Origin of the sequence: Vibrio sp. ES.051 (genome assembly GCF_002563795.1) — a bacterium.
GTDB lineage: Bacteria > Pseudomonadota > Gammaproteobacteria > Enterobacterales > Vibrionaceae > Vibrio.
Window position 1 is genome coordinate 980,276 of record NZ_PDJL01000003.1, and the last position, 115,343, is coordinate 1,095,618.

The 115,343-nt window shown below is 45.3% G+C and carries 89 protein-coding genes and 1 tRNA gene (2 of these 90 running past the window's edge); 51 read left to right on the forward strand and 39 right to left on the reverse strand.

Annotation, left to right across the window (positions count from 1 at the left end):
* The 3 genes from ATG66_RS05205 to ATG66_RS05220 form a co-directional block, all read left to right on the forward strand.
* Positions 1 to 448: the final stretch of an alkyl/aryl-sulfatase gene (locus ATG66_RS05205; RefSeq protein ID WP_373560819.1), read on the forward strand. Its footprint begins 1,565 nt before the window's first position; only the last 448 of its 2,013 coding nucleotides appear in the window; the start codon falls outside the window, past its left edge; it ends in the stop codon at positions 446 to 448.
* A gap of 445 nt (positions 449 to 893) precedes the next feature.
* Positions 894 to 977 (forward strand) — tRNA-Leu (locus ATG66_RS05215).
* 32 nt (positions 978 to 1,009) lie between these two features.
* Positions 1,010 to 1,642, forward strand: coding sequence for a DUF2913 family protein (locus ATG66_RS05220; protein WP_098414289.1), 633 nt, complete (start codon positions 1,010 to 1,012; stop codon positions 1,640 to 1,642).
* Positions 1,643 to 1,670: 28 nt separating this feature from the next.
* Here the strand turns inward: ATG66_RS05220 and ATG66_RS05225 are convergent, their stop codons facing one another.
* Positions 1,671 to 2,915, reverse strand: coding sequence for an NADH:ubiquinone reductase (Na(+)-transporting) subunit B (locus ATG66_RS05225; RefSeq protein WP_098414290.1), 1,245 nt, complete (start codon positions 2,913 to 2,915; stop codon positions 1,671 to 1,673).
* Positions 2,916 to 3,079: 164 nt separating this feature from the next.
* Between ATG66_RS05225 and ATG66_RS05230 the strand changes: the two genes are divergently transcribed.
* The 4 genes from ATG66_RS05230 (at position 3,080) to ATG66_RS05245 (ending at position 6,158) form a co-directional block, all read left to right on the forward strand.
* On the forward strand, positions 3,080 to 4,468 hold the full coding sequence (locus tag ATG66_RS05230) for a cytochrome ubiquinol oxidase subunit I (RefSeq protein ID WP_098414291.1): 1,389 nt from the start codon (positions 3,080 to 3,082) through the stop codon (positions 4,466 to 4,468).
* A gap of 11 nt (positions 4,469 to 4,479) precedes the next feature.
* Positions 4,480 to 5,478 (forward strand): cytochrome d ubiquinol oxidase subunit II, encoded by a 999-nt coding sequence (gene cydB, locus ATG66_RS05235; protein WP_098414292.1) that lies wholly within the window; start codon positions 4,480 to 4,482, stop codon positions 5,476 to 5,478.
* A 14-nt stretch (positions 5,479 to 5,492) separates the two neighbouring features.
* Complete coding sequence (locus ATG66_RS21180; protein WP_373560824.1) at positions 5,493 to 5,576, forward strand: hypothetical protein; 84 nt, start codon at positions 5,493 to 5,495, stop codon at positions 5,574 to 5,576.
* A gap of 174 nt (positions 5,577 to 5,750) precedes the next feature.
* Positions 5,751 to 6,158, forward strand: coding sequence for a cystatin (locus ATG66_RS05245; RefSeq protein ID WP_098414294.1), 408 nt, complete (start codon positions 5,751 to 5,753; stop codon positions 6,156 to 6,158).
* 49 nt (positions 6,159 to 6,207) lie between these two features.
* Here the strand turns inward: ATG66_RS05245 and lhgO are convergent, their stop codons facing one another.
* The 3 genes from lhgO to ATG66_RS05260 all read right to left on the reverse strand — a co-directional run bounded on the left by lhgO (position 6,208) and on the right by ATG66_RS05260 (position 10,659).
* Complete coding sequence (gene lhgO / locus ATG66_RS05250; protein ID WP_098414295.1) at positions 6,208 to 7,428, reverse strand: L-2-hydroxyglutarate oxidase; 1,221 nt, start codon at positions 7,426 to 7,428, stop codon at positions 6,208 to 6,210.
* 8 nt (positions 7,429 to 7,436) lie between these two features.
* The gene (locus ATG66_RS05255; protein ID WP_098414296.1) at positions 7,437 to 9,560 is read right to left on the reverse strand and encodes a TRAP transporter permease; all 2,124 of its coding nucleotides are present in this window, start codon (positions 9,558 to 9,560) and stop codon (positions 7,437 to 7,439) included.
* An 88-nt stretch (positions 9,561 to 9,648) separates the two neighbouring features.
* The gene (locus ATG66_RS05260; protein ID WP_098414297.1) at positions 9,649 to 10,659 is read right to left on the reverse strand and encodes a TAXI family TRAP transporter solute-binding subunit; all 1,011 of its coding nucleotides are present in this window, start codon (positions 10,657 to 10,659) and stop codon (positions 9,649 to 9,651) included.
* A 629-nt stretch (positions 10,660 to 11,288) separates the two neighbouring features.
* Between ATG66_RS05260 and ATG66_RS05265 the strand changes: the two genes are divergently transcribed.
* Positions 11,289 to 12,497 (forward strand): GGDEF domain-containing protein, encoded by a 1,209-nt coding sequence (locus ATG66_RS05265; protein ID WP_098414298.1) that lies wholly within the window; start codon positions 11,289 to 11,291, stop codon positions 12,495 to 12,497.
* 17 nt (positions 12,498 to 12,514) lie between these two features.
* Here the strand turns inward: ATG66_RS05265 and ATG66_RS05270 are convergent, their stop codons facing one another.
* A complete protein-coding gene (locus tag ATG66_RS05270; protein ID WP_098414299.1) occupies positions 12,515 to 13,864 on the reverse strand; it encodes a sigma-54-dependent transcriptional regulator in 1,350 nt (449 codons plus the stop codon).
* A 169-nt stretch (positions 13,865 to 14,033) separates the two neighbouring features.
* Here ATG66_RS05270 and ATG66_RS05275 point away from each other — a divergent pair, with 169 nt between their 5' ends.
* The 3 genes from ATG66_RS05275 (at position 14,034) to ATG66_RS05285 (ending at position 18,995) form a co-directional block, all read left to right on the forward strand.
* Entirely contained in the window at positions 14,034 to 16,106 is a 2,073-nt protein-coding gene (locus ATG66_RS05275; protein ID WP_098414300.1) for an ATP-binding protein, read from the forward strand.
* A gap of 188 nt (positions 16,107 to 16,294) precedes the next feature.
* Positions 16,295 to 17,422 carry a conjugal transfer protein TraF gene (locus ATG66_RS05280; protein WP_098414301.1) on the forward strand — a complete coding sequence of 376 codons (1,128 nt, stop codon included), beginning with the start codon at positions 16,295 to 16,297 and terminating at the stop codon, positions 17,420 to 17,422.
* A 181-nt stretch (positions 17,423 to 17,603) separates the two neighbouring features.
* Positions 17,604 to 18,995 (forward strand): glycoside hydrolase family 1 protein, encoded by a 1,392-nt coding sequence (locus tag ATG66_RS05285; RefSeq protein ID WP_098414302.1) that lies wholly within the window; start codon positions 17,604 to 17,606, stop codon positions 18,993 to 18,995.
* Positions 18,996 to 19,090: 95 nt separating this feature from the next.
* Here ATG66_RS05285 and ATG66_RS05290 read toward each other — a convergent pair whose 3' ends face one another.
* Entirely contained in the window at positions 19,091 to 21,127 is a 2,037-nt protein-coding gene (locus ATG66_RS05290) for a PhoX family protein (RefSeq protein WP_098414303.1), read from the reverse strand.
* Between the two features lie 275 nt (positions 21,128 to 21,402).
* On the opposite strand from ATG66_RS05290, the gene ATG66_RS05295 reads away from it, so the two are divergent.
* The 4 genes from ATG66_RS05295 to ATG66_RS05315 all read left to right on the forward strand — a co-directional run bounded on the left by ATG66_RS05295 (position 21,403) and on the right by ATG66_RS05315 (position 25,832).
* On the forward strand, positions 21,403 to 21,741 hold the full coding sequence (locus tag ATG66_RS05295; protein ID WP_098414304.1) for a YggL family protein: 339 nt from the start codon (positions 21,403 to 21,405) through the stop codon (positions 21,739 to 21,741).
* Between the two features lie 1,294 nt (positions 21,742 to 23,035).
* On the forward strand, positions 23,036 to 23,938 hold the full coding sequence (locus ATG66_RS05305) for a LysR family transcriptional regulator (protein ID WP_098414306.1): 903 nt from the start codon (positions 23,036 to 23,038) through the stop codon (positions 23,936 to 23,938).
* A gap of 502 nt (positions 23,939 to 24,440) precedes the next feature.
* Complete coding sequence (rimK, locus tag ATG66_RS05310; RefSeq protein ID WP_098414307.1) at positions 24,441 to 25,346, forward strand: 30S ribosomal protein S6--L-glutamate ligase; 906 nt, start codon at positions 24,441 to 24,443, stop codon at positions 25,344 to 25,346.
* 57 nt (positions 25,347 to 25,403) lie between these two features.
* A complete protein-coding gene (locus tag ATG66_RS05315; protein ID WP_098414308.1) occupies positions 25,404 to 25,832 on the forward strand; it encodes an ATP-dependent zinc protease family protein in 429 nt (142 codons plus the stop codon).
* Between the two features lie 57 nt (positions 25,833 to 25,889).
* Here the strand turns inward: ATG66_RS05315 and ATG66_RS05320 are convergent, their stop codons facing one another.
* Positions 25,890 to 26,639: an MBL fold metallo-hydrolase gene (locus tag ATG66_RS05320; RefSeq protein WP_179885612.1), complete on the reverse strand. Its 750-nt coding sequence runs from the start codon at positions 26,637 to 26,639 to the stop codon at positions 25,890 to 25,892.
* A gap of 324 nt (positions 26,640 to 26,963) precedes the next feature.
* On the opposite strand from ATG66_RS05320, the gene speA reads away from it, so the two are divergent.
* The 4 genes from speA (at position 26,964) to ATG66_RS05340 (ending at position 33,822) form a co-directional block, all read left to right on the forward strand.
* Entirely contained in the window at positions 26,964 to 28,874 is a 1,911-nt protein-coding gene (gene speA / locus ATG66_RS05325) for an arginine decarboxylase (protein WP_218925173.1), read from the forward strand.
* A 1-nt stretch (position 28,875) separates the two neighbouring features.
* Positions 28,876 to 29,796 carry an agmatinase gene (gene speB / locus ATG66_RS05330; RefSeq protein ID WP_098414311.1) on the forward strand — a complete coding sequence of 307 codons (921 nt, stop codon included), beginning with the start codon at positions 28,876 to 28,878 and terminating at the stop codon, positions 29,794 to 29,796.
* 420 nt (positions 29,797 to 30,216) lie between these two features.
* Entirely contained in the window at positions 30,217 to 31,422 is a 1,206-nt protein-coding gene (gene emrD, locus ATG66_RS05335; protein WP_098414312.1) for a multidrug efflux MFS transporter EmrD, read from the forward strand.
* 234 nt (positions 31,423 to 31,656) lie between these two features.
* Positions 31,657 to 33,822, forward strand: coding sequence for a S9 family peptidase (locus ATG66_RS05340; protein ID WP_098414313.1), 2,166 nt, complete (start codon positions 31,657 to 31,659; stop codon positions 33,820 to 33,822).
* A 156-nt stretch (positions 33,823 to 33,978) separates the two neighbouring features.
* Here the strand turns inward: ATG66_RS05340 and phnR are convergent, their stop codons facing one another.
* The 4 genes from phnR to ATG66_RS05360 all read right to left on the reverse strand — a co-directional run bounded on the left by phnR (position 33,979) and on the right by ATG66_RS05360 (position 36,862).
* A complete protein-coding gene (phnR, locus tag ATG66_RS05345; RefSeq protein WP_098414314.1) occupies positions 33,979 to 34,683 on the reverse strand; it encodes a phosphonate utilization transcriptional regulator PhnR in 705 nt (234 codons plus the stop codon).
* Positions 34,684 to 34,887: 204 nt separating this feature from the next.
* Complete coding sequence (gene yjjG, locus ATG66_RS05350; RefSeq protein ID WP_098414527.1) at positions 34,888 to 35,562, reverse strand: pyrimidine 5'-nucleotidase; 675 nt, start codon at positions 35,560 to 35,562, stop codon at positions 34,888 to 34,890.
* A gap of 230 nt (positions 35,563 to 35,792) precedes the next feature.
* A complete protein-coding gene (locus tag ATG66_RS05355; protein ID WP_098414315.1) occupies positions 35,793 to 36,347 on the reverse strand; it encodes a sugar O-acetyltransferase in 555 nt (184 codons plus the stop codon).
* Positions 36,348 to 36,463: 116 nt separating this feature from the next.
* The gene (locus tag ATG66_RS05360; protein WP_098414316.1) at positions 36,464 to 36,862 is read right to left on the reverse strand and encodes an OsmC family protein; all 399 of its coding nucleotides are present in this window, start codon (positions 36,860 to 36,862) and stop codon (positions 36,464 to 36,466) included.
* 193 nt (positions 36,863 to 37,055) lie between these two features.
* Between ATG66_RS05360 and msrB the strand changes: the two genes are divergently transcribed.
* On the forward strand, positions 37,056 to 38,198 hold the full coding sequence (gene msrB, locus ATG66_RS05365; protein WP_098414317.1) for a peptide-methionine (R)-S-oxide reductase MsrB: 1,143 nt from the start codon (positions 37,056 to 37,058) through the stop codon (positions 38,196 to 38,198).
* Positions 38,199 to 38,200: 2 nt separating this feature from the next.
* Positions 38,201 to 38,347: a DUF2256 domain-containing protein gene (locus ATG66_RS05370; RefSeq protein WP_098414318.1), complete on the forward strand. Its 147-nt coding sequence runs from the start codon at positions 38,201 to 38,203 to the stop codon at positions 38,345 to 38,347.
* Between the two features lie 17 nt (positions 38,348 to 38,364).
* Here the strand turns inward: ATG66_RS05370 and ATG66_RS05375 are convergent, their stop codons facing one another.
* Genes ATG66_RS05375 through ATG66_RS05385 form a run of 3 tightly spaced genes read right to left on the reverse strand, consistent with a single transcriptional unit; the run spans position 38,365 to position 41,953 of the window.
* Entirely contained in the window at positions 38,365 to 39,072 is a 708-nt protein-coding gene (locus ATG66_RS05375) for an SDR family oxidoreductase (RefSeq protein WP_098414319.1), read from the reverse strand.
* Positions 39,072 to 40,616 carry a cryptochrome/photolyase family protein gene (locus ATG66_RS05380; RefSeq protein WP_098414320.1) on the reverse strand — a complete coding sequence of 515 codons (1,545 nt, stop codon included), beginning with the start codon at positions 40,614 to 40,616 and terminating at the stop codon, positions 39,072 to 39,074. Before ATG66_RS05380 ends, ATG66_RS05375 begins: the two co-directional genes overlap by 1 nt.
* Positions 40,616 to 41,953 (reverse strand): DASH family cryptochrome, encoded by a 1,338-nt coding sequence (locus ATG66_RS05385; protein WP_098414321.1) that lies wholly within the window; start codon positions 41,951 to 41,953, stop codon positions 40,616 to 40,618. Before ATG66_RS05385 ends, ATG66_RS05380 begins: the two co-directional genes overlap by 1 nt.
* A gap of 363 nt (positions 41,954 to 42,316) precedes the next feature.
* On the opposite strand from ATG66_RS05385, the gene gefA reads away from it, so the two are divergent.
* Entirely contained in the window at positions 42,317 to 43,330 is a 1,014-nt protein-coding gene (gene gefA, locus ATG66_RS05390) for a diguanylate cyclase GefA (protein WP_098414322.1), read from the forward strand.
* 95 nt (positions 43,331 to 43,425) lie between these two features.
* On the opposite strand, the gene ATG66_RS05395 is transcribed toward gefA, so the two are convergent.
* A complete protein-coding gene (locus ATG66_RS05395) occupies positions 43,426 to 44,001 on the reverse strand; it encodes a hypothetical protein (protein WP_179885596.1) in 576 nt (191 codons plus the stop codon).
* A 175-nt stretch (positions 44,002 to 44,176) separates the two neighbouring features.
* Here ATG66_RS05395 and ATG66_RS05400 point away from each other — a divergent pair, with 175 nt between their 5' ends.
* Positions 44,177 to 45,733: a DUF3612 domain-containing protein gene (locus ATG66_RS05400; protein ID WP_098414324.1), complete on the forward strand. Its 1,557-nt coding sequence runs from the start codon at positions 44,177 to 44,179 to the stop codon at positions 45,731 to 45,733.
* A 443-nt stretch (positions 45,734 to 46,176) separates the two neighbouring features.
* Here ATG66_RS05400 and ATG66_RS05405 read toward each other — a convergent pair whose 3' ends face one another.
* Complete coding sequence (locus ATG66_RS05405; protein ID WP_098414325.1) at positions 46,177 to 47,535, reverse strand: diguanylate cyclase; 1,359 nt, start codon at positions 47,533 to 47,535, stop codon at positions 46,177 to 46,179.
* Positions 47,536 to 47,664: 129 nt separating this feature from the next.
* Between ATG66_RS05405 and ATG66_RS05410 the strand changes: the two genes are divergently transcribed.
* On the forward strand, positions 47,665 to 48,273 hold the full coding sequence (locus ATG66_RS05410; RefSeq protein ID WP_098414326.1) for an alpha-ketoglutarate-dependent dioxygenase AlkB family protein: 609 nt from the start codon (positions 47,665 to 47,667) through the stop codon (positions 48,271 to 48,273).
* A gap of 61 nt (positions 48,274 to 48,334) precedes the next feature.
* Here the strand turns inward: ATG66_RS05410 and ATG66_RS05415 are convergent, their stop codons facing one another.
* From ATG66_RS05415 to ATG66_RS05425, 3 genes are all read right to left on the reverse strand, one after another.
* Positions 48,335 to 48,553: a VF530 family DNA-binding protein gene (locus ATG66_RS05415; RefSeq protein ID WP_098414327.1), complete on the reverse strand. Its 219-nt coding sequence runs from the start codon at positions 48,551 to 48,553 to the stop codon at positions 48,335 to 48,337.
* A gap of 80 nt (positions 48,554 to 48,633) precedes the next feature.
* Positions 48,634 to 49,287 carry an oxygen-insensitive NAD(P)H nitroreductase gene (gene nfsB, locus ATG66_RS05420; protein ID WP_098414328.1) on the reverse strand — a complete coding sequence of 218 codons (654 nt, stop codon included), beginning with the start codon at positions 49,285 to 49,287 and terminating at the stop codon, positions 48,634 to 48,636.
* A gap of 70 nt (positions 49,288 to 49,357) precedes the next feature.
* Positions 49,358 to 50,515, reverse strand: a complete 1,158-nt coding sequence (locus ATG66_RS05425) for a D-alanyl-D-alanine carboxypeptidase family protein (protein ID WP_098414329.1) — start codon at positions 50,513 to 50,515, stop codon at positions 49,358 to 49,360.
* A gap of 221 nt (positions 50,516 to 50,736) precedes the next feature.
* On the opposite strand from ATG66_RS05425, the gene ATG66_RS05430 reads away from it, so the two are divergent.
* The 4 genes from ATG66_RS05430 (at position 50,737) to ATG66_RS05445 (ending at position 54,922) form a co-directional block, all read left to right on the forward strand.
* Positions 50,737 to 52,032 (forward strand): alpha/beta fold hydrolase, encoded by a 1,296-nt coding sequence (locus ATG66_RS05430; protein WP_098414330.1) that lies wholly within the window; start codon positions 50,737 to 50,739, stop codon positions 52,030 to 52,032.
* Positions 52,033 to 52,325: 293 nt separating this feature from the next.
* On the forward strand, positions 52,326 to 53,306 hold the full coding sequence (gene trhO, locus ATG66_RS05435; RefSeq protein WP_098414331.1) for an oxygen-dependent tRNA uridine(34) hydroxylase TrhO: 981 nt from the start codon (positions 52,326 to 52,328) through the stop codon (positions 53,304 to 53,306).
* Between the two features lie 366 nt (positions 53,307 to 53,672).
* Positions 53,673 to 54,173 carry a fasciclin domain-containing protein gene (locus tag ATG66_RS05440; protein ID WP_098414332.1) on the forward strand — a complete coding sequence of 167 codons (501 nt, stop codon included), beginning with the start codon at positions 53,673 to 53,675 and terminating at the stop codon, positions 54,171 to 54,173.
* Positions 54,174 to 54,232: 59 nt separating this feature from the next.
* Complete coding sequence (locus ATG66_RS05445; RefSeq protein ID WP_098414333.1) at positions 54,233 to 54,922, forward strand: flavin reductase family protein; 690 nt, start codon at positions 54,233 to 54,235, stop codon at positions 54,920 to 54,922.
* Between the two features lie 24 nt (positions 54,923 to 54,946).
* Here the strand turns inward: ATG66_RS05445 and ATG66_RS05450 are convergent, their stop codons facing one another.
* Entirely contained in the window at positions 54,947 to 55,819 is an 873-nt protein-coding gene (locus ATG66_RS05450) for a patatin-like phospholipase family protein (protein WP_098414334.1), read from the reverse strand.
* Between the two features lie 182 nt (positions 55,820 to 56,001).
* Positions 56,002 to 56,643 (reverse strand): MarC family protein, encoded by a 642-nt coding sequence (locus ATG66_RS05455; RefSeq protein ID WP_098414335.1) that lies wholly within the window; start codon positions 56,641 to 56,643, stop codon positions 56,002 to 56,004.
* 195 nt (positions 56,644 to 56,838) lie between these two features.
* Here ATG66_RS05455 and nfsA point away from each other — a divergent pair, with 195 nt between their 5' ends.
* Positions 56,839 to 57,561: an oxygen-insensitive NADPH nitroreductase gene (nfsA, locus tag ATG66_RS05460; protein ID WP_098414336.1), complete on the forward strand. Its 723-nt coding sequence runs from the start codon at positions 56,839 to 56,841 to the stop codon at positions 57,559 to 57,561.
* Between the two features lie 286 nt (positions 57,562 to 57,847).
* Here the strand turns inward: nfsA and ATG66_RS05465 are convergent, their stop codons facing one another.
* Positions 57,848 to 58,153: a monooxygenase gene (locus tag ATG66_RS05465; RefSeq protein WP_098414337.1), complete on the reverse strand. Its 306-nt coding sequence runs from the start codon at positions 58,151 to 58,153 to the stop codon at positions 57,848 to 57,850.
* A gap of 109 nt (positions 58,154 to 58,262) precedes the next feature.
* Here ATG66_RS05465 and ATG66_RS05470 point away from each other — a divergent pair, with 109 nt between their 5' ends.
* The 3 genes from ATG66_RS05470 (at position 58,263) to ATG66_RS05485 (ending at position 62,327) form a co-directional block, all read left to right on the forward strand.
* The gene (locus ATG66_RS05470) at positions 58,263 to 59,153 is read left to right on the forward strand and encodes a LysR family transcriptional regulator (protein WP_098414338.1); all 891 of its coding nucleotides are present in this window, start codon (positions 58,263 to 58,265) and stop codon (positions 59,151 to 59,153) included.
* A 358-nt stretch (positions 59,154 to 59,511) separates the two neighbouring features.
* Positions 59,512 to 60,816 (forward strand): dicarboxylate/amino acid:cation symporter, encoded by a 1,305-nt coding sequence (locus ATG66_RS05475; RefSeq protein WP_098414339.1) that lies wholly within the window; start codon positions 59,512 to 59,514, stop codon positions 60,814 to 60,816.
* Between the two features lie 794 nt (positions 60,817 to 61,610).
* Entirely contained in the window at positions 61,611 to 62,327 is a 717-nt protein-coding gene (locus ATG66_RS05485) for a DsbA family protein (protein ID WP_098414341.1), read from the forward strand.
* Between the two features lie 114 nt (positions 62,328 to 62,441).
* On the opposite strand, the gene glgB is transcribed toward ATG66_RS05485, so the two are convergent.
* From glgB to ATG66_RS05500, 3 genes are all read right to left on the reverse strand, one after another.
* Positions 62,442 to 64,637 carry a 1,4-alpha-glucan branching protein GlgB gene (glgB, locus tag ATG66_RS05490; RefSeq protein WP_098414528.1) on the reverse strand — a complete coding sequence of 732 codons (2,196 nt, stop codon included), beginning with the start codon at positions 64,635 to 64,637 and terminating at the stop codon, positions 62,442 to 62,444.
* A 275-nt stretch (positions 64,638 to 64,912) separates the two neighbouring features.
* Positions 64,913 to 67,093: a 4-alpha-glucanotransferase gene (malQ, locus tag ATG66_RS05495; protein ID WP_098414342.1), complete on the reverse strand. Its 2,181-nt coding sequence runs from the start codon at positions 67,091 to 67,093 to the stop codon at positions 64,913 to 64,915.
* A 106-nt stretch (positions 67,094 to 67,199) separates the two neighbouring features.
* Positions 67,200 to 69,653 (reverse strand): glycogen/starch/alpha-glucan phosphorylase, encoded by a 2,454-nt coding sequence (locus ATG66_RS05500; protein WP_098414343.1) that lies wholly within the window; start codon positions 69,651 to 69,653, stop codon positions 67,200 to 67,202.
* Positions 69,654 to 70,381: 728 nt separating this feature from the next.
* Here ATG66_RS05500 and malT point away from each other — a divergent pair.
* The 6 genes from malT (at position 70,382) to sstT (ending at position 77,823) form a co-directional block, all read left to right on the forward strand.
* Positions 70,382 to 73,090, forward strand: a complete 2,709-nt coding sequence (gene malT / locus ATG66_RS05505) for an HTH-type transcriptional regulator MalT (protein ID WP_098414344.1) — start codon at positions 70,382 to 70,384, stop codon at positions 73,088 to 73,090.
* A 627-nt stretch (positions 73,091 to 73,717) separates the two neighbouring features.
* Positions 73,718 to 74,635: a DUF368 domain-containing protein gene (locus ATG66_RS05515; RefSeq protein ID WP_098414346.1), complete on the forward strand. Its 918-nt coding sequence runs from the start codon at positions 73,718 to 73,720 to the stop codon at positions 74,633 to 74,635.
* 236 nt (positions 74,636 to 74,871) lie between these two features.
* Positions 74,872 to 75,297 carry a hypothetical protein gene (locus ATG66_RS05520; RefSeq protein WP_098414347.1) on the forward strand — a complete coding sequence of 142 codons (426 nt, stop codon included), beginning with the start codon at positions 74,872 to 74,874 and terminating at the stop codon, positions 75,295 to 75,297.
* A 9-nt stretch (positions 75,298 to 75,306) separates the two neighbouring features.
* On the forward strand, positions 75,307 to 75,921 hold the full coding sequence (locus ATG66_RS05525; protein WP_098414348.1) for an SCO family protein: 615 nt from the start codon (positions 75,307 to 75,309) through the stop codon (positions 75,919 to 75,921).
* Positions 75,911 to 76,213 (forward strand): glucose PTS transporter subunit EIIB, encoded by a 303-nt coding sequence (locus tag ATG66_RS05530; protein ID WP_098414349.1) that lies wholly within the window; start codon positions 75,911 to 75,913, stop codon positions 76,211 to 76,213. The genes ATG66_RS05525 and ATG66_RS05530 overlap by 11 nt, the downstream gene beginning before the upstream one ends.
* 395 nt (positions 76,214 to 76,608) lie before the next feature.
* A complete protein-coding gene (gene sstT, locus ATG66_RS05535; protein WP_098414350.1) occupies positions 76,609 to 77,823 on the forward strand; it encodes a serine/threonine transporter SstT in 1,215 nt (404 codons plus the stop codon).
* A 62-nt stretch (positions 77,824 to 77,885) separates the two neighbouring features.
* Here sstT and pdxY read toward each other — a convergent pair whose 3' ends face one another.
* Positions 77,886 to 78,755 (reverse strand): pyridoxal kinase PdxY, encoded by an 870-nt coding sequence (pdxY, locus tag ATG66_RS05540; protein WP_098414351.1) that lies wholly within the window; start codon positions 78,753 to 78,755, stop codon positions 77,886 to 77,888.
* A 140-nt stretch (positions 78,756 to 78,895) separates the two neighbouring features.
* Positions 78,896 to 80,092 carry a tetratricopeptide repeat protein gene (locus ATG66_RS05545; protein ID WP_098414352.1) on the reverse strand — a complete coding sequence of 399 codons (1,197 nt, stop codon included), beginning with the start codon at positions 80,090 to 80,092 and terminating at the stop codon, positions 78,896 to 78,898.
* A gap of 546 nt (positions 80,093 to 80,638) precedes the next feature.
* Between ATG66_RS05545 and pulA the strand changes: the two genes are divergently transcribed.
* On the forward strand, positions 80,639 to 84,628 hold the full coding sequence (pulA, locus tag ATG66_RS05550; RefSeq protein WP_098414353.1) for a pullulanase-type alpha-1,6-glucosidase: 3,990 nt from the start codon (positions 80,639 to 80,641) through the stop codon (positions 84,626 to 84,628).
* Between the two features lie 451 nt (positions 84,629 to 85,079).
* Here the strand turns inward: pulA and ATG66_RS05555 are convergent, their stop codons facing one another.
* From ATG66_RS05555 to ATG66_RS05570, 4 genes are all read right to left on the reverse strand, one after another.
* Complete coding sequence (locus tag ATG66_RS05555; RefSeq protein WP_098414354.1) at positions 85,080 to 86,687, reverse strand: alpha-amylase family glycosyl hydrolase; 1,608 nt, start codon at positions 86,685 to 86,687, stop codon at positions 85,080 to 85,082.
* A 120-nt stretch (positions 86,688 to 86,807) separates the two neighbouring features.
* Positions 86,808 to 87,314, reverse strand: a complete 507-nt coding sequence (locus tag ATG66_RS05560) for a glycosidase (RefSeq protein ID WP_098414355.1) — start codon at positions 87,312 to 87,314, stop codon at positions 86,808 to 86,810.
* Between the two features lie 317 nt (positions 87,315 to 87,631).
* Positions 87,632 to 88,441, reverse strand: a complete 810-nt coding sequence (locus ATG66_RS05565; RefSeq protein ID WP_098414356.1) for a MalM family protein — start codon at positions 88,439 to 88,441, stop codon at positions 87,632 to 87,634.
* A gap of 101 nt (positions 88,442 to 88,542) precedes the next feature.
* Entirely contained in the window at positions 88,543 to 89,805 is a 1,263-nt protein-coding gene (locus ATG66_RS05570) for a maltoporin (RefSeq protein ID WP_098414357.1), read from the reverse strand.
* A gap of 447 nt (positions 89,806 to 90,252) precedes the next feature.
* Between ATG66_RS05570 and glgX the strand changes: the two genes are divergently transcribed.
* From glgX to ATG66_RS05585, 3 genes are all read left to right on the forward strand, one after another.
* On the forward strand, positions 90,253 to 92,220 hold the full coding sequence (gene glgX, locus ATG66_RS05575) for a glycogen debranching protein GlgX (protein WP_098414358.1): 1,968 nt from the start codon (positions 90,253 to 90,255) through the stop codon (positions 92,218 to 92,220).
* A 305-nt stretch (positions 92,221 to 92,525) separates the two neighbouring features.
* Positions 92,526 to 93,170: a recombinase family protein gene (locus ATG66_RS05580; protein ID WP_098414359.1), complete on the forward strand. Its 645-nt coding sequence runs from the start codon at positions 92,526 to 92,528 to the stop codon at positions 93,168 to 93,170.
* Positions 93,167 to 94,351, forward strand: coding sequence for a multidrug effflux MFS transporter (locus ATG66_RS05585; protein ID WP_098414360.1), 1,185 nt, complete (start codon positions 93,167 to 93,169; stop codon positions 94,349 to 94,351). Before ATG66_RS05580 ends, ATG66_RS05585 begins: the two co-directional genes overlap by 4 nt.
* Before the next feature lie 253 nt (positions 94,352 to 94,604).
* Here the strand turns inward: ATG66_RS05585 and ATG66_RS05590 are convergent, their stop codons facing one another.
* From ATG66_RS05590 to ATG66_RS05600, 3 genes are all read right to left on the reverse strand, one after another.
* Positions 94,605 to 94,814: a hypothetical protein gene (locus tag ATG66_RS05590; protein WP_098414361.1), complete on the reverse strand. Its 210-nt coding sequence runs from the start codon at positions 94,812 to 94,814 to the stop codon at positions 94,605 to 94,607.
* 481 nt (positions 94,815 to 95,295) lie between these two features.
* The gene (gene cspE, locus ATG66_RS05595) at positions 95,296 to 95,508 is read right to left on the reverse strand and encodes a transcription antiterminator/RNA stability regulator CspE (RefSeq protein WP_098414362.1); all 213 of its coding nucleotides are present in this window, start codon (positions 95,506 to 95,508) and stop codon (positions 95,296 to 95,298) included.
* A 478-nt stretch (positions 95,509 to 95,986) separates the two neighbouring features.
* A complete protein-coding gene (locus ATG66_RS05600; protein ID WP_098414363.1) occupies positions 95,987 to 96,436 on the reverse strand; it encodes a DUF302 domain-containing protein in 450 nt (149 codons plus the stop codon).
* Between the two features lie 372 nt (positions 96,437 to 96,808).
* On the opposite strand from ATG66_RS05600, the gene ATG66_RS05605 reads away from it, so the two are divergent.
* From ATG66_RS05605 to ATG66_RS05645, 8 genes are all read left to right on the forward strand, one after another.
* Complete coding sequence (locus ATG66_RS05605) at positions 96,809 to 97,054, forward strand: DUF3297 family protein (protein ID WP_098414364.1); 246 nt, start codon at positions 96,809 to 96,811, stop codon at positions 97,052 to 97,054.
* A 211-nt stretch (positions 97,055 to 97,265) separates the two neighbouring features.
* Entirely contained in the window at positions 97,266 to 97,970 is a 705-nt protein-coding gene (locus ATG66_RS05610; protein ID WP_098414365.1) for an ABC transporter ATP-binding protein, read from the forward strand.
* Complete coding sequence (locus tag ATG66_RS05615) at positions 97,963 to 100,446, forward strand: ABC transporter permease (protein WP_098414366.1); 2,484 nt, start codon at positions 97,963 to 97,965, stop codon at positions 100,444 to 100,446. The genes ATG66_RS05610 and ATG66_RS05615 overlap by 8 nt, the downstream gene beginning before the upstream one ends.
* Positions 100,446 to 101,555, forward strand: a complete 1,110-nt coding sequence (locus tag ATG66_RS05620) for a lipocalin-like domain-containing protein (protein WP_098414367.1) — start codon at positions 100,446 to 100,448, stop codon at positions 101,553 to 101,555. The genes ATG66_RS05615 and ATG66_RS05620 overlap by 1 nt, the downstream gene beginning before the upstream one ends.
* A 170-nt stretch (positions 101,556 to 101,725) precedes the next feature.
* Positions 101,726 to 102,283 (forward strand): alkyl hydroperoxide reductase subunit C, encoded by a 558-nt coding sequence (gene ahpC, locus ATG66_RS05625; RefSeq protein ID WP_098414368.1) that lies wholly within the window; start codon positions 101,726 to 101,728, stop codon positions 102,281 to 102,283.
* Between the two features lie 148 nt (positions 102,284 to 102,431).
* Positions 102,432 to 104,000, forward strand: coding sequence for an alkyl hydroperoxide reductase subunit F (ahpF, locus tag ATG66_RS05630; RefSeq protein WP_098414529.1), 1,569 nt, complete (start codon positions 102,432 to 102,434; stop codon positions 103,998 to 104,000).
* 294 nt (positions 104,001 to 104,294) lie between these two features.
* Positions 104,295 to 104,696, forward strand: a complete 402-nt coding sequence (locus ATG66_RS05640; RefSeq protein ID WP_179885597.1) for a hypothetical protein — start codon at positions 104,295 to 104,297, stop codon at positions 104,694 to 104,696.
* Between the two features lie 73 nt (positions 104,697 to 104,769).
* Positions 104,770 to 106,449 (forward strand): RluA family pseudouridine synthase, encoded by a 1,680-nt coding sequence (locus ATG66_RS05645; RefSeq protein WP_098414370.1) that lies wholly within the window; start codon positions 104,770 to 104,772, stop codon positions 106,447 to 106,449.
* Positions 106,450 to 106,534: 85 nt separating this feature from the next.
* On the opposite strand, the gene ATG66_RS05650 is transcribed toward ATG66_RS05645, so the two are convergent.
* Both ATG66_RS05650 and ATG66_RS05655 read right to left on the reverse strand, forming a co-directional pair.
* The gene (locus tag ATG66_RS05650) at positions 106,535 to 107,875 is read right to left on the reverse strand and encodes an MATE family efflux transporter (RefSeq protein ID WP_098414371.1); all 1,341 of its coding nucleotides are present in this window, start codon (positions 107,873 to 107,875) and stop codon (positions 106,535 to 106,537) included.
* Positions 107,876 to 108,068: 193 nt separating this feature from the next.
* Entirely contained in the window at positions 108,069 to 110,843 is a 2,775-nt protein-coding gene (locus tag ATG66_RS05655; protein ID WP_098414372.1) for a glycoside hydrolase family 3 protein, read from the reverse strand.
* 252 nt (positions 110,844 to 111,095) lie between these two features.
* Here ATG66_RS05655 and ATG66_RS05665 point away from each other — a divergent pair, with 252 nt between their 5' ends.
* Positions 111,096 to 111,989: a helix-turn-helix domain-containing protein gene (locus ATG66_RS05665; protein ID WP_098414374.1), complete on the forward strand. Its 894-nt coding sequence runs from the start codon at positions 111,096 to 111,098 to the stop codon at positions 111,987 to 111,989.
* A 191-nt stretch (positions 111,990 to 112,180) separates the two neighbouring features.
* On the opposite strand, the gene ATG66_RS05670 is transcribed toward ATG66_RS05665, so the two are convergent.
* From ATG66_RS05670 to ATG66_RS05680, 3 genes are all read right to left on the reverse strand, one after another.
* A complete protein-coding gene (locus tag ATG66_RS05670) occupies positions 112,181 to 113,464 on the reverse strand; it encodes a carbohydrate porin (RefSeq protein WP_098414375.1) in 1,284 nt (427 codons plus the stop codon).
* A 351-nt stretch (positions 113,465 to 113,815) separates the two neighbouring features.
* Positions 113,816 to 115,144, reverse strand: coding sequence for a carbohydrate porin (locus tag ATG66_RS05675; protein WP_257145719.1), 1,329 nt, complete (start codon positions 115,142 to 115,144; stop codon positions 113,816 to 113,818).
* Between the two features lie 96 nt (positions 115,145 to 115,240).
* Positions 115,241 to 115,343, reverse strand: partial view of a family 16 glycosylhydrolase gene (locus tag ATG66_RS05680; RefSeq protein ID WP_257145720.1) — the end only. 1,490 nt of this gene lie beyond the right edge of the window; the window shows 103 of its 1,593 coding nt (coding positions 1,491–1,593); the start codon falls outside the window, past its right edge; its stop codon occupies positions 115,241 to 115,243.

The window sequence follows — 115,343 nt, forward strand, 5'->3', positions numbered from 1 at the left end:
CAGCTACCTGCAAGGTGCCGCTGATTTGAGAACCAACGTGATTCTGCCTTCATTGAAAGCGGCTTCTGCAGATGTCATCGCCAATACACCTACTGGCGTGTTGCTTGATTTCACCGCAGTTCGTTTAAATGCTGAAAAAGCTGAGCAAGCCGATCTTCGTTTCAACTTCTCCGTATCGCACCCAGATTTGAACGAGCATTACTACGGAGAGGTATCCAACGCCAATATGTCTAGTATTCAAGTAGAGGAAGTACCAAACGTTGATGTTAGTGTCATACTGGATAAGGTAGATCTCACCTCGATAGTATTAGGTGAAAACACATTAGAGCAGCTCGTCGAGCAAGGTAAAGTCACTTTAAAAGGTAATACTACGCTGCTCGATGATTTGAACGACTCTTTGGATAAGTTCGACGGCATGTTTGAGATATTACCAATGCCAACCAATTAACGTCGGTGATGCTCCTTAGAAAATCATTATAAGTTAGGGGCCAGAAACAACGGAGCTGGCCCTTTTACTTTTTAGTGATAAATGAAAAGCCGGAAAATATCATCAACACTCGCTTTGAAAGACAAAAACACACGTTATTTTAATTGCCACTTAAACAGGACGCACTGATGGGAAATAAAATATAAAGAAACATTCATGATATTCATGACCCAGAATTAAAGAGGGTCAAATTCATGGAAGTGTCGAACCTTATGCCAATATCAACACCAACAGCAAGGGGATTGAGACGATTGTTGTTGATAAAAAAAACAAAACGACCAATAAACACGCAGTCGAATTCAAAAAACTAAAAATACGCAATTTTACGCTCGCCAACAGATGGATTTTGGTTATACAATCTGTGGTGCTTCTTTTTGAGGCCTCTGTGAATACAGAGCATCATGATGCCGAGATGGTGAAATTGGTAGACACGCTAGCATGAGGTGCTAGTGCCTTTGGTGTGAGGGTTCGAGTCCCTCTCTCGGCACCATTATCCTTCTTCTCAAATTTTATTCGAGTGTAATGCAAAGTTCTAAGCAGGCAAGACAATCTACAGATGCTAACCAACTTCTGAGTGAGCTTGCAGTTCACGCTTTATTGCACCTGCATTTTAAAATTCACTCGTCACCACGCACGATCCCCTTAAAAGAACGTAACGATCTACTACAAAAGTGGCTTAAGCCTAAGCTGAAAAGTAATCGCTATAAACTGATAAAAAAACCATTAAAGTCGTTGACTCAACAGGCAAAAGGCGAGAATGGTAACCTTGAAGCCTTACTTGAACGCTGTGTTGATGCCGATAAACCAAGTAATCCTCAACCTGATTTAGATAGCTACCTGCTGTTGCTCAACGAAATCGAGAAAAAACTGGGTACAACGGTATTATTATCACGACCAGAAGATGTCGACTTATCGCACGATCAACTCGGCTGCTTACTATGCGTACTTTCCGAAAACTTAAATCAACATTTCGACGATAATAACGCCCTAACCACCCCGATTTCGATGCTTTTCCGTGGCCCAATGAGCCAACGAGCTTTATTCCTTGGCAGCATTTACGCCAGCGGCACGTTCAATTACGACGTGCAGTACCAAGATGAACAATTCGTACGAATCACACTGAATTTAGTGTCAACAAATAATTCGGTACATTAAAGTTCATCAATCTAACCTTAACGCTCATTTAAGCCGATCTGATACGTTTCATTCGGCGTTTAATATTGCTCTCTTTCACCAAGTAGTCGAACAGAGGCGCAAACAAATTAGCGAACAAAATGGCCAGCATAATGCCCTCTGGGTAAGCCGGATTTAAAACCCGAATAAAAATGGTCATCACACCGATTAAAATACCGTAAGCCCATTTCCCACCATTAGTGAATGCGGCAGAGACTGGGTCGGTCGCCATAAAGAAAGTACCAAACGCAACGCCACCAATAACAAAGTGCCAATAGAAAGGCATCGAGAACATAGGGTTGGACTCCGACCCAATCGCGTTAAGTAACAGTGAAGCGACTGCTAAACCAGTCAATACTCCCGCCACGATCCGCCACGACGCTATTTTCATGAAAATAAGAACCAAGCCCGTTAACGCAATAAACAATGTCGATACCTCCCCCATTGACCCGGGCAAATGACCAACAAATGCATCCAGCCACGAAATGGACTGGCCTGTCATGTTATTCATCAGCGCACTTTGGCCACCTTCATACCATTGACTGAGTGGTGTTGCCCCAGAATAACCATCCGCTGCAACCCAAACGGCCCCACCAGACATATTAGCTGGGTAAGCAAAATACAAAAAGGCACGCCCAGCCAGTGCTGGATTTAAAAAGTTACGTCCCGTACCACCAAAAATTTCTTTCGCCACAACAATACCAAAAGTAATACCCAGTGCGGCTTGCCATAAAGGGATAGTAGGAGGAAGGATTAAAGAAAAAAGAATGGAACTAACGAAAAAGCCTTCATTGACTTCGTGCTTACGCACAATCGCAAACAGCACTTCCCAAAAACCACCAACAATGAACACCGTCGCGTACACAGGCAGAAAATACGTGGCGCCGAGCAACATTTTGCTCGCCCAGCTCGCTTGCGACACCGCCTCTAACGACCCCCACACCCAATTAAGCTGCCACGAAGCAGCCAACGCTTGTTGTGCTGCCGCTTGATCCAAGCCATATAAGAGAGCATCACTGGATTGCTGACCTATATTGTACATCCCCCAAAACATTGCGGGGAAAACCGCCAACCACACCATGATCATGATGCGTTTTAAATCAATGCTATCTCGCACGTGGGTCCTACCCTGATTCACTTTTCCGGGCGTATAAAAAATGGTTTCGACAGCTTCGAAAAGTGGGTAGAGCTTGTGGTACTTCCCACCAGGTTCAAATTTGGGTGTCGCTTTCTCAAAGTAGTGTTTAAGGCTCATGGTAACCCCTCCTTTATTTAAGAGTTGTTACGCACTCACGCAAAAAGCGATCGTTTTTTTAATCCATTTGTTGCCATCCTCCGTACTGAATAATGTTCGTCGATCTTGTGCCAAATAGTTGTCCCTCGGCGAACAGACGATTCGACCTCAACAAGGGAATACCCATGGATACACTAGCTATCGATTTAGCACGATTCCAATTTGCCTTCACCGTTTCTTTCCACATCATTTTTCCAGCTTTCACGATAGGCCTTGCGAGCTACCTCGCAGTACTAGAAGGTTTGTATCTCAAAACTGGCAACAAGCACTACATGCAAATCTACAAATACTGGCTCAAAATTTTCGCCATCAGTTTCGGTATGGGTGTAGTCAGTGGCATCGTGTTGAGCTACCAGTTCGGGACGAATTGGAGCGTATTTGCAGATAAGACTGGCCCGATCCTTGGCCCTCTTATGGGCTATGAAGTCTTTACTGCCTTCTTCCTCGAAGCGGGATTCTTAGGTGTCATGTTGTTTGGCATGGATAAAGTGGGTAAGAAGCTCCACTTTGCGGCAACTTGTATTGTTGCATTTGGGACGTTTCTTTCCGCCTTTTGGATACTGTCGGTCAACAGTTGGATGCAAACACCAGCCGGATACAGTATCAACGAGGTTGGGCAATTTATTCCTGAAGATTGGTGGGCTATCGTCTTCAACCCGTCTTTCCCTTATCGCCTCGTTCACATGCTTTTGGCGGCTTACCTTACAACAGCCTTTGTCGTCGCCGGCGTAGCCGCATACCACTTGCTCAAAGCTAAGCATAATCCTTTAGCACGCATTATGTTCTCAATGGCGATGTGGATGGCTGCAATCGTCACGCCAATTCAAATATTCGCGGGGGATATGCACGGGCTGAATACGCTGGAGCATCAACCAGCTAAAGTTGCCGCAATGGAGGGACACTATGAATCACATCAAGGTGCGCCATTGATTCTATTTGGGATTCCCAATGACGAAGAAAAACGCATGGAATATGCGTTAGAAATTCCGAAACTCGGCAGTTTGATTTTGACCCATGATTTAAACGGCGAAGTTAAAGGTTTAGATGCGTTCCCAGAAGAACAACACCCACCCGTCTCCATCGTCTTCTGGTCATTTCGTGTCATGGTCGCACTTGGATTTTTCATGTTAGCGATTGGTTTATGGAGCCTGTGGCTAAGGAAACGTCGCAAACTTTATGAATCTCGAGCGTTGCACCGTATCTGTGTGCTGTTTGCGCCCGCTGGATTTATCGCGGTTTTAGCGGGTTGGATTACAACAGAAGTCGGCCGTCAACCCTATACCGTGTACGGGCTCTTAACCACCGCCAATTCAGCGTCACCTATTGACGCCGCCGCGGTGAGTGTCTCTTTGACGGCGTTCATCGTCGTTTACTTTGTGGTTTTCGGGGCTGGTTTTTTCTATCTACTGCGTTTAATGCGTAAATCACCGACTCGCTATGAGGAAGGGTTAAATAGCCGACTTCCTGATGGTAGCGACACCGATGTCATTACTCATTCTAATCATCTTACCTAGGAGAGAGACTCATGGATTATGCATTAATTTGGTACGCCTTAATTGGGCTCGCGGTCCTCATTTATGTGGTGTTAGATGGGTTTGACCTCGGCATTGGCGTTCTTTTCCTTAGCGCTAACGACGATAACGAACGCGACATGATGATGAACAGCATCGCTCCTGTGTGGGATGGCAACGAAACTTGGTTGGTACTTGGCGGTGGCGGGCTTTTTGCCGTATTTCCTCTCGCTTATGCAGTCATTATGCCAGCACTGTACGCCCCGCTGATTCTGATGTTGCTCGGATTAATTTTACGAGGCGTCTCTTTTGAATACCGCTTCAGAACCCAACGCGGCAAGTTTCTTTGGGACAGTGCTTTCTTCATTGGTTCACTGACCGCAGCGCTAATGCAAGGCATTATGCTTGGGACACTGCTGCAAGGTATTGAAGTCAGTGGCAGATCTTATGCAGGAGGATGGTTCGATTGGCTGACACCATTTAGCCTGTTCTGTGGTATCGCCCTCGTATGTGCTTATATCTTACTCGGTTCATGCTGGTTGCTAATCAAACTGCCTGAAGAGCTGATGGGACGCTATTACGTTATCGCCAGACGTTGGGGGCTTGCGATGGTCGCCTGCATATTCATCGCCAGCCTTTGGTTACCGCTCAGCCATGAGGTCATCTTTGAGCGCTGGTTCTCATTGCCAAACTCGTTGCTTTTTTTGATCATCCCCGTTACCGCCGCGATTATCATTTGGCAACTGTTTAAATCCTTACTCGATCATAAAGCCGTTCGAGCTTATATATTGGGCATTGGTTTATTTCTTGTTTCAGCCATGGGATTTGGTGTGAGTACTTTTCCTTATTTGGTTCCGTTCGCCCTCACTTATCAGGAAGTTGCAGCGCCAGATAAAAGCTTAACTTTCTTGCTGGCAGGTACTGTGGTTTTACTGCCACTGATTATTGCCTATACGGCTTATTCTTACTGGGTTTTCCGCGGCAAAATGAAACAAGGAGAGGGGTATCACTGATGAAGTTAAAACCGATGTTATGGTTCATTGCTATTTGGTTCGCAAGCGTGATGGCCTTGTTTGTCATTAGTGCTCTAATACGAAGTGCCATCATGTAAACCAAACAGCCCTGTTCATCCCGACATAACGGCGGGATGACCGTGTGAAGACGAGATCGTTATAACGCAAAAATCGTTAATAAAGTGTACAAATCAGAGACAGCGTTCTAATACATGCATGTTGGAGGCTTTAGGGTCTATACTCAATCAAGAATAAAGCAATGGAGTGGTTTTATGACTTTAAAGCGGTCTTGGGCAATCATGATTTCTCTGGCAAGTCTCACGTTGGTACACAACGCATTCGCCGTGAGTAACCAAATGTCATCTGCCATGAAAAATAAGATGCAATCAATTTGTTATCCAACCAAAGAACTCTCTGGCGGCTGGCAGATGGCTAAAGTAACTCCCGCTGCTGAACGCTCTCTCAGTATGGTGCTTTATCAAATGAATGCGACCGATAAATTAAAAGCCATCAATGAGGTCAGAACTCAAATGGCCGCTGGTACCCATTATGCGTTTGAGTTCGAGCTACAAGACGGTCAAGTATGGAACGCGATGGTCTTTCACAGCGCCAGAGGCGATTACATGATTGAAAGACATGCCAAAAAAGGGGCGCTCTGCCCGAAAGAGACCGAAGAATAATACAAAAAACTGCCTAAAACAAAGGCGACCTATTGGCCGCCTTGTGAATTTATACCGTCCTAACCTTCTCATTCACCTTATCGCAAATGTACTCCCCAATTGGCATGGCCGATGTCGCCGCTGGGGATGGTGCATTGCACACGTGTAGGCTTCTTGCGCTTTCTGCGAATAAGAAGTCATGAACCAAGGTCCCGTCTGATAGCACCGCTTGTGCGCGAACCCCCGCAGGATACGGCTTTAAATCTTCTACTTGGATAGTGGGGCAATATTTATTGACCAACTTGAGGTAGCTTGGCTTCCACCATGAATTTTTAAACTCTTCCAACCCCGTTTTTAAATGCTTCTGTGTCACCTTCCAAAACCCTGAAAAAGTGAGCATTTGAACTGTATCTTGCCAGTTAAAATTGACTTTGCCGTAACCCTCTCGCTTCCAACCTTGTACAGCGTTTGGCCCAACGGTTACTGAGCCATCAATCATGCGTGTTAAGTGAACGCCTAAGAAAGGTAAGTCCGGATTAGGGATGGGATAAATAAGGTGATTCACCACCTGATCATGCTTGCTGTCTAAGCGGTAGTATTCACCACGATATGGAATGATTTGAAAATCGGTTGGAATACCCATCATCTTAGTCATGCGGTCAGCCATCAGACCGCTGCAAGTGATCAAAAACTTTGCGCTGTTCTGAAGAGTGTGGCCGTCAGAAAGGCAAGTCAGTTCGACTTCTTTCTGTTTTTCTTCCACCGCGATGACCTTGGTTCTCAGGCTGATTTTTCCACCGAGCTTTTGAAACTCTGTCGCCATTTGTTCGGTCACTAAACGGTAATCAACAATACTGGTGGATTTAACATATATTGCGCCTAACCCCGTAATATTTGGCTCGGCCAATTTCAACTGAGCCTCATCAAACAGTTCTACGTCAATTCCATTGACATGACAGCGTTCATAGAGCGCTTTCATGCGCTCGACTTCTTGCTTATTGGTGGCGACCAGTAACTTGCCACAGTTCTCAACCGGGATATTGTGCTCGGCACAAAACGAGACGGTTCGCTCAACGCCGCGCTTACAAAAGTTGGCTTTTAGACTGCCCGGCGCGTAATAGACCCCCGCGTGAATTACTCCACTGTTGTGTCCAGTCTGGTGCTGAGCAAAGCCAGACTCTTTCTCCACCAATAAAATAGAACGGTTTGGGTGACGCTGCTGCAACTGCCAAGCAGTGGAAACCCCCACGATACCGCCGCCAACAATGATGTAGTCATAGACTGATTTCATACGACCTCTTATAACACCGATGATTGAGACTGTTGCCATTTGAATGTGCGATCACTGTGAACAAAGATTGCGATAAACACTGCGCAGCTTACCACACGCAGTAATATTGGAATGTCGTGCCACACCAATAATGCCCCTATCGCCAAAAGCACCAGTCGCAGCAGAATGTTCAGTGGCCCTTCTAGGTAGCCTTCAATCGCACCAATAAGCGAGTAAGTACCGATGATGGCGAAAAAGCCAACGGTCAGCACCGAGGTTACATCCCAACTGACCAAGCCAGTGTAGGCAATAAGTAGTGGAACAAGGTACAAACCTTTCGCTATTTTCCACGCCATCAAACCGGTGCGCATTGGTGGTGTTTTGGCGATAGTCGCCGCAGCAAAGGCGGTCAAACACACTGGGGGGGTTACGTTGCTGTCTTGCGATAACCAGAAGATAATGAGGTGCGCAGCCAACAATGCCAAACCTACTGCTTCAATACCTAAGCTTTGCTCTAATAAGGTCTCCATAAAATCAGCAGGCACGAGCGCTAGCATTTCTTTCGCGGTTTCTAATCCCATTGGTGCATTAAGCAGCTCAAGTTTATCTGGCGCAGCAAGCATAAAAATAGCTTTGGCTTGCTCTGGCAGTTGTCCCGAGACCATCAGTTCTAACAGTTGGCTTTCGGCGATCAGCTGGTAAAGCGCAGGAGCCGATAACGTACCCAGCACGATGTAAGCCGCCGTCACTGGCAGCCCCATCCCCAACACTAAAGAAGCAAGTGCAATCAGGACGATCATAATAAATAGGTCTCCGCTCGCCCAGCCATCAATCATCAAGGAGAACGTATTGCCGATGCCTGTTGTGCTGATCACGTTGATCACCAAACCAATCCCCACCAAAAGCACGGCGGTGGTCGCCATGTTTTTCGCCCCTTGAGACAACGCTTCGATGACCGCTTTAGGTCCCATTTTGTGGCCTTTGGAAAACCAAGAGGCCACCACAACAGAAATGATTGAAAGACCCGCGGCATAAGTGGGTGTAAAACCTTGTACTAACAAAGTCACCAGCACCGCCAAAGGAATCAGGTTGTGCCAACCGCTAACCAGTACTTTAAGCAGCGACTGATCACTGGTGGTAATTTTTTGTACGCCACTGCGTTTTGCTTCGATGCGTACAAAAAAGCCAACCGATAGGAAATAAATCAACGCAGGCACAAATGACACCGCAATGATGTCGACATACGGGATTTGGGTGTAAGACGCCATGATGAAAGCCCCCGCGCCCATCACGGGTGGCATGAGCTGTCCACCTGTCGACGCCGCCGCCTCTACCCCTGCAGCAAAGCGCGAAGGAAAGCCGGCTTTCTGCATAAGCGGAATACTGATCACCCCCGTAGAGACCGTATTGGCTACGCTTGACCCCGACACAGAGCCCATCAACCCCGATCCAATCACAGCGATAAAACCGGGGCCGCCAATGACTTTTCCTGCCGCCGCACGCGCAACATTAATGATGTAATCCCCTACGCCGGAGCGCACTAAAAACGCCCCAAACAGAATGAACATGAACACGAATGTCCAACTGATGCGGGAGATAGAGCCGAACATGCCTTCCGATGAGTAGAAGCTGCGGTAGAGCAAGGTTTCCATGCTCAACCCCGGAAAGTGGAAAATGCCCGTTGCCCACTTACCCCACAGTACAACGTAACTCAAACACACCACGATCAGCACCGGAATAAACCAGCCCATGGTGCGTCGAATCAATTCAATAACAATCAAAATTGCCATGATGGCGAAGACCCAATCGCTGGTGACGAACTTCACTCCACGTTCATATAACGCGTCTTCGGCATAAGGAATATAGAGTAAGCACGCAACCGCGCCCATGGCAATCAAGACGTCGATGCCAAGCGCAATCTTGCTCTGCTTGAGAGAGAGATGAGCCGGATACCAGAGTGCACAAATCACCGCAAACCCCGCAAAGTGGGTCGCGGAAATCCATAACTCCGGTAACGTCGATAAGGTATTAAACCAAATGTGCAAAGCAGACAGTACCACGCCAAACACCGTGATTGTGGTGGTTACCCACGGAAAATCAGTGCGCGTAGGCAGCTCAAACTTCTGCAATTCCTTTTCTATTGAGTCGCTCATCTCATACTCCAAGCTCTGGCGGCTTTTTCCATCTTAGAAATCGGTGGGGATAAAATGCCCCAAGCCGAAACTCGGGGCGAAGTTGGCGTTATTTCGCCATTAGGTCTGATGGGATTTCGATGCCCATTTCTTTGTAGTAACGCGCCGCACCTGGGTGAAGAGGCACTGGCAAGCCAGCAATCGCTTTCTCAATGGCCATTGCTTTGGTGGCTTTGTGGATACCTTGCAGGAATGGTAGGTTCTCGTAGATCGCTTTAGTTAGCTGGTAAACGTCTTCTTCTGAGATGTCTTCACGAACCGCCAAGAAGTTTGGCTGTGCAATGGTTGTAACGGCTTTATCCAAACCTGGATAGGTGTTCGCAGGGATCTCGTACTTGGTCCATAGGCTGTAGTTGCCGTTGGCTGCTTTGATTTGTTCATCGCTAAACGAAAGGATCGAGATATCGTTACCCAATGCGGCAAAAGCTTGGGTTACCGCACCAACTGGCACACCTGCTGGGGTGTTCATGCCATCGATGGTGCCGTTTTGAAGTGCGCTCGCACTACCACCGTAGCCCATGAATGCAAGGTTGAACTTATCTGGGTCTACCTTCAGACCTTTCATAATCTGGCGGCCAGAGTTCTCGGTCCCAGAGTTCTTTTTACCAATCGAGAATTTTTTACCGTCTAGGTTGTTTAGGTCACTGACTGTGCCTGTTTTCGCGAGGTCAGTACGAACAATGAAGTGCTCAACGTTTTGCCACAGCATAGAGACCGAACGCAGTTGATCTTGGCGACCACTCTTGGCATAAGGACCTTCACCAGACCATGCCCAAGCGCCGTAAAGACCTTGCAGAATGGCGAATTGTGCTTCGTTCTCGTTTAAAAGCTTTACGTTTTCACCAGAGCCCGCAGAGCTGATTGCGGAAAGTGAGAAGTGGTGCTTTGGTGCCAGTTTCACTTTACTCAAGGTTGCAAGTGCAACACCGACTGGGTAGTAAGTACCGCCTGTCGATGCGGTTGAAAGAATGTAACTACGCTCTTCTGCCACAGCGTTCGCAGCAATACCAAAAGACGTCACAGCGACAGCTAACGCTTTAACCAACTTATTCATTTTCATTATTACTCTCCGTGTATAGTCGTTTCACGATTAAGATTTACATTGCGTCAAACATTTATTAACAACAAATCATCAATAGCAATTCGAGTGCCAAATCATAAGCAATTGTATTTATTAAGCTAATTTTTGATGACACATGGAAACAAGCCAAATCCTGCTTATTTGATAAGAAAACACTAAGCAAAAACTTGCTTATTTAATGTATGAGTATTTTCGACTTCAGAGAGCAAAAGGTTAATAGAATGTGATCAAACTAAAATAAATACTCAATCTGCAATGAGCAATTTTTTGCCGATGTTTATTCCGAATCAAAACGGACAAGTGGAAATCGCGGTACTGTAAGGTATCAAAAATGACGCCAAGTCAGATGGTAAGTGGCGAGCGCTGTGACTGATATGAGCTACGACTTGATGCCCATTAAATGGACAATCTAATTGGGTTAACGAGCAACCGCTTACCATCAAACAACAATTATCAATAAAATTAATGATATGTAACGCTGTAGTGGGTATCATGTTAACATTTGGTGCGTTTAACATAAGACGGTAATCGATAAGTAAGCTATTATATAGAATGCATATTGATGGCAGAAAAAGAAGTGTTTGAGTAAAGGTTAATGTGGGGCTAATATGGACAACCAGTTTTTAGATATAAGAACGCTCAACTTTATCGTTATTTTGTTCTCTTGTATCTATTCTATTAGTCTACTTTGCTACCAATATACGCAGGAAAAAATCGAAGGCTTAAAAACCTTTTCCATCTCACTGCTATTGATTGGTTTGGGACCATTTCTACTCGGATTTAGGGGAGTAGCTCCAGACTGGCTGACTATCGTTATAGCCAACACCATCATATTGATCGGCTTCTTGCTTACACTTTACAGCATAAGTATTTTCCGTCACTTCCCTTTAAAATTAGCTCACTCTGTTGCTTTTTTAACACCAATTTTATGTGGTTTGTTTTACTATTTCACCTTTCATGAGCCTTCAATTAAAAGCCGCATCATTTACATTAGCGTTTATCTTTGCATCGTCACCTTGTGCAGTGGGATTGCGATGTTAAAAGGGGACAAACAAGATCTAAAGTTACCAGTCAAAGTCATGGCTTACTCATTCTTTTTTTTCGGTATTTTTATGGGCTTCAGAGCAATTTGGAGTTCTTTCTCGGCGGAAGAATTAAGCTTTATGACTGCAGGTCTAATCCATCAACTGACTTTCTTATTTAGCATCTGTCTTATTGTGGCCTTAAGCTTTAGCATGCTATGGCTGATCAATGGACGCTTGGTACAGTCGATTAACGACCTATCGCATTTAGACGCGCTCACAGGACTGCATAACCGTCGAGCAATGGAAAAAATCGTCCCAAACCTTGTTCATCAGGCGCACAAACAAAAGCAAGCGATAAGCATCATTATGACCGATGTCGACCAATTTAAAGTGATTAATGATCGCTATGGGCATACGGTTGGAGATTCGGTGATGGCAACGATCGCCAATATCTTCAAACAACACCTTCCAGAATCGGCGTGTACGTTACGATTTGGGGGGGATGAGTTCATGATTATTGTGCTTGAAAAAGCACAGCGAGCCAAAATTCTTGCCGAGCAGATTCGCCTCGCGGTCGAAAGTGAAGCCTCGCTGCAATCATTCGAAGATAAGATAACCATGAGTTTTGGTGTCAGTGAGTTGTCTGAAAGCAAAGCTCTGCAAGCCGTACTTGCTGAAGCTGATGAAGCCCTATACTGCTCTAAATATACGGGCAGAAATCAAGTCACCTTATTTGGTACAGACGAGTCGGTAAGCTATAAGTTTGTACCTGTGTCATCAAAAAGTGCCTAGCTGCACTCAACGCCGCTTTAAGTATAATCAGACCGATTTAAACCAAACTTTTGCATCTTTTGATTTAAGGTTCGACGAGGCAAATCAAGCTCTTGCATTACCTCACTGATCCGCCCATGGTGCCTCACCAATGAGCTATGCAAGATCTTACGCTCAAAGTTGTGCAATTGAATCACTAATGGGACGCCCGCCTGAGTCTCTTCCGTGGTAGTAGAAGGACGGCTAGAGAGGATTTCCATCACTGATACGGTGTCATCCAATGCAAAGCGCATCGCTACATTTCGCAGTTCACGCACGTTGCCCGGCCACGCATAGGACAAAATCGCATTTCTATCTGCTTCACTCGGCACTCGGCTCGCTGGGTTCGTCTGTTGTGAAAAATGATCAAAAAGAATTAATGCATCGTCTTCTCTTTCTCGCAGTGGTGGTAAGTAAATCTGTGCAATATTGAGGCGATAATACAAATCTTGGCGGAATGCTTCATGTTCATGCAGATCTTCTTTTGCCGCGGCGATCACTCGCAAATCAACCGTAATCTGTTGATTGCCCCCCACTCGCTCTACCGTATGCTCTTGAAGAGAACGCAGTACCTTAACTTGCATCGACAACGGCATACTCTCTATCTCGTCAAAAAACAGGGTGCCTTTATCGGCGTATTCCAACTTACCAATGCGCCGCTTAATGGCGCCAGTAAACGCTCCGGCTTCATGACCAAATAATTCACTTTCAAATAGGTTGTCAGGGATCGCACCACAATTAATCGGCACAAAATGACGTGATTTTCTCCGGCTTTCATTATGTAAACTGGTGGCCACCAGTTCTTTACCCACCCCCGTTTCGCCATAAATAATCACATTGGTATCCATTTTCGCAAGCTTAACCACTTGCTCTCGTAGCTGCTGCATGACTCGACTTTGGCCAATCAGTACTCGCTCCAAACCACTCACACTGGCTAAGTACTCTTGACGATGTAGGGTTGAAGTTTGAGCACGATAGCTCTCCACCGCATCCATCACCCGTTGAGATAATCGCTCCGGGTGAAAAGGTTTTTCAATAAAATCAAACGCGCCTTTTTGTAGCGCTCCGACCGCCATATCGACATCCCCATGGCCGGTGATAAGTATCACCGGTGTTTGAATATGGTTCGCTATCAAGCTTTCTAGTATTGAGATTCCGTCAGTGTCGGGCAAACGCACATCACTGATGATGGCATCAAACTCTTTGCGAAAAATGGCAGATTTACCCTCTTCTCCTGAACTAAAATCTGTCACGTCAAACCCTGCCAATTGCAGCCATTGGCTAACGGCTTGACGAACAATGTCATCATCTTCGATTAGCGCGATATGGGGGGTGTCATTAAAAGCCATGAATTTACTACCTGAACCGTGGTATGAGTGTTCACTAACGTTAGCAAAAACCATGCTAGAGAAAAGGAGCTAGATCTCACTTCTCACTTACAAATCTTTAACATCCAACCAGTTAAGCGCACTCTTTTCATATTCTCGATGAGTTACGCCCCCAAAAAGCGGAGTCGGTATGCAGCGTAATACAAATAGGAAAACGTGGCTAACAGCCGTATGCGTTAGTGCGCTGGTGCTATTTTGTTACGGGGTAAGTCGAGAGGTCGCTCACCAATGGTTGAGTGTACAAACTCAACACGAAGCGCAACAAAAGCTCCTCGACTATATCGGTGAAGTGCGCCGTGCATTAAAACGTTTCTACCACCTCCCTTACCTTGTGACCAACAACCCAGAAAGCATTGCGTTGGTTAAAGGTCATTTGAACGACTACGAACCGCTCCAAGCACAGTTGACCCAACTTGATAAAGCCGCCAATACAGAGGGCTGGTTAATTCTTTCCACATCCGGCGAGGTCTTGGTATCGAGTTTAATCGACAGGCGCTTCAGTCGTTCTGACCGCCTTGCCATTGTTGAGCAAATTCAACGTCAGGGGGAAGGTGTATCGCTGGTGAATAAAACCAAAGGTTCTAGCCCACTTTACTATTTGTCTGCACCGATTTTTGATGGGCTTGAAATTGCCGGCATTGTTGTCGTTCAAATAAACTTGAGCTTGCTGACTGAACAGACCATCACCAGCACCGACATCATCACGTTACAAAACCGCCACCAACGCTTTTTTCTTTCTAGCAGCGCGAGCTTCAACGCCGACTGGTTTAATGAATCAAGTAACCATGTAAAAGTGGACACTCAACGGTTTTATGATAATACGGAGATTCATTTCTGGACCCTTGACCAACAACGTTATTTCGCTCACACGGTGACACTGGACGATTTAAACTGGTTTGTGAGTTACCTTATTCCCACCAAGCCTGTCCAACAAACCATAAATATTATTGGATGGAGTATCGCGGCCCTGCTTTTACTCATCATTCTACTAATCATTATCGGCTTACAACGCCGCCAAAAGCATCTCAACCAGCAACGTATTCAAGCCCTACTGCAAGAGTCACAACGCCGACTTAAACAGATGATCGACAAAACTCACGTTGGGTTACTGTTGATTGATGAACAGGGGCTGCTGTTCGATCTCAACCCAATGGCAAAACGGCTTTTTTGTTTACCCGAGAGCGTGAATCACCACACTTTCGCATGGGAGTTGTTTGATGCAGGTAACTCAAATTCAACCACACTTACTTTGCTTAAAGATCTGCCCAAGCATAAAGAGCTTGCTGAAATTAGCACGGCAGAAACCATGGCGAGACGCAGCGATGGCAGCGTATTTCCTGTTTTATTTTCACTCACTAGCTTCCCATGGCATGAAAAACAGTATTTCCTGACCACCGTCATTGATATCAGTAAACGTAAAAAGGCTGAGTATTCATTACAACTGATTAACCAAGAGTTAGCCCAACGGGTAGAAGAGCGTACCCAAGCATTAAGACAGACTCAAAAGCAGTTGATTGAATCAAGTAAAATGGCAGCATTGGGCAGAATGTCGAGTGCAATAACCCACGAACTGAATCAACCTTTAACAGGCTTACGTACTCTACTTACCACCAATGAGTTACTGGCAGAACGTGGACAAACCGACATGATGAAAGCAAATAACAAGCTAGTTCAAAAGTTGATTGATCGTATGGCAAGCATGACGAGCCAGCTTAAAACCTTTGCCTACAACAAACCGGAAACACTGCACGGATTATCGCTGACCAACGCTTTGGAAGAAACGTTGCGAATCTATCAATCTCAATTAACGGTTGTGGATGTTAGAGTACGCATTCCAGATCAATTACCCAACATCATTGGTGAAGAACAAAGATTGCTTCAAGTGTTAGGAAACCTAATCTCTAACGCGCTGGATGCAATGAAAAAAACCGAAAATCCACAACTTACCTTCATCGTAAATCCGACCGAACATCAGGTCGAGCTGATCGTTAGCGATAATGGCAGCGGCGTACCAGAAGCGTTGTTGGAGTCCATATTCGAGCCCTTCCAAACCTCAAAGAAAATCGGTGAAGGGCTCGGACTTGGTTTAGCCATCACCGCCAACAATATACGTGATATGGGCGGGAGTATCTCGGCGCATAAAAATAGCCCTGATGGTCTCTCATTCAAACTCGTCTTCACTTCTGATAAAAAATCCTATTAATAGTCATATCTTCTTAATGAAATACCTTCATAAGATAATTGATAAGACAGTCCAAACAATGAGACAATTTACATATATTGCATATGTAAACCTGCGTATTCCGCCTGATACAAATAAAAATGCAATGGTAAAAAGGCTCTATTCAGTTGCTTCGGCAACAAAAAATATAAAATAACAATGGAAACGTTATGAAAAAAATCGCTTTTGCAGTGGCCAATCTACTAACCGTACTTTCAACCCCATCAATTGCAGCACCCTACGTCGCTGATGCTCGTAGCCATGCTATGGGCAATACTGGCGTGGTGTCGGCAGACTACCTGACCGCACCACTTCACAACCCAGCGCTTGGTGCGCTGTACCGTGAGGAAGATGATGTCGGGCTCCTTTTGCCGTCTTTTGGTGTGAACGCCAATGATAAAGACGAGGCGCTTACCACAGTCGAAGACGCCCAAGACCTTTATGATCGCTTCAACGGCATGCCTAATGCCACCGATGAGGCGGAAATGTCCCGTTTACTGGATGAACTCAATGGCAGCGCCCCCGTAGCAATCAATGGCGGTTTGGGGTTAGCCATCGCCATTCCAACTCGCCATGTATCGGTAAACGTCTTCGGCACGGGTTATGTGGAAGTGATTGCTGCACCGGACATTGCTGATTCAGGAACAGTAGAACAACGCTACCTAAATTCAAACGTTGAATTGGTTGCATTTGGTTCGGCTGAGTATGGCATTTCATTTGCGCGTAACGTTGAGCTAGGTGGTCAAAACTTTGCTTTTGGTCTTTCTCCTAAGTACCAACAACTTATGACCTATTCTCAGCGTACGTCTCTTGATGACTTTGATGTCGATGATTACGACCAAAGTGAAGTATCGAAGAGTGCTTTCAATATGGATTTGGGCATGGCTTGGCACAAAAATGCCTTCCGTGCAGGCTTAACTATTAAAGACGTATTTAAACAAGAGATCGATACAGAACTTGGCGGATACACATACGAACTCTCCCCGCAAGCCACTGTCGGTCTTGGTTATGTCGGTGACTATATTTCATTCAGTCTTGATGCTGACCTAACGAAACAAAAACGCTTCAAGGAATTGGCGGATGATACTCAATTTGTACGCGTTGGTATCGAGGGCAATGCTTGGGGGTGGGCTCAGCTCCGTGCAGGCTATGAAATGGATCTAGAAGATACTCTCGATAACTCAATTACAGCGGGCATCGGTATCAGCCCATTTGATGTTATCAGCCTAGACATCGCTGGTTCTTACGCTGGCGAAAACCAACTAGGCGCAGCGGCAAACCTCGCGTTTACTTTCTAAAGACCTTATCCAGTCCTGTTTTTTGCAGGGCTGGATATTTTTCTGCCCTGCTTAAAGCCACACCAGTTACATTGCCTATTTCCAACGTTTCAGAAAAATACGATCTCGCTACAAGCATCAAGCTCTCACCTACACTATTCTCACACTAGCAAATCCAACATAACGACAAAGAGTGAGAAACATGATTAAGTTTCCCGATAACTTTCTTTGGGGTGGTGCTATTGCTGCCAACCAAGTAGAAGGATCATACAACCTTGGGGGTAAAGGTTTATCGACATCCGACATGCTGCCAAACGGTATTCTGAGCCCTCATCAAACTCGTGAAGAACGCACCCCAGGCATTAAAGATCTTGCGATTGATTTCTATCATCGTTATCCAGAAGATATCGCGTTATTTAAAGAGATGGGCTTTACTTGTTTGCGTCTTTCTATCGCTTGGACAAGAATTTTTCCAAACGGTGATGAACTGGAACCCAACGAAGAAGGGCTCGCCTTTTACGACAAGATCTTTGATGAGCTTGCCAAACACAACATGCAACCGTTTGTGACACTGTCTCATTACGAAATGCCTTATGCTCTGGTAGAGAACTACGGCGGTTGGGGCGATCGACGTGTGATCGAGTGCTTTGAGCGTTATGCGCAAACGGTTCTAGAGCGCTACAAACACAAAGTAAAACTGTGGCTAACGTTTAACGAAATCAACATGTCACTGCACGCACCCTTTACCGGCGTGGGATTACAAGAGGATGCCAGTGAACAAGAGATTTACCAAGCAATTCACCACCAACTCGTCGCCAACGCAAAAGCGGTAAAATTGTGCCAACAAATCGTACCAAACGGAAAAGTGGGCAACATGCTACTTGGTGCCATTAACTACCCATACACCTGTAAGCCAGATGACGTACTCGCGGCGATGCACGAAAACAACAAATGGCTTTTCTTTGGTGATGTGCAAACTCGCGGACAATACCCTGGTTATATGAAGCGTTACTTCCGCGAGAACGGCATTGAGATCCACATGGAAAAAGGCGATTTAGAAGAGATCACCTCGGCCAGTGTCGATTTTATTTCCTTCAGCTACTACGCAAGTGGCTGTGCGAGTTCCGATCCGCAACAAAAAGAAGTGGGCAACATCATCGCTAGCGTACCCAATCCCTACCTTGAGAAGAGCCAGTGGGGTTGGTTGATTGATCCTAAAGGTCTGCGCGTTTTATTAAACTTTCTACACGATCGTTACCAAAAGCCATTATTTATTGTCGAGAATGGCTTAGGTGCTCGTGATGAATTCGATGAAAACGGGGAAATCCAAGACGATTATCGAATCTCATACCTCAATGATCATTTGGTTCAAGCGCACGAAGCGATTCTTGATGGCGTCGAATTGATGGGCTTTACCAGCTGGGGGCCAATCGACTTGGTGGCTAACTCAACAGCCGAAATGAGCAAGCGTTACGGCTTTATCTATGTCGATCGTCATGATGATGGGCAAGGAACGCTAGAGCGTAAGCGCAAAAAGAGCTTTTACTGGTATCAAGATGTGATTCGTACTGCTGGCGGGTCATTAAAACGCTAACCGCGAATGATACAAAGTGGGACTAAGCATTAATCTCAACCATCAAGCCCTGCATTTGCAGGGCTTGAGTTTTAAGGTGTTAATGCATTGCGAGATTAAACGGCAATCTCTCCACCGTCTTCACGGCGAATGACTACCGTTGAAGCTCGTGGGCGCACGATTATACCAGCAGGCGTTTCTTCGGCGGCATCTTCGCTGTATGGCCAGTTGCCTGGGTGCTGAATATTCACAAACAATGATTTGTAATCAGGGCTGATAGTAAAGCCTGTCACTTCACAACCATTTGGCCCGACAAAGAAGCGTTTAAGCTCAGCTTGGTTATCCGCACCAATCACTGCTTGGTCACCATTCTCATCTGTTAGCTTAGATGGCACAACAGCCAACATTTGATCATTAGTGTAAGACGTGACTTCATCTGCGCCGTTATCGGTCTGAATCCACAAAATGCCACGACCATCAAACGCTAATCCGTCAGGGCTCGCAAACTGGTTAAGCGCCGTTAAGCCAGAACGGTTCGTCTTTGCGTCACCATTTTCTGGCGAGCCAAAGACAAAGATATCCCAACTAAAGTCGGTTGCCGCCTTCCCTTCATCCCAGCGAATAACATGACCAAACTTGTTGTTCAAACGAGGGTTTGCTGAGTTGGTTGAATCCGTACGACGTGTGTTATTCGTCAGTGTGAGATAAACTGAACCCGTAAACGGATCAACGGTACACCACTCAGGACGATCCATTGGCGTTGCGCCCACTAAGTCGGCAGCGCCCGCTGTATTGATAATAATGTCAGCCAATGAGTTAAAGTGGTCCGCCAATGTACCACCAGACGTCGTGGCACTATCAAACGTTAATGGTAACCAAGTGCCGGTGCTGTCTTCATTAAAACGAGCAACGTACAACGTGCCTTCATCCATGTACTTATCGCCTGTCGCTAGGCGGTTTTCCGAGTTTGCATCTGCAGGATCCCAAGCTGCCGCAGATTCAAACTTGTATAAATACTCGAAGCGAGAGTCATGACCTGAGTAAAACACCACTGGCTTCCCTTCTTCCAACTGACCGAAAGTACAGCCTTCGTGGCGGAAACGACCAAGCGCGGTACGCTTCTTCGCGCGCGAATTTTGCGTGTATGGGTCAATTTCTACAATATAGCCATGACCATTTGCTTCATTACGGTAATCATCCATTGCACTTGCGCCTGTTGGAGCCACATTAAAGCGAGAGAACTCATCGAGACGTTCTTCTGCATTTCCTGCAAGCGTTTCCCACAAGTAGCGTGTACTTTGGTCATCGACACCAATGCGATCTTGCTCTTTGGTACGAGCCCCGGCGTTAACAAAGTAGCCCGGCCAATTTTCTTCACAGGTCAGATAAGTTCCCCACGGCGTATGACCATTCCCACAATTGTTTAATGTACCGCGTGTTTGGCTGCCATCTGGTGAAAAACGAGTGACAGTGAGTGCGGTATGCGCGACCGGACCAGACAAGTCCATCACGGTCGTGCCCGTGTAACGACGGTTCAATGGGTCACTATCCACCAGCGTCCACAGGTTATCCGCTAGTTGGATCCGCACGACTGAAATACCATGAGCGTTAATCTCTTTACGTACCTCATCGACGACTGTGCGCACGCCATTTTCCACTGTTGGGCCATTTGGATGCAGCGCCGAAGTATCAATGTACTCGTGGTTGATACATAACAAACCATCTGTCGCACTGTCGTTTAATGGAAAAAAGTGCATACCGTCATGGTGCATGCCTAGGGCGTTTAGCTGATCAATACTGGTGTTGGTCCCATCGTTTTTCCATGCGTTGCCTTGCGCGTTCAGTGGTGTCCCCCAAGGAACTAATACTTGTGCGGTATAACCTTGCGGAACAGAAACGGCGTCAGTCAATGAGCCTGGGATCGAGTCGAAGTTAAGAACCGCTTTAGATACACCCGAACCATTACTTACTGCACGACCTGAGTTTGACGAGTTACAACCAGCCAACCCGAAAGCACCAAATGCCGTCATAGCACTGATACCTACCCCACCTTTGAGAATACTGCGGCGAGATAAACTCGCTTCTAATACGTCTTCAAACGGTTTGTTGTTGCTCGGGTTATAACGCGTTGCGTCAAAGGTTTCCTTGCTCATTTTACTTTCCCAATCTTGAAGTTAATTATTAAATATGTGGTTTATGAACAGTTGAACAACAAGAAGTGTGGAGACGAAAGGTGACAAAAATGCTTAAAAATGATGAACATTGTGTGTCAATCGCCTTATATATTTTAAGACGTACTTAAAAACTCTGTGACAAAACGTTTGATTACATAATAGCCAACTGTGTCGCTCTATTCTGATTTTACTTGGGCTAAAGTGTGATAGAAGGTATAAGGTGTACGAAATCAAATCATCTACGAGAGATAATCATGAAATTAGACAAAATCGGTAACAAGAGCCGTCGTATCCGTAAAAAGCTGTTCTTAGGTGAATTCGCAATCCTAGGTTTCGAAATCAGCTGTGAAACAGACATTAAAGACTTCGACCGTTACGATACATTCGTTGATGACTTTATCGATTACATTGACGGTCTTGGCCTATGCTTCGTCGGCGGTGGTCTTGAACTGTTTGAAGGCTTCCTATGCTCAACTGATCGCTACGGCAGCGCAACTGAAGAGCAAAAAGCACAAGTTATCAATTGGTTAGAAGCTCGACCAGAAGTGAAAAGCGCAAAAGCGGGCGATTTGGTTGACGCAAACTACCTGTAATAGCAGTATCATGCTAATGATTGAAAAGGCTGGTCTTCGGACTGGCTTTTTTTATTGGTGGGTTTTGAACCACTTTGAGGGTAAATAGCAGATGGACAAGAGTGGTGTTTTTGAGCTGGCGATTAATGGAATATATATTCCATTGCCAGCTCTGTGCTTTTAAGCGTGGTTAACTATGATTTTTTAGCTGATGCGTCTTTTGTGTCTTTCCAGTATTGGATACGAACACGATGCAACTGAGCTCTTCTAGTCTTTTTCATAGTAAAGTCCCTCATTTTATATAAGTAACGCTCATCTTGGAGCTTATTGTCTAAGGTTGTTTTCCCCTGTAATCTATAAGGGAATTGATTATTTAACCGTGATTATTTTCACAATATAATGATAAATATCGTTTCATTGCATTCAATTTTTGATCATAAAACCGGATATTATCTTCCTGACACGGTTAACTTACTCACCAGATATGACAGAAAAATGGCAATCAAGTTCCATTGCCTATTTGTCATCGAATCTTAATAAGGATTAACGAGGTGGAATCTAAAGTCTTACCACATTTAATAGACATGTCGCAAGATTTTTTTTCTTGTTAAGACGACTGTCTATACGCTATACGAAATAAAATCTTCTCTACGACGGTAGAACCAAACCGAACATCGAAAATATTGTGATCTCACTCAAGAGGCAATATTCTGAGAAAAGCACGAAACTTAATACATCCACCCGCGACTTTGTGCGATATCTCTTACTCGAAATGTAAGCTAATCGAGTGTCTCTCACTGAGAGCAAGACCTAAAAAAATTATAACCATATGAATAAAAACAACTATTCAACGTTGATAAAAAGAAAAATTAAAAATAATCATCAAAATACAATTGAGTCAAATCAACAAAACATCAATACTAAATTTGTCGACAGGATGTTGGCGGGAACAGGGAAAAGCCTAATGGACTAGGTATCTTCAGGAAGAAGATTTGGTAGCTTAGGATGAGTTATCAGCAAGGATGTAATTAAGCTCTAGGATAGAGTTCGCCCATCAGGATGATAGGCAAGCAGGGACACCGCTAGGAAGGCGATGAACAAGGAACTCGGTTAAAGGACTTAACCATAATCAAGGATTGATGCAGGGAGCACCTTTAGTAGCCGGATTGCTGCGAAAGAGAATAAACCCCGTCTGGGCAGCCAGGCGGGGGTTTTATTTTTTACTTTGGACACAATTCTTTTTATTCATCAATCTTGGGCGCTTAGATGCTGTGCTATCATTTATGCTCTCAACTTGCCTAAGTGCTAACGTCTTATGCTTAATCCCGTTTGGTTACATACATTTAAAACACTGATCGAAGTCGGCCATTTCACACAGACGGCAGAAAAACTCTTTATGACCCAGCCGGGCGTCAGCCAGCACATAAAAAAGTTAGAGCAAAGTTGTCAGCACCCGCTTATAAAACGTGAAAATAAAAGTTTTGAACTCACCGAGCAAGGCCGTATCGTCTATGCTTACGCGCGAGAATTAGAAGAACGAGAAAAGAATCTTCTCCAAGAACTGAGTTTTGATGACCCCTTTACTGGCCATTGCAAATTGGCGTGTTCAGGGGCGCTGGCGTTGATGCTATACAGCCCCCTTTTAGAAAAGCAAAAACAGCACCGAGGGTTGTCACTGCACTTAGAAGCCGCGCCAAACCAATCCATTCTCAATGCGATTGCGCAAGGACGTATCGATATTGGCATCGTTACAGACATACCAAACAAGAGCTTGTTTTATAGTGAAAAAATAGGACAAGAGACGCTGTGCTTAGTGCTGCCTCAAAACGATAGAGAGCAACCTATAACGCCAGAGCGATTAAAAAGCCGCGGGGTAATCGGACACCCAGATGCTGAACACTACATGACGCTTTTTTTTGACCAATGTGCCGAGCCACAACTGCAAGAAATCAAGATGAGCGATATACCTCTGACTGGCTACGTAAATCAATTAAGCCAGATATTGCTCCCCGTGAGTAAAGGCCTCGGTTTTACGGTGCTGCCTCAGAGTGCGGTTGACAACTTTCCCCAACGAGAGGCGCTGCATGTGGTAGAGCTTAAACAATCCGTGACAGAAGAGTTATTTTTAGTCCGAAAGCGCAGCCGTACTTTGCCCCGCCGCTATCAAACCATCAAAGAAGTATTATTGAACGTGATCACACAAGACAAGCACGCCTAGCTATCATCTAAGTCACTGCATCAAGGTTGTCTGTAGTCACTCTGCCTCACTTTCAGAATGCCCAATGACTCAATATGCCGAACCTAGGACGTTTTCACCCATTTAAATTAAAAAGTAATCCGCTATTTTTAGGTAGTGTGAGACAGAAATCGGGGGGTAATGGCTCACTCCCATACGAAGTATCGGAGCCTCACCCAGAGGTCCTTTCTACACAAGCGCAACCGTCATTGATTTTTATCTCTCCTTTATCTACCGACTCTGACGATCTCCGCCTATCCGGCGCAATCAATCGACAAACTTTTTTTGTCGTAACGACGAGTTTTTTTCGTTTTCATCTCATAAGAAAAAAACCTAAGGTGCGCACCTCTGGCGAAGTGGTTGTCCAACCACACTTCTAATTCGTTGAAGTAAGTAGGTAATATCACATAAAAATCACTCACCTACTGTATTCTATACTCTATACTTGTACTTTAATTTGGTACTCACTGACTAAGGAATTTCCATGCGCATTGCTATTCTCTCTCGTAATGAGAATTTATATTCAACCTTGCGTCTCAAGCAGGCGGGTGAAGAACGAGGACATCAAGTCGACGTCATCGACACTCTGCACTGTTACATGGACATTACGAGTAACAACCCTAAGATCCGCTACAAGGGTAAAGAGTTACCACAATACGACGCAGTGATTCCTCGTATTGGCGCGTCCATTACTTTCTACGGTGCCGCGGTTGTGCGCCAGTTTGAAATGATGGGCACGTTTTGCGTCAATGAATCTGTCGCGATCAGTCGCTCTCGCGATAAATTGCGCTCACTGCAGTTGTTGTCACGTAAAGGCGTTGGACTACCTCGCACGGGCTTTGCTCGTCATCCTGATAACATCCAAGACGTGATCAAAAACGTTGGTGGAGCTCCGCTGGTTATTAAGTTGCTAGAAGGCACCCAAGGCATCGGTGTGGTGCTTGCAGAAACGAACAAAGCCGCAGAAAGCGTTATTGAGGCATTCATGGGCTTAAAAGCCAACATCATGGTGCAAGAGTTTATCGAAGAAGCCAAAGGCGCTGATATTCGCTGTTTCGTGGTTGGTAGCAAAGTCATCGCAGCAATGAAACGTCAAGCAAGAGAAGGCGAGTTTCGCTCTAACCTTCATCGCGGCGGCTCTGCGCAATTAGTGAGACTCAGCAAAGATGAACGCGCAACGGCGGTTAATGCAGCAAAAGTCATGGGGTTAAACCTGTGTGGTGTCGACATCCTACAATCTAAAAACGGCCCCGTGGTAATGGAAGTGAATTCATCACCAGGCCTTGAAGGCATTGAAATAGCAACAAAAAGAGATGTCGCTGGAATGATTTTCGACTTTATCGAGAAGAACGCGAAACCAAATGCAAACCGTACCCGTGGTAAAGGTTAATAATTAGTGATGGCTACTTCTATAGGTTCTCTTATCACTCGTCGCTAGGATGACACTATGAATCTGAAAATGATCATTGGGAACGCCGAGGCTATTTGCTTGCCAGAGTTAGGGATTACTCATCTAGAAGCGCGTATTGATACTGGTGCACAAACATCTTCTCTGCATGTAGATAACTTGGAGTGCTTTGAGAAAGACGGTCAATCATATGTAGAGTTTGATCTACACCCAGACGTTTATCATTTAGAGCAAGTCGTTCGCTGCACTGCAAAATTAAAAGCAAACCGTAAAGTGAAGTCTTCAAATGGTACTTTTGAGCACCGCTGTGTGATCACAACAACACTGCGCATGGGCACTCAAGAATGGCCCATTGATATTACCCTGACTAACCGCGAAAAAATGACTTACATGATGTTGTTAGGTCGTCAGGCTATGGCGGACAAAGTGTTGGTTGACCCAAGTCAGTCTCACTTATTGGCTTCCTAAGCCTTATAACCTCAGATGAGCGAACTCCATGTGCGCTCATCTGGCTTTCTCGTTACTTTATTTATTCACTTCTGCGCCGCTTTCTTTTTTGTTCCTCAGTGAACTTATTAGTCCCTTGAGTTTTATCTTTATCACTCGCCAATGCGTAATAGGTCTTGTAGGTGCCGTATCAAGAAGGTGCTGATAAGCCGCTTCGTCTAATTTCACTTCTCCCCCATGTGCAGCCAACAAGCACATGGGGCTCATTTCAAAAACTCGCTTGATTGAGTTGCGATATTGGTTGGGATGGAAAATCGGAAATGGGGCAATTAAGTGTTTTTTCACTTGCACCACTAAATCGGCGATATACAACACATCTTGCTCGGGATGATAAATCGATAAATCTCTATCGGTGTGTCCCGGCGTTTCCAGCACTAACCAATCGTTGAAGCCGGGGATCGGCTCTCCATCCATCAACTCGACATCAGGCTGGAGTTTACGTGAATACCACAAGTTACGAGTCGGTTTTCGCATCCTATTCGCCATCCAACGTGCCAACATCAAATCGGTCAGATGCATTAACCAACCATCAATACCACAGTACCAATGTTCGTCTCTTTTCGCTGCCAACACTTTACAGCCTGTTAGATCACGTAACTTATGTGCCGCTCCTGCATGATCAGGATGCATATGAGTGACCACGACCATTTTGAGGTCAGTAAAAGGGCGATTAAGCTGATGCTCGATAAAGTCTTTGAGGTGGGGGATGTCCGCTCGACTCGCGCCATCAAGCAACATCAATTTATCTGGATACTCAGCGAGATACATGGTTTGTATGTATCCCTGAAGTCGGTGCAGCTGCAAAATATTCCCTTTTCTAAAATGCTGTTGTCAATGACCACTCCCTTACTGGCCAGACCAACTATAACAGTAGAATGGACACAGTGTTAAATAAATGTGTACACCGCACCTCAATAACTATTCTTAGTCGAAACCACAAATCTTAATCATTAGACTCGTGTAATATTTTAGCGGTTAATGCGCGCACACGGAGTCCGTGTCAGGGCATGAGGTTTACACCTCATTATTTGCTTTTTTGTACTTTTCCTCCTATTTAATTAAGGACTTAAGTACATTTTTGTGAGAATCGAGTTGGAAAAAGCAACCAAATTAGACCGCATTCGCGCGGACTACAACGTTCACTACTGGAGTCAAGGCTTCTACGGAATTGATGACCAAGGCGAGGTGTATGTTTCTCCTCGTAGTGATCGTTCACACCAAATCCCGTTCAGTGCCATTGTTAATGAGCTAGAAGCGAAACAGTTAAACCTGCCAGTGTTAGTTCGCTTTCCGCAGATCGTGCATCAACGTGTGCATGGAATTTGCCAAGCGTTCAATCAAGCCATTGAAGAATACCAATATCCAAACCAGTACCTGTTGGTGTACCCAATTAAAGTCAACCAACAGCGTGAAGTGGTGGATGAAATACTCGCAAGCCAAGGGCAGCTAGAAACCAAACAACTTGGTCTTGAAGCGGGCAGTAAACCAGAGTTATTGGCCGTCTTAGCGCTGGCTCAACAAGGCAGTTCTGTCATTGTATGCAACGGCTATAAAGACCGTGAATATGTTCGTCTCGCCCTAATTGGTGAAAAGCTAGGCCATACCGTGTTTATCGTACTAGAAAAGCTCACTGAACTTGATCTGGTATTGGAAGAGGCAAAAAGCTTAGGTGTCACTCCACGTCTTGGTTTGCGTATTCGCCTCGCCTCTCAAGGCTCTGGAAAATGGCAAGCAAGTGGTGGTGAGAAGTCGAAATTTGGTTTGTCAGCATCGCAAGTGTTAAGCGTGATTGAACGCCTAAAGCATGAAGGCAACTTAGACTCGATGCAATTGGTGCACTTTCACCTCGGTTCACAGATGGCAAACATCCGTGACGTTCGCAATGGTGTCAACGAATCGGCGCGTTTCTACTGTGAACTTCGGGCTCTGGGCGCAAGCATCGACTACTTCGATGTAGGGGGCGGTTTAGCGGTGGACTACGATGGTACTCGCAGCCAATCTTCGAATTCAATGAATTACGGCCTTGTTGAATACGCACACAATATCGTTAATACGGTAGGCGACGTGTGTCAGCAATACGAACAACCAATGCCTGTGATTATTTCTGAGTCCGGCCGTTCTTTGACAGCCCATCACGCAGTGTTAATTTCTAACGTGATTGGTATTGAAACGTACCAGCCAGAAGAAGTGCATGCGCTCGCTGAAGATTCTCCACTTTTGCTACAAAATATGTGGCGGAATTGGGAGAACTTGCAAAATGGTACCGATGATCGTGCGTTAATTGAGATCTACAACGACACTCAAAGTGATTTGGCAGAGGTACACTCACAGTTCGCAACTGGCGTACTTAACTTAGTGCAACGTGCGTGGGCAGAACAGTTGTCACTGCGTATTTACTTCGATCTAAGCCGCAAGATGAGCACCAAAAATCGTTTCCATCGCCCTATTCTGGACGAATTGAGCGAACGTCTGGCCGACAAGTTCTTTGTAAACTTCTCTCTCTTCCAGTCGTTGCCAGATGCTTGGGGGATTGACCAAGTATTTCCGGTTCTACCACTTTCTGGCCTTGGTGATACAGAAGAGCGTCGTGCGGTGATGTTGGACATCACATGTGACTCAGACGGTGCGATCGACCATTACGTTGATGGTCAAGGCATCGAGAGCACGCTACCTGTCCCGGCTTGGAGCAAAGACAAACCATACCTAATGGGCTTTTTCCTCGTAGGCGCCTATCAAGAGATCCTAGGCGACATGCACAATCTATTTGGTGATACCCACAGTGCAGTGGTCAATGTGGACGAAGACGGTCAATTTGAGATCAGCTACATCAATGAAGGGGATAGTGTCGAAGACATGATGCGCTACGTTCATATCGACGTGGACGCGATTCGTGATAATTACAAAGAGTTGGTTCTTGAACGAGTGAAAGCCAGCGAACAAGCGCAAATCCTAGCAGAATTAGAACAAGGCCTAGCCGGTTACACCTATTTAGAGGGCTTCTGATATGAATGATCTGTTTACTAAAACCGATTCTTCACTTTACTCCAACTCAATGTCGTTTTTACGTCTACCGTACATCAAGAATCCTGTATTGGCAGACGCAGACGTTGTGGTGCTCGGTGTTCCTCTGGATATGGCAACATCCGGTCGTCCAGGCGCGCGTATGGGTCCAGATGCCATTCGCCGTGCTTCCGTTAACTTGGCTTGGGAAGGTAAAAAGTTCCCTTGGGACTTCAATGTCTTTGACAGATTGAACGTGATCGATGCGGGTGACTTGGTCTTCGATTGTGGTGATGCGGAAGACTTTACTTATCGCCTAGAAGCGGCAACCAGTGAAATTCTAAAGAGCGGTAAAATTCTGCTAGGCTTGGGTGGTGACCATTTCATCACACTGCCTATTCTGCGAGCATACGCTAAGCACCACGGTCAAATGGCACTGATTCACTTCGATGCTCACACCGATACTTATGCGAATGGCAGCTCATACGATCACGGTACGATGTTCTACCATGCCCCCAAAGAAGGTTTGATTTCAACAAAGCATTCGATTCAAATCGGTATTCGTACCGAATATAAACAGCAAGACCACGGCTTCAATGTGATTAATGCCATGCAAGCCAACGACATGTCGGTGAACGAAATTTTGCAAGAGATCCGTCACACTGTCGCGGATAAACCAGTGTATGTCACTTTTGACATCGACTGCTTAGACCCAGCATTCGCACCGGGAACCGGTACGCCAGTCTGTGGTGGCTTGAACTCAGATAAAGCGCTGAAGATCATCCGTGGCTTAACTGGTATGAATATCGTGGGGATGGATGTTGTCGAAGTATCACCTCCCTACGACCACAGCGATGTCACCGCACTGGCTGGCGCAACCATCGCGTTAGAGATGCTGTACGCATACGCATCCAGCCGTGAATAACATCCTTATTGCTCATTCTCATTACTAAGGGAGCGTCGGCTCCCTTTTCCTTTTTTACTTCTGTTTCAGCCTTTTTTATCAAAACCGCCTCGTTATCACGCTAATAACAAGCCGTTTCAAGCATTAATTTTTATCATTAGAATTCATTGACTAGAGGGAAACTCCCCTCGTCTAATACGATAACTTCTACTGAATTTGAAGCATAAAACCCTCCATATGCCAGCTCCAAGTTTGGATTAGTTTTTCTAATTAAAATCATAGATTTTTATCTTGCTCAACTTCACACTTTTCGATTGCTAATTGTACACGCAAACACTACTATCTCGCGCAAATGACCCCCGTGAAATCAGAACTCATCTGGCATTCAGCATAAAGTGCCACGGTTTTTTTACGTCTTATATTTTTTGGAGAGATACGCTAATGTCTGCTTCACTTCCATTAGTCAAATTTACCTTTTTAATCGCAATATTGACCGCCGTGGGTCAAATGACCCAAACCATGTACGTGCCTTCAATCGGTCATATGGCGGGTGAGTTTTTGGTATCTGCGTCATCACTTCAAGCCGTGATGGCATGCTATCTGATCCCATACGGCTTATCGCAATTCGCCTACGGCACGTTGTCGGATCGTTTTGGTCGTAAGCCGATCATCATTGCGGGCCTGCTTATCTACATCGTAGGTACGTTGGTGGCGCTGTTTGCACATCAATTTGAGTGGTTCTTGATCGGTAGCTTTATTCAAGGTCTCGGCATTGGTTGTGGTGGGGCGATGTCACGTACCTTAACTCGCGATTGCTTTGAAGGTGCTGAGTTACACCGTGCAAACAGCTTGATCAGCATGTGTGTGATTTTTTCACCACTGATGGCTCCTGTCCTTGGTGGGTATTTAACCGAAGCGTTCGGCTGGCGCTCTAGCTATCTATTCTTAGCGCTATTTGGTATTGCGGTTGTGATTACGATGATGACAAGCATGATGGAGACACTGCCGAAAGAGAAACGCAAGTTTGAGCCAGTCGCAAAAAGCTACAAACACGTTTTGTCTGATCGCCGCTTCCAAGGCTTTTTGATTTGCCTCGTCGCAACCTTCGCTGGCGTAGGCGTATTCGAGGCTGCGGCGGGGGTGCTACTAGGTGGCGTATTGGCGCTGCCAGCAACGACGGTTAGCTTGCTGTTTATTTTGCCAATTCCGGGATACTTAATCGGTGCGGGTTTATCAAGTTACCTCGCGCAACGTCGTTCTGAACGCCGCGCATTAAATGTCGGCTTAGTGTCGATTTTTGTCGGCTCGGCGATTGTACTGATCCCTGGCTTATTTGGTTTAACAACCGCACTAACATTAGTCGGTGGAGCAACAATTTACTTCTTAGGGGCAGGCATTCTGTTCCCTGCGGCAACCACAGGTGCCATCGCACCATTCCCTTACCATGCAGGTACCGCTGGTGCGACGCTTGGCGGCATGCAGAACTTAGGGGCAGGCATTGTGACGTTACTTGCGTCGTTATTTCCGGCGCAGAACCAAATGCCACTTGGTATTCTGATGATGGTCATGTCGATTATTGCGATGCTCGGCCTAATGTGGGTGAACCGCGCACACGATCACTCCAACGAAGTACCGCAAGTTATTTAATTCATACCAAAGGGACGCGCGGCAAGTGTGTCCCTTTTCTATATCATGTGGAAACGCAAAGCTATTTAGTAACACTCTAACCCTGCATCTTGAGGTTATTTGGCTATACACAACCATCATCCGATATAAACTACATGACAGAAAGCATACTTACGTAGCTTCACTACAATAATCAATGGACGATGGCACTTAGATGGCACTTAAATGAGAAAGGTACAAAATAAGGATATATAGATGCGTTTTATTCTCACTACGTTGGTCGTATCGGTCGCACTTATCGCCGGATGCAGCAATCAAGGAATTCCAACCATGAATCAATACTCCAAATCACAGCTTGTTGCTCAAAAAACTCAAGCGCCTGTTGCAAAAAAAGTCCCACACGCAATGACCATTCATGGTGACACCCGTGTTGACAACTATTACTGGATGCGCGATGACAAACGACAAGACCCAGAAGTCTTGCAACACCTAGAACAAGAAAATCAGTATGCAGAAACCGTTCTTAAACATACTGAAACACTTCAGCAGCAACTATTTGAAGAGATTAAAGGGCGTATCGCAAAAGACGATAACTCCGTTCCGGTTCGCAAAGGCAACTACTTCTACTCAAGTGAAGTCTCTGGAGACAATGAGTATGAAGTCCACCTGCGAGCGAAGGATTTTTCAGGGACGGATAAAACGGTGATTTTGGATGTCAATAAACTGGCTAAAGAACATGAATTCTTCAGCATTGGCGGTTTATACGTGAGTCCAAATGAAAACTTGCTCGCTTACGGAGAAGACACGCTAAGCCGCCGTGTCTACACCATTAAGATCAAAGATTTGCTCACCGGTGATTATCTAGACGACGAAATTGAAGGCGCATCCAGTGCCATCGCATGGCAAAACGATAACCAAGCTTTCTACTACATCAAAAAAGATCCGCAAACCTTGTTGGGTTACCAAGTTTATCGCCATGTGCTAGGAACAGCGCAAACCAGCGATGAACTGATTTATGAAGAACCCAACAGTGCGTACTACACCTCTCTGAGTACCAGCAAAGATGGAAAAGAGATTTACATTTGGCACTCCAGCACAGAAACCAGCGGCGTTTCTATCATTGATGCCAATAACCCAAAATCCACAGCTCAACCCTTTTACCCGCGTGAAGAAGGCATCGAGTACAGCGTCGACAAATTGGGGGATTGGTACTACGTGTATACCAATTACCAAGCGGTGAACTTTCGCCTGATGAAAGTACATAAAAATGAGATGCATGATCGTACTAAATGGCAAGATGTCATTGCCGCAGACGATAACTCTCAACTTGTCGACTTTGAACTGTTCACCGACCACCTCGTTTACGAACAGCGCACTCACGGTTTGTCTACGATGACGGTTCGCCAACTTTCAACGAGCAAAGAGTTCCCTCTAGTATTTAACGACAACGCATTTGCGGCTTATCTGACTGGCAACTTGGAACTGGATAATACTCACGTTCGCATTTACTACAGCAGCTTAACCACGCCTGGTACTTACTATGATTTCGATTTAAACACAGGCGAATCAGAAATCATGAAGCAAACACCAGTACTCGGTGATTTTAATCCTGACAATTACCAATCAGAACGCATTATGATCACAGCCCGTGACGGTAAAGAAGTGCCCGTTTCTTTGGTGTATCGTAAAGACTTGTTTAAGAAAGACGGCACAAACCCAATCTATCAATATGGTTATGGATCTTACGGGGCTACCATAGAACCGACTTTCCACTCCACCCGCTTGAGCCTGTTAGATCGCGGCTTTGTTTATGCGATCGCTCATATTCGTGGTTCTGAAATGTTGGGGCGCCCTTGGTATGACGATGGTAAAAAACTCACCAAACAAAATACCTTCAACGACTTTATTGACGTAACCAAAGGTCTCGTAGAGCAAGGATATGGGGCGAAAGATAAAGTGTTTGCCGTCGGTGGTTCCGCAGGTGGTTTATTAATGGGTGCCGTCATTAACCAAGCGCCCGAGTTGTACCGCGGTGTTGCTGCGCATGTTCCGTTTGTTGATGTGGTCACGACGATGTTGGATGAGTCCATTCCACTGACCACCAATGAGTACGACGAATGGGGAAATCCAAATAATAAAACATATTATGACTATATGTTGAGTTACTCGCCTTACGACAACGTTAAAGCGCAAGACTATCCAAACATGCTGGTCACCACTGGCTTGCATGATTCTCAAGTACAATACTTTGAGCCGATGAAGTGGATCGCGAAGCTACGTGAAATGAAAACAGATAGTAATGTGCTGCTCTTTAAGACCGATATGGAAGCGGGACACGGCGGCGCGTCAGGTCGCTTCAAACGTTTAAAAGAAGATGCGCTTGAATACGCTTTCTTCTTAGACTTGTTAGAAACCGAGTAAACGTCACCTCGAACTAGCGTGACTTTTGCCTAGGTTATTAGAACCTAGAGACAAACCGCAGAAAGAGCATTAACACAGTGGTTAACACTCCCATGTCGTTTTTCTGTATGGATAAAAAAGGCTTCGAAATGAAGCCTTTGAAACTGAGAAAAAACGTTAATTATCCAGCTCTGCCACCGATTCAATGCTAATCGTGTCATGTCGCCAGTATTCGATATCGCAACCGAACAACTCACCATGTTGGTTGTAATTGATACGCTCGACAACCGTTGCCGGAGTGCCAGAGGTCGCACGCAATGCCTGAGCCATCTCCCCCAACAAAGTGCTGGTTGAAATGCGATAGTGAATTTTTTTATACACCACTCCGTAACGATCACGGTAGATGTCCTTAAGCGAGCTCGACAAATCGTAAGACAATAGGTTTGGAAAAATATCAGAACGAATATAACTCGTCACATAAACCACCGGGCGATCGTCTAAGTAGCGGACACGATCAACGCGATACACGTCAGAAAACGGCTGAAGCTCCAATAAGCGAGCCGCGAGTTTATTTGCTAACGTGCCTTTCGCTGAGACTAATTCCGTTTTCGGCACACGGTTTTGCGACTTGGCCATATTAGGAAAGTTTAGCGTTTGAGTGGGATCGTAACGCAACGGCTCCGGTGAGATGAACCAACCTCGACGATCTTCACGATAGATTCGGCCTTCGGCTTCCAAGAGCGACAACGCTTCTCGCAGCGTCACTCGTGTCGTATCAAACGACTCCGCAAGTTTGCGCTCTGCTGGTAGCTTTTGACGAGGCGACAGCATGCCCGCTTCTATTTGCTCCACAATCGAATCTTTAATTTTTACGTACTGCACGAAGTGTCCTCATACTTTCCGCCGAGCTTGCATGCCATTTTCATATAACTGACTCAGCGTTATCCAAACCCTTTTCGTGATTGCGACAGCACTCATGGATATCACCCATACGAGCTAACGTATGGGCAATCGTAACAACCGAAAGAATCCGTGCGAAAAAGTCAGAAATGAATAAGTCAATCAGGCGTTATACCTGCTCAGCCGTTACGCCACCAAAATGCTCTTAAGCTCGGTTAAAGATTCAACGGTGTAACTTGGCGCAATACGTTCATCCGTGCTGGCACCAGTGGTATTTAACCAGCAAGTTTCGATACCAAAGTTATTACCACCAAGAATATCAGAATGCAGATTGTCGCCGACTATCAATACGCGGCTTTTGCAGGGATGCCCCATTTGCTGCATCGCGTATTCAAAAATGCCCAAGTCAGGTTTTGCTACGCCCACCTGCTCAGAAATCACCACATGGTCGAAGTACTCTGTCATCCCGGTGCGCTCAAGACGAATCGCTTGTAGCTCTGTAAAACCGTTGGTGATAATGCCCATTTTCGCTTTGCCTTGCAGCGCGTCCATCAGCTCTTTTGCACCAGGCAACAAACTACAAATATCGGCCATTGCTTCTAAAAATGCACTATTGAGTTCAACGGTGGTCGTATTCAGTTTTTCCGCCCACTCGGTAAAACGATGATGTTTTAACTCATCTGCGGTGACTTTGCCATCTTGATAGTCCACCCAAAGAGGTTTGTTTACGGTTTGGTAGTGTGCAAAATCTTGTTCTGTAAACTCGACACCTTTGCGAGAAAACATAAGCTGCAAACCTTTGAAAGCATCAAAGTGGAATAAGGTTTCATCAGCGTCAAATAGGATCCAATCGTATTTCATTTTCTTTTTCCAAAAATCAAGGTCATCATACTGGTGCATAGTCTAAAGTGTTTTCTTCTTGAAGGTAATCTCTATCATTGGAAATTAATTGTCGCTTTAAATTCAATAATAACTGGTTCGCCACTTCAGAATAATCGCCATATTATTATCCATCCAAAATTAAAAATGAGCCCTATCTAAAGCGCTCATTTCTGTGGTTCAAGCATACCGAATTGAGAAAACCCTGCCTTTTATTCTTCCTCATTTAAACGTCGAATCAACTTTGCAGGCGTACCGCCGTAAATGCAGTCTGGTGGAACATCATGGTTTACGACAGAATTGGCCGCAATGACAGAGCGGGCACCAATGGTCACACCTTGGTTGATAACAGAATTACCGCCAATCCACACATCATCTTCGATGGTAATTGGTTTGCAAAATGTTTCCCACCGACGGCGGCTTTGGTAGTCCAATGAGTGAGACGCAGTGTACAGCTGAACACTGGGACCTATGAGCACATGGTTTCCAATCGTTATCTTGGCACCATCGAGCATCACCACGTTCATATTGATAAACGTCTCTTCACCGATTTCAATTGTCTTGCCAAACTCACAATGAAATGGTGCCTGCACAATACATAAACCTGCTTTGCCAAATAACTGCTTTTGCAATGCGTCTCGCTTGCTTTCATCGGTATTGTTATTCAGTGCTCGAAGGGTTTGAAGGGCATCCGTTCGAATGGCATCGATTTCTTTATCCATACCATCAAATACTTGGCCAGACATCATTTTTTCTAGTTCTGTCACTGGAAAACTCCTACAACTTTCAGACCAATCACACGGTACGCGAATTAAGGAATAAAAAAAGAGAAAAGCGTGCACTTTTCTCTTTCCTATTTTGCTGTTCTGTCGCAAGTATCGACTTATACAATTTCCCAGCTGTGGGTTATTTCTACACCTTGGCCAAGCATCAAACAAACCGAGCAATATTTTTCCAAAGAATCTGCAGCGACTTGCGCCACAACTTCAGGGTCAAGATCATCACCAGAGACGTCGAAGTGAATATTCACTTGTGTAAAAATCCGTGGCGCCGTTTCTCGGCGCTCAGTGGTTAACTTCGCGTTCACTGACGCCACTTTTTGGCCTGCGGTTTTCAAGCCATCCACAACGTCGACAGAGCTACAGCCACCAGCGGCCATCAATACCATTTCCATCGGACTTGGGGCGGTTGCGCCGCTGTTGCCATCCATCACCACCGAGTGGCCTGACTGAGACTGTCCTAGGAATTTAAAATCTTCAACCCATTTAACTTCTGCTTGCATGGTTTACCTCTTTTGCATCGCGCATTGGGGACATCGTTATCCCGCTGGGCGGGGTGTTTCGTGTCGATACTGTAGCTTTCTCACAACAAAGGGCAAAGTAATTTTCAACCTTGCTGTAATTTTTTCGCTCTGCGGCCGTTCTATTTACGTAACACTTTCTAACTCGTAACAATGAAAACAACTTGAGGTTGCTATGAAAAAAATATCTAAGTTATTGGTCGGGCTCTCTCTCACTCTTCCTGTTTCGCTCATCTTACTGAGTAGAACAGGGACCGCCGATACAATGGATAAAATAAATGCATCAGAAAAAGTGAGCATCGCGACATTAGCCGGTGGCTGTTTCTGGTGTACTGAGTCGGACTTGGAACAACTCCCTGGCGTATTAGACGTCGTGTCTGGTTATTCTGGCGGACAAATTGAAAACCCGACTTACCGTCAAGTGTCATCAGGCAAGTCTGGTCACATTGAGGTGGTGAAAGTGAAATACTCCCCTGATGAGGTGAGCTACGAGCAAGTATTGGACTACTTTTTCCGCCACATCGACCCAACCGATGACAAAGGTTCGTTTGTTGACCGTGGTCCACAGTACCGACCTGCGATTTTTTATCACAACGACCAGCAAAAACAGATTGCTAAACAGTTTATGATGGAAATTGACAAGGCAATGATTTATCCAAAACCACTCAAAACTGAGCTGATTGAGTTTGAGAAATTTTATCCTGCAGAAGATTACCATCAAGATTACTACAAAAAGAGTAGCTTAAAGTACAAGTACTACCGCTACGCATCGGGTCGAGATCAGTACTTAGATGAAGTATTCGGCGAAGATCGTAAACAAAACCCGAAGACGCTTCGCCAGTTAATCGAAGAAAAAAAGCGATTATCGAATAAAAAAGAGTATAACAAACCGGCTCAATCGAAAATTAAATCAACGTTAACTGAGCAGCAGTATTACGTGACGCAGGAAGATGGGACAGAGCGCCCTTTTGATAATGAGTACTGGGATAACAAAGAAGCCGGAATTTACGTAGATATCGTGACTGGTGAACCGCTGTTCTCTTCGACCGACAAGTATAAATCCGGCACAGGTTGGCCAAGTTTTACCAAACCAATTGATTCTGTTTATGTCGTGGAAAAAACCGATTACAAACTGCTCTACCCACGCACTGAGGTGCGCAGTAAGTTCGGTGACTCCCACTTAGGACATGTGTTTAAAGATGGACCGAAACCAACCGGGTTACGCTACTGCATGAACTCCGCAGCCATGAAGTTTATTCCTGTCAGCGAGATGAAAAAACAGGGTTACGAAGCGTATCTTTACTTGTTTGATAAATAGTAATGAAAGGCTTTAAAGCAAAGCTAGCAATGAAGATCTGCCCAGTTTGTCAGCGCCCATTTTCTTGGAGAAAGAAGTGGGCGCGCAACTGGAATGACATCGTTTATTGCTCCGAACGGTGCAGAAGAAGCAAACCCGCACAAAGGTAAAAAGTGATTTAGCCCAATTACCAAGGTAAAAGCTCACCATCATAAGCCCAAAATGCCCCGCTATCTTGCGGGGTTGCTTTTTCTATTAAACCTATCAAATCTTTCGCGACACGCTCTGGGGAGAACAACTTCCCCTCAGGCACATTGGTTTGGAAGGGCTCAGACAAGTCAGTATCGGTCGTACCAGGGTGCAGAGCTAACACCGTTCCATGTTTAACCATTCTCTGCCATTCAATAGACATGGTTTTGAGAAACATGTTCAGCGCCGCTTTAGAAGCGCGATAACTGTACCAACCGCCAAGTTGGTTATCACTGATGCTGCCGACTTTGGCTGAAATAGTGGCAAACTTAGGCGCGTTACTGCGCTTGAGTTTGGGGGTGAAATATTTCGCCAGCAGCAAACTTGGCAAGGTGTTTACCGTTATGGTGTGTTGAAAGAAATCGGCATCGAGTGCATTGAGGGTCTTCTCTGGCCCTTTGCTTGACGTATGCAACATGCCGACACAGTTGATCACCCAATCGACCTGCTCAATGTCCTCACTGAGCGCATTAACATGCGCTTGTTGGGTGACATCCGCCTGATACCAAAAAACGCTAGGGTGCAACCAATCCGGCTTGTGGCGGTGGAACGTAGCGTGGATTCTCGCCTGAGGAAACCGAATTACCGCCTCTTGCACCATTGCAAAACCGATACCGCCATTGCCTCCTACAATTAAAATGTTCATTACAAACTCTCCAAATTTTTCATGTAGTGTTCGGCGGTATCCAATATTGCTTGGCGCTGAGATTTTGCCATATTATCCCAAGAGCGAAAAATCATCCCAATACGAGGATTGGTCGCCAAGCGTTTTTCGTGCTTGTGCATGAATCGCCAATAAAGACTATTAAACGGACATGCTGCCTCACCGCTGCGAACTTTGTTGTCGTAATAACAATCTTTGCAGTAGTCGCTCATTTTATTAATGTACGAACCACTGGCAGCATAAGGTTTGGTCCCAACAATACCGCCATCGGCAAATAACGCCATCCCTCGTGTATTGGGCATTTCTACCCACTCAATCGCATCGATATAAATGCCGAGATACCACTCGTCCACTTGGTCTGGGTCGATTTCAGTCAGCAAGCAAAAATTACCCGTCACCATCAATCGTTGAATATGGTGTGCGTAGGCATAATCGAGAGATTGACCAATGGCGTGACGCATGCACGCCATTTTCGTTTCACCGGTCCAAAAGTAACTCGGTAATGTGCGTGACGCATCAAGTTCATTCTTTTGCGGATAGTGTGGCATGTTCGCCCAATAAACACCCCGGATGTATTCTCGCCAGCCTAATATTTGACGAATAAAGCCTTCTACCTGAGCAATATCGATGTTCGGATTAGAGCGAAATGCATGTAACGCAGCCTCTATGACCTCTTTAGGATGCAATAGTTTTGTGTTCATCGAGAACGATAAACGGCTATGATACAGGCTCCATTTCGACTCATGCTTTGAAGTCATTGCGTCTTGGAACCTGCCAAATTGAGGCAGACAAATTTGGCAAAAATGAGCGAGTAGCGACAAACTTTGAGAACGATTGACAGGCCATAGCAAATCTCCCTTAAGCCGCCCAATGGTTTGGATATTATGCCTCTGCAAGCGCTCTAAAATATCACTAACATCGATGCTGAACATTAATGGTTGAGGTAACTGTTCAACGTCTTTTACTTTGAGTTTATTGCGATTATTGGCGTCATAATTCCATTTACCTCCGACAGGTTTGCCGTCTTGCATCAAAATATCGAAACGCTTGCGCATCCGGCGATAAAAGTGCTCCATCATGATATGTTTGCCCTGCGGGAACTGCGGCTCTATCTCTTCAAAAGGCAACAGAAAATGCTCGGTATCAACACAACGTTTGACGACACCATCCAACGTTATGTTTGCAAGCTGCTCCAGAAGCCGATATTCATCCGGTCGTTGATATTCAAACTTTGTTGCTCCAACCTCACTCACATAATGCTGTAGTACTTGGGCCAAATCATCAAAAGATTGAGTGTCATCTAGAGTTAAATGTAAAACATGGTGTCCTTCACTCTGTTTTTCTTTAGTAAAGTGCGCCATCGCAGAGAAAAACGCACACACCTTTTGAATGTGGTGTGTGACATAAGTGCTTTCTTGATGCACTTCTGCAATGACATAAAGCACCTTGTCGTCGACGTGGTGAAACCATGAATGCTCACTATTGAGCTGATCACCCAAAATAAGTCTGACGGTCTCATAGTGCATCAGTTATCTCCGCTTTCTTTCTCTGACATGATCGGCCAGTCCACCATGTCGACACTGTCAAGGCGTGCTCTTGTGCACCAACCCTGCCATTTATCGATGAATGAAAAATCTGGATCATACTGTTGTGTCTGTTTCTCTAAATTGAACTGGCGTGACCCACGCGGATCCGCTCCGACCCCTGCTAGGTATTGCCAATTACCCCAGTTAGAGCCAACGTCGTAATCAATGAGCTGAGTTTCAAAATAAGCCGCACCGTAGCGCCAATCTAATCCCAGTTCATGCACTAAACAGCTTGCCACCAATTGACGGCCTCGATTAGACATATAACCGGTTATATTGAGTTGATGCATGCACGCATTCACGATAGGAAATGGCGTCTCGCCTTTCTTCCACTGCTTAAAGCGCTGCGCATAAAAGCTTGTCAATGGCGGGCGGTTATGGATACCAGCAAAACGAAACAGTTTTTGCTGGTATTTCCTCGCGTACCAATAAAAATATTCACGCCACAACAGTTCGAAATAGATCCAATAGGTGGAGTCATTTGCGCCATTCACCTGCTCATACCGCTTGAGCATGGCATAAATTGTTTTGGGTGAGACACTGCCACTCGCCAGCCAAGGTGAAAACTTGGTCGAGTACTCCATCCCATCGAGGCCGTTGCGTGTTTGCTTGTATTGGCTCGCGAGGAAAGAGGCGAAATAGCCTCGACAATGTTCAAGGCCACTTTGTTCTCCTCCAAGAAATGTTGGCTTGGTATCGAAGTACAAGGTTGTTGTCGTAGGAAAGTTGACCCCATTCGGCATCGGAGGCAAACCACTAACATTAGCTTGGGGCTGCGATACTGATAGGCCTTCTACTTGTTTTCTAAATTGGGTGAAGGTTTCAGGTAAGCGGTGCAACTCAAACGGCAGTTGGTTCTCACTAAATAGAGTGCGTATCGCTTGTTGATTTATTGTGACGTACGGACAATCGTGTTGAATGTTTTTAAGCACCACTTGTTCATCCGTGCCAGCAAATACCTCGGCGTAAATATTAGTCACGCCAAAGCGATTAACCGCATATTTGATGGCTTGATATGGGTGAAGTTCTACCGACCATAAACGCTGATTAAATTTGCCGAGCGATCGATTCAAATCACTCAACGAGGCATCAAGAAATTGTTGCTTCTTACTCCCAAGCGAGGTTTCTTGCGCGAAATGACGCAGGTAAGGGGTCACCAAAGGGTGACAATATAAGCAAATCAACTCATCTACTTCAGCGCAAGCGCTTAATAGCAACGCATTATCGTGCAAACGCAAATCATTGCTGAACCAATAAAGCCCTATTTTCTTTTCCAAGTTACACCCTCTCCCTATAACCGAAATCCTTGTGTCGCGGCATTCAGGTATCCAAATCACCTCAATGTGCGAGTTAAGCACCTTGTTTTAACTTGCATTTATACGCACAAGATATTTTCGAGATCATCGTTTCTACAAGCTTCGACTCAATCCCCCCAATATCGGTACAGACTCCTTGTCCGATACAAATCACCAGCTCAAGTTTCATACAAGTGCTTTTGAAACCAACCAGTGACTTTATCGCTGGCTCTCTTAATCACTCATTTTTTATATAAATCATGAAAAACCTGTAAAAATTAAGGCGATATTGGTTAATATCCGTTAGTCTAAGTCTAATTCTATTTTGCTACTACCATCGCAGAAATGACTGACGAATTTAAAAAATCAACCGCTAACTTAAAGAAAGCGGTGCCACTAATGATCAAAAATCATGTTGCTGCAACGCCAGCCAACTACGCGCTTTGGTATACCTATGTCGACAAAACCATTCCGGCACTTAACTTTGAGTTGGATACGATTTTGGAAAACTACGGTATTTGCCCACCCGCCACCAATAAGCAACTATATAACAGCTATGTGGCCGGAAAAGCAGAAACCAATCTGGAAGATCTTCGTACTAGTGTAGAAGTTTTGCTAAACCAAGTATCCCGCTCGATGAACGATACACTTTTAGATACCTCCACTTTTTCCGACATGGTGGACAAAAGCTTCAATAAGCTCGAAAAAGTCGAAGACAGCAGCTTAAGTATTGAAGAGGTCATGATCGTGATACGTCAGCTGGTGGCCGAATCACACGAAATTCGTCATTCAACTAAGTTTCTGAATAACCAACTGACTAACGCCAGTGAAGAGATTTCTCGCCTCAAAAACCAACTAGCGGATGTGCAAAAAGACGCTTTATTCGATGGTTTAACCAACCTTTACAATCGTCGCGCATTTGACAGTGACTTAGCTTCGTTGGTTGAAGCAAACCAAGCGATGACATTAGTGATGCTCGATATCGACCATTTCAAATTACTTAACGACGATTATGGTCACCTTTTCGGAGATACGGTGCTAAAAGCCATCGCTCGCAGGCTACTGCAAAGTTGTCGGGATGGGATATGTGCGTATCGCTTTGGCGGTGAAGAATTCGCATTAATTGTGCCCAATAAGTCACTGCGGATTGCTCGCCAATATGCGGACACACAGCGTCGGATGATAGAAAAGCTACGCATCAGAGATAAACGTTCTGGCACTCAAGTTTACAACATTACTGCGTCTTTTGGTGTGGCGGAATTTGAAGTGGGTGACACACCAGAATCACTGGTGAATAAAGCAGATAAACAACTCTACGAAGCTAAGCAACTCGGTCGAAACCGCGTCATGCCTATTTAACTAAGCCTAAATCCATTTGGCTGCGCATTTTATTTTTCAGAAGCCAAATAACGAAACCCCGTATCTATACGAGGTTGCGTATTAATCGGCGAGTTTTAATCAACGCTATAGCAGTAGCTTAACACGTAGTCATCCCCATTTTTTGCTGTGTATTCTTTGTCTTCACTACACGCCATTGGTTTGCCTTTTTTGTCACCTTTCACGAGGCTGATCCAGTGGCGCATTGCGGTCGGTGCGTTCCCTGTCAGTTCCGGACTAAACGTAGTGCGCGTTTCTAATTGAATGTCATCTATATCCATCAACTCCACACATCCCGTGCCTTTGTGACAACCAAACATCACTTCTACATGGTTACCTGACTCATCCTTGAACAAAACTGACTTAGGATCTTCTTTTTCACTTGTATACGCGACAAAATGTTTTGGGCTTTGCAGGCCGCTGTGCGTGCCGTCTTTGAAGTAGGCCAACACATGGCGGTAATCGATGACGTAACTTGACACATCTTGGTGCGACCCGTTCTCCAATGGGAACATGCGGTCTAGCAGTTGCTTCGCTTTAATTTGCTTCTCACTTTGCTGCTCAGCATTTACCGCTTCGACGGCAAATACAGCTTCAGCGATAAATGGGCGTTGTTGTTGTATCTCTTTTTTATCGAAATTCAGCATATTCATCGTCATATCCTCGCACTTAAAAAACTCGTCCTAGAGTAAAAACTTAATTCCTTTGTTTAAGTTTCAGGCAATTCTGTGAAGTTGATGGTTAATTTCCTTGCCTGCTCAGTATGTAGAATAGCGAAAAATTGACTACAATTTCACAACAAAAATTTTACAATGTGAATTTTACAAAATGTCTGTGTCAAAAAGCCTTATTCGTCAGTCACACTTTCTTGGTACGAAAATAAGAAACCTAAGAAAGAACAACCATTTAACTATGGAGGATTTATCTACACGTTGTGTAAGGATAAATCCTGAGTACGCGCCTTCGGTTTCCTACCTTTCTATGATTGAACGTGGAAAACGCGTTCCAAGCATCGATATGCTCGAAGTGATCGCGGAAGTTTTTCAAAAAAATCCCGCTTGGTTTTTAGATGATGAACCCGAATTAGACGCGATAACGCCCAACAAAGGCAATCGCGGTGGGATCAATGGAATGGCGCTGGAGCCTAGTTTTTTGTTTTCTAATGATATTCTCCAAATCGCGATCCCAGAAATGCTGTCTCAAACTGGTATTACGGGACGTCAATTTGCACATTTGTTGATTCGCGCTCATCAGGAAAACCACCAAAATCACTTTCCCGATTTAGAACGAGCCGCAGAAGAAGTCGGTTTAAAGCGTTTGAATTTGTCGGTAGAAGATCTGATCGATATTGCTAAAAGCCTGGGATTGGGTATTCGTTGGATAGACCGCGCTCCACAGGACGTGATTGACGAACTAGGCGTTAACGCTAAGCAGCTGATCACTTCGTTTATGGAACCTCCGGGAACCATATACTTAAACAAACGAATGCGCGATTACCCAACAAGACTGAAGTACGATTTAGCGGTGTATATTGGTCATCGTGTACTACACAGCAGCGATGCAATGAATAATGTTCTGTCTGTTGGCCATCAACATAACTGGGAACAAATGGACAATTCGGTTTCTAACTCAGAATTAAACTCACAAGATATCTTGCAAGCATGGCGTGATTTTGAGTCCAGCTTCTTTGCGGGCGCATTACTGTGTCCAAAGGTGCCATTCCGCCAACTTTTAGACCGTTCAGGATACGAGATAGACGTCCACAAAAAAGCCGGGGTTTCACCCTCTGTCGCGATGCGTCGTATGACGGTGGTATCACCTTATCCGCACTGGCACTACTTTGATGCTTATGGACCGGGGAAACTGAAGGCAGTCTATCGTGGCAACGGTATCCCACTTCCTTGGGGCAACATGCGGAAGGTTAACGACCCTTGCCAGCATTGGGCTGTATTTCGACGCTTAGCAGAGCCTCTCGACACCAGCTCTGCGCAAATTTCAATTTTGAATGTGGGCGATGAACCTCGTATTTACTGTTGTGAGTCGGTCAATGTGTTTGATCCTGCCGGAAACAATCGCGTGCTATGTGCAGGGATTGATTTGAACCCGGCCATCTCTGCTCAAGGTGGCGACGCGGTTTCTATCGCGGAAGAGCTCAAATCCCTGTGCGTCGCCTCCGGCGGAAGTAGTGTCATCCCAACACACATCAAAAAAGATTTAACGGTTATCGCTAAAATATTAAATATCAACTGGATAGAACGAGGTATTCAAAGCCAAGCAAGACTCATTTGTTCAAGAGGCGCCGTCTGCCCGAGACAGCCAAGTTGTTATAGTCAGTGCGGTGATGCCGATGAGACGCCAGATGAAGTAAAAATTATTGGTCTCTAAAAAGAAAAAACGCCAATCACAATGATCGTGATTGGCGGTATATAATTGTGAACAATGTGTATTCACTAACAACGTCAGTTGGCTAGGTGACCCTCGGCTTAATAAGGGTCAATATTAGTAAAGCACAATGCGTGCCAACTTTTAAAAGGCTATTTTCACTCGATCTTGATGCATATCGATGCTTTATCGACCAACAATTTCGCAAAATGCTTTTGCAAAATGCAATTTTGCGCAAATATGCTATGTGTCACATTGCTACTAATTAATTTCTCAAGAAAGAGCGTCTTTCTCTTTTTCTCTACAACTTAACGCATTAGTACTCACTCGCGTGTCAATGGCTGCGAAAAAGCTTACATAACAACGATGAACGTTCAGGATGAAAAAAGGCTTACATTGATGTAATCCTCTCTTTGAAAGACTGCTTTTATCCCCTAAATAAGGTCTTATTCGCCACCGTGTTTTTGTTGGTACATTCTCTCATCAGCTATTTTCATCATCTGTTCTGGAGACAACATCTCTGGATCAAATAGCGCGTATCCAATACTGCTGCGCAAATAAATGAGGGTTTCATCATAAATCACTGGCGTCGAACACAACGCCAACCTGATCTTCTGCAATAAGAATTGAACATTGTCTTTCGTTCCTGGATTATGGACCATCACCAAAAACTCATCCCCCCCCATCCGAGCAACAATATCAGACTTACGCAACGTGCTTTGAATCCTTTCTGCTGTTGCAATCAAAACCTTATCGCCAGCATCATGACCGTAGGTATCGTTAATGTATTTAAACCTATCGAGGTCAATATTGATTAGCGCAAAACTGTAACGCTTTTTATAACGTTTCGCGATTTCGAATTGCAGTTTGTAGTATTTCATAAAATAGCGACGGTTCGGTAGCTGCGTCAGTTCATCGTGTAGTGCACGATCATCGGCAATACTATATAAGCGGTAGATGACGATAAGTGCCATGCTCAATATAAACACCACGGGATAACCGATTGTTCTTGCCAAATAAAGCTGATGCCAAGGTGCTTGAGTACCTAACTCAGTATCAGAAGAAACCGTCATCAACCACCCTCCATAAGGAAGTTGGACGATGGCTTTTGCGTAGGTAGCTTCAGCTTGATGTTTTGTTCCAAAGAAAATGTCGCCAAATGTACCATGGCTATCATAACTACGAATCATTAATGGGTAGCGATAAGCGAAGTCCATAACACCGGTTTCTCGCATCAGCGCATCAAAGTCTATAACCGCATTAATGACTCCCCAATAATCGTTATTCAAAGGGGGGTCAAGGAAAACAGGCACATGTGCAATCAGCCCCGAGCCACCTTGGACCAAAGTGATAGGCCCAGCAATTAAAATGCCTTGTATCTCTTTGGCTTTTTGCACCTGTCCCCACTGCTGTGGCACAGTGCGGTAGTCTAGTCCTTTTACCCGTTCATTTCCCTCAAACGGAAAGACATAATTGACGACATCATTTTCTGCAATACCAATAACCGTAATATGTTCGCTTTCTCCTAAAATACGATTAGCGGCAATCGTCAGCTCACTTTCTTGACTGTCCGGCAGCAAGGCGACTAATGTGGCTAGCGTGCTTATTTTATACATATCTGCCATAAGTGCCGCTTCCAAATTGGCACGAAGGGTAAAGAGCAGTTCTTTCGCCTCAACTTGAGTTCGCTCTTGGTAAAGCGCCTGTTGGTTTCGATGAAGCAGTTCAATAACCCCAACACACAAAGCGAAAAAAGTAAGAAAAAGCAATGCAAAATAGTATTTTTTTCTGGGTGGATAATGCATATATTCTCCACTGCTCGTATAACATTACGAAAATTTTTACATGTTGTTAAAATTCTTATTATAAGAATAACCAATCATTATAAAAAAGTAATAATAAATGCTGATTTTTAGACATTAAATAGAGGGATGATGAAACAACAAGGCGACTTATTTACAGGCACTCAATGGCAGGAAATTAACAGAGGTAAACTCTACTACGACCCTAATTTTCTTAGTCACTTAGAAGCCAACCAGTACTTTGAACAGCTTCGAGAAACACTCCCTTGGCAGCAAGAGCGCATCACTATGTTCGGGAGGTCAGTTCTTCAACCACGCTTACAAGCGTGGCACGGTGACGCCACTTATACTTATTCCGGCCTGACAATGCAGCCTCATCCTTGGACGCCAGAGTTATACCAACTTAAAGCGCGCTGTGAATCTATTGCAGACGCCCACTTTAATTCAGTACTCGCGAATTTATATCGGAACGGACAAGACTCAATGGGCTGGCATCAAGATAATGAGCCAGAACTTGGGCGAAACCCGGTGATCGCCTCTTTGAACTTAGGCGATACACGTCGATTTCTACTGAGAGATTTACATTGTAAAACCGAGATAGAGTTCGAGCTTTCTCACGGTTCGTTATTAATTATGGCAGGAGAACTCCAACACCATTGGAAACACAGCGTACCTAAGACGGCAAAACAGAAAAACGAGCGTATCAATTTGACTTTCAGGCAAATTAATACGCTCGATTAATCTCAAATTCTTCGCTCAACGAGCCTGCGTTCGTTTGTGCATACGAGTCAAACTTATTCGCTTAACAAAAAGTCTCGACATACAAGGCTTCCACCTTGTCTCTCGCCCACTGGGTCTTACGCAAAAACTTAAGCGACGACTTGATGGACGGATCTTTCTTAAAGCAGTTGACTCGAATGCGTTCATACAGACCATTCCAACCAAAGTGCTCGACTAGACGGGTGACGATTTTTTCTAAACTCAACCCATGCAGTGGGTTATTAGGCTGTTCGTTGTTCATGATGTTAATCCGATAATGGTACCAAATTGCGGGCTAATCTAACTCAAACCGATGCAGCCGCCTAATCTTTTTGAAGAGCATTAGATCTCGGTGAATACCGTTTCTGCGTCCCAGCGAGATTTTGGTGTTTTCGCATTAAAGTCATCTTCTGCGTGGTAACCCAACGGTACGACCACAACACTGGTGTAACCCTTTTCGCGCAAACCAAACTCTTCATCAAGAACCTTAGGGTCAAACCCCTCAATCGGCACAGCGTCGAACCCTAATGCTGAAGCACCCAGCAACACCGTGCCCACATTGAGATAAACCTGTTTCTCCATCCAGTGATTGGCATCTTTTAAGTCAAAGCGGTGCAGATTGACGAAGTAGCGACGGCCACCGCGTACGGCTGCTTTTGCGTCTTCTGTTGGGAACCGACCATCTTGCTCTTCTTGAGCCAATAGTGCTTCCATATAATCGTTGTCGATACCAGTTTTTGCGCAGAACACTAAAACGTGTGAAGCATTAAGAATTTTCGCAGCGTTGAAAGCGTAGTTCGCTTGTGCCGCTTTCGCGATACGTTGCTTTCCTTCTTCTGTACTTGCCAGAATGCAATGCCAAGGTTGGGAGTTGACACTCGATGGACTAAAACGAATCAGCTCTTTGACAGCATCGATTTTTTCTTGTGGCAGCTTGCGGGTTGGGTCAAACACTTTCGTTGAGTAACGAGATTTTGCAGCTTGTACGATATCCATGAGGTTCTCCAGTTAATGAGTTTAAGCTAATTAACAGGATAACCTCATAAGACAAATGGAAAAACCGATTTCAGTTAAAAAACGACGTCACCCATAACACCAGACTATCCCAAATCTGGCCAAACCAAGCGCCTTCCTCAACCACTTGGTTACTAACCAGTGGGTAACTGGCTACGGTATTGCCGTCGTCTTTCCATAATACTTTACCAATCTCATCACCTTGCGCGATGGGCGCGAACAGCGGCTCATTCAAAACCACGCTCTTGTCGAGCCTTGCTGTCATTGCACGAGGTAGTGTTAAGTAGACATCGCTGGCAAATATCGCTTCGACCTCTTTGGTATCACCTTTCCAAACACGGACTTTTGACTCTACCTGTCCCTGTTTTGCCACCAGTTTGGTATCGTAAAAACGAAAACCATAACTCAATAAGTTCTTCGACTGGCTTGCACGTGACTGCTTACTTGGCGTTCCCATCACAACAGAGATCAAGCGCATCTTGCCTTCTTTCGCTGAACTCACCAAACTGTATCCGGCATTGCTGGTATAGCCAGTTTTTCCGCCATCCACATCGATTGAGTTATCCCACAGCAGCTTGTTGCGGTTATATTGAGTAATGTCGTTCCACTTGAACACTTTTTCACTGTAAAGCGCGTAAACGTCCGGTACATCGTTGATGATCGCTTGCATGAGCTTCGCCATGTCGTTCGGTGAGGTTTGAATACCTTCACTATCTAAACCGTGTGAGTTGACAAAGTATGTGTCTTGCAGTCCAAGCTTTTCTGCCCAGCCGTTCATCAACGCAACAAAGCCACGCTCACTCCCCGCGATGTGCTCAGCAAGGGCAACACACGCATCGTTACCGGATTGAATGATCACTCCGCGCATTAAATTCGCGACGTTGATTTCATCTTTCGGTTTGATAAACATTTTGGAAGAACCGGGGAACTTCGCTGACCACGCATTTTCACTAATGGTTACAATATCCTCCCAAGTTAGTCGACCTGCTTTGATTTCTTGCCCTACCACATAGGCTGTCATCAACTTAGTCAAACTCGCCGGAGCTAATGCTGCTCGTCCGTTCTGTTCTGCGATAATAGCACCAGACTGAAAGTCCATCAGCACATAGCCCTGTGCATTTAATTGAGGTGGGTTCGGCGTAACGACAGCAAAGGTGGGCACGCTTACGAGACAAGTTACGATTATCCATCGAGCCAGTGACACTTCCATCTAACTTCCTCCATGATTGGCACTGCACTTTTTAACAACTCTATTGAGCATAGCGCACTCAATCAGTTGCACCAGTCGCTAATCGTTTCATTTTCTTGAACTTACGTAGAGTCTACGCGAATGTCATCACCATAAAATGGGGCATAAATAACATTGGTTATAACCCTCAACAGCAGTAAAGTAACGGGTTAAAGGTCCCCAATAAGGAAATAAAGATAATAATGAACGCTCAATCATTTATCGATGCTGGATTGCACTACACCCCGCATACGTTTACCGTCCCTCTGGATCACCAAAACCCCCACAAAGGCAGCATTGAAGTTTTTGCTCGCGCCATTTGCTTAGTCGGTGATGAAAAGTCAGAAAAGCCTTGGCTCGTCTACTTTCAAGGTGGGCCTGGCTTTCCTGCACCACGCCAAAACGGCCATAACGGCTGGGTAAAGCGTGCGCTACAAGATCACCGAGTTCTGCTACTCGATCAACGCGGCACAGGCAACAGCTCGGCGATTAATCATCAAACGTTAGCACATTTAACACCACACCAGCAGGCCGAATATTTGAGCCACTTTAGAGCGTATAATATCGTTCGTGATGCCGAATTTATCCGTCAGCAGTTTGGGGTCGAAAAGTGGGCAATTTTAGGTCAGAGTTTTGGTGGTTTTTGTTCACTCACCTATTTATCCATGTTCCCTGACCGTTTGCTACAAAGCTATATTACGGGCGGCGTGCCATCTGTCTCGCGTCATCCTGACGATGTGTATCAGGCAACGTTTAAACGTACAATGGAGAAGAACCAAGCATTCTTTAAGCAATTTCCGAAAGCTCAACAGCTTTGCCAAAGCATCGCTGATCACTTGTTGGAAAATGAAGAATCTCTACCAAACGGTCAGCGCTTCACGGTAGAACAGTTCCAACAAATTGGGATTAATTTTGGCGTCAGTGACTCTTTCCTCCCAACGTATTACTGGCTCGAAAGCGCACTTATCGAAGTAAATGGCAAACCTCAATTGCGTTATGACTTCCTCAACGACATGTTGACGCAGCAAAGCGTCCAAACCAACCCAATTTACGCCATTTTGCATGAGTCGATTTATTGCCAGAGCTTTGCCTCCAACTGGAGTGCACATCGTATTCGTCAAGCACACCCTGAATTTAACTATAAACCAGGCAAGCCGTTCTACTTTACAGGCGAAATGGTCTTCCCGTGGATGTTCGAGCAATACCTCAACCTTAAACCACTAAAGGAAGCGGCAGAAATTCTGGCAAGAAAAGAAGACTGGCCTGCGTTGTACGACCAATCGCAATTGGCACAGAATAAAGTGCCCGTGAGCTGCGCCGTTTACGCGGACGACATGTTTGTGGAAATGGACATTAGTCGAGAAACATTAACCCTTATGCCAAATTCAACAGCGTGGATCACCAACGAGTACGAACATAATGGTTTACGGGTTGATGGTGAGCGAGTCCTCGATAAGCTCATCACGATGGGCAAGCAAACCGCAGCAACATTAAAATAGCGTTCACCCCTTTGTAATAAAAATGCCTCTTTATGATGAATGGGAGGTTTTTTTATTCGCTCGAATACCGCGTACTCACTCAGGAAGCATGTCTTTTTTCATCGGTTTTTGGTTAAAATTTGAAGACATACCATTATCGCGACCGATACTATCTGTTGCCTTGAGTACGCAAGGCGGGAACTCACGATAATATCCGCAAAATTTGTCGGTATTTCCGACTAGTCTAGTCAGGTATACTCCGAGCCGCTAAAATTTCAAGGTCATCGACCACCTGTTTTAATAAAGGAAATCTCATGAGTCAGTATGTAGTTTGTGCGCTGTACAAGTTTGTAGAGCTGAACAACTATCAAGAACTACGCGAGCCATTACTTGCATTGATGGAAGAGCATCATATTCGTGGCACTTTACTTCTGGCCAGCGAAGGCATTAACGGCACTGTCGCGTCTGACCGTGCGGGTATCGATATCTTAATAGGATGGTTAAATGCAGAACCTCGCCTAGCAGGCACGGTTTATAAAGAGTCATTAGCGGAAACTCAGCCATTTAACCGTACCAAAGTAAAACTCAAGAAAGAGATCGTCACCTTAGGCGTCGAAGGCATCGATCCTCGCCACGTTGTTGGCACTTATGTGAAGCCGAAAGACTGGAACGATCTAATTGCCGATCCTGAAGTGTTTGTTGTGGATACTCGTAATGATTACGAAATAGAAATCGGCACATTCAAACGCGCGGTAAATCCAAATACTGAAACATTCCGCGAGTTCCCAGACTACGTCAAAGAAAACATGGATCCGGCAAAACACAAAAAAGTGGCGATGTTCTGCACTGGCGGCATCCGCTGCGAAAAGTCAACCGCTTACATGAAAGAGCAAGGTTTTGACGAAGTGTATCACTTAGAGGGCGGTATCCTTAAATATCTTGAGGAAGTGCCACAAGAAGAAAGCTTATGGAAAGGTGATTGCTACGTCTTTGATGGCCGTGTTGCGGTCAACCACCAGCTTGAAAAAGCAGACTATGACTTGTGTAACGCTTGCCGGTTGCCAATCACAGAAGCAGATAAGCAGTCTGAACTTTACGAACAAGGCGTCAGCTGCCCGAAATGCCATGGAACCCATTCTGAAGAACAAATCACTCGTTTCCGTGAGCGCGAAAAGCAAATTGCTTTAGCAGAGCAGCGAGGCGAGCAGCACGTCGGTGGTGAAAGCGCGAAGCAGCGTGAATCACGACGTATCGCCAAACTGGCACAAAAAGCCGCGCAGCGTCAACAAGACTAAGCCCAATGTCACTTCAAGGCGAGCTGCGCAGGTCGCTCGCCTCTCCTCCAGTCTTTGCTCAATGTCGTTGAGTATCTCGCAGCAATACCCGAATAAAAACTCGAACGCGATGACCGTTCTTTCCGGAGATGCTTGAGAGCACTTCCGATCCCATTCCATCTCAATATTGAATAAGCCTAATATTTCCTCATCGGAAGTTGGGCTCAACGGTACATTGACACGCCACCAACAAACCAAATGGTAAAGTTACGCACACAACCACTAAAAAAAACCAACCCCGTTGATCATCTTTCACTTACAACGCGTATAACCCAAGACATTTTACAGGGATCAAGCCGTACCCATAACACTCAAAGGGAACACATTATGTTGAAACGAATCTTGATTATCACTGCCACTTTAGCTGCAACCTTATCTTTCCTGCTTCCAGTTAAAGCGTACGAGAATGGAATGATGAAAGCTGATATTGTTGATGTCGCCGTAGAAAATGGCTCATTCAATACGCTCGTCGCTGCCGTCAAAGCGGCTGATTTGGTTGAAACACTCAAAGGTGAAGGTCCCTTTACCCTCTTTGCTCCTACAGATGATGCCTTCGCGAAGCTCCCTGAAGGGACTTTAGAGATGCTCCTACTGCCTGAAAATAAAGACAAGTTGGTGTCTATTTTGACCTATCACGTGGTACCCGGAAAAGTCATGGCAGCGGACGTTGTCAAACTTAACAAAGCAACCACAGTGCAAGGGCAAGATGTGATGATCAAAACCATGGGTGAAAACGTGATGGTTAACAATGCCACGGTAACGGCAACCGATGTAAAAGCTAAAAATGGTGTGATTCATGTGATTGATGAAGTGATGATGCCAAAATAATACAAGCGACAATCAAGGCGGCGAAAGCCGCCCTTTTTAAGTTTAAGGATTTTATGGCTATGGAAAACGTCACCCTTTCAAAGCGCGATATCCAAGCGATGGAACAGCGACACCGGACTCGGCTTATTAATTCTTTGGCGGGGTATAAAAGCGCCAATCTTATCGGGACGCGTGACCAACAAGGGCAAGAGAATCTCTCAGTAGTGAGCTCCGTGGTTCACTTAGGCTCTAACCCACCTCTATTCGGCTTTATTGTCCGTCCACGCAAGAGTCGTAGACACACGCTAGATAACATCCTCGAAACCAAACATTTCACCATCAATGCCATAAGTGCAGACTTTGTGCAACAAGCACATCAAACTTCAGCGCGCTATCCAAAACAGATTTCTGAATTTGACTCAGTAGGCCTCACACCTTATTACGACAATATCTTTCCCGCTCCCTTTGTACTCGAAAGTACCTTGAAAATGGGATTAGTTTTGACAGAACACATCAAAATAGAAAGCAACCAGACTGAAATGATCATCGGTGAAGTTCTGACGGTGCACGCGCCTGAACGCGCTATCATGCCAGATGGCTACCTTGATTTAGAAGTTTTGGATTTAGTTACCATTTCCGGACTCGATAGTTATCATCAAACGCAACGATTGTATCGCTTGAGTTACGCAAAACCGAATACGCGCCTATTCCCCTTAACTCATCAGGGAGAGCCATCAACATGGGTTGATTTTGAAGTCGTACAGAATTAATTCACTTCATCAACCGCCAAGTGATTAAATGCACAAGTGAGCATTTTCTGGCTCTAAGCTATGCCTCTCCGTAAGACTGGCAAGATGTGCTCGCCCTGCAATCAACCCCATCTCATAACCTTCAAGTAACACAGGCATTCTCATGGTTAAGCGCTGTACGTGGAAGTTTTCCGGAGGCGCAATCACCCGGATGTGCGTTTCTGGTGGTGGGTTACGAATAAACTCTAACGACTCATTATAGTTATCAGCACGTTGTAGCATTGCTTCTGCCATTTTTGGGTGTTCTGCAAATAGCTTCTTCATCAACCATGTGGTCTTAACTGGCTTTTTAGCATAACTCAGCGGTTGTGAAAGTACGACGGTGATGTCACGAGCGCCTCGACGATAGGCTTCACGAACCGGAATAGAGTCGGCAACACCACCATCGGTATAGCAACCACCAGAGAAACAAGGAGTACGTTTATACGCTATCGGTAACGCGGTTGTCGCTTCAATCGCATGGTGGAAATTATCACGCGTAACCCGATAATAATCCGCCTTCCCTGTCTCTACATTCGTCGTAGTGGCAAAAAAGGGAATACCATCAAACAGTTTGTTTTCATCAACCGGATACAAACGATTAGACTCTTCAAACAGCCACTTTACGTCAATCAAATCGCCTCCTTTGACGAAGCGCGCTGGGTCAAAAAAGCGTTTACTGGTAGCAAGTTTGGTGATGATATTGATGCTGCGATGTGGGTAGTCGGTCAGATAACCAATTAAATTAGAGGCACCAGCCGATACGCCAATAGCAAAATCAAACGGTTTATAGCTCTGCTCTAAAAACGCATCTAAAACCCCACTGGCGAAGACACCTCGCATCGCGCCACCTTCCACTACAATTGCTTTTGTTGCCATACTCCCCTCCCCCCATTATCAGTGCAAAAAAGAATAATGAAATTCGTGCAATCACAACAATGGATTATTCTTATTATTTGAATAGGTAACGTCTATTTATTTCTGATTTCTCAAATGCAAACTAACGCTCACGACGTTCAAGCAATGAGACTACATAAGTGTGCATTTTTAGAAAGTGAAATTTAAGCGAAAACGGTTTTGTAGGCTTCGCCCGCGCCATCAATGAACATTTGCGTACCAATCACCGCTAAGATCAATCCCATCATTTTTGTCACAACGTTCAAAGCACTTGGTCCAATCGCTTTGACCAGTTTGTCTCCAAACAAAAACAGTATATAGGTAATAACGCAGAGCACTGCAAATGAAACAATGGTTATAATGGTTGGATAAAACCCGCCCGTTGTCGCGAAGTTCATCGCTGTCGCTATCGTCCCAGGGCCTGCTAATATTGGCATCGCAAGTGGCGAGACCGCAATACTCAATGCCGCTTTCTGCTGAGCGGGAGAATAAGCCTTCTCTTTGGTTTTTTGGTGAGTCGAGTCTCCTTGAAGCATATTAAAGCCGATCAGAAACACCAAAATACCACCCGTTATTCGCAAGGCATACAAAGTGATGCCGAATAAGTCAAAAATTAATTTGCCAGCGATTGCAAAGACCGCAACGATGATGAAGGCAATAAAGACAGATCGAAGCGCAATAGAACGCACCGTTTCTCTATCCTCATCGGCAGTTAAACTCAAAAAGATAGGAATATTCGCTATTGGGTTCATGATAGCAAAAAAACCCATAAACACCGTAACGGTATGGAGGATAAGTTCTTTCATATTTAATACTGCTGTAAATGATTGATTCTAAAAATAGTATATACCTCTCAACGGGAATCAACGCGACTTCTTCTGTCTCTTATTCAAACTTATGCTCTCAAGCACAGTTTTTCTTGTGAGATAGTTTACCCACCCGTTAAATATCGCTAAAGTAAGTTCCAGCCTTCAAAACATAACAAGGGATGTTAAGTCATCATGAACAGTACGATTCAAACGATGCTCAACCACCGTTCTATTCGACAATTTACCTCTCAATCTATCGACAAAACACAACTGGAAACCATTATTCAAGCTGGTCTTGTTGCGTCATCGTCAAGTATGCTGCAAGTCGTCTCAATTATCCGGGTCACCGATAAAGAAAAACGAACACGATTAGCCCAATATGCAGGCAATCAGGGCTACGTTGAAAGTGCCGCCGAATTTCTAGTGTTCTGCATTGATTATCAACGCCACACCACCATAAACCCTGATGTTCAAGCGGATTTCACAGAGTTAACTCTGATTGGTGCGGTAGACGCCGGTATCATGGCACAAAACTGTTTGCTGGCTGCAGAATCAATGGGGTTAGGTGGAGTGTACATCGGCGGGTTAAGAAACCGTGCTCAAGAAGTGGACGAGTTATTAGGCTTGCCTAAAAATACCGCTATCTTATTTGGCATGTGTCTTGGTCACCCTGACCAAAGTCCTGAAGTAAAACCACGCTTACCTGCACATACAGTCGTACATGATAATCAATATCAGGCCCTAAATTTGGATGATATTCAAAATTACGACCAAACGATGCACCGCTACTATGCACACCGTTCGAGTAATCAAAAACAAAGTACATGGTCGCAGGAGGTGACAACTAAGCTTTCTGGCGAATCTCGGCCGCACATTCTGCCGTACTTAAATAGTAAAGGCTTAGCAAAAAGATAAATCTCTCATAAACGCAGAATCAACAGGCCTCTGAAGCTAATACCGCTCGGCTAAAAGCAAATTGCTCAGTTGAACACGGCATACATCGTTCGAAATCCGAGTGTTTAAACACTCGGATTTCTTTATAAACATTTCAACAACTCTCGATATCGTCAGTGACTAGAACTCTCGTCAAATCAATACTCTGTCAGACTGACTTATACTAAAGTATCTACCCTAACCAATGATAACCGAGCCGATGTCAAAGCAGTATCCGGATAAGCCCGCTCCGCTTAAGTGAACAGTATTACTTAATAGGAGCGTGATTAATGGTGCTTAATGGTAGATTGATATCAAATAACTGACTACGAACCTCTTCTATCCCCATGCTCTTTAATCTTGCTGTGTGCATGTCCAAATAGGCTTGCGCTGTTGTTTCATCTTCAAAAAGATAGATGCCTCCAGCTAATTGATCTTTTTCATTCTCTGTCCAAAACTTCCAAATCATTCCCGGCTCTTGGTTAATAGATTGAGCAAGCTCAGCCAACGCATTCGACATTTCTTCCCCAAATGGGCCATGAAATTTAAAATCTACTTGCAATAACTTAGCCATCTTGAATCTCCTCTTGTTCATTGACTCGCTTTTGATGAGCGATTATTACCTTTATAAAACTGACAATAAAGTTCATAATATTGCCATTATTTGTCTAAAATACTGATACATGAGACTTAAAACGACCTTAGAGCAGTGGCAAACATTACGAGCGATTGAGCAGGAAGGCAGCATTCAATCGGCGGCAATTTTGCTCAATAAAAGCCATACCACGCTGATCTATTCTGTGAGAAAGCTAGAAGACCAACTGGGCATTCAGTTGATTGAAGTAAAAGGCCGGAAGGCGGGTTTAACCGAACACGGCAAAACCATATTGCGCCGAGCTCAATCCATGCTTGAGCAAGCCCGTGAGTTGGAAATGATCAGCGAGCAGTTAAGTAGTGGAGTGGAATCTCAAATCACGGTCGCGATGGATCACTTATGCAACCCTAATTGGCTTTACACACCACTCAGCCAGTTTCTAAAACAAAACAGTACCACTTCGGTTCAAGTGGTTGAAACTTCATTGAGTAAGACTACCGAGATGGTTGTCAATGAGCGTGCCGATATTGCAATCATTAACCTACCAATCACCAACTATCCCGCCGAAGCCTTTGGGACAACGACGATGGTTCCCGTGATTGCCGGACATCATCCATTAGCTAAGCACGCACACCTCTCCATCGATGACTTTTCCACCACCAGCCAAATCGTCGTACGTGACTTGGGAGGCTCAGATGAGACGAAAAGAGACGTGGGTTGGCTGCGCGCTCGTCAACGAATTACGGTCGATAATTTCGATCACGCTTTTCGCGCCGTCGAACAAGGGGTGGGATTTTGTCGTCTACCACAACATTTACTCGCACATCGCCAAAACGACAACATCCAAGTACTGAAATTAGAATACTCTAATCAATATCAAGTAGCATTACATCTGACTTTGCCAAAAGGAGCAAAAACTGGGCCGGCGACTTTGGCGCTTTATCACACGTTATTAAAAAGTGCAGACACACGACTCTAGTTTGAACATCGTCAAGCCACACCCTATAGAAAGAGAACCAACTATTTAAAGATCGCATAAACTTTAACTAATTATGCAAAAATCGACGCTCTCACCAACGGTATGCACTCCATCTCTTATTCAGTTGCACTGTAATTAATTATATTCCATTAGTTGTATGTTCGATAAAAATGTTAAATTACAAACTTTTTAACCAAGCAATTGGTTAAAAATTAGTTAAAATCCCACTTTCTATAGTGACAGGGTTCACATCTATTAACCATTCAGAGGATTATTCTTTCGTATTTTTCCACTCCGCTGCTAATCTGCAGCCCGCCTTGAAGTGAGCTCAGGGTGCATAACTATAAGGAGTGTTCTCATGAATACCAAGAAACCGATGTCGCTTACCAGCCGTGTCATTTTGGGTATGGTAGCGGGTGTCTTAACAGGGTTTGCAATTCGCACACTTTTTGCCGACAACGGATTTGTCGACGCATACATTGTTAATGGATTATTTGAAGTTGGTGGCCAAATATTCGTAGCCAGCTTAAAAATGCTAGTCGTTCCCCTAGTATTTGTTTCACTGGTTTGTGGTACTAGCTCTCTAAAAGACCTTTCAACATTAGGTCGTATGGGTGGCAAAACCCTAGCTTTCTATATAACAACCACCGCCATCGCGATTACACTTGCGCTTACGATGGGGACGTTATTCCAGCCCGGCGCTGGCGCAGACCTAACGGCTGCAAGTTCATTCAAATCAGCAGAAGCGCCATCTTTGGGTCAAGTGATCATCGATATGTTCCCAACTAACCCAATCAGCGCTATGGCAGAAGGTAAAACACTGCAAGTTATCGTGTTTGCCGTATTATTCGGTATCGCAATCAGTGCTGCAGGAAAGCCGGGCGAACGTATTGCTGGATTCTTCTCTGATCTGAATGAAGTGATCATGAAACTAGTCGCGATCTTGATGAACCTAGCACCTTACGGTGTGTTCTTCTTAATGGCGAAACTATTTAGTGGTCTTGGCCTAGGCGCGATCGTAAATCTAGCGGAGTACTTCTTAGTCCTTGCTGGTACACTCGTTCTACATGGTCTTGTGACGTACAGCTTAATGTTAAAGGGCCTTACTGGTTTAAACCCAATTACGTTCCTACGTAAAATGGAAGATGCGATCATGTTTGCTTTTTCAACGGCATCATCCAACGCAACCATTCCAGTAACCATGGAAACCGCAAAACATCGTATGGGGGTTGAAAACCGCGTATCGTCGTTCACTGTGCCTCTTGGGGCAACCGTGAACATGGACGGCACAGCAATCATGCAAGGTGTGGCGACCGCGTTTATTGCTCAAGCATTCAACATCGACCTTACGATGGGCGATTACCTAATGGTTATCATGACAGCAACCTTAGCATCTATCGGTACTGCCGGTGTTCCTGGTGTTGGCTTAGTTATGCTAGCAATGGTACTAAACCAAGTAGGCCTACCGCTTGAAGGCATCGCACTTATTATGGGTGTTGACCGTCTTCTCGATATGATTCGTACCGCCGTCAACATTACTGGTGACAGTGCGGTAACGGTAATCATAGCGAAGTCAGAAGGCGCATTGGATGAAGCTCGCTTCAACGACCCACAGGCAGGCGCAACCGAGGAAGAAGTGCACCTGAAACGCGCTAACGTCTAAATCGCTACCCGATTAGATTACCCTGTCTCAAAAAGCCCCGATAAAGCGTCGGGGCTTTTTTGAGCAATAAGCTTAATTACTCCGCAACAGAACCTAACTTATCTCGAGCTTGAGCCTCATGTTCTTTGGTAATGGCACGACCTACTGCATTCCAGTTGATGTTAATTGATAGCTCACATACTGCTTAGTGCACTCTCGGCAACGTCTAGGACCAGTTTTATGCTTTGTAATGATTGAACTCTATTAACCTAAAAGTGACACTAAAACAGTGCAATATAGGTTAAGATTGTCCGGTCATATAAAATCGGCTTAACTTGCTATCAGTATTAGGAAAACCCGTTGTTACGATCACCGCCAAAACTAGCCAAATGGACACTCGCACTTGTGCTGTGGGTGACGATGGTTTGTTTAAGCCAAAATTCAGGTTTTTCTCAGACTTGTTCCACACCAAATCACACGGTTAGCCAACAGGAAGCCGGAAAACAGATATCTCCGCAATGTGATCTCTCTGAAAAGTTAGTCCAAGCGCATCAGAACCACTTCGATCACGTTATTGTTCCGTTATTGCTATTCACCGTATTCTTAACTTTAGCGATTAGCTCAAGGGCGCTCGCCTATCTCGATAATACAGAGCCAATACCTGAGAAATATCGGGTACACCTAAAACTGTGCGTGTTTAGAGAATAAGCCCGTCACAGTCGGATTGTAATATCCGACTAAGTTTGCATGAATCTGTTCGCTCATATCGATTCACTAACAGGAATCAATTCATACTTAAAGTTTTAGGAAATACTATGAAATTTACACGTGCACTTTTAACTGTCGCTCTTACTGTTGTGCCAATGTTCTCATTCGCTGCTGAAACAACATCGGCAAAAAAACTGGAAGAAATCAATCAGCTGCTTAAAGAAAACCCTCAGATCCTAGACGCACTACACCAAAACCTGCAGGAATACATTGCCTACCAACAATCGTTTGGTGACACCTTGGTAGAGGTTCACAACTATTTAAATGACGGTAAGCACTCTTCATTTGGGGCAGAGAATCCAGAATTAACCATTATTAACGTCACAGACTACAGCTGCCCATTTTGTAAGCGTTTAGAGGGGGAGTTGGTTAAGGTTGAAAAGAAATATCCACAGATAAAAGTACTAAACCTTTACGTGCCGTTCAAAGAAACGTACGAAAAAAATGGGTATAACTCGGCAAGTTACGCACTGAATGTTTGGCAAAATCAGCGCGAGAAGTATGACCAAGTTCATGATCTCTTGATTAAAAAACCTAGTGCACACGACGCCCTTTCTTTACAGAAAATCGCGAAGAAAACCAATACAGAAGCACTGCTTGTCGATGATAAAGACACCAAAGCGCTATTGGATAAAAACTACGAATACTTCACCCGATTAGGCTTGCGTGGCACCCCTGCTCTGATCATTAATGATCAAGTCATTCCAGGTTATGTACCCTTCGAAGAGCTTGAGAAAGTTCTTGACCAAGAATTAGCGAATTAACTCACCCAAGCCCTTCTCTGACGCATCAAGGAACGATAAGTCTTCAAGATAAATACTTGGTCAAAAAAAGCCCGATTTACAATGTAAAGCGGGCTTTTCCCTCATTAGTATTAACTATTTCATTAACTTGTAGAACACGGTCGAAAGTGGTGGTAAGCGAAGCTGAAGCGATTGAGGTAATGATTCACTTTCAACATCTTCTGTTTCTACACTCGCTAGTACTTCAAAGCCACTACCGTAATATTTGCCATCATCGGTGTTAAGCAGCAGCTCGTATTTGCCTTCGATCGGTACGCCTAAGCGAAAGTGCTCGTGAGGGACTGGGGTAAAGTTACTGATAACTAAAATGCGTTCACCATTTTGGCTAATACGTTCGTGAGCAAGGATACTTGCATCCGCTTCATCTTGCAGTCGCCACTCAAAACCTGCAGGTACACAATCTTGATCGTGCATTGCGGCTTCGTTACGGTACAGACCGTTTAAATCACGACTCAGCTTTTGGACCCCTTGATGACGCTCATAGTCTAGTAAGAACCATTGCAATTGATCATCGTGGTTCCACTCCGCTGTTTGACCAATTTCTGCGCCCATGAAGTTCAGCTTTTTACCCGGCTGACCATACATATAACCATAGTAAGCACGCAAGTTAGCCGTTTGCTGCCACTCATCACCTGGCATCTTATTATGGATAGATCCTTTACCATACACGACTTCATCGTGAGACAGAGGGAGTACGTAGTTCTCACTATGTGCATAAACAAGCGGGAACGTGATGGTATTATGATGGTACTTGCGGTGAACAGGGTCTTCTTGGATGTAAGCAAGACTATCATGCATCCAACCCATATTCCACTTAAAGCCAAAGCCTAAACCGCCCATAAAGGTAGGCGCGGATACACCGGGGAATGCTGTAGACTCCTCCGCAATCGTCATTGCGTTAGGGAAGTGCTTATACACTTCTTCGTTCATCCACTTCAGCGTTGCAATGGCATCATAATTTTCGTTACCACCATCAACGTTTGGTATCCATTGGTCATGACTACGCGAGTAATTGAGGTAAAGCATTGAAGCCACGGCATCCACGCGGATCCCATCGATATGAAATTGCTCAAACCAATACAAGGCATTCGACACAAGGAAGCGACGTACATGCTCACGGCCCAAATCATAAATATAGGAGTCCCAGTCTTGGTGCCAACCGCGACGCGGATCGGGATCGTGGAATAGTGGGGTTCCGTCAAAATTGGCAAGACCGTGATCATCCGATGGGAAGTGCGCAGGCACCCAATCGAGCACAACCCCAAGACCCGCTTGGTGACACGCATCAACGAAGAATTTAAAATCATCAGGAGAACCAAAGCGGCTAGTTGGAGCGAACAACCCCACGGGTTGATAACCCCAAGAGCCATAAAATGGATGCTCAGAAACCGGCATCAACTCAACATGGGTATACCCCATGTCCACTAAGTATGGAATCAACTGCTCTGCTAATTCACGATAGTTTAGAAAGTCTCCATTCTCGTTTCGCTTCCAAGACCCAGCATGCAATTCATAAAACGACAACGCTTCATCACGTTTCTGCGTTACTGGACGGTTTTGCCATTTAGCATCTTGCCATTGGTAACGTTTGTGGTCATACGCGATTGAGGCAAAGGAAGGGTATTGCTCTGAATAGAACCCCCAAGGGTCTTGTTTATGAGGAAGCCCTTCCCCATTTGGTCCTTTGAGCTCAAATTTATACTGTACGCCTTCTTCTAACCCTGGAATAAACAACCCCCAAACACCATAATCAAGGCGCTGCATCGGGTGACGGCGGCCGTCCCACTGGTTAAAACAACCAATTAAACTCACGGCAGAGGCATGGGGTGCATAAACAAGGAATCGAACCCCAGAGATATTCTCGCCACCACGTTCAAGCGTCACAAAATGTGCGCCCATGTAATGGTACATCTCTTTCGGCGTATGTAGGTGTTCATATTCTTGATAAATATTATGGTACTGGTATGGATCATCGATGATCTGTTCAACACCATTCCAGTCAATAGCCAAGCGGTAATGCGTCAGATGTAAATCGTGCTTTTCTTTCAAGATGAAGCCGCTATCACCATCACGCTCAAGCGTCATACGAGGCAGGCCATCAACCATTAGCTCAACCTTATCTGCACCAGGCATCCAAACACGTAACGCTCCTTCACCATCATCAATGAATGGACCCAGTGTTGCAAACGGGTCTGAGTAAGCCGCCTCAGCAAGTAGTTCGTATGCGCGTTCGTGTTTTTGATTGATTTTCTTTGTTTTGGTGGTTTTCAAATCTTTCTCCCTAGAACCAATATCCTTTTCAAGACCATCGGTCTTAATCAAACATTGTTTTTCCACAGCCAACGTTGTGCACTCACAACAGACGCCGCTTAAACGTTTTTCAAGCGAGTCAAAAAACAAAAATGCCCGCTATTGTTGCGGGCATAATAACGGTACTTCATCCTAACGGATTGTGCTTGTTTAATGAGTGACCTATACGGTATTTTCGTACCTCTGAACTGAGAAAACTATTTCTTCATTCAATCACCTAAGTCACATCACCCATTTTATTTACTCGCTTGTGTACGTACATCAGTTAGGCGTTTAGCGATACGATTTACATCTTCACGACTGAAAATTTCATCAAGATTCATCGACAGTTTACGACGCCAGTTTGGGTACTCATCAACCGTGCCCGGAATATTGACCGGCTGGTCCATTTCTAGCCAGTCTTCAAGCTGAACACTAAGTAGCGCAGAATTACCCGCCGCGACATGCAGCTGAAGAGCTTCACTCAAGTGCGAATCCATTGGTACGTACTGTGCGTCATGACCAATGCCTTCTGGTAAGTAACCGTGCCAGCGAACGCTGTCTAAAATACCTTGCTTACATTTCAGACGATCGGCAAACAAGCTTTCTAACTGCTCTTCATCAGGGTATAAGCCGATTTCACGTCCCATCTTTAAATCATCACAATGCCAAAAACCACGCAGCGTTGGCATGTCGTGTGTACATAATGCTGCCATTGACTGTTCTGCATAATGCTTAGGTGAAATAAAGCCGCCATCATTTTTTGATGTTTCGAAAAAGAACACTTTATAAGAATGAACCCCAGCATCACGAAGAATATCCACGATTTCATCTGGCACTGTGCCCAGGTCTTCACCGATAACCGAGCACTGGTAACGATGTGACTCAAGCGCTAGAATCGCTAGCATGTCTTTGACTGGGTAGTAAAGATACGCGCCTTCTGTCGCCTTCTTGCCTTTGGGAACCCACCACAGGCGCAATAGACCAAGTACATGATCAATACGCAACGCGCCACAATGCTTCATATTGGCACGGAGTAGTTTGATGTACGCATCGTAACCCGACGCTTCCAGCATATGTGGATTAAGCGGTGGTAAACCCCAGTTTTGACCAAGCGGGCCAAGCACATCCGGCGGCGCACCGATGCTAGCGTCGAGAACTAAGTTACCCTCGTCAGCCCAAGTTTCGCTACCAGAATCTGCCACACCGACGGCAAGATCTCGATAGATACCAACCGACATGCCTTTTTCTTCAGCGAGCGCTTGTGCTTCTTTGATTTGGGCGTCTGCAATCCACTGTAAGTACATGTACAAGTGCACACGATCTTTCTTGTCGCGAATGTATTTCTGAGTCCCCGCAGCATCAAAAGTACGGTACTTTTCTGGGAAGACTGGCCAACCCCACATATTTGAGTCTTCTGCATGCAAATCTGCATGCAGTGCGTCAAATGCCGCTTGATGCAATAAACTGTCACCGCCCTTCTCGACAAAATCTAAAAATGCGCGCGCGCGATCTGTATTTTTGTCTAGATGGCGAGCTTTGAATTCGCTAAATAAGCGTGGCAGAACACTCATTTTAAGCTCGGAGACTTCGGTGTAATTTACCCAATGGGCATCACGTACTTTTTGTAATCGTTGTTGGAACTCTGCACTACCAACCTGTTGTTGCGCTTCTGCACTGAGCGCGAACTCAGGTACAGAGCTCACATCGATATACATGATGTTTAACCAACGTCGAGAAGATGGGCTGTATGGGCTCGCACCTTCTGGATTAGCAGGAAATAGGGAGTGAATCGGGTTTAAACCAATGAAGTCACCGCCACGAGATGCGATGTCACTCACTAATTGCTTAAGGTCGCCAAAATCACCGATACCCCAATTATGCTGAGTACGCAGTGTGTAAAGCTGAATGCTAGGACCCCAAAGCTTTTTGTGTTGGCTAAGAGCGACTTGTTTAAAACAGGCTTTCGGTGTGATAATCAGCGACATTTCGTAAGGTGTTTTACGGCGCTTACGGCTGACTATTAATTTATGATAACCCCATGCCAAGTTTTTTGGCAATGCAAACACTAGAGGGCCACCCTCAGCACGCTCATCACGAACAATTTGGGATTGAAGATAGCCTTCAAGTACCTCTCCTTGTTCTGTCTCTAAACGCCAGCTGAATTCACTCTCACGAGCACTCGTACCTAGGTTTAGTTCCACTTCAACTGGTTCGCCGTCGCGTAAAACAAGAACAGGGGCTAGTACGTCTTTTTTATGTTTTTTTTCAGCAGAAGCCAATAGTTTTTCATCGCTACTAGTATCGTAGCCGAGTGAAGTAAGCAAGTAACGTAGCGTCTCTTCAGAAACTTTTGCCTCGTCTCCCCAAGCACTGACATAGCTATCAGCCAATCTCGCTATTTCCGCGACTTTCTTTAATGCTGTTTGTTCTTTCATCGCTTTCTCCGAAGGTAATACCAACACCTTCCATGTAGGGTTTTATTATTATCAATCACTTATTGTTTAAATGACCAAAAGGTAGCGCGTGGCTACCTTGGTTGTCTTAACGGTGAACCGCTTCTAGCTTCCAGATATTATTCACATAGTCTCGAATGGAACGATCTGATGTGAACTTACCCACGAGGGCGGTATTAAGAATGGCTTTCTTCGCCCAGCCAGCTTGGTCTTTGTATTGTTTACTCATGTCTTCGTGCGCTTTCACATAAGATGCAAAGTCAGCCAGACATAGATACGGATCACCGCCATCTAATAGGCTATCGTACGTTGCACGCAACAGACCTGGCTGACCTGGTGTAAACTCTTCACCTAATAACAAGTCCATTGATGCTTTGAGTAGATGATCCGCATTGTAGTAATCGAATGGGTTGTAACCTTGAGCTTTGAGTGCTTTGACACCTTCCGTATCGAGACCAAAGATGTAGATATTCTCATCGCCCACTTCTTCACGGATCTCAACGTTAGCACCATCCATCGTACCGATAGTGAGGGCACCGTTAAGCGCCATCTTCATGTTACCAGTACCCGATGCTTCTTTACCCGCTAGCGAAATTTGTTGTGATACATCCGCCGCAGGAATGATGATTTCTGCCATGCTCACACGGTAATCTGGAATGAAAACCACTTTCAGTTTGTGACCGATGCGCGGGTCGCTGTTCACTTTTTCTGCGATCTTGTTGATTGCGAAGATGATCTCTTTCGCTAGATGATAGCCCGGTGCCGCCTTCGCCGCGAAGAACACAACGCGTGGCACGCATTCGAAATCTGGTTCGTTAATGATACGGTGGTACAGAGACAGCACGTGTAGTAGATCTAGGTGCTGACGCTTGTACTCGTGCAGACGCTTAATTTGAACATCAAAGATGGCATTGGTATCTAGCTCGATACCCATGTTCTCTTTCACCCAATTCGCTAGGCGCTCTTTGTTCTCTTTCTTCACTGCCATGAATTCTTTTTGGAATTTTTCGTCAGTGGCGTACTGTGCGATGCCTTCCAGTTGCTCTAGTTTCGCTGGCCAGTTTGAGCCCACTTTCTCAGTAACTAGCTTAGAAAGGCCAGGGTTACAGAACTTCAACCAACGACGCGGCGTAATCCCGTTCGTGACGTTGTGGAGACGTGTTGGGTACATTTCATGAAACTCTGGGAACAGGTCTTTCTTAACCAATTCCGAGTGAAGTGCTGCTACACCGTTTACTGCGTAAGAGCCGATTACACATAGGTTAGCCATGCGAACCATGCGGTGGAAGCCTTCTTCGATGATAGAAAGCTTCTGTTGTTTCGCAACATCACCCGGCCACATTGCACGTACATCTTGTAGGAAGCGATGGTTGATCTCGTAAATGATCTCCATATGGCGGGGAAGTAGGTGCTGAATGAGCGACTCTGGCCATGTCTCTAGTGCTTCTGGAAGTAGCGTGTGATTGGTGTACGCAAACGTGTGAGAGCTGATTTCCCAAGCCGCTTCCCAAGTTAGACCTTTTTCGTCCATCAGGATGCGCATAAGTTCCGGAATCGCAATCGTTGGGTGCGTATCGTTAAGCTGGATGGTCTCCTGCTTAGGCAGTTCTTCGATAGAGTAACCTGCGGCTTCGTGACGACGTAGGATGTCGCGTACAGACGCTGCTGAGTGGAAGTACTGTTGCATGAGACGCAGTGTTTTACCTTTCTCGTGGTTATCGTTCGGGTAAAGCACTTTAGTGATGTTGCCTGCGTCGATCAGCGCGTGTTGCGCTTCGAAGTAATCACCGTTGTTAAAACTTGCTAGCGAGAATGGAGCAATTGCCTGACATTCCCAAAGACGTAGCGGGTAAACCGTGTCTGATTCGTAACCCACGATAGGCAAGTCCCAAGGCATGGCTCTTACACTCATACTTGGTGTCCATTTGCGAACTTCTTTCCCGTTTTCATTCACGACTTCAACGTGACCGTAAAAACCAATTTCTTGCGCAAGGTCTGGACGAGCGATTTCCCAAGGATAACCTTCAACGCCGCGCCATGCGTCTGGTGCTTCTTGTTGTCGACCATCTTTAAACGACTGCTTAAACAGGCCATACTCGTAGTGTAGCCCGTAACCGACGGTTGGAAATTCTTGCGTCGCACATGAATCCATGAAACATGCGGCTAGACGACCTAAGCCACCGTTACCCAGTGATGGGTCGCGCTCTTCTTCTAGCAAGTCAGTTAAGTTGTAACCCAGTTCAGCCATTGCTTCTGTTACTTGCTCGTACAGCCCCATGCTGATTAAATTGTTGCCCGTTAAACGACCAATTAAAAACTCTAATGAAAGGTAGTTAACACTCTTCGCACCTTGGATGCGCGAGTCTTCTTCCGTTGCAAGCAAATCTAAAGTCGTAAACTCAGCCAGTGCGTGGCCCATTGCTAAGTACCATGCGCGACTGTCTGCATTTTCAACGGTATGAGCGTAAGTAACAGATAAATGTTTCTTTACGCTTTCTTGGAACAACTTCTTGTTAAACTGTTTTTGTTGAGTCGGTTTCATTACGAAATTCTCACGTCTTTTAGTAATTCATCTGCTTTATATCGTGCATTTAGCGCGGTGAGTAAACATCATCCTAATTCTCCTCCTTTAAAGGAGGAGAGATGAGGGCGTAGAGGCGTATTATTGCGAAGTTAGTGATCCAAATCTCAACAAAGGGTTCTTCGTTCTAATTCTTAGTGATTCCGATCACAATGACACATGAGACAGGTTAAATTTTGTTCATGGCATTTTTTATAACCCACTCGATTCATGATGTGAAAATTGTCTTATCGATCACACTCGCTTGGTTAATATTGAAAGATTTTTCTTAACCTATGCGCAATGTGATATTAATATCACCGGCACCAACCCGTATTTGAGTGATGAAAATCACAAATAAAAGGCGTAGACGACGCCAAACCTATCAACTATTGAGAATTAGGAAGTGGATCAAAGTAACAGGCATTTCTGATGTCGTACCATCCACATGGCTCACGGGGTTGTACGCTTTTCATACAAACTAAAATTGGTCGGTATGAGTCATTTCTCGTTTCGCTCACTTTTGTCTCTCCGTGACTTCGTGATATGCCTTTTGGCGTAATTTTGCCAAGCGAGGATAACGTAAGCGGAAAGTAACACGTATAAATGGTGTTATGAGTGAGAGAGCAACTTCTAGTGGGGGAAGCTCTTGCTAAAACCAGTGCGTTAAAGTCACTCAGGTATAGATAAATAAGGACATAATTACTAAAATGTGGATTCCATCTAAGCTCACTCGTCCAGGCCGACTACACAATGCGATTGTGCGACCAAGAGTACTAGACTTACTTCAACAAGCGCCTTACTACAAATTGGTTTTGTTCCGTTCTCCTGCGGGCTATGGCAAGACAACGATGGCTGCTCAGTGGTTGTCCGACAAGCCAAATGTCGGTTGGTATAGCATTGATGACAGCGATAATGATGACTTCCGTTTTGTCAATTACCTACTTCAGGCGCTCAACAAGGCGACCAATTTCAGTTGTTCTAACGCACAAAAACTGGCAGAGAAACGCCAGATTTCTTCCCTACGTTCGCTGTTTAGCGAAGTGTTTGCCGAAATGGCGGACTTTCATCAAGAGTGTTACGTCGTATTAGATGATTATCACTTGATCACGAATGATGATATTCACGAATCCCTGCGTTTCTTCTTAAAACACATGCCAGATAACCTAACCATTGTGGTGACCAGTCGAGCCACACCACCACTGGGCACCGCGAATCTGCGCGTGCGTGATTTAATGATTGAAATCGGTAACGAAATGCTGGCGTTTGATACCGAAGAGACCACTCGCTTTTTTAATCAGCGTATCGCGGACGGCATTGATGAAAATATGGCTAACAGCCTAAGAAGCTATGTTGAAGGCTGGCCTTCAGCCATGCAGTTGATCGCTCTACAAGCCCAACATCAAAACCGAACCTTGGCACAAACCGTTGAATCCGTCTCTCAATTCAACCACGCCCACTTATGGGATTACCTGGTCGAAGAAGTGTTTGACTTGCTTGACCACGACACTCGTCACTTTTTAATGCAGGTCTCAGTACTGGATCATTTCAACGATGAGTTGGTCTTTTCTTTAACCAAACGTGAAGACGCGCTTGGCCTCATAGAGTCATTAAATCGCTACGGTTTATTTATCTACCCGCTGGAAGGCGAACAAAACTGGTTCCGCTTCCACAACCTCTTTGGGGAGTTTTTGTCGCACGAGCGCCAAGCTCGCATTCCACAACAAGAAAAAGATTTGCATAAAAATGCCGCCGTTGCTTGGTTACAACAAAAAGCGCCACACCAAGCGATTCACCACGCCCAAAAATCGAATGATAAACAACTCGTGGTTGAGATCCTCAATGAGTTTGGCTGGAAAATGTTTAACCAAGGTGAACTTAGCACACTTGAAAGTTCAATGAATAAGTTGGATGCAGAACTGCTCTTTAGCCACCCAAAACTGACAATGCTGCGTGCTTGGCTAGCACAAAGCCAGCATCGCTATAATCAAGTCGGTCATCTACTTGAAGAAGCAGAAGAAGAGCATAAAAAGCGTAATATTACATTAGATACCCACTATCAGGGTCAAGCCAATGCCTTGCTGGCTCAGGTTGCCATTAACAGTAACCAACCGGAAAAGGCGTTAGAGCTGGCAGAGCTGGCACTGAGCCAATTAGATAACACGATATATCGCAGTCGAATCGTGGCCACTTCGGTTGTGGGGGAAGTAAACCACGTACTTGGAAAGCTTGACCGTGCGTTACCAATGATGCAACAAACAGAAAAGTTAGCACGTCAATATCAAGTTTATCATCAAGCTCTTTGGGCTATTTTACAACAAAGTGAAATTTTGATTGCTCAAGGCTACGTGCAAGCAGCGTTTGAACTGCAAGATTCGGCTTTCCGTCTGATTGAAGATCAGCAGCTCCAGCACGTGCCATTGCACGAGTTCCTGTTGCGCATCCGTGCTCAAGTACTATGGTGTTGGAACCGCCTCGATGAAGCCGAAGAGTGTGCGTATAAAGGCCTACAAATTCTAGAGAACCACTCTCCAAGTAAGCACTTACACAGCTACTCTATGTTAGCACGTATCGCGATTGGTCGCGGTGAGCTTGATAAAGCAAGTAAATTTATCGAACATATTCAACACTTGTTAAAACAATCAACTTACCATGTTGACTGGACGGCGAACGCCTCACTTTCACTCCTCCTGCTCTGGCAAGCCCGCAACAATACCGAAGCGATGCAAGAATGGTTGAACACCGCCGTTCGCCCCGCGCACGCTTGCAACCACTTCTCACAGCTGCAATGGCGCAATATCGTTCGGGCTCATATCAACTTGGAGCAATATGAAGAAGCGCGCCAAGCATTGGACTTCTTACAAAGTGAAGCTCATCGTACCAACCTCGTGACCGATACCAACCGCAACTTAGTCGTAGAGGCAGTGCTTGCCGCTCGTCAAAAAGACGAAGAGCAAGCAAAAGCACTGCTAAAACAAGCATTAGTGATGACGAACCAAACGGGTATGGTGGGTAACTTCCTGATTGATGGCGCAACCATCGGTGGCCTGTTGGAGAAACTCAGCTTGCGTTATGAGCTGGGTGATTTAGAACGTCACCGTGCACAGCAATTGATGAAAGACATTTCATCCAATCAGCGTAGCCGTTCTATTCACTTTGATGAAAACTTCATTGAGAAATTAGTGAACCACCCTAATGTCCCGGAGCTTGTGCGCACAAGCCCACTGACTCAACGTGAATGGCAGGTACTTGGTCTAATTTACTCTGGTTTCAGCAACGAGCAGATCGCGCAAGAATTGGATGTAGCTGGCACCACAATCAAAACACATATTCGCAACTTGTACCAAAAGCTAAACATCGCTAATCGCAAAGAAGCGATTGTGACTGCAGAAAATTTACTGCAATTAATGGGTTACTAATTTCGCTTACCGCAGCCAATAAGCTGACGCTTTATTAAAAACGAAAAAATAAAAGTGGGTTGGCATTATACGCCCGCCCTTTTTATTGATTAGAAATGAGGAATAGGGTGAACTTGCCAAACACGTGAATGATGTGGTTGATATATCAAAGACAAAAAAATAGCCAACCACAATAATCGCGATTGGCTTATATTTTGTGTGAACAAATTGCATTCACTAACAACGTCAGTTGGCTAGGTGACCCTCGGCTTAAGAAGGGTCACTCAGTAATAAGCAGTAACCATGCCAAAAACAAAAGCTTGATTTTTGAGCGCAAGACCCCATAAAAATTGAAACTGAACACACAAAAACAGCAAAACGCAAAACCGCCTTGCATTGTGATATTGCAAAATGCAAATCAACTCGTAATTGATAATCGACTTAATCAGCTCAACACGTACTCCCATAATAAAAAGTCAATTCACGCTTTCATTCAACAGCTATCGCTATTTAGGTTAGAAAACTCATTAACTTACCTTCAAAGACCACTTGCCTAAGTAAGCAACCGTTTAGATATCACTATTTCATACTTTTTTAGTCGCAATGTTTGTATACTCTGTGCCATCTACACGACTTAGTACTAGAGAAATGAACTATCTAATTACTTTCTTCAAAGGAATGGCCATGGGCGCAGCTGATGTTGTCCCAGGTGTATCTGGTGGTACCATCGCATTTATCACTGGCATTTATGACACGTTGCTTGAAAGCATCCGACGTATCAACCCATCTCTTTTCTCTATTTGGCGAAAAGAAGGGATTAAAGGTGCGTTTAATCACGTCAACGGTTTTTTTCTTATCGCTCTATTCGCCGGAATTTTCACTAGCATTGCGACCTTGGCAAAACTGATCACTTGGCTACTTGATACGCACCCAATTCCACTGTGGTCATTCTTCTTTGGCCTAATTTTAGTGTCGGTTTACCACATCCTTCGTCAAGTACAACAACGTGATATCATTCGCTTAATCGCGTTACTGGTGGGGATCGGGCTTGCGTACAGCATTACCGTACTTAAACCACTTCACTTAGAGCCGACCGCCATCAACACTCTGATTGCAGGCGCTATTGCGATTTGTGCAATGATCTTACCGGGGATCTCTGGCAGCTTTATCCTGCTGCTAATTGGGATGTATGCGCCAGTACTGGCCGCGGTGAAAGGATTCCAAGTGGATATGCTGGCGCTATTTTTATCAGGTTGTGTGATTGGTTTATTATCCTTTTCACACCTATTATCTTGGCTACTCCACAAGTTCCGTGATGTCACCCTGATGTTTTTGACGGGCTTAATGATTGGTACGTTACCAAAGATTTGGCCTTGGAAAGAAACCATCACTTGGCGCACCAATTCAAAAGGTGAGCAAGTGCCATTACTACAGCACAACCTATCGCCATTTGAGTTTGAACACGTAACGTCACAACCTTCTCAATTGGTTCTGGCCATTGTCATGATGTTGGCTGCCATTGCGCTGGTTTTAAGCCTCGAAAAGTTCGTAGATTCAGATAAGTAAATACTGAATGGAGTAATAAGAACGGAGCCAATGGCTTCGTTCTTATTTTTTTGGCTAAGCGAAAATCATCGCAAGTAAACACCTCTATGGACTTGATTTAATTAAACTCTGCCCTTTGAGATCATGTTGGTGTAGGTCATCGAGGTATAACGCACAATTTATTGAGGTCGCGAGTTGGCAAGTGACGCTTCTATGCTACGATGCTGGTAATGTTAAGTGATAAATGCTGAACCTTAATGAAAGTGTTACCAATCGCGGCTGTTACAGCTGCACTGGTTGCGGGTTTTTATGCCCCAACTTTACTAAAAAGCTTTTCTTCATCGGCCTCCATCAAACCGATAGATGAATACTGCTTTCTCTCCACCACCTCTTGCGTCCAAGAGAACGTCACGATGACACTCAACGCAGATAGTGCTCAACCGCTGGTTCCTACCACTTTGAATGTTGAGTGGGATAAAAACGATGCAGAGCAACTCGTCCTAACGCTTTCGGGGCGAGAAATGGAGATGGGCGAGCCTAAGTTTTTACTAAAGCAAGTCGCTCCCGGTCAATATCAAGGTGACATCGTTCTTCCTGTCTGTACTCAAGATGCGATGACTTGGGTCGGCGAGCTCACCGATGGAAAAAACACCATTTATCCCGCTATAAAAATGCAAAGATAAGGAATCATTATGAGCCGCAACTGGTCCCTCTTTCTCGTGGTCGCTTTCGTTCTTGGTTTTGGTGCGAAGAGCTATTTGGACAATCAAAGCGAACAAACTGAAAAGACGAATAGCGCTTCTTCTCAATCAACGGTGTTGTTTGGGGAAAGTAACCAAGCCGTTAAAATTTTCGACGTTGACGACCCACGTATTCGCATCGTTTACTTTGGTTTTACTCGTTGCCCAGATGTCTGTCCTACCTCGCTCGCGATGTTGGCAGGCGCACTTAATCAAATTGATGACGCCCAGAAAACGAGACTGCGTCCAATGTTTATCTCTCTTGATCCAGAGCGTGACGAAGCTGATGCATCCGCCCAATACGCGCACTACTTCCACCCTATGATTGAAGGCTTATCAGCCCCCCTTGATGTAACCACACCACTGGCGCATAAGTACGGTGTAATTTTCCGCAAAACCGATTTAGAAGGCTCAGAGCTGAAATACACTCTCGATCACAGCTCTTACTTCTACTTCTTAAAGCCAGACGGCACGCTGATCACAAAAGTTCCGCATACATTAACACCAGCACCAATTGTCGAAGCTATCTCTAAATTAACGGTTGAAGGAAATCCAAATGAAGGTTAAATCAACCCTCAAACACCTTTTTAGCGTTCTTACTCAAACGAATCCAAATATTGAGCAAGATGTCGACGCCGTGATTGCCGCTATTGGTGGTATGAAAAATATTTTAGAAACCGGTGCATGCGCCACTAGGCTGCGCCTCACACTTCAGTCGACGTCCATGGTTAATAAAGAGGCGCTCAAAAAACAGGGTGCTCATGGAGTGGTGATATTAGATGATAGCCACGCCCAAATCATATATGGGCTTAAAGCCAATACTTATTCACAGATCATCGAAGAGCGAATGCAGTCGTAATGCCACGGTCCACGTTGACAACACCAACAACCTTACTCCGCTGTTAAATAAAAACGTGAATAAAATGAAAGGAGACATTTGTCTCCTTTTTTAACAAAGTTATTAAAAAGCATCACTCATAACCGCCTACCTTTTGCAACACAAAAAACTTATTTTATTAACATTGACCAAACATTTAATCCAAGAACAAACTAAAACTAGACACAAAATATTACCAAGCTAAGATAGGTGACATTCAGCCATTTTATCGCTGAATATATAAAAACAGGATAATTTATAATCATGTGTCTTAGTGACCAGAAGCAATGCTCGTCCCTTGTTAGGCAAGGGCATTATCGCCGTGTAATGATAGGTTATTGCCCTGCCGCTTTGGCATAAAATTGCAGGAATGATGTATGCAACACAACAGCCTCGTTGCCCGATATGCTCGCGGTAACCTCGTCGTCCAGATCCTCGTCGGCATTGTCTTCGGTATCTTGCTCGCGACAATTTCACCAAGTCACGCCGAAAGTGCAGGACTCATTGGTAGCCTATTTGTAGGTGCCCTTAAAGCGATTGCTCCAATTCTAGTATTTATTTTGGTCGCCGCTTCAATTGCGAACCAAAAGAAAAATCAACACACTTACATGCGCCCAATCGTATTGCTGTACCTAATGGGCACTTTCTTTGCCGCGCTATCTGCGGTGGTTCTAAGCTTCCTTTTCCCGACCAATTTAACGCTTGTAACCGGTGCTGAAGGCGCAACGCCTCCTCAAGGTATTGCAGAGATCCTACGTACTCTGTTGTTTAAACTGGTAGATAACCCAGTAAATGCTCTGGTAGAAGCAAACTACATTGGTATTCTTGCTTGGGGTGTCGGTCTTGGCCTAGCATTGCATCACGCATCAGCAACCACCAAAGCCGTGTTTGAAGATCTAAGCCACAGTGTTTCTCACATTGTTCGCTTTATTATTCGTCTTGCGCCATTTGGTATCTTTGGCCTTGTCGCGTCAACATTTGCGACAACAGGTTTCAGCGCACTAGCAAGCTACGCTCACCTTCTTGCAGTTCTGCTTGGTGCAATGATGATCATCGCTTTAGTCGTGAATCCAACGATCGTATTCTTCAAAACCAAACAAAACCCGTACCCTTTGGTGTTCCGTTGTCTACGTGAAAGTGGTGTAACCGCATTCTTCACTCGTTCAAGTGCGGCAAACATTCCAGTGAACATGGCACTGTGTGAGAAGCTAAAACTGGACGAAGATACGTACTCAGTATCTATCCCACTAGGTGCGACCATTAACATGGCTGGTGCTGCAATCACTATCACAACGCTTACGCTTGCAGCTGTGCACACTATGGGTATTGAAGTTGATCTACTGACTGCGCTACTGCTAAGTATTGTGGCTGCGGTTTCTGCATGTGGCGCATCCGGTGTTGCTGGTGGCTCTTTACTCCTTATCCCTCTTGCGTGTGGCCTGTTTGGTATTTCAAACGACGTCGCAATGCAAGTTGTCGCCGTCGGCTTTATTATCGGTGTGATTCAAGACTCTGCTGAGACGGCACTAAACAGCTCAACCGATGTTGTCTTTACGGCCGCCGTTTGCCGTTCAGAACAGCAAAAAGTATAGTAAACATGACTAGAAAGGGGAGCCAATTGGCTCCCCTTTTTTGTTTAACTGTACTAATCAGTTTACGCAGCCGCTCGAGCAACTTCTTCTATTGGAAAGTGTTTGCTTGGCTCAACAAACTCTTGCTGAGCAACGATGGTCTGCAGTTCCCACTCACCCGCATGGTACGTTACACTCAGAACCCCGTAGCACGCGTCATGACAGTGTTGGAAAGCTTGTTTAGGAGACCAGCCTTTCAATAATCCAGTGGTGAAGATCGCCGAGATAAGGTCACCCACACCGACGGGTTGTTTGGCAAACTCAAACTGAGGACGCTTCGCAAGGTAAATGCCTTCTTGGGTTGCCAGCAGCATATTGAAGCTGCCGTTTTCTAGGCAGTAAAGGTGTTTCACAAGTACAACTTTTGGACCTTTCGCCAACGCACGTTGGCATGCCGTGATCGCATCGTCTAGCGAGTGGATTTCCATCTCAGCAAATTGACTTAGCTCGAATTGGTTCGGAACGATCACGTCTGCCATTGGCATCAAACGAGTCAGTAGGTTCTCAGCAATACCCGGAGCCACGATGCAGCCTTTATCTGGCGCGCCCATCACAGGGTCGCAAACGTAAAGTGCTTTTGGGTTGGCCTTTTTCACTTTCGTCACGGTTTCTTCGATAGCAAGACATTGTCCTGCACTACCTTGGTAGCCCGTTAACACCGCTTGGCATTTTTCCAAGACACCGATGTTGCCCAGACCACGAACCAACTCGCTGATGTCTTCAGCCGCAAACGCTCGCCCAGCCCAACCTTCTTGATACTGCGTGTGGTTAGAAAGTTGCACGGTATGAATCGGCCATACTTCGAAACCCATGCGCTGCATTGGGAAAACGGCACTGCTGTTACCAGCATGACCAAAAGAAACATGAGATTGTATAGAGAGGATACCTTGCATAGTACCTTACCTCTTATTGTTGTTATCGATAGTTCAAACACAGCGGCAAGCGCCAGTTTTGCCAAACCAGTAGTGTATCCGACAAACTATGATTCTCTAACTCAATTCTCGTCAATGCACAAATGCGGCTGAGTGATAAATTATGGCTCAAGAAAATTCTGTGTGAAGTCGAGTGTTTCTTTGGATGGTTTTTGCTTAGCAGACTGCGTAGCGGCTGGTTTTTCTGTAGTTACCGCTGTCATCTCTGGTTTTAAGTTCAAGTCCTGTGTACTTTCCCAAACGTGAGTCTCTTGTTTATGCTCATCATTTGGTACTTCGGTTAATTCATCCTCATCTGGAAAGTAAGCTTCACGTTTATAAACTTTGTTCAGTGCACGAATAATTGAGTGCTTTTTCACTCTTCCCGACGTCAACTTTCTTTGTAATGGTTTCGAGATGGATTGCAGCCCAACCACCACATCGACCCCAATGTTCCCCGCCACTTCATCGCGAAGCACTCGAGCTGGCTCGTACCCCATATTCGCAGAAAGAAAAAGCCACACGTAAGCAATCGCGTTACCCGTCTTCCCCGTATCTTTCCAAGCTTTACCCGCATGGTACATAGCTTCTGCGCTACCACCTTCTGCCGCGTTTTCAAGCCAATAACAGCCTTTAACCATACTTTTCTCGACACCCACGCCATTTAAGTAACATAAACCTACTTGAATTTTTCCGTCTGCACTGCCCTTCTCTGCCGCCTTTATAAACCAGTAAAGCGCATCAGCACGATGCCCAGCAGTGTTCTCTGGGGAAAGTAGCCATTCCCCCATATAAAGCATCGCATCTATGCAGCCTTCTTCTGCTGCCGTTTCAATCAATTGATGGCCTTTAGGTATGTTTTTTTCTATACCTCGGCCAAATACTAATGCTTTACCTGTGGCAAATTTTGCGTTGATGTCCCCTTCTAATCCCGCAATCGCGGTCAGCCAGAAGTTGGCTTGCTCTTTTAGGATGACATCTTCACGCATACGTTCACTAAGACGAACAATCCCGTACATGCCTGTGACGTTGTCCAACTTGGCCGCTTTATCATACCAATACAGCGCTTGTTTGATATTGTCGCGCTCTGCTTCTTTCGCTAAAAACAAAATGGTCGAGATATGTCCCGTCTCAGCTTTAAACTCGCGCTCTTTACGCTCTTGCTCACGCGCTTTTTGCATTGCCTTTCGGTATGCTGCTTTGCGCGCTTTCCTCTCTGCCTCGAGGCGTTGCTTACGCATCGACAACGAGATCATCCACACAAATATCAGGACGAGTGAAAGGCCAGTTGCCACAACGGCAATGCCCATACTACTCATAAATAGCCTCTTTTTTATTTCAGGGCCCAATTCACCCCTTCAAAAAGGAGCTTAAGGTTCCAATGCCAACATTGTGTCGACCGCCTGTATTATATAACGACCACTTGACCAAAATCTGAAGCCACAGCTCAATGGATGCAGTGATTTTATTCAATATCACTCTGACTTGTTTTTTATTGAAAAATATCACCATGTTTTTTATAGAACCTAATCACTGTTTTGAGGCTGAGGCACCCTCAGCCCCTATCCTCCTCCCTTACTCCTCCCATAACAATTTACATTTCAAAAGTGTGTTAAACATCTTGTTATACAATTGATTTGCTGTTTAATTTGTGAACAAAATCGATTGCGACAGAAAATTTGCACTTGTAAATAACTTAACCGCTCACTCTCACATTTTGCTGATGATTCCGTGTATTAGCATCTAGTTGAACATTTCCTTTTCGGCACCTTGCCTTTCTCGCGTGTGCGCAACCTTCTCACTGATTAAGTCAAAGAAGGCAGCTCACGACTTAACATCAATGCAATAACAATGGATTTGTAAACGTGAACAATAAAACATTTAAATTATCAGCAATTGCCAAAACCGTACTGCCTTTGATTTCCGTCGCGGTAATCAGCGGTTGCGGCAGTGATAGCACGAACGAAGATACGACGAACCCAAGCTCAGGCTTGTACCCTGCGGGAGAGAACGAGGTCGTCATTTATTACAAACGTGACGTTGCCGCAGCGTCAACCGCCAGCGACTACGACGGCTGGGGTTTGCACTTATGGAATGGCGAAGGCTGTACCAGCACTGACTTAGAAGCAATGGGGATTGCAGACGGGGGCACCCAATGGTCTTCGCCTCATCCATTCGATGGTATCAACGATACTTACGGCGCTTATTACGTGCTTAAAGTGAACCCTGATGCCTCTGACCCGCACGAGTGTATGAACTTCATTTTACACAACGGCGACGCTAAGGCCTTTGGCAGCGCAAATTCTAAAGTCGAGTTAACCAAAGTTGGCGAATCAAAAGGCTTATTTGGTTTCCACGGTAGCAGTGAGCTTTACTACGCACCTATCGAAGAGCGCCCTGTCGATATTGATGGCCAAAAAGCCCATTGGCTCGATGCCACAACCATCGCTTGGGAAGCGGCGGCCAATGCGGATTCCATGAAGCTGTTCTACAGCCTCAGCAACGACATCAAAATGGATGAAAATAAACAAATCACTGGCGGTACAACGGTTGAATTAACCAAAGCCGGCGGCTTATCGGATGCGCTTAAGTCTCGCTTCCGTCATCTCGCTGATATGCAAGCAGCCACCATCAATGTCGATGACAAAATACTGCGCAAGATCCTGAAATCACAAATAGTGATGGTGGCTTACAACACTGAAGGAAACGTTACTGCTGCTACAGAAGTACAAAAACCCGGCGTCTTAGATGCCGTATTCGCGGATAAAAGCGCAGGAAACGCGATGGGTCAAGAACTCGGTTTGATTGTAGAGGGCGGCGCTGCGACCTTCAAACTTTGGGCACCAACTGCTCAAGATGTTGATCTTATTATCTACGATGAGAATTTAGCAGAAGAAGCGACTGTGACGATGACAGAAGATCCGGCAACCGGTGTCTGGGTCTCTGAAGCACAAAGCAACGTCTTAAACAAATACTACCGTTACCAAGTCAAGGTTTACCACCCAACCACTGGTGTAGTCGAAACCCGCTTGGTAACCGACCCTTATTCACTAAGCTTGTCTAAGAACTCGCGATACTCGCAAGTGGTAGACCTCGATGACCCAAGTTTGAAACCTCAAGGTTGGGACAATATCGTGCGACCAACGGTTAAAAAAGACGAAGACCACGTCCTTTACGAATCACATCTTCGTGATTTCAGCTTTAATGACAGCAAAGGCACACCGACCCTAGACGGTAAATACCTTGCCCTTACAGAACCTGAGCGTGAATCTGTCTCCCACTTACAAGCGTTAAAGGATGCCGGTCTCACGACACTGCATATTCTACCAGCGTTTGATATTGCGACTGTGGATGAAGACGCCGAGAAACGAGTCGACATCACCGACACCGTCGGTAAGCTTTGTGGCATTAAGCCAGAAGCGTCTATCTGTGAGACAGAAGACGATGGCAAAGTGATTGAAGAGGTACTAAACAGCTACGATCCTACAACAGACTCAGCGCAAGCGTTGATGAACGACCTTCGTATGCTAGACAGTTTCAACTGGGGTTACGACCCATACCACTACACGGTGCCGGAAGGCAGTTACGCAACCGACCCAAACGGTGCTAAACGTATCCTTGAGTTCCGTGAAATGGTTCAAGCAACGCATAAAATGGATCTGAAACTGGTCATGGACGTGGTGTATAACCACACCAATGCCTCCGGTGTGAACGAAAAATCGGTACTGGATAAAATTGTCCCTGGGTACTATCACCGATTAAACGTCAACACTGGCGGCGTAGAAAACTCAACCTGTTGTGATAACACCGCAACCGAAAACTTAATGATGGGTAAACTAATGGTCGACTCATTAATGGTTTGGGCGGATGACTACAACGTTGATGGATTCCGTTTTGACCTTATGGGCCACCAGCCGAAAGATGTCATGGTCTACGCACTTGAAAAAGTCCGTGAGATCGACCCGAATACCTTGTTCTACGGCGAAGGTTGGGACTTCGGTGAAGTCGCGCAAAACGCTCGCTTCGATCAAGCAACACAAGTCAACATGGCGGGTACAGAAATCGGCACTTTCTCAGATCGTCTGCGTGACGCCGTTCGTGGCGGTAGCCCGTTTGATGGCGGTGTAGATTCTGAAGGTAAGCACCCACTTCGCTTCAACCAAGGCTTTGGTAACGCCGCTTATCCTAACGAAGAAACCAAAACTGACGCTGAATCTGTGAATGGTCGTCTACACAACCAAGACCTGGTTCGTCTAGGTATGGCTGGTAACTTAGCTGACTACGTTCTTCTGGATTATAAAGGTGACACAAAACTTGGTAAGAGCGTTGATTACAATGGTGCTCCAGCAGGCTACACAAAAGTACCATCAGAAAATATCTCTTATGTGTCTAAACATGATAACCAAACCCTGTGGGACAACAACGCCTACAAGATTGCGACAGGAATAAGTTCTGCTGAGCGCGCACGAATGCAGTCTGTATCCCTATCAACGGTGATGCTAGGTCAAGGTATTCCGTTCATTCACATGGGTTCTGAGCTATTGCGCTCTAAGTCAATGCAGCGTGACTCGTACGATTCTGGTGACTGGTTCAACCGTGTATTCTTCGATGGAAGCGACAATAACTGGAACGTTGGTCTGCCACGTGAAGACAAAGACGGTGCAAACTGGGCGTTGATCAAAACCATCGTGGGCGACACGACGGCGAAGCCTGACATGACCGACATTGAACTCACCAAGCAGCAATTTCTAGAATTGCTGAAAATCCGCAGCACAAGCGAACTGTTCCGCCTAGATACCGCGCAAGAAGTGATGAATCGTGTCGATTTCCGCAATGTAGGTCAAGATCAAACCGAAGGCTTGATTGTGATGTCTATTGATGATGGTACATCGGCTGGTACTGATCTCGACCCTAATTACGATGCTATCGTGGCCGTGGTGAACTCAACATCAACTGTGAAATCTTTTAACGTGGCTGGGGCGTCTGGTTTTGAACTTCATGCGGTTCAACAAAACTCGGCAGACCCTATCGTGAAAGACGCAAATTTCTCAGGCGAAACGTTCACAGTACCAGCACTGACAACAGCGGTATTCGTGCAGCCACAAGACGTCGCGCAAGGTGCGGGTCTGCCAGTAAATACGGATAACAAAGACGTATCGAGCATTCCTCCTTTCGGTGAAACCGTGGTTTACGTACAAGGCACCATGAATGATTGGTCAAACAGCAGCGACTGGGCGATGACCTTTATTGGCAACGGTATGTACTCTGTAACTGGCGTTCTTGAAGCAGGTGAACACGAGTTCAAGTTTGCGGACTCAGGCTGGGCAAATCCAAACATCGGTTGTGATGCTGCGGATTTAGCTTCTGGCTCACTAGACTTAGGCTCAGCGGATAACTGTAAGTTGTCTGTTTCTGAAACAGGTAAGTACAACTTCACTCTGAACGCGTTACATGTTCAAGATGAAAGCGTAGAAAAACCTGTACTATCTGTGACAAAAGCAGCCGATGCGCCAACGTTCGGTGAAACAGCACTTTACCTACGTGGCACTATCACCACATGGGATACTCCGGCGCAAGACTCCGCTGCGAAATTCAGCTATGTAGCAAATGACGTTTACTCGCTAGACATTGATCTAGCGGCGGGCAACGACGAGATGAAAGTGGCGAGCGCAGACTGGGCAGCAGACACCAACTTCGGCGGCGAAGGCAGTGTTGAGCTTGGTAAAGCGCTGACGATGGAAGTCGGTAGCGATAGCGCAAACTTAAAAATTGCGATTGCTGAAGCAGGAAACTACCACTTCCACTTCAACGCAGCAGAGAAAGCAGCGCCGGTGATTACGGTGACCAAGAACTAAGTTCGTCTAAAAAGACGTCCATAATAAAACGGGGAAGCACTGCGCTTTCCCTTTTTATATCTTACGTAGACGGCTTAGTGCCTGCAAAAACTGGTTCAAACATACTTTTTCGAGCGTTGTAGAAGATTCATAACCTTGGTTTAAAACGGCACTCGTGTTTGACCATTCTTCAATTCCCAACGGATTATCAAGCCATCACTGTTCATGCGAGTGTAAGTAACAACTCATGCTCGTTGCTGTTTTCCCGTTACAGGTTGTGAAGGTTGAATCAATAACTGACCACTACGTTGTCTCACCAATCGCCTTAAGGGTATTAAAGCTCAATGCAAAACAGGAAGCGTGAATAAAAAAACCAAGTGAGCGCTGATGGGGGGACAGCGACAACACTTGGTTTGTATATCTTAGAAGTGCCAGTTACTCAACGCAGTAATCAGCTCTTGAGATGAGTAGGTCAAGGCGTTATAGCAAAAAATCGACCTTGTAGCGGCGACATGGGGATCTGATATTGGCCATTCGTTGGGACTATTTTCTCGTCCGTGAGCAAGTCTACCAACTCACTACCGATACGCTCTTCTGAAAGAGTCACCGTTCTCACACCTTTTAAGGTGTTGAGCGCAAACAATACTCGCTCATCATCCGACTTTTTAAGGTCCACATAAGTGCCATTGCTCGATAACAAGTTCGTACGTGAGCCTTGATATAGTGCCGGGTGCTTGTCCCGCATCGTCATCAAAGATTTCACGTAGGCTTTGAGATCGGCTTGGTTTGCATCAAGTGTCGCCGTCACGCCTTCAATTTTAGCACTGCTGCGCGCCACGTGATCATCACAAAAACCTTGAATGGCGCAGGTGCTGTTGTCTACTTTTGCAGCAAAACCATCCACTTGATCCCCGATTTCATCGCCGTAGTACAGCGTGATTGGCCCGGTATACGCAGCCTGGAAGGCAAACGCAGCTTTATGGCGCAGCCAATATTCGGCATCATTCACATCCGCCAAGCTTCCGCGCTGCAACAAGTCACCAAAGCGCACTAAATCATGGTTGCCGATCATCAAATTCGGCTGCGCATGCGTTGGATATTGGTTGTGTGTGCTGTAGCCGTTGTCCAGCCAATCTACACCTCGACCACCCACGCTGCTCTCATTCACGGCTAATGTTTCTACGATGCGATAGCGCATTGGGAAGTCAAATGCAGAGCACAATGCCGGATCGCTGTTCGAGCCATACGCCTCATTCGCGATCTCAGACTCTCCTTTCCAAACCTCTGCCACCATGTAACCCAACGGATTCACTTGAGCGCCTTCACGATTGATGTACGTCACACTTTGCGAGGCTTCATCGACGGCTTTGCGAAGTTGCGTCCAAGCGTCTGTCGGAACTTGATAGGCTTGATCTAAACGCCAGCCGTCAATCTTGAGTTCTTTGACCCAATAGGTCGCCACTTCTTTGTAGAAATCGAGACTGGCCGGGTAATCAACGGGGTTGCTCGATCCCGAAGGCAACAAGCCGGAAGGTGAGGGTTTGATCAAGCCATCTTTGTGATGACCAAATACGCCATCAAAGAAGACGTACAAACCGCGTTTGTGCGCTTCTTCGACTAGAGTTTTCGCGGTCGCTAAATCACCAAGTTTTGGGTCGATCTTAAAGTAATCTGTCGCAAAGTAACCGGTGGCATCCAAACGATCCGCCCAGTGATCTTGTCCATCTATCACTTCTGATTCAAAAACTGGTGTCAGCCAAACCGCGTTCATCCCTAAATCTTGAATATAATCAAGTGAATCAATAATCCCTTGAAGGTCTCCACTGTGATGACTGGTGCCATAGCCCGTGCCGTGGCCGATAGACGAATCCCCATCGACAAAACTTTCTACCATGATCTGATAAGTGCGAAGTTGGTTGCTTTGCTCCATGACATTGGCTTGGCAAGCATAACTGGTATCCGGTAGCGGAGTGCTGCTATTACTATCACCACCAGAAGAATTACACGCAGATAAAGCCCCAATCACACTTAACGCAAGCAGCGATCGATACAGGCGATGGTTACGTCGAACGTTACGCATTTTATTCTCCCTAACTTACCCAAATTACGTACAAACATTTGAGTAATAAAATTAACCCCAACATGTATCCCATGTAGGGGTTAATAAATAAAAACAGATTTTAAATAACCGAATAGAATATTATTGGCACTTACTTACCATGACGTGAAGCGGTTTACCTTTTCCTTCAAATTGAAGGCTCCAGACATATTTCCCTTCTTCTTTAATATCAACCGAAGTATCAATACCGTAACCACCAAATGTTAGTGGCGTTAATTCACCAACATTCATTCGATTACCTTTTGCGGTAAATTGTGGGAACCACAATTCAGTCGCATATTGCATTTTATAAGAACCGGATTTTTCCTGCGTCACGACTTGATAAAAATTATTGCCTTTATACGTATATTGACGTTGTGGCACATGTTTCCAATCAGAATCAGCAAATGTGCCCACAACAAACAGAGGCTTAGAAATTGGTCCTTTCGCCGTACTATCTGGGTTGTCACACGCTTTCATGAAAGCAACCACTTCGTCTTGAGACATATTCACAACGGGCTCGGCGGCGGCTTCTGGTTCTGCCGTCGATTGACAACCCACTAAGGCAACAAGTAGGGCAGCAGCAAGAGAGGTTTTCATCATGTTCATTTCACGTAATTCCTTTTTAGTATATCCAAAGCAAAATAAACTCAACGATTGATAAAAATATCAATCGTGAACAACATGGAAACATCGAACACTAAATAAATATCTTCGACTTGCGAATTTAAATCACTTCGAGAGTTTTATTTATTTCCTAAGCATAAAAACATAAGTTAGGAAAAGTCATTAATTATTGATCTAATAAATATAAAAAACAAAGCAATAAAAATAGTTATGTGAATAAGGTAACTCTATGTAGGGGTATTTTTATTGGTTTATTTTTTATGAAAAAGGCCAACATTTTGCTGACCTTTTATATTCAATTATTTTTTATTTACGGCTTTCACAAACACTTGTTGTGCGTCTTCAATACCTAGCTCTTTTGCTTCATCGAGCAAGGTGAGTGCTTTCGGTATATTATTTTCAGCAACGGCCGCTTTAATTGAGCTGTGGTAGTAGCTAGTGAGCTCCGTACCTTGAGGTATGTTGTCGTTTTTCGCAACAATCTTGGTATTCACGATATCATTTGCGGATACCGACAAACGGAACTGACCCAATGGGCTGTGTTTCGCTAGTGGGTCTGCAATATCTGGCGGCTGGGTGTGGCGCGCCATGGCGAAGGCTTTTGCAGGATGCAAAACTTGCGTACTGCCTTTTAGATCAGAGGAAGTCGTGTAAATCAATACGTGCAGGTCATTACCTGTCATGTCTGGAATAACATTCAAATCAAGTACGAATTTATCGTTGTCCAACAGTTTAGCTGGCTCGTACTTAAACTTTGAAAAATCTGCTTGGTAAATAGTTTCTCCCGCCGAGTTCATCACTGCAACATTGGGAGCATAAAATTGAAGTTCTTTACTTACGAATGTCTCTAATTTGATATCGAGACTGCCACGATTGCCCGGAAGAGAAAACGCTGCAATAGCGCCAGCACTGTTGCCATCCAACAGCATTTGGCTTTTGTCAGTCAAAGCGAATTCAGTAACCACAGGTACATCAATTGGTACCCATTGAATATCACCCGATTGCGTGATCACTTGTTGCTGACCTTCTGGGCTCATCTCTACTTGTTCTACGGACGCACAACCAGTCGCCAACATGCCCAACAGTACGGGAGCAAGCCATTTTTTCATTACTGTCTACCTCGACTCTTTATTGTTTTTTAAATAAATACAGCCAGATAAGTTTCTGGCTGTATCATTCTAGGACAATTTAGGACTTAGTGGCTAGATGATTACCACCAAGCTTCCGCTTGTACACCGAATTGGAACGTATCGTCTGAACGACCGCCGTCAAATGCGTTTGAGTTGTCGTCTTTATCTGCAGTTAGGTAAGACGCGTAAACGCGGATTTCAGGACGCGCCCAGAAGCTAGAGCCAGCAGACCATGCTTGAGCAACAGTAAACTTGGTGTATGAGTCTGTAGCACCATCTTGGTCATCTGAGCCGTAACCAGCTTCAAAGATAGTTTTGTGGTTGTCATCCCATTTGTACATAGGGCGAACAACAACTGACATGGTCTCTAACTTATCCATGCTACTCCACATATCCTCACCTACTGCGTATACTAGTTGGTGACCCATTTCCCAGCTGTCACCCATGCCGATTACACCCCAGTTGATTAGGCGGTAACCTGAAGCGCCATCAGCAGCTTCTGCGCCGTACCAGTTACCACCACCATAGTATGCCATCGTTTTCGAGTAGCCTTCTGTACCGTACTGGATAGCCGTTTTGTTGAATCCAGAAGATAGACCTTGAGTTAGCTCAGCAGTTAGCATAACGCCATCTTGAGCTGCTTTTGCTCCAGCTGATGCATCGTCTGTCTCGTTGAGCATTGCGTAAGCCGCACCAAGCTCAAGCGAGCCATTTTCCCATACAGGAAGACCAGCATAGCGCACATCAAATGTATTTACGTTTACAGCTCCGCCATTGTTACCTTCATCTGGTGTATCACCATCAGGATTCCAAGGTGGAGTATCATTGCGGTCGTTACGTACCCATGCAAAAGATAGTTTGCCTGGGCCAGCTTCGATGTTCTCAATACCAGCACCTGCACCGGACATATCCCAGTAGTAGAAATCAGAGATATGGATGTCGTGACGTTGGTAGAAACGTTTACCTGCCCATAGAGTCGCTTCTGGCGCGAAATCTAGAATGCCTTTAGCTTGAACGTTGAACTGACGCAGCGCAAATTTAGCGTCATCATCTTCTGTTGACTCCCAGTCGTTAGAGCCGTTAGAGGTCATTGCTACCATTGAGTCTACATAGAACGTTTTACCGTTGTTGTTGTATACTTCTTTACCGAGTTGAATCTCACCATAAACATCGCTTTCATTACCCAAACGACCGATCTGATTCTTTTTAAAATCGATTTGTTGGCCACCGTCAGCGTTTACGCCAACGCCAGCACGCATGTAACCGTGAAAGTCCACTGCGAACGCAGAACCAGCAGCTAACGTTGCCGCCACAGCAGCAGCAATTGCACTTACTTTTTTCATTCTTAACTCCATTAAGGGTATTATTTATAATTCTGTCTTCCCTGCTCGCTCTCAAGGTGAATATAGGCAGTAAAAACACACCTAAAGAAGAGAGGTAAGATGGGAACGAGTCCCCGTTTGTTTCAACAGTTTTGAGATTACCCGAGACGCACAAGGATGACGTCCTCCGCCCCAAACTAATTTAGGGGGGATGAGAAAGGAGTAGAAAGTTTACCGAATGGTGTTTTTTCGAGTCAGATCACCAATCTGGGGAGGAATTAGTAAGTTATTCGGTTTTAGACCGCTACAAAGTGATAGCCATTTCATATTTTTGACGCTAAACCGTCATATAAAGTAATTAAATTACATGACTATTTTTATATTTAAGGTGGTTGACCTTAGTAAGACAAAGTCTTTAACTTATAGTTTCCTAAGGTAGTAATAAATTATTAAATAAAAGTATCTCTAATGACACGATTTCTCTCTCACCCCTACCCTTTGGGTGCAAGCGTCAATAAAGAAGGCTGTAACTTCTCTATTCACGCACCGGGTAACAAAGATATAAAACTCGCCTTGTTTGCCGACGATGGCAGTTACACGCTTCATGATTTGCCTAGCGAATACGCAGGCATACGTCATACTTTTATTCCGAATATCCAATCTGGACAGAAATACGCGTACCTTGTTTCTCATCAAGGGGAGCCATTATTGATTTCCGATCCTTATGCAAAGTCGATCGATAAAGCTCTCCATTATCATCCTCCTTATTCTCCAGCGAAAAGCTTTGATATGCCGAAATGCATTGTCATCGAGGATAATTTTGACTGGCAAGATACGGTTCATCCCCGTATCCCAAGAGAAGAAATGGTGTTATTTGAGACTCATGTAAAAGGTCTCACGCAGTTACACCCGGAAGTCGAAGACAAACTAAAAGGTCGTTATTTAGGCTTGGTGTCACCTCAAATGCTGGCCTTTTATAAGCAGCAAAATATCAACACGTTGCAATTGCTACCTGTCGCAGCCTGTATGTATGAACCTCACTTATTAGAAATGAAGAAGGTTAATTACTGGGGATACAACCCTTACCTTTTCATGGTGCCAGATCCGCGTTACGCAGAAAAAGACGCCGTTACAGAGCTGAAAGCGACGATTCGAGAACTGCACAAACACGGTATCGAGGTGATTCTCGATGTTGTGTATAACCACACCGCGGAAGGGGGGGAGGGACCAACAATTTTCAACCTCAAGGCGCTTGATGGTCGTTTTTATCTTAAACATGGTAATCACTTTGCCAATTACACTGGCTGCGGAAACACGGTGGATCTGACCTACCAACCCGCCTTAAACCTCGTAATGGACACGTTGCGTTATTGGGTCAGCGAATTCAAAATCGATGGTTTCCGTTTCGATTTAGCCGCCACTTTGGGCCGTCAGGGAGATGACTACAATTCTGAGGCGGCATTCTTCAAAGCCGTTGCTCAAGACCCTGTGCTGAGAGAAACCAAGCTGATTGCCGAACCGTGGGATATTGGGCCAAACGGCTATCAAGTCGGAAACTTTCCATTTGGTTGGAATGAATGTAACGACAAACTGCGTGATATTTCTCGCAGTTTCTGGCGTGGTGACCAAGGTTACTTAAAAGAATTTGCTACTCGTTTAATGGGCTCTCGCGACATTTATAGCGCTGCTAATTGGCCATATAAATTGACAGTGAATTACATTACGTATCATGACGGTTTCACGTTGCAAGATTTGGTGTCTTACAAACACAAACACAACGAAGCCAATGGCGAAGAAAACCGTGATGGGCATGGCGATAACCGTTCAGAGAACTACGGCGTAGAAGGCGAGACAGAAAACCTAATGATCATCGCCACGCGCGAAAAACAAAAACGTAACCTCATCGCCAGTTTGCTGTTTGCTTTTGGTATTCCTCATATTCTCACGGCGGATGTACTGTCTCACACCCAAGGTGGCAATAATAATGCCTACTGTCAGGATAACGAGACCAGTTGGCTAAACTGGGGGGAAACGGAGCGTAAAAAGCACTTTAAAACGTGGATGTCGCAAATGGTCACCAACCGAAATCAATACATGGTGCCATTTATTCGTGCTTTCAGCGGCGAGAACCGAAACAACAACCGTATTTTCTGGCGTCGTTCCGACGGGAGCCTCATGGAGCATGATGACTGGAACCGTTTAAGCTCTGTGGCGCTTCATCTTGGGATTGGCAAAAACGGGCAAGAATTGGTGTACCTCATCAACCAAACTAACGCGACCGCGCGCTTTAAATTACCAAGTGAGCACCATCAGGAGTGGGTAACGATCTGTGATACTAACGTGCGCAACTTAAACCCAGGTCATGCAGAGGGCGAAGTATTGCTCTCACCAACTTCGATGATGATTTTGCATTACCAGCCAAATCCCAACGAATGATGATTCTTTAAGGCCAAGAACCCGATGTAGATCCACTGCATCGGGTTTAACGCCTTGTCTACGTTACATCTCTTATCTGATGCTCGCTCTTAGGGCTCAAAAGCATCGAGCAACGAATAGTATGAAGATCCTACCACTCGCTTTATGTAGCAAGCCAGCAACTTTCTGACTGACTTTTTATTCCTCTCAATGTGAAGATAAGGCATGCATTGTTCTTTTTGGCGCATTTGGTGTTGTAAGCATGAATGAACCTCTGTATATTTATGAGCCATTACAGTATATGAACCAAACCAAAGAGAAGCACGATGACCACCTATCTCTACACGCGTTATTCCCCGCATAATCGAGCTTATCAAGAACACCTTGCTGCTTTGCAAGCTTTCGTGCCTGACGCACAGCATTTCGAGGATCAAGTGCGTGGCTGTATCCCCCCCTCTGAGCGAGAGGCCTTTCAACGGTTGATGAATACCGTTGAAACTGGCGATACCATCGTGATGTGGTGGTTAACCGTGTTTAGTCGTGACTTTAGCCAAGCACGTAAGACGATTAAAAGCCTATTGGATAAGGGCGTAACACTCACAACCGTGTGCGAACCACTGACGTTTGAACCTAATTCGATTCAAACCCAGACCCTACTTACTTTGCTATCTGGATACGGACAAATACAAACTCAACACCGTTTGTTTGCGGCCGAACAAGGGCGCAAAGCACTAAAGCAACAACCAGAAGTGTGGAAGAAAAAGTTTCGTGGCCGCCCAGCAAACAAGACCAAACATCAACATATTGCAACAATGCTACTGGAGGGCTACACGTTGCAAAGTGTCGCACAACAATGTGACGTTAGCCTCTCTACCGTGAAGCGAGTTAAAGCAAAGTTGCATGACGTAGATGATGAAGGCTGCCTCAGAACACGCAGACAAAAGGGACATGCCGATGGTGACCCATCATGAGTCACCCGATTAACTTTCGTTCTATCTTACTCGCCTGTCTGATTATCAGCGTCGGTCAGTTGAGCATGGGCCTTGTCATGCCTTCTCTTCCCTGGATAGCGAAAGACTTTTCTATTTCATTGGATCAAGCTCAGTTGCTCGTCAGTATCTACTTACTTGGTTTTGGTCCTTCACAATTCATTTATGGGCCCGTATCTGACGCGTTAGGTCGTAAAAAAGTCCTATTAACAGGTTTACTTATCGCGATGTCTGGCTTGTTGATGATCATTTTCTGGAGTCAAACTTTCACAGCGATGGTTTGGGGACGCTTCCTACAAGGCTTAGGAACCGGTTGCTGTGCAGTACTTGCCAGAGCCTCAACTCGAGATCGGTTTAGTGGTAATGACCTACCGGTTGCCATGTCATACATCGCCATGGCTGCGTCAATTACGCCTCTCATCGCCCCGGTAATAGGTGGCTTTATTAACTTCCATTTCGGCTGGAGTATGGTGTTTATATCACTGCTCGGCTACGTGGCACTTGCCTGGTTGATCATCGCCTTTCGTTTTACAGAAACCATCTCACACCGTTCAGCGATTCCTTCCCCCCGCCGTATGCTCCGTCAATATCGTGATTTACTCACCTCACGTTACTTCATGAGCTTTGCTAGCATCAGTTGGTTAAATTTCAGCTTGATGATCACAACAGTGTCCGTTATGCCGTTCATTATGCAAGACCAAATCGGTATGACTTCTGACCAGTACGCGATGTGGGCGTTAATTCCTGCTCTTGGGATGTTAGGCGGCACAACGATTTGTAACCGAGTTAGACCGATTATCGGCAATAAGAGAATGCTACTCTGTACTCCGGTTTTACACATTAGCGCTGCGTTATGGTTATTTTTCTGCCCACTTGAGCCGTTGTATTTAATGTTAGGGCAACTATTGATGATCCTAGGCAACGGCATTGCTCTCCCTTGTGCTCAAACCATGGTGATGCAGCCATACAAGAAACGAGCTGGTGCGGCAGCGGCCATGTCTGGTGGTGGACAAATGGTGGTGTCATCACTGGTGAGTTTGACGCTGGTGCAATTGGGCTTGAGTCAAGCGTGGCATCTATCGATAGTAATTGTGGTATTTACGGCGGTTACGCTTAGCAATATCTTAGGCGGTTTTGATGCAGAGGAGCCTGCTGAGCAATAGTATTAATCACAACAAGTTAGTGATCAGAAACGGCGTAGGGAAAGACTTGATAGTAAAACAGAAAATTTTGATAAGCAGGGATTTTTCATCAAAAAATCAATTAAGTTGAGGAGGGAATATCAAAGTGAAAGTAGAGGGAAGGTGAGGCTTACATCATAATAAAAGCAATGAGAAAGCTCACTTAGGGCTGAGTTATATATACGATTTATGCGACAACGTTAGGTTTTCTACTGATAATCAATAAATAGTAGATTTATTGGTTGTTGGTAAAGAAACGTTCGGCATTGGCAAACAAAGAGTCACAGTGTTTTTTTTGTTTAGTATACTCAGCAGTACCTTCTGGCATGGAAGCTAAGTTTTCTTTAGCATTATGATATTCTTTCACCATCTGTGCGAATCTTGCTTCACCGCCATTTTTCCACGCTTTTTGTCGAAGTTTTTCCTGTTTTTTATTCTTCTTCATTTTTGTTCCTCTTTTAACATCTTTTAAGATAAATAAACTATATCGCTATAACAACATTCTTAGACAGGCTATTTGCACCATCCAATTCGAAATCGAAAAATCACTGAATTCTAGGTTCGGCAACAGTAATGTCAGCACTATATCTTTACCGCTGAAATTTAATCACATCTCTATTTTTTGATTTATACTTATTTGTGGGTATTTATGTTGTGAAGGTAATCGTTTCAATTCAGCTAACGTGACATAACGTTGTCTAAATTACACCTCACCAGTATAAAAGCGAAAATAATACTTAACGTTTATATACAATGAGATTAAGTAGGTTTTATTTATAATGAAACGAATTAAATCAGAAACTTAACGACAAATACACAAGAGGCATTAGGAAATGTTGGAGATTTTCGAAGAGTGTTATAAATAGTTTTCACGCAGAAAGAAGTGGCGCAAGTGGTAAATATACCACTTGCGCCTACTTTAAATCTTATGCAGCTACAACATTTGAAGCTTGAAGACCTTTTTGACCTTGCTCTACTTCGAAAGTCACTTTTTGACCTTCTGTTAGAGTTTTAAAGCCTTCAGATGCAATAGCATTGAAATGAACGAATACGTCAGCACCGCCATTGTCTTGAGTAAGAAAACCGAAACCTTTAGTTTCGTTAAACCATTTTACAGAACCAGTTGTTTTGTTAGACATGTAGTGTCCCTTATAATTAATAAAATTAAATAGCTAAATTTTGCACTAGAAGCTTGAATTATTTAATGTATCTATGAAGTTAAGGGGAAACACTAAGGATTACAACGAGGAAATTCTGAGGGTTTTACTTTGACGACTTGATGTATCATTTAATAACTCTGAACAACAGAGCGAGTATTATAATCGTCTTTTAATAACCATAAGTAAAGGATTATTTTAATTTATTTTACTTTGGCGCTTTTCTGAGTACTTCCATCGCATTTGACCAAGCCCCAGTACGCACACAAACCACTTCCGCCGTTGGTTAGAGTTGTACGCCAGAACGAACAACACATCGCAATCATCGATATTGATTGGTGTCTACATAGTTTTACCGTAAGCGTGGGCGCGCATGAGTGGAATAATCAAGACTTTTCCATGAGTCAGCGATATTCCACTATTTCTAAAAACGTCCTCGTTTAAGCCCAACTCATAGAGGTTACTTCGCCGCAGCGCTCGTTACCTTACCCAACACACCACGAACTTTGCTCAATACCTGATCACATCCTTTAATATGATGACGCTGCTTCAAGTACATCGGATCGTTGTATGCCAGCCAAGTTTTTCCATCAACATCTTCATACACCAACACCTTCTGCGGCAAATCGAGCGCTACTCCTTGCGCACAGAGCATCAGTGGTGTGCCCACTTTCGGATTACCAAACACAATGACTTCGGTTGGCCTTAACGTCATATCCACTTTCGCGGCATTCTCTTGATGGTTGATACGAGTAAATACGTTCAAACCTTTTTCTTGCGCGATGGCAACAAACTTATCCGCCGTGTCCTTTACTGTATGCATACTCGCTATCTTTATCACGCCCTCACCTGCAAGCGCGCTCACAGATACCAACGCTGTTATCAACCCCATGATGATCACTTTTATCATTTGCCACTCCTTACTCTCTCTTTGATAGAAAACTATAGAAGCGAATTTCTGCTACCGCGAATTACATGACCGCAATCTAAATCAGAGTTGAACAATACGAATTAATTGGTTCAGATTAATAAAGCGTGAAATACGTAATATTTTCGACCCATTTAACTGGGAAAGAGAAAAGCAGCCACCACTTCATTTACAGCAAGTAAAACGTCTTAAGCCTGCAAGCACGTTCTGACTAATCTTTTATTGTACAAGTTAAAATGCGTTTACTTTTTCCTAATCTCAAAATGCTTCCCCATTACGCCTTCTAAGATTCCTTGAACAGTAGTCGCGCACTGTCTACAATGGCGCACTTTTGTTACGGAATCAGGTTATAAAATGAACGACACTGTAAAGCCAACCCTACCAGATCGCCTAGCGGGTAACTCACGTAGCCCATTTTTTGTAAAAGAATGCTTTGAGCACCAAATCGGTATCCAATTAAACGGCAAAGAACGTACAGACGTAGAAGAGTACTGTATCAGTGAAGGTTGGGTAAAAATCGCGTCTCCTAAAGCTAAAGACCGTTTCGGTAACCCAATGCTTATCAAACTAAAAGGCGAAGTATCAGCGTACTACGTGTAAGTTGACCACACAGAATCCAACGCTACAAGCTCGAGTCTCGCTCGAGCTTTTTAATGCCAGCCCCTCTCAACCCACTAATCCATACCTTATTCCTCTGAGTAAAATTGTCAGGAAGTCGATGTAAATCGCTATCTTTTTCAATTTGTTGTCTAGAATCTTATAGATAGAAAACTGCCAAAAGACACACATCAACTAGATGCAAGGAGAGGAAATGGAAAACTCACTTGTCGTACTCAAAAGTGCCAGCAAAAGCTTTATCGATGGCAAGGAGACACACCGTGTGCTGAACGATGTCGCCTTTACTCTTGCGAGCGGCGCAAGCGTGGCACTAACGGGAGCAAGTGGCAGCGGAAAAAGCACGCTACTCAATGTCATTGCAGGCTTCGAACCTCTCTCAAGTGGTGAGTTATGGCTAGATGGAGAAAACACGGCGATTTGGAAAGACCCGCAATGGAGTCGCTTTCGCCATCAAACGCTCGGTGTCATCTTCCAACAATTCAATCTGTTAACTCCGTTAAACGTCAAACAGAACATTGTCTTTCCACTTCATTTGAATCAGCAAAAGTGGAATGAATGGTGTGACTATTTGGTGGCAACGCTAGACATCAACGCTCTACTCGATAGACATGTCTCCACACTTTCTGGCGGTCAACAGCAGCGCGTTGCTATCGCTAGAGCATTAGCCCACCAACCCAAACTGTTGTTAGCCGATGAACCGACCGGCAACCTCGACCAAAAAGCCGGATTGGAGGTAATGAGATTACTGAGCGAAATCACGACCCAAGGAAAAACCGCGGTTCTGCTCGTCACTCATAGTCCAAAATGTGCCGAATTTATGCAAACTCAATTCCACCTTAAAAATGGTCATCTAGGTCGTGAGCAAGAAACACGCAACCGCGAGCTGCGCCATGATTAAAACTAGATTCATCCACACCAAGCTAGCACTGAATTTGTTTGCCTCACATTATCGGCAAGCGCCACTGCAAGCTGCAGCGATTTTGATTGGTATCGTGCTAGCAGTGACATTATTTGTCGCGGTGCAAGCCATCAACCTCAATGCTAAACGCAGTTATACCGAATCTACTGAGCAGCTTAGTGTGCAAGCACAAAACCTCATTATTCCACCAGCAGGGCAGAACTACTTACCTGAATCACTCTACTTGTCCTCAAGGCAGAATGGGTTAAGTGCCTCATTGCCAATAATTGAAGGGCGAGTCAGGGATGGGCAAGGTCGCCGCTGGTCAGTACAAGGCAGTGAATTGATAGCGGCACTCACCTCCAGATCTCGCTACTCCACCGATAACCAACAAAATGTCTCTCTGTTTAATAACGCCTTGCCTCTGCCTCAACTATTGGCTGGTGAACCGATTGTGATGATGAGTCAGTCCCAACACCAAAACCTTGGTGCAGCGGAAACTCTGACTCTGGATGAAATCAAAACAAAAGTCGTTGTGCTGCCAGATGAGTGGCAACTGGGCAGTCGAATGTTGATGGACATTGGCTTCGCCCAGCAGCTCCTTAACAAACGTGGACAGCTGAGCTATATCGCCGTTTTTGAATCGGATTCCGCTTCAGCGAAGAAATGGAAAAAGTTGATTGGCGATCAAGGGCAATGGATAACCAACAATCAAAGTGCAGACCTTGGTTCTTTGACCGAAAGCTTTCATCTCAACCTGACTGCTATGAGTTTGCTGGCGTTTTTGGTTGGCCTGTTCATCGCCTACAATGGCGTGAAGTACAGCTTGCTCAAACGTAATCGACTGTTAGTGCAAATCCAGCAAGCAGGTATGACGCCCAGAGTTATCTTCTCTGCATTGCTAGTTGAACTCGCCATTCTGGTGACGTTTGGTGCTTCACTTGGTTTCGTGTTAGGCATACAGCTCAGCCATTGGCTACACCCAACGGTTGCGCTTACGCTTGAGCAACTTTATGGTGCCACTCTGCTCCCAGGAACATGGCAGTGGCAATGGTGGGCACAAGCGCTATTGCTCACTTTAGCCGCGACTTTGCTCGCTTGTTGGCAGCACTTTAAGCAGCGAGTCCGTCAGCCGCTCTCTTCTCATGGCGGCTTTTATCAAGCGCCAGAAACATCCAACGAAAATCAACTGTTTGTAATTGGCCTTGTGCTCACCGTGCTAGCAATGGCAGGTTTGTGGTTGAGTGAGCATCATAGATTCACCATGGCATGGCTTGGTGTGTTGGTGGTCTCAATTCCTTTGTATCTACCGAAAACCCTCAGCGTATTAACCCATTGGAGCGAACAACACAGCACATCAGGGTTGGTGCAATACCTGTTTGCTGAGCTACGTGAACTGATTTCTCCACTCTCGCTCGCCATGATGGCATTGTTGCTTGCGGTCACCGCAAACATGGGCATGAACACTCTAGTCGGCAGTTTTGAATCGACCTTAAATCAATGGTTAGCACAAAGGCTGCATGCGGATATTTACGTCAGTCCTTCACAAGGTGACATCGCAAACGTTGAGCGCGCTCTGGAGCAGTTCGACAACGTTGAGACCGTTTACAAGCAGTATTATGTCGATGATAACTTGCAAGGTTTACCGGTCCAGCTTGGTACTAAAGATAAAGACACCCTAGAGCAAACAATGGTGTTTCAATCGCATCTTCCTCAATTCTGGCAACGCTTTTATCAAGGTGAATTCGTCGCGATTAGTGAACCCACGGCCGTGAAGCTTGATTTATCACTTGGCAGTGCATTAAAACTCGACGGACTACAAAACAACACGCTGATTGTTGGCGCTATTTTCCACGACTATGGCTCTCCTAATGGTGAAATATTGCTTGCTCCTAAACTGTGGCGAGAGAGCGGCTTTACTAACTTACCGACGAGCCTTGGGATTAAAGTCTCTGGCGATCAGGAGAAAGTGTACAACCAGCTACGTCAGCAATTGAACTTGCACCCAAGTCAGCTATACGACCAAGCGCAAATCAAATCCATCGCTTTAGACATCTTCTCACAAACTTTTGCCATCACCCGTGCACTCAATGGCGTGACTTTAATGGTGGCCGTGATTGGTTTGTTCAGCGCCTGCTTTATGTTGCTTGACGCGCGTAAAGCTGCGATTGCAAGGCTGTATGCACTTGGCGTGAACCGCCAAAAATTAATGACCATGGTTGTTGGACAAATCGTGGCTTTGGTCAGCTTCACTCTGGTTATCGCCCTACCCCTTGGTGCCATGGTGGGTTATGTATTGACGGATATCGTCACCTTGCGCGCCTTTGGGTGGAGCTTGAATTACCTGTGGAACTGGAGTGACGCCTTAAGTATTGTCGCCATCACCATTTTGGTTGCGGTCATGGCTACCTTGCTTCCACTATGGCGCTTGGTGAGCAAACCCGTCGTTTCCAGCTTACAGAGTGAGGTATTGTGATGAATGTTCTAATTAGAATTTTCACTGTTATCTTCTGCGCTTTTTCCCTTTTTGCATGCGATGAACCACAACCGCAAAACATGGGGACGTTATTAGGTGGCAGTGAAGCACGCACCGAGCGCGAACAATTCACCCCCGTAATAAAGGGAGTTAAGCTCGCCTTCCCAGCCGACCATCAAGCACATCACGATTTTCGCCATGAATGGTGGTATTTAACCGCTAACTTGACCGATGAAGTAGGCAATCCACTTGGTGTGCAATGGACACAGTTCCGCTTCGCCGCCGCACCGAAAAACCGTGACAGCGAGGCCAAGAAAACCGTATGGCAAAGCCAGCAAATCTACATGGCACACAGCGCCGTAACCACTCCAGACAAACACTACGCCGATGAAAAATGGTCTCGGGCTCAAGCCGACCTTGCTGGTGTGGACGCCTCTCCATTTCGTGTTTATCTTGATGATTGGCAATGGACGTCTTCTACTGAAGATCTTTTCCCTGCCACGCTCAACGTTAACTCCGACCAATTTGGCTACTCACTCACGCTAACCAGTGATGCGCCTTACCACAAACAAGGCGAGCAAGGCTACAGCGCCAAAAGTGCCGATGGTCAGGTCGCGTCGTATTACTACAGCCAGCCGTTTATTGATGTTACAGGCGAAGTCACTATGGATGGTAAAACTCATCGGGTATCGGGCCAAGGCTGGCTAGACAGAGAATGGAGCTCGCAGTTCTTGCTCGACTCACAACAAGGCTGGGATTGGTTTGCGTTAAGGCTAAGCGATGAAACCCGCTTAGTGGTCTTCCAACTTCGTGATTCAAAAACCGGACAAGCGAGTTACTCACACGCAAGATTGATGCGTCAAGAGGGGACGGGAACCGCCATTCCACAAAGTGATATCAGCTTGCAGACCACCACGCATACAAAAATTCAAGACCGTGATTACCCAACCGAATGGTACCTTTCAATTCCAAGCCAACAAGTTGAGCTCACTATCTCGGCGCTGAATCCAAAAGCCAAAATGCCATTGTCAGTCCCTTACTGGGAAGGGCCCGTGATCATTAAGGGGTCTCATTTCGGTACTGGCTATATCGAGCTGACTGGCTATTGAACAACACCTATCAACACCAGCTGCAAACCTCGGCATTCCCTATCCCAAAAGATAGGAATTAGCTATCAATAGGATAGCTACAAGTGATTTTATTTAAACTCAACTGGATGCGAATATACTTTCCGAAAGCAAAGAACTGCTCACCCTAAACATTTTGAGGAAAGTAAAAAATGATTAATACACAAATCAAACCATTTACAGCAACTGCATTTAAAAACGGCGAATTCGTTGAAGTAACAGAACAAGATGTTCTCGGTAAATGGGCGGTATTCTTCTTCTACCCAGCAGACTTCACATTCGTATGTCCGACAGAACTAGGTGACCTAGCAGACCAGTACGAAGAGCTACAAAAACGCGGCGTTGAAGTGTACTCAGTATCAACTGACACACACTTCACTCACAAAGCTTGGCACGATAGCTCAGACACCATCGGCAAAATCCAGTACTACATGCTTGGCGACCAAACAGGCAACATCACCAACAACTTCGGTGTGATGCGTGAAGGCCAAGGTCTTGCAGACCGTGCAACGTTCCTAATCGACCCAGAAGGTACTATCCAAGCAATGGAAATCACTGCTGAAGGTATCGGTCGTGACGCAGAAGACCTACTACGTAAAGTGAAAGCCGCTCAGTACGTAGCCGCGCACCCAGGTGAAGTATGTCCAGCAAAATGGAAAGAAGGTGAAGAGACACTCGCGCCTTCTCTAGACCTAGTCGGCAAAATCTAATCCCGATTCGACAACGCTGATCCAATCTACAAATAGAAATTAATTAAGAGAGCACTCTGGGTAGGTACCTTGACGACCTTCTGCCCGGATTGCTCTCCCTCTACTGATTTTATCCAGAGTAACCATTTAAATTAAGGCATTAACAATGATGTTAGACCAAGCTATCCAACAACAACTCAAACAATATCTGGCTAATGTAAAAGAAGACGTGCGTCTTGTGGTTAGTCTAGATGAAAGCAAAGCATCGAATGACATTCTTGCTCTTGCGAACCAAATCGCAGAGATGAGCGACTTCATCACCGTTGAACGTGACGACAACGCAAGCGCACGTAAACCAGTAATGGCGGTCACCAACCCAGTAAAAGGCACCGCACTTCGCTTTGCTGGCCTACCAATGGGGCATGAATTTACCTCACTGGTATTGGCACTGCTGCACTCTGGTGGTCACCCAATCAAACTAGAGCCGGAAGTGATTGAACAAATCGCCGCGCTAGATAAAGAGTTGGAAGTTGAAGTGTTCATTTCTCTGTCGTGCCAAAACTGTCCAGATGTGGTTCAGGCGTTCAACATGATGGCGGCGATCAACCCGAAAGTGAAAGCCACCATGATCGACGGCGCACTATTCCAAGATGAGGTGAAGCAACGCGACATCATGGCGGTACCAAGCGTATTCGTGAACGGTGAGCTATTCGGTCAAGGTCGTATGTCTCTGACTGAAATCCTCAACAAAGTCGATGACGGCGCGAGCGAGAAGGCTGCCAAAGCACTCAGCGAAAAAGACCCATACGACGTACTGGTGGTCGGCGGTGGCCCTGGTGGTAGCGCGGCTGCATTGTACGCAGCGCGTAAAGGCATTCGCACGGGTGTCGTAGCAAAACGTTTCGGTGGTCAGGTGATGGACACCATGGCAATCGAGAACTTCATTTCGGTAAAACGCACTGAAGGTCCCAAGCTAACAACAGACCTAGCCGAGCATCTAAAAGAATACGACGTAGACGTGGTGACTGAGCAACAAGCTGAGAAACTAATGGGCGCAGCGCACACAGACGATGGCTTGATTCACATCCAACTTGAAAGCGGCGCAACGCTAAAGAGTAAGAGCGTCATCTTAAGCCCAGGAGCACGCTGGCGTGAAATGAACGTTCCGGGCGAGCAAGCGTACCGCAACAAAGGCGTCGCATACTGCCCACACTGTGACGGACCGCTATTCAAAGGCAAGAAAACCGCGGTTATCGGTGGCGGTAATTCCGGCATCGAAGCGGCTATCGATTTAGCAGGTATTGTTGAGCATGTAACCGTGCTTGAATTTGCTGACGTACTGCGCGCAGACCAAGTATTGATTGATAAAGCGAACTCACTACCCAACGTCGACATCATCACGATGGCGCAAACCACCGAAGTGGTCGGTGATGGCCAACGCGTAACAAGCTTGAAATACAAAGACCGCAACACAGATGACATCAAAGAGATTGAACTGTCAGGTATCTTTGTCCAAATCGGTCTGGTGCCAAACACCGAATGGCTAAAAGATTCAGAAGTAGCCCTATCTGAGCGCGGCGAGATTGAAGTCGGTAGCCGTGGTGAAACCAGCCTAGAAGGTGTCTTCGCAGCCGGTGACGCAACCACAGTACCATACAAGCAGATCATCATTGCGATGGGGGAAGGTGCAAAAGCAAGCTTAGGCGCATTTGATTACCTAATTCGCAAACAAGATTAACGCCAGATTTTTGTACACAAAGCGCACAGCGCGGTGTTTTCTTCCCCTGAAAACCCACCGAGACACCGTGCCTCCATACGTGACCGGAAATAGAGTGACAAGAAAGAAAACAAAACCCTAGAAGCCCAAAAACTTTGCCAGCAGATATCTTTGCTGGCTTTTTTGGTTTTAAGGCTGAGTATTTGTGAATCACAGCTGGATAAAAACACGCGACAAAACCACTATCCGTATTGACTTTGTTATTCGCATAGCGGATAAGCACATGTGAAATTTCAACGTTAAACGGTATTTATCATGAGAAAGTTCATTCAGGCACTGCTTCTACTGGCAGTTGTAGCCGCTGGTGTGTTGGCTTGGGTATTTATCCCATCACACGAAACCATAGGGCAGAAAACGCTTGAGCAAGCGCTCAGTGATCACTACACGTTGGTAGGGCATCGAATCTACTCAACCGACCCTGATGCAGGCAACCGATTCGGCTACTTCATCTTGGCGACAGGCCAAAACATTGAAGAGCAAACGCCGTTCTTAGTCACATCGGATCAATTTATTCGCATGGAAAAAACGGGTGACAATACCTTGTCTGCCACCATCAATGGCCGTATCTACCAATACCACAATGATTTATGGGTACAAACGTCAGACGGGAAATTGCAGCACTTTTTAGTTAGCGCTACCGCCAACTACGTTCGCTAAAGCCAGCATGGCAATCCTGACTCAAACAGGTACAATCCTCGCTCGATTTTTTTACTCGCTCGGATAACGCCTCATGCACTCGCCTGAACATTGTTTTACTCGTTTTACTGCAGATACTTCTGGCTATGCATTGCCAATGTTGTTTACGTTTCCGTTCTACTACACGCCTCATCCCTTGTGTGTGTTGGCGGCAGAACAACTGCAACAGCATCTACTGACACAAACTGATTTCAACCATGATTTTGGTTTGCATCACGAGGAGGCAGGACGAGGCAAAATGTTTGGCGTCCTTGTGGTTGAAAATCCACAAGGACAACTCGGGTTTCTGAGTGCATTTTCAGGCAAAATAGCGGATCAAAATTTGCTGCCAAGTTTTGTTCCGCCTGTGTATGACATGTTGACTGATCAAGGATTTTTCCGCGCAGAAACCGACGCCATTAACGCCGCGAACATTCAATACAAAGCCTGCGCAGCAAACCCTGAACTTGCCGATCTCAAAGCGCAAATTCACGCTGACCGAGCGACCTATCAGCAAAAAGAGCTCGCGCAACGCCAAATAATGATTGAGGGCCGAGCCAATCGCAAACAGCAACGCCAACAGGCGAAGCAAACGCTCACTCCCGATACGCTCAAAACCTTACTTGACGACTTGGCGAAACAGAGTGTCGCCGAGAAAAATACGCTTAAGTATTTAAAGCAAGTTTGGGATGAAAAACTCTCGATTAAAGAGGCACGCTTGGCGGAGTTGGAACTGCAACTAGCACAGTGTAAAGAGCAACGCAAAGCACTTTCTAACGCTTTGCAGCACAAACTGCACCGGCAATATTGTTTCCTCAATGGTCAAGGGGAAACACGTGACTTGGTCGATATTTTCGCCGACACAACTAACCCCGTGCCACCAGCTGGTGCAGGCGAGTGCGCAGCGCCGAAACTGCTCCAATACGCGTTTAAGCACCACTTTAAACCCTTAGCTTTGGCGGAGTTTTGGTGGGGTGTCTCGCCAAAATCTGAAGTTCGCCAACACAAAAAGTTCTACCCATCATGCCACAGCAAGTGCCAGCCTATTCTAAGCCATATGCTGCAGGGACTGGACGTTGAACCGAACCCATTGGCAAAAAATTGGGCAGAAGATAAGGCACTGGAAATTATCTTTCAAGACGAGGCTATGGTCGTGGTCAGCAAGCCCTCTGGCTTGCTCTCGGTTCCGGGTAAAACCATTAAAGATTCTGCGTACACACGCCTGCAAGCGATGTTTACCGATGTGGAAGGGCCATTCGTCATCCACCGGCTCGACATGGCAACATCCGGTATTTTGGTGTTTGCCTTAACTAAGCGTGCGAACAAAAGCTTGCAAAAGCAATTCATCTCACGTGAAGTAAAAAAACGTTATATAGCGTTGTTAGAAGGTGAATTAACCCAAGCCGAAGGGACAATTTCACTGCCAATGCGAGGCGACCCAGACGATCGCCCGCGTCAATTAGTCTGCTTTGAACACGGCAAACCTGCGGAAACTGACTGGCAACTCATCGACGTCCAAAATGGCCACAGTAAAGTGTACATGTACCCTAAAACAGGTCGTACTCATCAATTACGTGTACACAGTGCCCACCACATGGGCTTAAACCTGCCAATGGTTGGCGATGGTTTGTATGGCGAAAAAGCCGACCGCCTGCACTTACATGCCGAGAGGTTGGAACTGGATCACCCATACAGCAAAGAGCGTATGCGATTCCAAGCCCAGTGTGCGTTTTAAACCAACGTCATTCTGCCCCAAACCTCCGATAGCAAAAAGGCACCAGTTAGCGTGCCTTTTTAGTATCATCATTCAGACGCTAGGCTTAACTCACCTTAAATTGAGTCCACACCTGTGAGCGCCAACGTCTCGCCATGATGATACCGCGTACCCATTCATCCAGAGCAATCGCCATCCATGCCCCCAGCACACCGTAGCCCATATGAATACCGAAAACATAAGAGAACACCACACCTAACCCCCACATACTCAGAATGCCCATTTGTACGGGAAATTTGATATCACCTGCACCTTTTAGCGCCGAAATAAAGACCAAGTTAAACACGCGTCCCGCTTCTAGAAGAATAGATCCCATCATTAGCGCTCCCGCCAAAGCCAAGATCTCTGGTTGGTCGGTGAACACGCTGAGAATCTCTTCACGGAACAAATAAATCAAACACGTCGCCACGGTTGATGCGGCAAAACCGACCAAGAAGTAGATCTGCACGCGTTTTAGAATGCTACTGACCCAACCTTTTCCGACGTAGTAACTGGTCTGGATTTGCGCAGCCTGACCAATCGCCAATGCAAACGCGAACGACAAACGCGCAATGTTTTGAGCGTAGGTAAACGCCGCCAGAGACGAGGTGCCCATTTGTACCACGAAGTAGACAATGCAGATCTGTGCCATATTGTAGGAAAGCACTTCGCCCGCGTTCATACCACCGATTTTAAGGATCCGTTTGTATACGTCTTTGGGTATTTTTTTGAGCGTCGACATTGGCAATTCAATGTTGCTTCGCGTCAAAATCACACCCAGTAAGAGCGCCCCAATCGCTTGGCTAATCACCGTCGCAACGGCGACGCCTTCAACGCCGTAAACTGGCAAACCAAATGGTTGATAAAGAGCAATATAGTTACCCACGATGTTGAACACACCAGAGATCAAGTTGACCACCATCGGTGAGCGCGAATAACCGTGACTGCGTAAAATCGTGGTGAACACTATACCGATGGTGACGTTGAACGTCATCGCACCGCTGATCAGTAAATACTCACGCGCGTACTGCTCAACTTGCGCTTCTAATCCATAATATGGCAAGAAGAACATCGCCCCACCCACCGCAAGCACACTCAAGAATATGCCGACAATCACGGACAATGCGATACTGGCGACACCAACATTGACGGAATCTTTCTCACGACCAGCACCGTTATATTGCGCAATCAGAATACCCGTACCGCTACTCACAAATGTCGATACGATGATCAGGAAAAAGGTTAATTGCGTAATTACCCCTACCGCAGACACCGCTTTGTCTGAGTAACTACTCAACATGAATACGTCACTGGTTCCCAAAGCCGTCCGTAGCAAAATTTCGACAAGTATCGGCCAAGCCAATGCCACGATGGACATACGTTGGTTGATATTTTGGCTTTTAGGCATGTGTTTTGACCTTTCCTAAACAGAAAGCTGCCCAACAGAATCCTGTGAGGCAGCTAACATTATTTACTTTACGCGCGGATTGTATATCTTTTGTACAAAATGTCACGCTGCTTTTCTAAGGGGAGAATGAACGTCCCCCCAACACCACAGCACGCTGTTTTTCGCACTGAACAATCAGCAGATCAATTTATTTTCATTCGCTGATAATAATAATTTTTTCTAGCTCTAAACCCGGCTTCACAAAATTAATATCCAAGGTATAGAACCCCGGTTCCAGCTTTACTTTTAACCCTTCTACCATGATCAGCTCACCATCAGTGCCATGCAATGGCAACGTCATGCTGAAATCCCCATTAAGGAACAAACTGCAAGAAGACTGAGCCAATGAATCACGCTGGTATTTCATCATACCGCTAAACTGGTAAACACCTTCTTCGGCCACTTCAAGCACCAACGAAGTATCCACTTTGGTATTAAGCACAATGTCTTGTTCCACCGAGTAGATATTCCCCAGCGGTCGCTGTGATTGCGCCACAAAAGTTTTAACTGGTTCGTACGCTTTGAGTGGACGGTTCATTACAGGCGCAGCCATGATAAAGCGGCAAATGTTCATCGCACTGCGTTGCAACTCACCAATCGTCAGTGTGCCATTGTCTAGCGCTGGCAAGGTGTCATCCCCCATTGCGTTCTTCTCTGCGCCATCGTTCTCCACTACCATGTAAAGATCGTTTTGCGCACGCACCATAAACGATGTGAAGGTTTTACTCTCGTCGCCCGCTTCAATGGGGTCATTCATTTTCGCCCACCAATCAGTCATCACAATGCCGGTAAAGCCCCACTCGTCACGTAAGATGGTCGTATTCAAATCATAATTAGAGGCCGCCCAATAACCATTAACAGGGTTATAAGAGGTCATAATAGTCGTGGCTTGACCGTATTTTACGGCCATTTCAAACGGCTTGATGTGAATTTCACGCAGCGCTCGTTCGGACATAACGCTGTCGACATCCACACGTGCGGTTTCCTGATCGTTCGCCGCGTAGTGCTTGATGGTGCCGGACACGCCTGCTTTGCTTAAACCACGAGTTTGCGCTGCCGCCATCATACCCGTCATCAATGCGTCTTCTGAGAAGTATTCGAAGTTGCGACCATTCAACGGATGGCGATGAATATTGATACCAGGACCAAGCAACGTATCAATCTGGTTTGCGCGCAGCTCCTGACCAATCAGAAAGAACAACTCTTCATTCAATACTGAGTTCCAAGTACAGCCAAGTAAGGTACCAATGGGGACTTGGGTCGCTTTATGACCACTGTCCATACGAATGCCGGACGGCCCATCTGCCGCGGCGGCGACAGGAATGCCCAACTCAAATAAACTATCAGACACACCACCAAACGCCGCTGCCGTTCCCGGTGTGACCTTCGGACTACACATGCCCTCTCCGCGTACAATCGTCGCAAGTTGCTCAGGTGACATCTGTGCGACAAAATCCTCAAGGCTCGCTTTACCTTGTTTTACATCCATCAACTTGATGCCTTGATTACCGACCATTTTAAGCGTGCGAGGCAGATTGGCTTGAATACGTTCCGCCATCGAGACCGAGCGCTGTGGCGTGGGTTCATGACTTAATAAATACGTGCCATTTTCATTTTTTTGTGCCGGTTTCATGCGTTCAAATTCATAAATGGGCGCACAGGCTTCACTCAACACTTCAACCACTAATAACTCTTCTAACTGGAATGTCGCTGCAACAAGCTTGGCGTTACGTACACTGTCGCCCAAATAGAACGCATAGCAGCCCGCTTCTAAAACATAACAATGACGATGTCCGGTTGCGCCGCTATCATCGTAAGAAGCCAGTGACGCCACAGGGACAGAAACTCGCACCAGCTCACTGGCTCCGGGCTGAAGCTCTTGAGTTTTGGCAAACCCTGCGAGCACACGAGCTGGCTTACCCAGCTTGCCTTGCGGCGCTTCCACATACAGCTGCAAGACTTCTTTGCTCGAAAACTCACGCCCAAGGTTGGTCACTTCCACATCGAAGTGAAGCACCGCCTCTGCACCCTGCTCTTCTGTGGTAAATTCAACTAAATCGCGGCTGAACTCGGTGTACGATAAACCTGCGCCAAACTCAAACTGCACCACTTCTGGATTGAAAGTTTCAAAGTAACGGTAACCCACGTAGATATCTTCTACATAAACATTGCGATCGTTACGCCCGAAGTTAGCCGAAGAGGGATAATCCGCAAGGTGATAAGCGATAGAATCAGTGAGTCGACCACTTGGAGATGTGTCACCAGAGACGATATCCGCCAAACCATGCCCCCCTTCCATTCCTGCGGCCCAGCTATATAACACCGCTTTGACTGATGTTTTACCCTCAATGCGGTTCAACCAAGCCATGTCCATAATATTGGTCACGTTCATCACCACAATCACATTCGAGAAATGGCGACTGACCTTGGTTATCATGTCCATTTCTTGCTCAGTCAAACGGTAACTGCCAGGCTCGTCGGCATTGTCTTGGTCTTCTCCTGCAGTGCGCCCAATGAACACCATGGCTTTGTTAGATTTCGACGCTGCTTTCGCAACCAAATCATCAGTAAGCGGCATTTCTTGTTGGAACCAAGGTTCCGCCGCCCAGCCACCACCGCCATCATCAAACGGATGTTCAGCAATCCAATCGTGATAAACCGCGACCAACTCTTCGTTCAAACGAATCTTACTGTTGGCACGTAACCCCTCTAAGGCGCTGATTGCATATGGCACATTAACCGCGCCACCCGAACCTGTTCCGCTACGATGAGTATCTATCTGGCAGCGGCCAAAAAGAGACAAGGTATCTTGCGCTCTCAAAGGGAGAACTGCGTCGTTATTTTTCAGAAGAACAATTCCTTCCGCTGCCGCTTGTCGGCTGACAGAGACGAGGTTCTTTTGCGCTTGGCTAATTTGTTTATTGTTCATACACAACCTCACAACCGTTAAGTTTTGTTTTTCTACGCGCGGTATGACATATCATCACGTCGCGCAAAGCGTTATTGGCATCGCTCACTTTGACCCACTTTAGGTGCGTTTTGGCGAGTAATAAAAACATCGTCAGCACAGCAAAAATGGATAAAAAACGCCGATGAATGTTCGTTTTGCTATGAGGAAATAGTATGCTGACTGAGTGCGTCATTCTACCAAAATGGCGACTGTAAAAAGGAATATCGCGACGTGAGTATCACCTACCAACTCAAAGCACACCAGAAGCACAGTCATCTCAAATTTGCCTACGTCGATGGGCACCATCATTGTGACTTTGCAGCGCATAAACATGACTTTTCTGAACTGTTTTTGGTCGTCAGTGGCAGCGGAAAACACACAGTAGCAGGGTATGAATACCCGCTTAGTAAAGGGGATGTATTTATTATTAATGGCGATATTGAACACGGATTTAGAGACGTAAATAGACTAAAAATCATCAACTTGATGTTCGACGCGCATACGCCCTTCTTTGAAATCCCGTCGATGCGCCAACTCTCTGGCTATCAAGCGATGTTCAAAGTGGAACCCATCGCCCGCCAAACCACAGACTATAAAGCCAAGCTCACCCTCGACCGTCACCAGATGCCAGCGATTGAGCGCCTACTCGCCGCATTGAAGTCAGAATACCAAGCATCTGAACCAGGATTTGAGGTAATGCTCACCAGCTTAATGCAGCAGCTAGTGATTGCCTTGGCTCGCCTGTATCAAAATCAAAGCCAAGAATTACCGCAAACCACCTTAGCTCTCAGTCGAGCCTTAGTGTTTATTGAACAACATTTCAGTGATGTGGGCGTTAACAGTGACGCCATTGCCAACGCGGCATTCATCAGTAAACGTCAGTTGGAAAGACTGTTTCGCCAATTTTTGGATACCTCGCCCAATCAATATTTACGAGAGGTACAATTGAATTACGCGACTAAATTATTGTGCGAAGCGAATGAGCGATCGGTGCAGCACATCGCCGAACAATGCGGATTTGCAGATAGTAATTACTTTTCGAAATGCTTTAAGCAGAAGTTTAATCATACGCCAAGGACTTATCGCTCTCTAACCCATGATAAAAACAAAGAGTTTAGGCCTTAATTGGCTACCAAATAAACGTTTGTCAATATGAAAAAAGCCGCTCTATGAGCGGCTGAATGAATAACTTCTATCACATCCATGCAACAAAAACAGATAAATGTCGTGAACTCTGTATGTTGCTAATTAATCAGAGTGACTCCCCCAAAAAGCCACTCTCAAGCAAGGCAATTTCTCCCGTTACTGCCCTCGAATTACCACCACATGTCTGCTTGAATACCAACCAGAAGATCGGCCTTATCACGCTCAGATCCATCTAGGTACGTTGCCAAAAAGCGGATTTCTGGCGCAGGACCAAACCCAGTAGGAACGACAACCGTTGGTGCAACAGTAAGTTTGTAGTTGGTTGCATCGTCTCCGGCACCATTCGCATCTTCCCACTTGTTGTATTGGAAACCAGCTTCAGTTGCGATGGAAAAGTTTTTTGATACTGGGAATGAAGGACGCACCATCGCTGATGCCCAACTGTCTTCACCACCATTATCAAGATCGTTGTACTGACCTTGAATAGAGTGGAAAACACTTACCCCGTTTTCAAAAAAGTAGCCACCCCAAACAAGGGCACGAGCTGACACATCGCCGCTGTCTACTTTTTTCATCTTTGACGGTCCTTCAAGCGCGCCGTTACCAGGCTTGTATGCGTTATAGGTTGTTAACGTACCACCAAGAAGTTGACCAGAGCCTAAACCTTTACCAACTTGAGCAATGTACTTAGTAAAACCTTTTTCAGACAAACCAAAGACTTTCTCTGAATGGACAATAGCGCTCACCTCCATACCATCGCTAGCATATTCTGTTCCATCAACAAAATTATCTGGTAGGTATTTGCCCATGGCGTGCAACTCGATACCGTCAAAATCAACACCAACATGGATTGAATGCATTGGGTTATTTGCATCCGTGGCCCAGAAATTACCTTCTGCATCATCACTTGCGATATAAGCGAAATCCCACTTGTTGCCACCCAACTCAATACCCTCAATACCAACACCAGTGCCCGACATGTCGGTATAGAAAAAGTCTGTCATAAAGATGTAATTATCTTTGCCATAAAAACGTGTACCACCCCATAGCGTACCGGTATCAGTCACCCCATCGAACTCAACAAACGTCTCCACCATACCGATGCTACTATTGGCCGCATCGGCATTAGTACCTAGCTGGTTGTTCCCGCCAGATTGTGCGTTATCCGCACCAGCGCGAGTTTTAATGCGAATTTTTTGGCCATCATCATTTTCAAAGTTTTTTTGCAGGGCGAGTTCGAAGTGATTATCCGACTCAATACCCAAACGACCCAAACGCTCTTTTGAAGCAGGGAACTTTGAACGTTTGAAATCATCGTTTTTACTGTACAGAGCACCTGCACGAAAATAGCCGTGGAACTCAAACCCATCAGATTTTTCAGCATGTACCACTGGTACGGCAGATAAACCTGCAGTAGCGACCAAGCAAGCAACAGTAAGTTTTGAAAGTTTCATATTAACTCCATCATTTCATTATTATATTCACGTTAAAGAAAGCGCTTTCTTTGGTGGGCAAAATTTTTTACCTAAACCTCTCAGTGATCACTTAGATTCAGCTCAAAAAGGCAGAAATAGCCTGAATCATCAATGAAGTTTCACTTAGAAGCACTTTTAAAAGGATTATATGAGCAAAAACTCACCATGAAAGTGATCAAACTCACCAAGAAAGCGCTTTCTCAGTGAGGGGGGTCACATTGTCAGTAACTAATAACAATCTGAATATTATTTCTGTAAATAATAAAAGCCTCAAAAACATGTTTGAGGCTTTTATATAATTTATCAAATCCAATTAAAGCAAACTTGATGTTACCACCAGACTTCTGCCTGAATCCCAACGATGAGATCAGACTCTGTCTCTCCATCAACAATGTTCGTCCAAGAATCTGACAAGTAGGTCGCAAACATTCGTATTTCAGGAGCAACCCCAAGAGATGTGGGTAGAATCACTGTAGGCGAGATGGTCGCTTTGTTTTGTGTCCAAGACCCGCCATTCCAATTGTTATAGACATACCCAACCTCGCCCTGTAGATAAAAGTGTTGGCTAATAGGCATGGTTGGACGAACCATTGCGGACACCCAGTAGTTGTATCCCCCATCAGTTCGTGCGTCTCCTTCTGCCATATCATTGTACTGTGCCTGAATAGATGGAAATAGGCTCACGCCATTTTCAAAGAAGTATCCACCCCAAAGCATTGCACGAGCCGAGGTATCATCCTCTTCTAACTGGGTTAACAGATAGCTTGCCTGTCCATCTGCCCCCCAGTCACTATGCTGACCCTGCGCGAGCGAACCGGGATGGTAGGCGTTATAGTCCGTTATAGTTCCTCCGAGCAGGTTGCCTGCGCCCAGCCCTTTACCAGCTTGGATAATAATATTGGAGAAACCGTTACCTGGTATGCTAAAAAAACTGCTTAAGTTGTAGGTTGCGGTCAAATCAAAGCCCATTTCCGCCCACTCATTACCCGCTCTGTCCCAGTTGTCTGGCATCGCCTTCAACAACCCCGACAGTTTTAAGTTACCGAAAGTCGAACTAATATTCACAACATGAAGCAAATTATTCAGGTTGGTCGCGTTGTTTCCGATTTCTGCCGGATCCGTCTCCCAACGGTCAATATCCTCATCTACTCGGTCACTCACTATATAAGCAAGGTCCACCAATGAATCCCCAAGTTCATAACCTTGTATACCAAGGCCTGTACCGGACATATCATGATAGAAAAAGTCTGTCATGAAGATGTAGTTATCTTCTTTACCGTATTCGCGGCGTCCGGCCCATAATGTTCCGGAGGGTGTGATACCGTTTAATTCAAAGTACGCGTTGCCGATCCCCGCTTCTACTGAGTCAGCACTTGAGGTCAGTGCTGACTCATCTCCACGTTTACTCACCCCAAAGTGAATGTTGAAATTTCGTCCATCATCAAAATCCCATCTGCTGACTAAGTTAGCGTTATAGTCATTGTCGGCCTCAAGTCCAAGTCGTCCCAAGGTTTCTTTCTGCCCTGCATAATTTGAACGTTTAAAATCGTTTTCAGAACTCAACATAATGCCCGTTCTGAAGTATCCATGAAATTCAAACCCTTCGGTTTGATTAGCGTTGGCAAGATTCGGTATTCCCAGTACAGTAGCTATACACATTGCGGCAGTTGTTATTCTCATCATTACCTCTTATCATTTAGAAAGCGCTTTCTTTTGATTTTGAAAGAAGCGTCAATTGATGTATCAATTATCACGTTATCGCTCGAGACGAATGTTATCGAAGTAAGCCGTCATCGGTTGTAGCGGCTCGATGACTAACAGATTTTTTACTTTGCTGAAGTTTATCGTGTTGCCGGGT

Coding starts and splice junctions, on each gene's coding strand:
- ATG66_RS05320 (WP_179885612.1), bottom strand. CDS start 26,639: ATGTATCTCGCTGAGTATCCAGATAAATTGATGTTGCTTGATGGCGCG.
- emrD (WP_098414312.1), top strand. CDS start 30,217: ATGTCTGCTTCACTTCCATTAGTCAAATTTACCTTTTTAATCGCAATA.
- ATG66_RS05605 (WP_098414364.1), top strand. CDS start 96,809: ATGAACGACACTGTAAAGCCAACCCTACCAGATCGCCTAGCGGGTAAC.
- ATG66_RS05560 (WP_098414355.1), bottom strand. CDS start 87,314: ATGAACATGATGAAAACCTCTCTTGCTGCTGCCCTACTTGTTGCCTTA.
- ATG66_RS05375 (WP_098414319.1), bottom strand. CDS start 39,072: ATGAACATTTTAATTGTAGGAGGCAATGGCGGTATCGGTTTTGCAATG.
- ATG66_RS05450 (WP_098414334.1), bottom strand. CDS start 55,819: ATGGCAACAAAAGCAATTGTAGTGGAAGGTGGCGCGATGCGAGGTGTC.
- speB (WP_098414311.1), top strand. CDS start 28,876: ATGAATGATCTGTTTACTAAAACCGATTCTTCACTTTACTCCAACTCA.
- ATG66_RS05445 (WP_098414333.1), top strand. CDS start 54,233: ATGGAAAACGTCACCCTTTCAAAGCGCGATATCCAAGCGATGGAACAG.
- ATG66_RS05590 (WP_098414361.1), bottom strand. CDS start 94,814: ATGAAGAAGAATAAAAAACAGGAAAAACTTCGACAAAAAGCGTGGAAA.
- ATG66_RS05225 (WP_098414290.1), bottom strand. CDS start 2,915: ATGAGCCTTAAACACTACTTTGAGAAAGCGACACCCAAATTTGAACCT.
- ATG66_RS05620 (WP_098414367.1), top strand. CDS start 100,446: ATGAATGTTCTAATTAGAATTTTCACTGTTATCTTCTGCGCTTTTTCC.
- ATG66_RS05455 (WP_098414335.1), bottom strand. CDS start 56,643: ATGAAAGAACTTATCCTCCATACCGTTACGGTGTTTATGGGTTTTTTT.
- ATG66_RS05255 (WP_098414296.1), bottom strand. CDS start 9,560: ATGAGCGACTCAATAGAAAAGGAATTGCAGAAGTTTGAGCTGCCTACG.
- ATG66_RS05275 (WP_098414300.1), top strand. CDS start 14,034: ATGCAGCGTAATACAAATAGGAAAACGTGGCTAACAGCCGTATGCGTT.
- ATG66_RS05545 (WP_098414352.1), bottom strand. CDS start 80,092: ATGAGTAGTATGGGCATTGCCGTTGTGGCAACTGGCCTTTCACTCGTC.
- ATG66_RS05525 (WP_098414348.1), top strand. CDS start 75,307: ATGAGCCGCAACTGGTCCCTCTTTCTCGTGGTCGCTTTCGTTCTTGGT.
- ATG66_RS05410 (WP_098414326.1), top strand. CDS start 47,665: ATGAAACAACAAGGCGACTTATTTACAGGCACTCAATGGCAGGAAATT.
- cydB (WP_098414292.1), top strand. CDS start 4,480: ATGGATTATGCATTAATTTGGTACGCCTTAATTGGGCTCGCGGTCCTC.
- lhgO (WP_098414295.1), bottom strand. CDS start 7,428: ATGAAATCAGTCTATGACTACATCATTGTTGGCGGCGGTATCGTGGGG.
- ATG66_RS05305 (WP_098414306.1), top strand. CDS start 23,036: ATGCTTAATCCCGTTTGGTTACATACATTTAAAACACTGATCGAAGTC.
- ATG66_RS05465 (WP_098414337.1), bottom strand. CDS start 58,153: ATGGCTAAGTTATTGCAAGTAGATTTTAAATTTCATGGCCCATTTGGG.
- ATG66_RS05340 (WP_098414313.1), top strand. CDS start 31,657: ATGCGTTTTATTCTCACTACGTTGGTCGTATCGGTCGCACTTATCGCC.
- ATG66_RS05260 (WP_098414297.1), bottom strand. CDS start 10,659: ATGAAAATGAATAAGTTGGTTAAAGCGTTAGCTGTCGCTGTGACGTCT.
- pdxY (WP_098414351.1), bottom strand. CDS start 78,755: ATGCAAGGTATCCTCTCTATACAATCTCATGTTTCTTTTGGTCATGCT.
- ATG66_RS05650 (WP_098414371.1), bottom strand. CDS start 107,875: ATGCCTAAAAGCCAAAATATCAACCAACGTATGTCCATCGTGGCATTG.
- nfsB (WP_098414328.1), bottom strand. CDS start 49,287: ATGGATATCGTACAAGCTGCAAAATCTCGTTACTCAACGAAAGTGTTT.
- ATG66_RS05380 (WP_098414320.1), bottom strand. CDS start 40,616: ATGCACTATGAGACCGTCAGACTTATTTTGGGTGATCAGCTCAATAGT.
- ATG66_RS05555 (WP_098414354.1), bottom strand. CDS start 86,687: ATGCGTAACGTTCGACGTAACCATCGCCTGTATCGATCGCTGCTTGCG.
- ATG66_RS05530 (WP_098414349.1), top strand. CDS start 75,911: ATGAAGGTTAAATCAACCCTCAAACACCTTTTTAGCGTTCTTACTCAA.
- ATG66_RS05675 (WP_257145719.1), bottom strand. CDS start 115,144: ATGTGTATAGCTACTGTACTGGGAATACCGAATCTTGCCAACGCTAAT.
- ATG66_RS05220 (WP_098414289.1), top strand. CDS start 1,010: ATGCAAAGTTCTAAGCAGGCAAGACAATCTACAGATGCTAACCAACTT.
- yjjG (WP_098414527.1), bottom strand. CDS start 35,562: ATGAAATACGATTGGATCCTATTTGACGCTGATGAAACCTTATTCCAC.
- ATG66_RS05360 (WP_098414316.1), bottom strand. CDS start 36,862: ATGCAAGCAGAAGTTAAATGGGTTGAAGATTTTAAATTCCTAGGACAG.
- ATG66_RS05270 (WP_098414299.1), bottom strand. CDS start 13,864: ATGGCTTTTAATGACACCCCCCATATCGCGCTAATCGAAGATGATGAC.
- ATG66_RS05265 (WP_098414298.1), top strand. CDS start 11,289: ATGGACAACCAGTTTTTAGATATAAGAACGCTCAACTTTATCGTTATT.
- msrB (WP_098414317.1), top strand. CDS start 37,056: ATGAAAAAAATATCTAAGTTATTGGTCGGGCTCTCTCTCACTCTTCCT.
- rimK (WP_098414307.1), top strand. CDS start 24,441: ATGCGCATTGCTATTCTCTCTCGTAATGAGAATTTATATTCAACCTTG.
- gefA (WP_098414322.1), top strand. CDS start 42,317: ATGACTGACGAATTTAAAAAATCAACCGCTAACTTAAAGAAAGCGGTG.
- ATG66_RS05295 (WP_098414304.1), top strand. CDS start 21,403: ATGAAATTAGACAAAATCGGTAACAAGAGCCGTCGTATCCGTAAAAAG.
- cspE (WP_098414362.1), bottom strand. CDS start 95,508: ATGTCTAACAAAACAACTGGTTCTGTAAAATGGTTTAACGAAACTAAA.
- ATG66_RS05585 (WP_098414360.1), top strand. CDS start 93,167: ATGAGTCACCCGATTAACTTTCGTTCTATCTTACTCGCCTGTCTGATT.
- ATG66_RS21180 (WP_373560824.1), top strand. CDS start 5,493: ATGTTATGGTTCATTGCTATTTGGTTCGCAAGCGTGATGGCCTTGTTT.
- ATG66_RS05315 (WP_098414308.1), top strand. CDS start 25,404: ATGAATCTGAAAATGATCATTGGGAACGCCGAGGCTATTTGCTTGCCA.
- ATG66_RS05515 (WP_098414346.1), top strand. CDS start 73,718: ATGAACTATCTAATTACTTTCTTCAAAGGAATGGCCATGGGCGCAGCT.
- ATG66_RS05415 (WP_098414327.1), bottom strand. CDS start 48,553: ATGAACAACGAACAGCCTAATAACCCACTGCATGGGTTGAGTTTAGAA.
- ATG66_RS05615 (WP_098414366.1), top strand. CDS start 97,963: ATGATTAAAACTAGATTCATCCACACCAAGCTAGCACTGAATTTGTTT.
- ATG66_RS05285 (WP_098414302.1), top strand. CDS start 17,604: ATGATTAAGTTTCCCGATAACTTTCTTTGGGGTGGTGCTATTGCTGCC.
- ATG66_RS05485 (WP_098414341.1), top strand. CDS start 61,611: ATGAAATTTACACGTGCACTTTTAACTGTCGCTCTTACTGTTGTGCCA.
- ATG66_RS05570 (WP_098414357.1), bottom strand. CDS start 89,805: ATGAAAAAAGTAAGTGCAATTGCTGCTGCTGTGGCGGCAACGTTAGCT.
- ATG66_RS05245 (WP_098414294.1), top strand. CDS start 5,751: ATGACTTTAAAGCGGTCTTGGGCAATCATGATTTCTCTGGCAAGTCTC.
- ATG66_RS05405 (WP_098414325.1), bottom strand. CDS start 47,535: ATGCATTATCCACCCAGAAAAAAATACTATTTTGCATTGCTTTTTCTT.
- ahpF (WP_098414529.1), top strand. CDS start 102,432: ATGTTAGACCAAGCTATCCAACAACAACTCAAACAATATCTGGCTAAT.
- ATG66_RS05565 (WP_098414356.1), bottom strand. CDS start 88,441: ATGAAAAAATGGCTTGCTCCCGTACTGTTGGGCATGTTGGCGACTGGT.
- ATG66_RS05470 (WP_098414338.1), top strand. CDS start 58,263: ATGAGACTTAAAACGACCTTAGAGCAGTGGCAAACATTACGAGCGATT.
- malT (WP_098414344.1), top strand. CDS start 70,382: ATGTGGATTCCATCTAAGCTCACTCGTCCAGGCCGACTACACAATGCG.
- ATG66_RS05580 (WP_098414359.1), top strand. CDS start 92,526: ATGACCACCTATCTCTACACGCGTTATTCCCCGCATAATCGAGCTTAT.
- ATG66_RS05610 (WP_098414365.1), top strand. CDS start 97,266: ATGGAAAACTCACTTGTCGTACTCAAAAGTGCCAGCAAAAGCTTTATC.
- ATG66_RS05230 (WP_098414291.1), top strand. CDS start 3,080: ATGGATACACTAGCTATCGATTTAGCACGATTCCAATTTGCCTTCACC.
- ATG66_RS05290 (WP_098414303.1), bottom strand. CDS start 21,127: ATGAGCAAGGAAACCTTTGACGCAACGCGTTATAACCCGAGCAACAAC.
- ATG66_RS05670 (WP_098414375.1), bottom strand. CDS start 113,464: ATGAAACTTTCAAAACTTACTGTTGCTTGCTTGGTCGCTACTGCAGGT.
- ATG66_RS05645 (WP_098414370.1), top strand. CDS start 104,770: ATGCACTCGCCTGAACATTGTTTTACTCGTTTTACTGCAGATACTTCT.
- ATG66_RS05400 (WP_098414324.1), top strand. CDS start 44,177: ATGTCTGTGTCAAAAAGCCTTATTCGTCAGTCACACTTTCTTGGTACG.
- ATG66_RS05500 (WP_098414343.1), bottom strand. CDS start 69,653: ATGAAACCGACTCAACAAAAACAGTTTAACAAGAAGTTGTTCCAAGAA.
- ATG66_RS05425 (WP_098414329.1), bottom strand. CDS start 50,515: ATGGAAGTGTCACTGGCTCGATGGATAATCGTAACTTGTCTCGTAAGC.
- ATG66_RS05430 (WP_098414330.1), top strand. CDS start 50,737: ATGAACGCTCAATCATTTATCGATGCTGGATTGCACTACACCCCGCAT.
- ATG66_RS05370 (WP_098414318.1), top strand. CDS start 38,201: ATGAAAGGCTTTAAAGCAAAGCTAGCAATGAAGATCTGCCCAGTTTGT.
- glgX (WP_098414358.1), top strand. CDS start 90,253: ATGACACGATTTCTCTCTCACCCCTACCCTTTGGGTGCAAGCGTCAAT.
- trhO (WP_098414331.1), top strand. CDS start 52,326: ATGAGTCAGTATGTAGTTTGTGCGCTGTACAAGTTTGTAGAGCTGAAC.
- ATG66_RS05475 (WP_098414339.1), top strand. CDS start 59,512: ATGAATACCAAGAAACCGATGTCGCTTACCAGCCGTGTCATTTTGGGT.
- ATG66_RS05640 (WP_179885597.1), top strand. CDS start 104,295: ATGAGAAAGTTCATTCAGGCACTGCTTCTACTGGCAGTTGTAGCCGCT.
- sstT (WP_098414350.1), top strand. CDS start 76,609: ATGCAACACAACAGCCTCGTTGCCCGATATGCTCGCGGTAACCTCGTC.
- ATG66_RS05280 (WP_098414301.1), top strand. CDS start 16,295: ATGAAAAAAATCGCTTTTGCAGTGGCCAATCTACTAACCGTACTTTCA.
- ATG66_RS05395 (WP_179885596.1), bottom strand. CDS start 44,001: ATGAATATGCTGAATTTCGATAAAAAAGAGATACAACAACAACGCCCA.
- malQ (WP_098414342.1), bottom strand. CDS start 67,093: ATGAAAGAACAAACAGCATTAAAGAAAGTCGCGGAAATAGCGAGATTG.
- ahpC (WP_098414368.1), top strand. CDS start 101,726: ATGATTAATACACAAATCAAACCATTTACAGCAACTGCATTTAAAAAC.
- ATG66_RS05520 (WP_098414347.1), top strand. CDS start 74,872: ATGAAAGTGTTACCAATCGCGGCTGTTACAGCTGCACTGGTTGCGGGT.
- nfsA (WP_098414336.1), top strand. CDS start 56,839: ATGAACAGTACGATTCAAACGATGCTCAACCACCGTTCTATTCGACAA.
- ATG66_RS05655 (WP_098414372.1), bottom strand. CDS start 110,843: ATGAACAATAAACAAATTAGCCAAGCGCAAAAGAACCTCGTCTCTGTC.
- ATG66_RS05440 (WP_098414332.1), top strand. CDS start 53,673: ATGTTGAAACGAATCTTGATTATCACTGCCACTTTAGCTGCAACCTTA.
- ATG66_RS05600 (WP_098414363.1), bottom strand. CDS start 96,436: ATGATAAAAGTGATCATCATGGGGTTGATAACAGCGTTGGTATCTGTG.